103 protein-coding genes, 1 pseudogene and 1 riboswitch (2 of these 105 running past the window's edge) are annotated in these 115343 nt (G+C 72.8%); of the genes and pseudogenes, 51 read left to right on the forward strand and 53 right to left on the reverse strand.

Going from position 1 to position 115343, the window contains the following annotated elements:
* A protein-coding gene (locus tag ACNTMW_RS14515) for a hypothetical protein (protein WP_426634053.1) crosses the window boundary here: on the forward strand, window positions 1-324 show its 3' portion. The gene continues 165 nt to the left of window position 1, outside the view; the window shows 324 of its 489 coding nt (coding positions 166-489); its start codon lies off the left edge, out of view; it ends in the stop codon at window positions 322-324.
* Window positions 325-439: 115 nt separating this feature from the next.
* Here the strand turns inward: ACNTMW_RS14515 and ACNTMW_RS14520 are convergent, their stop codons facing one another.
* Window positions 440-682 carry a hypothetical protein gene (locus tag ACNTMW_RS14520; RefSeq protein WP_426634054.1) on the reverse strand — a complete coding sequence of 81 codons (243 nt, stop codon included), beginning with the start codon at window positions 680-682 and terminating at the stop codon, window positions 440-442.
* Window positions 683-851: 169 nt separating this feature from the next.
* Here ACNTMW_RS14520 and ACNTMW_RS14525 point away from each other — a divergent pair, with 169 nt between their 5' ends.
* Entirely contained in the window at window positions 852-1961 is a 1110-nt protein-coding gene (locus ACNTMW_RS14525) for a mechanosensitive ion channel family protein (RefSeq protein WP_426634055.1), read from the forward strand.
* A 90-nt stretch (window positions 1962-2051) separates the two neighbouring features.
* Here ACNTMW_RS14525 and ACNTMW_RS14530 read toward each other — a convergent pair whose 3' ends face one another.
* Together ACNTMW_RS14530 and ACNTMW_RS14535 are read right to left on the reverse strand one after the other, a co-directional pair.
* Window positions 2052-2459 carry a response regulator gene (locus ACNTMW_RS14530; protein ID WP_426634056.1) on the reverse strand — a complete coding sequence of 136 codons (408 nt, stop codon included), beginning with the start codon at window positions 2457-2459 and terminating at the stop codon, window positions 2052-2054.
* The gene (locus ACNTMW_RS14535) at window positions 2456-5323 is read right to left on the reverse strand and encodes a hybrid sensor histidine kinase/response regulator (protein ID WP_426634057.1); all 2868 of its coding nucleotides are present in this window, start codon (window positions 5321-5323) and stop codon (window positions 2456-2458) included. Before ACNTMW_RS14535 ends, ACNTMW_RS14530 begins: the two co-directional genes overlap by 4 nt.
* A 144-nt stretch (window positions 5324-5467) precedes the next feature.
* On the opposite strand from ACNTMW_RS14535, the gene mgrA reads away from it, so the two are divergent.
* Window positions 5468-6505 carry an L-glyceraldehyde 3-phosphate reductase gene (gene mgrA, locus ACNTMW_RS14540; RefSeq protein ID WP_426634058.1) on the forward strand — a complete coding sequence of 346 codons (1038 nt, stop codon included), beginning with the start codon at window positions 5468-5470 and terminating at the stop codon, window positions 6503-6505.
* Window positions 6506-6879: 374 nt separating this feature from the next.
* Window positions 6880-8682 (forward strand): substrate-binding and VWA domain-containing protein, encoded by a 1803-nt coding sequence (locus ACNTMW_RS14545; RefSeq protein WP_426634059.1) that lies wholly within the window; start codon window positions 6880-6882, stop codon window positions 8680-8682.
* On the opposite strand, the gene ACNTMW_RS14550 is transcribed toward ACNTMW_RS14545, so the two are convergent.
* Window positions 8657-9871 (reverse strand): chorismate-binding protein, encoded by a 1215-nt coding sequence (locus tag ACNTMW_RS14550; protein WP_426634060.1) that lies wholly within the window; start codon window positions 9869-9871, stop codon window positions 8657-8659. The two genes, ACNTMW_RS14545 and ACNTMW_RS14550, sit on opposite strands and share 26 nt — an antisense overlap.
* A gap of 196 nt (window positions 9872-10067) precedes the next feature.
* On the opposite strand from ACNTMW_RS14550, the gene ACNTMW_RS14555 reads away from it, so the two are divergent.
* Window positions 10068-10280 (forward strand): DUF5999 family protein, encoded by a 213-nt coding sequence (locus ACNTMW_RS14555; RefSeq protein ID WP_426634061.1) that lies wholly within the window; start codon window positions 10068-10070, stop codon window positions 10278-10280.
* Window positions 10281-10394: 114 nt separating this feature from the next.
* Here ACNTMW_RS14555 and gcvP read toward each other — a convergent pair whose 3' ends face one another.
* The 11 genes from gcvP to ACNTMW_RS14610 all read right to left on the reverse strand — a co-directional run bounded on the left by gcvP (window position 10395) and on the right by ACNTMW_RS14610 (window position 20820).
* The gene (gcvP, locus tag ACNTMW_RS14560; RefSeq protein WP_426634062.1) at window positions 10395-13229 is read right to left on the reverse strand and encodes an aminomethyl-transferring glycine dehydrogenase; all 2835 of its coding nucleotides are present in this window, start codon (window positions 13227-13229) and stop codon (window positions 10395-10397) included.
* A gap of 84 nt (window positions 13230-13313) precedes the next feature.
* Window positions 13314-13412, reverse strand: a riboswitch (glycine riboswitch).
* A gap of 59 nt (window positions 13413-13471) precedes the next feature.
* Complete coding sequence (locus tag ACNTMW_RS14565; RefSeq protein ID WP_426634063.1) at window positions 13472-14014, reverse strand: MerR family transcriptional regulator; 543 nt, start codon at window positions 14012-14014, stop codon at window positions 13472-13474.
* Between the two features lie 131 nt (window positions 14015-14145).
* Window positions 14146-14610, reverse strand: a complete 465-nt coding sequence (locus ACNTMW_RS14570; protein ID WP_426634064.1) for a bifunctional nuclease family protein — start codon at window positions 14608-14610, stop codon at window positions 14146-14148.
* Between the two features lie 113 nt (window positions 14611-14723).
* A complete protein-coding gene (ftsR, locus tag ACNTMW_RS14575) occupies window positions 14724-15449 on the reverse strand; it encodes a transcriptional regulator FtsR (RefSeq protein WP_426634195.1) in 726 nt (241 codons plus the stop codon).
* A 137-nt stretch (window positions 15450-15586) separates the two neighbouring features.
* Entirely contained in the window at window positions 15587-16027 is a 441-nt protein-coding gene (odhI, locus tag ACNTMW_RS14580) for an oxoglutarate dehydrogenase inhibitor Odhl (RefSeq protein ID WP_426634065.1), read from the reverse strand.
* A gap of 210 nt (window positions 16028-16237) precedes the next feature.
* A complete protein-coding gene (gcvH, locus tag ACNTMW_RS14585) occupies window positions 16238-16615 on the reverse strand; it encodes a glycine cleavage system protein GcvH (RefSeq protein ID WP_426634066.1) in 378 nt (125 codons plus the stop codon).
* Window positions 16616-16666: 51 nt separating this feature from the next.
* On the reverse strand, window positions 16667-17566 hold the full coding sequence (locus ACNTMW_RS14590) for a DUF881 domain-containing protein (RefSeq protein WP_426634067.1): 900 nt from the start codon (window positions 17564-17566) through the stop codon (window positions 16667-16669).
* Between the two features lie 2 nt (window positions 17567-17568).
* Window positions 17569-17901, reverse strand: coding sequence for a small basic family protein (locus tag ACNTMW_RS14595; RefSeq protein WP_426634068.1), 333 nt, complete (start codon window positions 17899-17901; stop codon window positions 17569-17571).
* Entirely contained in the window at window positions 17898-18896 is a 999-nt protein-coding gene (locus tag ACNTMW_RS14600) for a DUF881 domain-containing protein (RefSeq protein WP_426634196.1), read from the reverse strand. The genes ACNTMW_RS14595 and ACNTMW_RS14600 overlap by 4 nt, the downstream gene beginning before the upstream one ends.
* Window positions 18897-18958: 62 nt before the next feature.
* Window positions 18959-19573, reverse strand: a complete 615-nt coding sequence (gene clsA / locus ACNTMW_RS14605; RefSeq protein ID WP_426634069.1) for a cardiolipin synthase ClsA — start codon at window positions 19571-19573, stop codon at window positions 18959-18961.
* Window positions 19574-19809: 236 nt separating this feature from the next.
* Entirely contained in the window at window positions 19810-20820 is a 1011-nt protein-coding gene (locus ACNTMW_RS14610) for a patatin-like phospholipase family protein (protein WP_426634070.1), read from the reverse strand.
* A 212-nt stretch (window positions 20821-21032) separates the two neighbouring features.
* Between ACNTMW_RS14610 and ACNTMW_RS14615 the strand changes: the two genes are divergently transcribed.
* Window positions 21033-22418, forward strand: coding sequence for a cation:dicarboxylate symporter family transporter (locus ACNTMW_RS14615; protein ID WP_426634071.1), 1386 nt, complete (start codon window positions 21033-21035; stop codon window positions 22416-22418).
* 238 nt (window positions 22419-22656) lie between these two features.
* On the opposite strand, the gene ACNTMW_RS14620 is transcribed toward ACNTMW_RS14615, so the two are convergent.
* The 5 genes from ACNTMW_RS14620 to ACNTMW_RS14640 form a co-directional block, all read right to left on the reverse strand.
* Window positions 22657-24321, reverse strand: a complete 1665-nt coding sequence (locus tag ACNTMW_RS14620) for an FAD-dependent oxidoreductase (protein WP_426634072.1) — start codon at window positions 24319-24321, stop codon at window positions 22657-22659.
* A gap of 37 nt (window positions 24322-24358) precedes the next feature.
* Complete coding sequence (locus ACNTMW_RS14625; RefSeq protein ID WP_426634073.1) at window positions 24359-24862, reverse strand: hypothetical protein; 504 nt, start codon at window positions 24860-24862, stop codon at window positions 24359-24361.
* A 109-nt stretch (window positions 24863-24971) separates the two neighbouring features.
* Window positions 24972-25295: a hypothetical protein gene (locus ACNTMW_RS14630; protein ID WP_426634074.1), complete on the reverse strand. Its 324-nt coding sequence runs from the start codon at window positions 25293-25295 to the stop codon at window positions 24972-24974.
* 128 nt (window positions 25296-25423) lie between these two features.
* Window positions 25424-26359, reverse strand: a complete 936-nt coding sequence (locus tag ACNTMW_RS14635; protein ID WP_426634075.1) for a hypothetical protein — start codon at window positions 26357-26359, stop codon at window positions 25424-25426.
* Window positions 26356-26931 carry a sigma-70 family RNA polymerase sigma factor gene (locus ACNTMW_RS14640; protein ID WP_426634076.1) on the reverse strand — a complete coding sequence of 192 codons (576 nt, stop codon included), beginning with the start codon at window positions 26929-26931 and terminating at the stop codon, window positions 26356-26358. The genes ACNTMW_RS14635 and ACNTMW_RS14640 overlap by 4 nt, the downstream gene beginning before the upstream one ends.
* A gap of 220 nt (window positions 26932-27151) precedes the next feature.
* On the opposite strand from ACNTMW_RS14640, the gene ACNTMW_RS14645 reads away from it, so the two are divergent.
* The 11 genes from ACNTMW_RS14645 to ACNTMW_RS14695 all read left to right on the forward strand — a co-directional run bounded on the left by ACNTMW_RS14645 (window position 27152) and on the right by ACNTMW_RS14695 (window position 38613).
* Window positions 27152-28195 (forward strand): ABC transporter ATP-binding protein, encoded by a 1044-nt coding sequence (locus ACNTMW_RS14645; RefSeq protein ID WP_426634077.1) that lies wholly within the window; start codon window positions 27152-27154, stop codon window positions 28193-28195.
* The gene (locus ACNTMW_RS14650; protein WP_426634078.1) at window positions 28192-29022 is read left to right on the forward strand and encodes an MlaE family ABC transporter permease; all 831 of its coding nucleotides are present in this window, start codon (window positions 28192-28194) and stop codon (window positions 29020-29022) included. Before ACNTMW_RS14645 ends, ACNTMW_RS14650 begins: the two co-directional genes overlap by 4 nt.
* 1 nt (window position 29023) lies before the next feature.
* Window positions 29024-29827 carry an MlaE family ABC transporter permease gene (locus ACNTMW_RS14655; protein ID WP_426634079.1) on the forward strand — a complete coding sequence of 268 codons (804 nt, stop codon included), beginning with the start codon at window positions 29024-29026 and terminating at the stop codon, window positions 29825-29827.
* A 2-nt stretch (window positions 29828-29829) separates the two neighbouring features.
* Window positions 29830-31113 carry an MCE family protein gene (locus ACNTMW_RS14660; protein ID WP_426634080.1) on the forward strand — a complete coding sequence of 428 codons (1284 nt, stop codon included), beginning with the start codon at window positions 29830-29832 and terminating at the stop codon, window positions 31111-31113.
* A 76-nt stretch (window positions 31114-31189) separates the two neighbouring features.
* The gene (locus tag ACNTMW_RS14665) at window positions 31190-32245 is read left to right on the forward strand and encodes an MCE family protein (protein WP_426634081.1); all 1056 of its coding nucleotides are present in this window, start codon (window positions 31190-31192) and stop codon (window positions 32243-32245) included.
* Window positions 32246-32303: 58 nt separating this feature from the next.
* The gene (locus ACNTMW_RS14670) at window positions 32304-33293 is read left to right on the forward strand and encodes an MCE family protein (protein WP_426634082.1); all 990 of its coding nucleotides are present in this window, start codon (window positions 32304-32306) and stop codon (window positions 33291-33293) included.
* Window positions 33293-34507: an MCE family protein gene (locus tag ACNTMW_RS14675; RefSeq protein ID WP_426634084.1), complete on the forward strand. Its 1215-nt coding sequence runs from the start codon at window positions 33293-33295 to the stop codon at window positions 34505-34507. Before ACNTMW_RS14670 ends, ACNTMW_RS14675 begins: the two co-directional genes overlap by 1 nt.
* Entirely contained in the window at window positions 34504-35937 is a 1434-nt protein-coding gene (locus ACNTMW_RS14680; protein ID WP_426634085.1) for an MCE family protein, read from the forward strand. Before ACNTMW_RS14675 ends, ACNTMW_RS14680 begins: the two co-directional genes overlap by 4 nt.
* Window positions 35934-37187 carry an MCE family protein gene (locus ACNTMW_RS14685; RefSeq protein ID WP_426634086.1) on the forward strand — a complete coding sequence of 418 codons (1254 nt, stop codon included), beginning with the start codon at window positions 35934-35936 and terminating at the stop codon, window positions 37185-37187. The genes ACNTMW_RS14680 and ACNTMW_RS14685 overlap by 4 nt, the downstream gene beginning before the upstream one ends.
* 287 nt (window positions 37188-37474) lie before the next feature.
* Window positions 37475-38071, forward strand: a complete 597-nt coding sequence (locus ACNTMW_RS14690) for a hypothetical protein (protein WP_426634087.1) — start codon at window positions 37475-37477, stop codon at window positions 38069-38071.
* A gap of 14 nt (window positions 38072-38085) precedes the next feature.
* The gene (locus ACNTMW_RS14695; RefSeq protein ID WP_426634088.1) at window positions 38086-38613 is read left to right on the forward strand and encodes a hypothetical protein; all 528 of its coding nucleotides are present in this window, start codon (window positions 38086-38088) and stop codon (window positions 38611-38613) included.
* Between the two features lie 78 nt (window positions 38614-38691).
* Here the strand turns inward: ACNTMW_RS14695 and ACNTMW_RS14700 are convergent, their stop codons facing one another.
* Window positions 38692-40140, reverse strand: a complete 1449-nt coding sequence (locus tag ACNTMW_RS14700) for an alpha-amylase (RefSeq protein ID WP_426634089.1) — start codon at window positions 40138-40140, stop codon at window positions 38692-38694.
* A 289-nt stretch (window positions 40141-40429) separates the two neighbouring features.
* Between ACNTMW_RS14700 and ACNTMW_RS14705 the strand changes: the two genes are divergently transcribed.
* Complete coding sequence (locus tag ACNTMW_RS14705; protein WP_426634090.1) at window positions 40430-41641, forward strand: CynX/NimT family MFS transporter; 1212 nt, start codon at window positions 40430-40432, stop codon at window positions 41639-41641.
* A 3-nt stretch (window positions 41642-41644) separates the two neighbouring features.
* Here the strand turns inward: ACNTMW_RS14705 and ACNTMW_RS14710 are convergent, their stop codons facing one another.
* The 3 genes from ACNTMW_RS14710 to ACNTMW_RS14720 form a co-directional block, all read right to left on the reverse strand.
* Window positions 41645-41992, reverse strand: a complete 348-nt coding sequence (locus ACNTMW_RS14710; protein WP_426634091.1) for a thioredoxin family protein — start codon at window positions 41990-41992, stop codon at window positions 41645-41647.
* Window positions 41989-42414 carry a MerR family transcriptional regulator gene (locus ACNTMW_RS14715; protein WP_426634093.1) on the reverse strand — a complete coding sequence of 142 codons (426 nt, stop codon included), beginning with the start codon at window positions 42412-42414 and terminating at the stop codon, window positions 41989-41991. Before ACNTMW_RS14715 ends, ACNTMW_RS14710 begins: the two co-directional genes overlap by 4 nt.
* A 75-nt stretch (window positions 42415-42489) precedes the next feature.
* On the reverse strand, window positions 42490-42936 hold the full coding sequence (locus tag ACNTMW_RS14720; RefSeq protein ID WP_426634094.1) for a helix-turn-helix domain-containing protein: 447 nt from the start codon (window positions 42934-42936) through the stop codon (window positions 42490-42492).
* Between the two features lie 46 nt (window positions 42937-42982).
* Between ACNTMW_RS14720 and ACNTMW_RS14725 the strand changes: the two genes are divergently transcribed.
* The gene (locus ACNTMW_RS14725; protein WP_426634095.1) at window positions 42983-44215 is read left to right on the forward strand and encodes an MFS transporter; all 1233 of its coding nucleotides are present in this window, start codon (window positions 42983-42985) and stop codon (window positions 44213-44215) included.
* Between the two features lie 109 nt (window positions 44216-44324).
* Entirely contained in the window at window positions 44325-44600 is a 276-nt protein-coding gene (locus ACNTMW_RS14730) for an isoamylase early set domain-containing protein (protein ID WP_426634098.1), read from the forward strand.
* A 43-nt stretch (window positions 44601-44643) separates the two neighbouring features.
* On the opposite strand, the gene ACNTMW_RS14735 is transcribed toward ACNTMW_RS14730, so the two are convergent.
* The 3 genes from ACNTMW_RS14735 to ACNTMW_RS14745 all read right to left on the reverse strand — a co-directional run bounded on the left by ACNTMW_RS14735 (window position 44644) and on the right by ACNTMW_RS14745 (window position 49089).
* A complete protein-coding gene (locus ACNTMW_RS14735) occupies window positions 44644-46059 on the reverse strand; it encodes an FUSC family protein (protein ID WP_426634099.1) in 1416 nt (471 codons plus the stop codon).
* 194 nt (window positions 46060-46253) lie between these two features.
* Window positions 46254-47519 (reverse strand): FUSC family protein, encoded by a 1266-nt coding sequence (locus tag ACNTMW_RS14740; protein WP_426634101.1) that lies wholly within the window; start codon window positions 47517-47519, stop codon window positions 46254-46256.
* Window positions 47520-47868: 349 nt separating this feature from the next.
* Complete coding sequence (locus tag ACNTMW_RS14745; RefSeq protein WP_426634102.1) at window positions 47869-49089, reverse strand: serine hydrolase domain-containing protein; 1221 nt, start codon at window positions 49087-49089, stop codon at window positions 47869-47871.
* Window positions 49090-49428: 339 nt separating this feature from the next.
* Here ACNTMW_RS14745 and ACNTMW_RS14750 point away from each other — a divergent pair, with 339 nt between their 5' ends.
* Entirely contained in the window at window positions 49429-49956 is a 528-nt protein-coding gene (locus ACNTMW_RS14750) for a MarR family winged helix-turn-helix transcriptional regulator (RefSeq protein ID WP_426634103.1), read from the forward strand.
* 130 nt (window positions 49957-50086) lie between these two features.
* On the opposite strand, the gene ACNTMW_RS14755 is transcribed toward ACNTMW_RS14750, so the two are convergent.
* Window positions 50087-50971, reverse strand: coding sequence for a LysR family transcriptional regulator (locus ACNTMW_RS14755; protein ID WP_426634104.1), 885 nt, complete (start codon window positions 50969-50971; stop codon window positions 50087-50089).
* A 72-nt stretch (window positions 50972-51043) separates the two neighbouring features.
* Between ACNTMW_RS14755 and dapA the strand changes: the two genes are divergently transcribed.
* On the forward strand, window positions 51044-52078 hold the full coding sequence (gene dapA / locus ACNTMW_RS14760) for a 4-hydroxy-tetrahydrodipicolinate synthase (protein WP_426634105.1): 1035 nt from the start codon (window positions 51044-51046) through the stop codon (window positions 52076-52078).
* 117 nt (window positions 52079-52195) lie between these two features.
* On the opposite strand, the pseudogene mptB reads toward dapA, so the two are convergent.
* Window positions 52196-53593: pseudogene (gene mptB / locus ACNTMW_RS14765) on the reverse strand (polyprenol phosphomannose-dependent alpha 1,6 mannosyltransferase MptB); the annotation flags it as partial.
* Window positions 53594-53823: 230 nt separating this feature from the next.
* On the opposite strand from mptB, the gene ACNTMW_RS14770 reads away from it, so the two are divergent.
* Window positions 53824-55239 (forward strand): MFS transporter, encoded by a 1416-nt coding sequence (locus tag ACNTMW_RS14770; protein ID WP_426634107.1) that lies wholly within the window; start codon window positions 53824-53826, stop codon window positions 55237-55239.
* Window positions 55240-55463: 224 nt separating this feature from the next.
* Here the strand turns inward: ACNTMW_RS14770 and ACNTMW_RS14775 are convergent, their stop codons facing one another.
* A complete protein-coding gene (locus ACNTMW_RS14775; protein WP_426634108.1) occupies window positions 55464-56120 on the reverse strand; it encodes a hypothetical protein in 657 nt (218 codons plus the stop codon).
* 680 nt (window positions 56121-56800) lie between these two features.
* On the opposite strand from ACNTMW_RS14775, the gene ACNTMW_RS14780 reads away from it, so the two are divergent.
* From ACNTMW_RS14780 to ACNTMW_RS14795, 4 genes are all read left to right on the forward strand, one after another.
* On the forward strand, window positions 56801-57289 hold the full coding sequence (locus ACNTMW_RS14780; protein ID WP_426634110.1) for a GNAT family N-acetyltransferase: 489 nt from the start codon (window positions 56801-56803) through the stop codon (window positions 57287-57289).
* A gap of 136 nt (window positions 57290-57425) precedes the next feature.
* On the forward strand, window positions 57426-57896 hold the full coding sequence (locus ACNTMW_RS14785; RefSeq protein ID WP_426634111.1) for a hypothetical protein: 471 nt from the start codon (window positions 57426-57428) through the stop codon (window positions 57894-57896).
* Between the two features lie 484 nt (window positions 57897-58380).
* Entirely contained in the window at window positions 58381-59727 is a 1347-nt protein-coding gene (locus tag ACNTMW_RS14790) for an NAD-dependent epimerase/dehydratase family protein (RefSeq protein WP_426634113.1), read from the forward strand.
* 116 nt (window positions 59728-59843) lie between these two features.
* Entirely contained in the window at window positions 59844-60671 is an 828-nt protein-coding gene (locus ACNTMW_RS14795) for a MerR family transcriptional regulator (protein ID WP_426634114.1), read from the forward strand.
* Window positions 60672-60805: 134 nt separating this feature from the next.
* Here ACNTMW_RS14795 and ACNTMW_RS14800 read toward each other — a convergent pair whose 3' ends face one another.
* The 3 genes from ACNTMW_RS14800 to ACNTMW_RS14810 all read right to left on the reverse strand — a co-directional run bounded on the left by ACNTMW_RS14800 (window position 60806) and on the right by ACNTMW_RS14810 (window position 63912).
* Window positions 60806-61543 carry an SRPBCC family protein gene (locus ACNTMW_RS14800; RefSeq protein WP_426634115.1) on the reverse strand — a complete coding sequence of 246 codons (738 nt, stop codon included), beginning with the start codon at window positions 61541-61543 and terminating at the stop codon, window positions 60806-60808.
* 1 nt (window position 61544) lies between these two features.
* Window positions 61545-62156, reverse strand: a complete 612-nt coding sequence (locus tag ACNTMW_RS14805) for an ArsR/SmtB family transcription factor (RefSeq protein WP_426634116.1) — start codon at window positions 62154-62156, stop codon at window positions 61545-61547.
* 256 nt (window positions 62157-62412) lie between these two features.
* The gene (locus tag ACNTMW_RS14810; RefSeq protein ID WP_426634117.1) at window positions 62413-63912 is read right to left on the reverse strand and encodes a SulP family inorganic anion transporter; all 1500 of its coding nucleotides are present in this window, start codon (window positions 63910-63912) and stop codon (window positions 62413-62415) included.
* A 157-nt stretch (window positions 63913-64069) separates the two neighbouring features.
* Between ACNTMW_RS14810 and ACNTMW_RS14815 the strand changes: the two genes are divergently transcribed.
* The 13 genes from ACNTMW_RS14815 (at window position 64070) to ACNTMW_RS14875 (ending at window position 80899) form a co-directional block, all read left to right on the forward strand.
* Complete coding sequence (locus ACNTMW_RS14815) at window positions 64070-65068, forward strand: 1-aminocyclopropane-1-carboxylate deaminase/D-cysteine desulfhydrase (protein WP_426634119.1); 999 nt, start codon at window positions 64070-64072, stop codon at window positions 65066-65068.
* 112 nt (window positions 65069-65180) lie between these two features.
* Window positions 65181-65837: a YdcF family protein gene (locus ACNTMW_RS14820; RefSeq protein WP_426634120.1), complete on the forward strand. Its 657-nt coding sequence runs from the start codon at window positions 65181-65183 to the stop codon at window positions 65835-65837.
* Window positions 65838-65958: 121 nt separating this feature from the next.
* The gene (locus ACNTMW_RS14825) at window positions 65959-67326 is read left to right on the forward strand and encodes an AMP-binding protein (protein WP_426634197.1); all 1368 of its coding nucleotides are present in this window, start codon (window positions 65959-65961) and stop codon (window positions 67324-67326) included.
* 191 nt (window positions 67327-67517) lie between these two features.
* Window positions 67518-67673, forward strand: coding sequence for a DUF6131 family protein (locus tag ACNTMW_RS14830; RefSeq protein WP_426634121.1), 156 nt, complete (start codon window positions 67518-67520; stop codon window positions 67671-67673).
* Between the two features lie 266 nt (window positions 67674-67939).
* Window positions 67940-69523: a malate synthase A gene (gene aceB, locus ACNTMW_RS14835; protein WP_426634198.1), complete on the forward strand. Its 1584-nt coding sequence runs from the start codon at window positions 67940-67942 to the stop codon at window positions 69521-69523.
* A gap of 70 nt (window positions 69524-69593) precedes the next feature.
* Window positions 69594-71054 carry an FAD-linked oxidase C-terminal domain-containing protein gene (locus ACNTMW_RS14840; RefSeq protein ID WP_426634122.1) on the forward strand — a complete coding sequence of 487 codons (1461 nt, stop codon included), beginning with the start codon at window positions 69594-69596 and terminating at the stop codon, window positions 71052-71054.
* Window positions 71054-72292, forward strand: a complete 1239-nt coding sequence (locus ACNTMW_RS14845; protein ID WP_426634123.1) for an FAD-binding oxidoreductase — start codon at window positions 71054-71056, stop codon at window positions 72290-72292. Before ACNTMW_RS14840 ends, ACNTMW_RS14845 begins: the two co-directional genes overlap by 1 nt.
* 1 nt (window position 72293) lies before the next feature.
* A complete protein-coding gene (locus ACNTMW_RS14850) occupies window positions 72294-73703 on the forward strand; it encodes a (Fe-S)-binding protein (RefSeq protein ID WP_426634124.1) in 1410 nt (469 codons plus the stop codon).
* Window positions 73704-73861: 158 nt separating this feature from the next.
* The gene (locus ACNTMW_RS14855; protein WP_426634125.1) at window positions 73862-75604 is read left to right on the forward strand and encodes an L-lactate permease; all 1743 of its coding nucleotides are present in this window, start codon (window positions 73862-73864) and stop codon (window positions 75602-75604) included.
* A 522-nt stretch (window positions 75605-76126) separates the two neighbouring features.
* On the forward strand, window positions 76127-76648 hold the full coding sequence (locus ACNTMW_RS14860; protein WP_426634126.1) for a GNAT family N-acetyltransferase: 522 nt from the start codon (window positions 76127-76129) through the stop codon (window positions 76646-76648).
* A 1525-nt stretch (window positions 76649-78173) separates the two neighbouring features.
* Complete coding sequence (locus ACNTMW_RS14865; RefSeq protein ID WP_426634127.1) at window positions 78174-79568, forward strand: NsdA family TPR-like regulatory protein; 1395 nt, start codon at window positions 78174-78176, stop codon at window positions 79566-79568.
* A gap of 89 nt (window positions 79569-79657) precedes the next feature.
* Window positions 79658-80146 (forward strand): TrmO family methyltransferase domain-containing protein, encoded by a 489-nt coding sequence (locus tag ACNTMW_RS14870; RefSeq protein ID WP_426634128.1) that lies wholly within the window; start codon window positions 79658-79660, stop codon window positions 80144-80146.
* A 240-nt stretch (window positions 80147-80386) separates the two neighbouring features.
* Window positions 80387-80899, forward strand: coding sequence for a TIGR00725 family protein (locus tag ACNTMW_RS14875; protein WP_426634129.1), 513 nt, complete (start codon window positions 80387-80389; stop codon window positions 80897-80899).
* Window positions 80900-81131: 232 nt separating this feature from the next.
* Here the strand turns inward: ACNTMW_RS14875 and ACNTMW_RS14880 are convergent, their stop codons facing one another.
* A complete protein-coding gene (locus ACNTMW_RS14880; RefSeq protein WP_426634130.1) occupies window positions 81132-81977 on the reverse strand; it encodes a hypothetical protein in 846 nt (281 codons plus the stop codon).
* 540 nt (window positions 81978-82517) lie between these two features.
* Here ACNTMW_RS14880 and ACNTMW_RS14885 point away from each other — a divergent pair.
* Complete coding sequence (locus ACNTMW_RS14885) at window positions 82518-82943, forward strand: hypothetical protein (RefSeq protein ID WP_426634131.1); 426 nt, start codon at window positions 82518-82520, stop codon at window positions 82941-82943.
* Here ACNTMW_RS14885 and ACNTMW_RS14890 read toward each other — a convergent pair.
* The 4 genes from ACNTMW_RS14890 to ACNTMW_RS14905 all read right to left on the reverse strand — a co-directional run bounded on the left by ACNTMW_RS14890 (window position 82938) and on the right by ACNTMW_RS14905 (window position 89152).
* Entirely contained in the window at window positions 82938-83723 is a 786-nt protein-coding gene (locus tag ACNTMW_RS14890; protein ID WP_426634132.1) for a thioesterase family protein, read from the reverse strand. The two genes, ACNTMW_RS14885 and ACNTMW_RS14890, sit on opposite strands and share 6 nt — an antisense overlap.
* Before the next feature lie 93 nt (window positions 83724-83816).
* Window positions 83817-85115, reverse strand: coding sequence for a ricin-type beta-trefoil lectin domain protein (locus tag ACNTMW_RS14895; protein WP_426634199.1), 1299 nt, complete (start codon window positions 85113-85115; stop codon window positions 83817-83819).
* 128 nt (window positions 85116-85243) lie between these two features.
* Window positions 85244-87550 (reverse strand): glycoside hydrolase family 3 N-terminal domain-containing protein, encoded by a 2307-nt coding sequence (locus ACNTMW_RS14900; RefSeq protein WP_426634133.1) that lies wholly within the window; start codon window positions 87548-87550, stop codon window positions 85244-85246.
* Between the two features lie 303 nt (window positions 87551-87853).
* A complete protein-coding gene (locus tag ACNTMW_RS14905; protein ID WP_426634134.1) occupies window positions 87854-89152 on the reverse strand; it encodes an ROK family transcriptional regulator in 1299 nt (432 codons plus the stop codon).
* 170 nt (window positions 89153-89322) lie between these two features.
* Here ACNTMW_RS14905 and ACNTMW_RS14910 point away from each other — a divergent pair, with 170 nt between their 5' ends.
* Window positions 89323-90033 carry a class I SAM-dependent methyltransferase gene (locus tag ACNTMW_RS14910; RefSeq protein ID WP_426634135.1) on the forward strand — a complete coding sequence of 237 codons (711 nt, stop codon included), beginning with the start codon at window positions 89323-89325 and terminating at the stop codon, window positions 90031-90033.
* A 29-nt stretch (window positions 90034-90062) separates the two neighbouring features.
* Here the strand turns inward: ACNTMW_RS14910 and ACNTMW_RS14915 are convergent, their stop codons facing one another.
* Window positions 90063-90257: a hypothetical protein gene (locus ACNTMW_RS14915; RefSeq protein WP_426634136.1), complete on the reverse strand. Its 195-nt coding sequence runs from the start codon at window positions 90255-90257 to the stop codon at window positions 90063-90065.
* A 264-nt stretch (window positions 90258-90521) separates the two neighbouring features.
* Here ACNTMW_RS14915 and ACNTMW_RS14920 point away from each other — a divergent pair, with 264 nt between their 5' ends.
* A complete protein-coding gene (locus ACNTMW_RS14920; protein ID WP_426634137.1) occupies window positions 90522-91085 on the forward strand; it encodes a hypothetical protein in 564 nt (187 codons plus the stop codon).
* A 15-nt stretch (window positions 91086-91100) separates the two neighbouring features.
* On the opposite strand, the gene ACNTMW_RS14925 is transcribed toward ACNTMW_RS14920, so the two are convergent.
* Together ACNTMW_RS14925 and ACNTMW_RS14930 are read right to left on the reverse strand one after the other, a co-directional pair.
* On the reverse strand, window positions 91101-92741 hold the full coding sequence (locus tag ACNTMW_RS14925; protein ID WP_426634138.1) for a GGDEF domain-containing protein: 1641 nt from the start codon (window positions 92739-92741) through the stop codon (window positions 91101-91103).
* Between the two features lie 289 nt (window positions 92742-93030).
* On the reverse strand, window positions 93031-93585 hold the full coding sequence (locus ACNTMW_RS14930; RefSeq protein ID WP_426634139.1) for a cellulose binding domain-containing protein: 555 nt from the start codon (window positions 93583-93585) through the stop codon (window positions 93031-93033).
* Between the two features lie 409 nt (window positions 93586-93994).
* Between ACNTMW_RS14930 and ACNTMW_RS14935 the strand changes: the two genes are divergently transcribed.
* The 3 genes from ACNTMW_RS14935 to ACNTMW_RS14945 all read left to right on the forward strand — a co-directional run bounded on the left by ACNTMW_RS14935 (window position 93995) and on the right by ACNTMW_RS14945 (window position 100394).
* Window positions 93995-98536 (forward strand): HAD-IC family P-type ATPase, encoded by a 4542-nt coding sequence (locus tag ACNTMW_RS14935; RefSeq protein ID WP_426634140.1) that lies wholly within the window; start codon window positions 93995-93997, stop codon window positions 98534-98536.
* A 59-nt stretch (window positions 98537-98595) separates the two neighbouring features.
* Entirely contained in the window at window positions 98596-99477 is an 882-nt protein-coding gene (locus ACNTMW_RS14940; RefSeq protein WP_426634141.1) for a hypothetical protein, read from the forward strand.
* A 143-nt stretch (window positions 99478-99620) separates the two neighbouring features.
* Complete coding sequence (locus ACNTMW_RS14945) at window positions 99621-100394, forward strand: aminoglycoside adenylyltransferase domain-containing protein (RefSeq protein WP_426634142.1); 774 nt, start codon at window positions 99621-99623, stop codon at window positions 100392-100394.
* On the opposite strand, the gene ACNTMW_RS14950 is transcribed toward ACNTMW_RS14945, so the two are convergent.
* Window positions 100375-100989, reverse strand: a complete 615-nt coding sequence (locus tag ACNTMW_RS14950) for a DUF2269 family protein (RefSeq protein WP_426634143.1) — start codon at window positions 100987-100989, stop codon at window positions 100375-100377. The two genes, ACNTMW_RS14945 and ACNTMW_RS14950, sit on opposite strands and share 20 nt — an antisense overlap.
* Window positions 100971-102533, reverse strand: coding sequence for a DUF2142 domain-containing protein (locus ACNTMW_RS14955; RefSeq protein WP_426634144.1), 1563 nt, complete (start codon window positions 102531-102533; stop codon window positions 100971-100973). Before ACNTMW_RS14955 ends, ACNTMW_RS14950 begins: the two co-directional genes overlap by 19 nt.
* 37 nt (window positions 102534-102570) lie before the next feature.
* On the opposite strand from ACNTMW_RS14955, the gene ACNTMW_RS14960 reads away from it, so the two are divergent.
* The 3 genes from ACNTMW_RS14960 to ACNTMW_RS14970 all read left to right on the forward strand — a co-directional run bounded on the left by ACNTMW_RS14960 (window position 102571) and on the right by ACNTMW_RS14970 (window position 104417).
* Complete coding sequence (locus ACNTMW_RS14960; protein ID WP_426634145.1) at window positions 102571-103227, forward strand: cyclase family protein; 657 nt, start codon at window positions 102571-102573, stop codon at window positions 103225-103227.
* 82 nt (window positions 103228-103309) lie between these two features.
* Window positions 103310-103837, forward strand: coding sequence for a hypothetical protein (locus ACNTMW_RS14965; protein ID WP_426634146.1), 528 nt, complete (start codon window positions 103310-103312; stop codon window positions 103835-103837).
* A gap of 34 nt (window positions 103838-103871) precedes the next feature.
* Entirely contained in the window at window positions 103872-104417 is a 546-nt protein-coding gene (locus tag ACNTMW_RS14970) for a GrpB family protein (RefSeq protein ID WP_426634147.1), read from the forward strand.
* A gap of 6 nt (window positions 104418-104423) precedes the next feature.
* On the opposite strand, the gene ACNTMW_RS14975 is transcribed toward ACNTMW_RS14970, so the two are convergent.
* On the reverse strand, window positions 104424-105326 hold the full coding sequence (locus ACNTMW_RS14975) for an extracellular catalytic domain type 1 short-chain-length polyhydroxyalkanoate depolymerase (RefSeq protein WP_426634148.1): 903 nt from the start codon (window positions 105324-105326) through the stop codon (window positions 104424-104426).
* A gap of 307 nt (window positions 105327-105633) precedes the next feature.
* Here ACNTMW_RS14975 and ACNTMW_RS14980 point away from each other — a divergent pair, with 307 nt between their 5' ends.
* Window positions 105634-106095, forward strand: coding sequence for a helix-turn-helix domain-containing protein (locus ACNTMW_RS14980; RefSeq protein ID WP_426634150.1), 462 nt, complete (start codon window positions 105634-105636; stop codon window positions 106093-106095).
* Window positions 106088-106456: a DUF4180 domain-containing protein gene (locus ACNTMW_RS14985; RefSeq protein ID WP_426634152.1), complete on the forward strand. Its 369-nt coding sequence runs from the start codon at window positions 106088-106090 to the stop codon at window positions 106454-106456. Before ACNTMW_RS14980 ends, ACNTMW_RS14985 begins: the two co-directional genes overlap by 8 nt.
* Window positions 106457-106635: 179 nt before the next feature.
* On the opposite strand, the gene ACNTMW_RS14990 is transcribed toward ACNTMW_RS14985, so the two are convergent.
* The 9 genes from ACNTMW_RS14990 to ACNTMW_RS15030 all read right to left on the reverse strand — a co-directional run.
* The gene (locus ACNTMW_RS14990) at window positions 106636-107520 is read right to left on the reverse strand and encodes an alpha/beta fold hydrolase (RefSeq protein ID WP_426634200.1); all 885 of its coding nucleotides are present in this window, start codon (window positions 107518-107520) and stop codon (window positions 106636-106638) included.
* A complete protein-coding gene (locus ACNTMW_RS14995; RefSeq protein WP_426634153.1) occupies window positions 107520-108527 on the reverse strand; it encodes a branched-chain amino acid ABC transporter permease in 1008 nt (335 codons plus the stop codon). Before ACNTMW_RS14995 ends, ACNTMW_RS14990 begins: the two co-directional genes overlap by 1 nt.
* On the reverse strand, window positions 108524-109387 hold the full coding sequence (locus ACNTMW_RS15000) for a branched-chain amino acid ABC transporter permease (protein ID WP_426634155.1): 864 nt from the start codon (window positions 109385-109387) through the stop codon (window positions 108524-108526). The genes ACNTMW_RS14995 and ACNTMW_RS15000 overlap by 4 nt, the downstream gene beginning before the upstream one ends.
* Window positions 109384-110070, reverse strand: a complete 687-nt coding sequence (locus ACNTMW_RS15005; RefSeq protein ID WP_426634156.1) for an ABC transporter ATP-binding protein — start codon at window positions 110068-110070, stop codon at window positions 109384-109386. Before ACNTMW_RS15005 ends, ACNTMW_RS15000 begins: the two co-directional genes overlap by 4 nt.
* A complete protein-coding gene (locus tag ACNTMW_RS15010) occupies window positions 110070-110810 on the reverse strand; it encodes an ABC transporter ATP-binding protein (RefSeq protein WP_426634157.1) in 741 nt (246 codons plus the stop codon). The genes ACNTMW_RS15005 and ACNTMW_RS15010 overlap by 1 nt, the downstream gene beginning before the upstream one ends.
* A gap of 16 nt (window positions 110811-110826) precedes the next feature.
* Window positions 110827-112020, reverse strand: a complete 1194-nt coding sequence (locus ACNTMW_RS15015) for a substrate-binding domain-containing protein (protein WP_426634158.1) — start codon at window positions 112018-112020, stop codon at window positions 110827-110829.
* Window positions 112021-112214: 194 nt separating this feature from the next.
* A complete protein-coding gene (locus ACNTMW_RS15020; RefSeq protein WP_426634201.1) occupies window positions 112215-114128 on the reverse strand; it encodes a helix-turn-helix domain-containing protein in 1914 nt (637 codons plus the stop codon).
* A 105-nt stretch (window positions 114129-114233) separates the two neighbouring features.
* Window positions 114234-114989 carry a 3-hydroxybutyrate dehydrogenase gene (locus tag ACNTMW_RS15025; RefSeq protein ID WP_426634159.1) on the reverse strand — a complete coding sequence of 252 codons (756 nt, stop codon included), beginning with the start codon at window positions 114987-114989 and terminating at the stop codon, window positions 114234-114236.
* A protein-coding gene (locus ACNTMW_RS15030) for a branched-chain amino acid ABC transporter permease (protein WP_426634160.1) crosses the window boundary here: on the reverse strand, window positions 114989-115343 show its 3' end. Its footprint extends 635 nt past the window's final position; 355 of the gene's 990 nt are visible here — the last part of the coding sequence; its start codon lies beyond the right edge, outside the window; it ends in the stop codon at window positions 114989-114991. Before ACNTMW_RS15030 ends, ACNTMW_RS15025 begins: the two co-directional genes overlap by 1 nt.

The raw sequence follows: 115343 nt of genomic DNA on the forward strand, positions 1-115343 counted from the left end.
AGCACGCTGGTCCGCGACGTCGCGTTGGAGCTGGTCGGACAGCTCGGTGACCCGGAGACCGGCGAGCTGCCGCCGGTCCTCGACGTGGGCTCCCGGGAGATCGACCCGGGTGAGGTGCTCGGCCGCGCCCGGTCCGCCAGTGACCTGCTCGCGGCCAAGGCCGGTCCGGGCGAGGCGGCGGCCTACCGGCACTGGCTGGTGGGCATCGCCGACCAGGTGGTCAACGCGGCCAAGTCGGGCGGGTTCCTCGGTATCGGGGGCTCCTGGGTCAGCGAGTCCGAGCGCCGCTTCGTCGACGAGCTCTCCACCGTCCTCAACGACTGAACGGCCGGGTACCGGACACGCCGGGGCCGGGCGGGCCGGCCCCGGCGTCGAACCGGGCTCGGCACCGCACCCGCGGCCGCGCCGCACGAACGGCGTCAGCGCGGCGGGAACGGCCTCAGCGCTGGCCGACCGGCGTCTTCTCGGTGGCCCGCTGGGTCAGCATCATGATGAGTTCGTGCGAGCGGATCGCACGCTGCGCGTCCTCCTGCTTGACCTGCTCTATGAACCTGCGCACGTCCTCGTGGTCACCGGCGTCCCGGATGAACTGGTCGTAGAGGGAGCCCCCCTTGAGCGCGTGGTACTCGATCGACACCAGGTCGTAGAAGATGTTGTCGGCGGGCGTGGTTGTGGCACCCATGACGACTCCTCGCGGGGATGGTGGACGGTGTGGTGTCATGATGTTCCTAACCTGGGGCATGCCGAGTAAACCCGGCACTCCGGCTCCGTTTCCCGCTCCGTTCGGCTGACCACGCCGGTAAATCTGCACGGGCGGTATCGCTCCCCTCACAGGTGGGTACTGCCCGGGGATGCTCCGTTCCGTTCAGCAGGTACTGGTACCGCTGCTGGCCGTCCTGCTCGCCATGGCCGCCGTCCTGATCGCGATCGAGGCGGTGCACCGGACGCTGCTCCGACTGAGTAGGTACGACACCTTCCCTCACGACCTGGCCCGCCGTGCGCACCGGCCCGCGCAGTGGTTCGCCGTCGTCACCACCGCGAACGTGACGCTGAACGGGTTGCTACCGCCCGGCGGCCGGTGGCGGTCGGCCATCCTGCACCTGGTCGAACTCGCGCTGATCGGGGTCACCGCCTGGCTGGTCGGCACGGTGCTGGTCGTCGTCGAGGACCGGGCGCTGCGACGGTACCGCACCGACGTCAGTGACAACCGGATCGCACGCAAGATCCACACCCAGGTCCGGATCATCCGCCGGGTGACCATCGCCGTGATCGCGGTTCTGACGGTCGCGGGCATGCTGACGACGTTCCCCAGTGCCCGGGCGACCGGCCGCAGCCTGCTGCTGTCCGCCGGGGTGGTGGCCGCGCTGGTCGCCTTCGCCTCGCAGAGCGTGCTCATGAACATGCTGTCCGGGGTCCAGTTGGCGCTCAGCGGCGCGATCCGCCTCGACGACGTGGTGATCGTGGAGAAGGAGTGGGGCCACGTCGAGGAGTTGACCCTCACCCACGTCGTGGTACGGATCTGGGACGACCGCAGGCTGGTGCTGCCGACCTCGTACTTCGCCAGCCACCCGTTCCAGAACTGGACCCGGACCGCGTCCCATCTGCTGGGCACGGTCGAACTGGACGTGGACTGGACGGTACCGCTGCAACCGATGCGCGAGGAGTTGCAGCGCATCGTGAGCGACAGTCCGCTGTGGGACGAGCGACTGTCACTGCTGCAGGTCACCGGCGCCACCGGCGCGGTGGTACGGGTCCGCTGCCTGGTCAGCGCCGGTGACGCCGACACCCTGTGGGACCTGCGCTGCCTGGTACGCGAGCGGCTCGTCGAGTGGCTGCGCGACCAGCAGCCGCAGGCGCTGCCCCGGCTGCGTACCGAGGTCGACCGGGCCGCCGTACCGATCTCGGGCGTGCGGTACGGCCGGCTGCCGGGCACCGACACCTGGGGCGTGCCCACCGGCTGACCCGATCACCGGGCCGGCGCCGGGCCGGCCACGGGCGTCAGCGCCGGCATCGGCCGCCCGCATCGCGCTCGGGCGGCGTGCGCGCCGCGCTCAGCCGGCGCGGTGACCGGCGATGGTGTCGCGGAGGACGCCCACCAGCTCGGCGGCGACGAACGGCTTCTGGAGGATCGCGTCGCACCCGGCCGCGTAGGCGGCGGCCTGCTGCTCCGGCATGACGCCACCGGTGACCGCGATGACGGCGGGACGGCGCAGGCCGCCACGGCCGGCAAGGTCGTCGAGCAGCGACAGCCCGCTGCCGTCGGGGAGCTGGACGTCGAGCAGGACGGCGTCGACCTCTTCGGTGGCCAGTACCGCCCGCGCCTGTACCAGGTTGTGCGCCTCCAGCAGGTGCGCGCCGCGTACCCCAGGATCGGCGGCACGGTTCAGGATCGCGCGCACCAGAGCCCGGTTGAGCTCGTTGTCCTCGACAAGGAGAATGCGCGGCGGGGAGTCGATCACGAGGTTTCCTCCGGTGGGGTGGTGCGGGTGGTGCCGGCGGTGCCGGTGGTGCCGGCGGTGCCGGTGGTGCCGGTGGTGCCGGTGGTGCCGGCGCCGATCACGGTGTCGCCGGCGGCGCCGGCAGCGGCGCCGCCGTTGCCCGGGGTACCGTCGCCGGTCTGTCGCGGGGACGGCCGCGGCAGCTTGGCCATCCACTGATGCAGTGCGCTGCGGACCCCGTCGGCCTTCGGGAGGATGCCCAGACCCTTCGGGTCCAGGTCACCGCCTGACCCGCCGACCACGTCCGGCCCGGTCACGACCAGGATCGGGAGCCGGTTCGTGGTCGGGTCACGGTCAAGCTCGGCCATCAGCCCGATACCGTCCATGTCGGACATGACGAGGTCGCTGATGACCAGGTCGAACCGCCGGGCCCGCGCCAGCCGTACCGCCTCCGCGCCCGTGCCGGCGGTCACCACCTCGACCTGCCGCGCGCGCAGCGCCCGCGCGAGCACGTCGAGTGTCGCCGGGTCGTTGTCGACGGCGAGGACGCGCATCGGCTCGGTGTCGGCCGCGGCCGGTCGCAGCAGGAACTCGGCGATCCGGGTGAGCAGCCGGCTGCGGTCGATGGGCTTGACGAAGAAGTCGGCCGCGCCGAGCGCCAGCCCGACGTCGCGCTCGTCGACCACGCTGACGACGAAGACCGGCACCTCGCACAGCCCCTCGTCCGCCTTGAGCGTGCGGAGCACGCCCCAGCCGTCGATGCCGGGCAGCAGGACGTCCAGGATGATCGCGTCCGGCCGCTCCGCCCGTACCGCGGCCAGGCCGTCCTCGCCGGTCCTGGCGATCCGGACCCGGTAACCGGCGCCCTCCAGGTACGTGCGCAGCAGCCGGGCGGCACCCGGGTCGTCCTCGATGAGCAGGATCCGCCGCTCGTCGACGGACCCGCCGGATACGCCGGACGAGGTCCCGGCGTCGCCGGGCACGGCGGCCGCGCTCGCCGCCACCGACCCCTCCGCCGCCGTTGCCGGCGCGCCGGTGGGTGACCCGTTCGCGGGTGCGAAGGTGTCCGGCAGCCGGACCGTGAACCGGGAGCCGACGCCCGGCGTGGAGTCCAGCTCCACCCGGCCGCCGTGCGCCTCGACCAGCCTCCTGGTCAGCGCGAGCCCCAGCCCGGTACCGGCCTGTTGCATCGCGGGGTCGCCGACCTGCTGGAACTCCTCGAAGACCCGAGCCTGGTCGGCGGCGCTGATGCCGATGCCGGTGTCCGCCACGGCCAGGTACACCTCGCCACCGGCGCGGCCGACCTCGATGTCGATCCGCCCGCCGGCCGGGGTGAACTTGATGGCGTTGGAGAGCAGGTTGTCCAGGACCTGGCGCAGTCGGATCCGGTCGGCCCACACCTCCGTGGCGGGTACGGCGGTCCGCAGCGCCAGCTCCTTGCGCTCCAGCAACGGCCGCAGGGTGTTGACCGACTCGTCCACCAGCGCCGACAGCTCGAAGCGGTCCGGGTGCAGGTCGAGCCGCCCGGCTTCGATCTTGGCGAGGTCCAGGATGTCGTTGATCAGGTCGAGCAGGTGCCGGCCGCTGGTGTAGATGTGCTCGACCCACTCGGCCGGTACCAGCCGGGAGTCCCCCGCGGCCTCCTCGCCGCGCATCAGCTCGCTGAAACCGATGATCGCGTTGAGCGGGGTGCGCAGCTCGTGGCTCATGTTGGCCAGGAAGTCGCTCTTGGCCTGGCTGGCCGCGCTCAGCGCGCGTACCGAGCTGGCCAGCTCCTGCGTGAGCCGCTCCTGCTCGGCGCGGACCTCGCCGCGTTCGGCGATGACCGCGGCCTGCCCGCCCAGCTCGGCCAGCAGCTGGACGTCGTCCTCGGCGAACAGGCCCCGATGGCGGTTGAGCAGGACCAGCGCGCCCGGCTGGCCCACCGGCGCGCGCAGCGCGGCGGCGGTGATGTAGCGCGCCCCCACCTCCTCGGCGCACGCGACGGCGAAGGCCGGCAGCTGGTCGGTGTGGCGGGCGAGGTTCGCCAGGTCGGGCAGGCGCAGCAGGAGGCTGACGTCGCCCTCGCCGGCGGTCACGCGCCGCGCCGACACCCCGACGGTGATCACCGGCCGTTCGCCGCTGCCGCAGGGCGGGACGACGAGAACCGCGTCCGCGCCGCTGACCTCGCGGACCGTGCCCGCGTACCGGGCCCAGGTCCGCGCCGGCGCGTCCGCGGCCGGGGCCTCCAGCAACTGCCGGGTCACCCGGTAGGAGGCGCTGCCCGACCACAGCCGGCGGATCCAGTCCGGCGGGTGGAAGGCCACGACGTAGCCGAGCGCCGACACCAGGAACAGGGTGTACCCGGCGGTCTGCCCGGCCTCCCGCAGCGGGGTGTGTACGGAGCCGACGGTGGCGAAGAGGATGCCCAGGCCGAACAGCGCGGTCGACACGGCGGCGGTGCCGAACCGGGCGCGCGGCGACCCCGTGCACGCCGCCGCCTCCCGGGCGAGCAGGACAGCGGCCGCCGTCTGGACCGTGACGAAGAGGACCACTATGCCGAGCAGCGACCACAGCGGCAGCCGCCGGGTCGCGAGCACCAGGACGGCGCTGACGGCGAACGCGACCGCGGCCACCACCCGCAGCCAGCGGGAGCCGGCCCGGACCCGGCGCACCAGACGCAGCGTCAGGTACGGCTGCGCCAGCAGCAGGATCAGCGCCGTGGACCGCAGCGCCTGCGGCGGCTCGCCCAGGAACCGGCGGGCCAGGTCGAGGACGAACAGCATCGCGGCGGCGGAGAACACCGCCATGACGTCGCGCTGCATCGGGTCGCGGCGGCGCAGGTATGCCGCCAGGGCCTGCGCGAACACCAGCGCGAACAGCGCCTCGACAAGCAACCTGACCATATGTGGGCCGCCGATCCCTCCCTCGGTACACCTCGCTAACGACACGGCCGGCCGGAGGTGACGATTCCGCCTGCCGGGGTGACGTTTCCGCCTACCGCCGGTCGGACGACCCGACGGCCGACCGGCCGACCGTAGGCTCGCCGCATGGCTATTCCGGATGCGTACATCGCGGCAGGTGACCGGTACGAGCACATGACGTACCGGCGGACCGGCCGCAGCGGCCTCGACCTTCCCCTGATCTCCCTCGGCCTGTGGCACAACTTCGGCCATGACCGCCCGTTGGCCACCCAGCAGGCCATCTGTCGGCGCGCGTTCGACCTCGGCATCACGCACTTCGACCTCGCCAACAACTACGGCCCACCGTACGGCGCCGCCGAGGAGAACTTCGGCCGTCTGCTGGCGACCGACTTCCGGCGATACCGCGACGAGCTGGTCATCTCCACCAAGGCCGGGTACGACATGTGGCCCGGTCCGTACGGGAACAAGGGCTCGCGCAAGTATCTGCTCGCGTCGCTGGACCAGTCGCTGCACCGGATGGGGCTGGACTACGTCGACGTCTTCTACTCGCACCGCTTCGACCCCGACACGCCGCTGGAGGAGACGCTCGGCGCGCTGGACGCGGCGGTGCGGGCCGGCAAGGCGCTGTACGTGGGGATCTCCTCGTACTCCCCGGGCAAGACCGAGGAGGCGGTCCGAATCCTGCGCGAGCTCGGCACGCCGCTGCTGATCCACCAGCCGTCGTACTCGATGTTCAACCGCTGGATCGAGGACGGCCTGCTCGACGTGCTGGACCGCGAGGGGGTGGGCTGCATCGCGTTCTCGCCGCTGGCCCAGGGCCTGCTCACCGACCGGTACCTGCGCGGCATCCCGGAGGACTCCCGGGTACGCACCGGCGGCGCGCTGAGCGAGTCGATGCTCGACGAGCAGACGCTGGCGAAGGTCCACGCGCTCGACGAGATCGCCCGGCGGCGCGGCCAGAGCCTGGCCCAGCTCGCCATCGCGTGGGCGCTGCGGGACGCGCGGGTGACCTCGGTCGTACTCGGCGCCAGCAGCGTCGCGCAGCTCGAGCAGAACGTCGCGGCGCTGGACAACCTGGAGTTCACCGCCGATGAGCTGACTGAGATCGACCGGTACGCCACGGAGGCCGACATCAACCTCTGGGCCGCCTCCAGCGCCTGGTAGTCGACCCCTCCCACCGCCGGGTCCGCCCGGCCGGTCCGGGCCGCGGCATGGCGCGACCCGGACCGGCCGCGCCCGGAGTTGCGACGAGACCGTACGGTGATGACCAGCATCGATGTGTCCGGCGGCGGCCGCCGGCCCCGGAAACCCGGCGCGACGCGCCCCCAGCGAACCCGGAATATCCGACCTGACCTGCGAAAAGGGATGATCGTCGGAGCCCTGGGTGATCGACCGATGACACTACGACTGAGTCCGATTGCGGCATCCGGGACCGATCAGTGACGGCCTAAACTTGGCCGATCCCGGCCTCCGCCGGGAGGTACCCGCTGCTCCCGGCCCTCCGCCGGGAGCACCCGTCCGCCCCCGGGAGGCACGTCATGCCCGCTGGCTCCCCCGCGACCGTCCGGTCACACCGGCGCGGCGGTCCCCGACGCCGGTTCCTCGTGGCGCCCTGGATCGTGTTCTCCGTCGTCGGCGCCCTGGCGCTTGCCGGGCTCTCGGTGGGCTACGCCGTCCTGACCCGCAACTCCTGCTCCGGGCAGGTCAAGGCGACGGTCATCGCGGCGCCCACGATCCAGCCGATCATGGCCGACCTGGTACGCGGATGGCAGGACACCCATCCGTCGGTACGGGGCCGGTGCGCCGCGGTGGAGCTCACCGCCAAGGACTCCGCCGTCATGGCGCAGATCCTCGGCGCCAACGGCGACTGGGACACCCGCACCGCCGGCCCCGCGCCGGATGTCTGGGTACCCGACTCGTCGGCCTGGGTCCGGCGTGCGTCCACCGCCGCCATCGCCGAGCGCATGATGCCGGACCTGCAACCGAGCCTCGCGCGTACGCCCGCCGTCATCGCGATGCCCCGGCCGATGGCCGAGACGCTCGGCTGGCCCAAGGCCCAGCTCACCTGGCAGGACGTGATCAACAAGTTCGCCGACGGCACGAACGGCTGGAAGGCGTACGACAAGGACTGGGGACCGTTCCGGTTCGGCATGACCGACCCGCTCAAGTCGACGGCCGGCCTGCTCGCGCTGATGGCCGTGCTCGACGGCAACGACGACGGCGAGGTCAGCCCGGACGAGCAGAGCACCGTACTGCGGCTCAAGCAGGTCCGCTCGGTCTACACCGACGGCACCGACCAGATCTTCGCCGCGCTACGCGACGCCGACGCACGCGGCCAGGACGCGGCGCTGAGCTACGTGTCCGCCTTCCCCGCCCTCGAACAGGACGTGCTGGCGTACAACCGGACCAGGCCCAAGGTGCCGCTCGCCGCGATCTACCCGACCAACGGCAGCGGCGACGCCGACTACCCGTACCTGACCCTGGACGCGCCGTGGGCCAGCCGGGACCGCCAGGCGGTGGCGCAGTCATTCCTGACGTACCTGCGCGGCCCCGACGGCCGGGCGGAGTTCCTGCGCCGCGGCTTCCGCGACGCCAACCGGGCAGCGGGCAAGGACATCACCGAACTCGCCGGCCTCACGGCGAAGCTGACCACGCTGCCCCGGGCGGTCCTGCTGGCCGACTCGGTGAAGCATTCGATGGACACCTGGACCGCGCTGACCCGCCCGACCAACATCCTGGTCGTCCTCGACGTGTCCGGCTCGATGAACGACGCGGTACCGGGCACCGGCCGCACCAAGCTGGCACTGGCCAAGGACGCCGCGAAGAGCGCGATCAGCCTGTTCGCCGGGGACACCCAGGCGGGCCTGTGGGTCTTCTCCAGCAAGCAGGACGGCGCGTCACCGTACCGGTCACTGGTGCCGCTCGGCCGGATCGGCGACCCGGTCAACGGTCACACCCGCAAGGACGAGATGCTCGCCGCGATCGACCGGGTACCGGCCACCGGCGCGACCGGCCTGTACGACACGATCGCGGCCGCCCAGCAGGCCGTGCTCGCCAGCTTCCAGCCGAACGCGACCAACCTGGTCGTGCTGATGACCGACGGGCGCAACGAACCCGACGGCGGCGCCGGCCTGAGCCTCGACCAGCTCCGCGAGCAGCTCAGCCGCAACAACGCGGACTCCGACCACCGGGTACCGGTCGTGACCGTGGGGTACGGCGAGGACGCGGACTTCGGGACGCTCCAGAACATCTCCGCCACGACCGGGGCGACGTCGTACACCTCCAAGACCGGGTTCGACATCGACCAGGTCCTGCTCACGGCGATTTTCGGTCGCGTGTAGCCGCGAGGGCGGCGCGCAGCGGGGCGGCCTTCGCGGCCGCCTCGGCGACCTCGGCCTCCGGATCACTGCCCCAGGTGATACCCCCGCCGGCCCACACGTGTACCCGCTCGGCGTCCACGGCCACGGTACGGATGGTCAGGCCCAGGTCGATGCCGTCACGGGTGACCCAGCCGTACGCACCCATGCTCGGCCCGCGTCCGACCGGTTCCAGGTCGGCGATCACGTCGAGCGCGGCCAGCTTCGGGGCACCGGTGACCGACCCGCCGGGGCACATCACACGCAGCACGTCGGCCAGCCCGACACCGGCGGCCAGCCGCGCCGACACCACCGACTCCGCCTGCCACAGACCACACCAGCGGCGGATCGCGTACAGCTCGTCGACCCGGACCGAGCCGGTGGCGGCGACCCGGGCGAGGTCGTTGCGCTCCAGGTCGACGATCATGACGTGCTCGGCGCGTTCCTTGGTGGAGGTGAGCAGCTCCCGCCGGCCGGCGTCGGTGGCCGGCCGGGTGCCCTTGATCGGACCGGTCACGATCCGGCCGTCGGCGACGCTGAACAGGATCTCCGGTGAGGCGCAGGCCAGTGCCCAGCCGTCGCCGGTCAGCACCCCGCCGTACCGGGCGCCCGGCAGCGCCGCCACCCGGCGCAGCGCCGGTAGCGGGTCGCCACCGTAGCCGGCGCTCTGGTGACCGACGAGGTTGACCTGGTACACGTCACCGCGCGCGATGGCCTCCCGGACCGCGCTGACGGCGCCGGCGTGCGACTGCGGCGTCCAGCTCGGTCGCCACGGGTCGAGCCGCCACGGTCCGGGCCGCACCGGATGGGCCGGCGTCCGCCCGGTACCCGCCCGCGGGCCGTAGACGACGATCACGACATCGGGTACCGCGGGCGCCGGGCTCGGCGGGCCGGCGTGGTCGACCATGCGGGCGCCCGCGGCGGCCGACACGAACAGCACGGCCCGGTACCCGTCCGCACCGGCCGGCCCGGTGACCCGGCCCGATCCGGCGCGGCGGCCGGCGTCGCCCAGATCCTCGTGCCGCAGCCCGTACGTGTCGAGGAAGCCGGCGATCAGCTCGGCCGGATCACCGCCGTCGGCGAGCCACCATTCCAGCCGCGCCACCTCGCCGAGGTGTTCCGGCCGGGTCACCTCGCCGGAGCGCTCCGGTGACACCGCACCGGGCGTCCTCATTCCAGGCACCATGTCACGCACCGTAACTACATGCTGATCGGCCAACCGTATCGATCCGCATCATCCGAAGGGTGGAGAATTCCCAGCACAGTCGGAGACATGCTCGAAACTGCGCCGGAACGGTTGGTAGTGTGCGTCACTGTTCAATGTGAGGTACTGCACACCCCGCCACGAGCACGGAAAGTCGGCGATCCCGATGTATTGCCAGCACCAGCCGCCCTGTCCCGAGGCGGAGGCGGTCGACCACGACGCGGCCCGGGTCATCGCAACCCATCCCGAGCAGGGATGGAGCCTGCTCTGCAACGGCGTCATCGTGTTCGAGGACACCGGTGAGCTGCTGCCCGACGGCCGCCCGGTCGAGCCGCACCGCGGCCCGGCCCGGCACGCGATGATGGCCGGGGCAGCCTGAGCGATCCCGCTCGCACCAACCAGGATCTTGGAATGATCGGCCGGTCGGCCGGCTCATTCCAAGATCCTCGCTATGTGGGGGCCCGGTGGCCACCGGCCACGCGGACCCCACCGACTACTCGAACGCCTCCGGCGACGGGCAGGCGCACACCAGGTTGCGGTCACCGTACGCCCCGTCGATCCGCCGCACCGGCGGCCAGTACTTGCTCGCGCGGTCACCGCCGCCCGGGTACGCCGCGAGCGACCGCGGGTACGGGTGCGGCCACTCGTCAGCCGTCACCATCGACGCCGTGTGCGGCGCGTTCACCAGCGGGTTGTCCGTCGCCGGCCACTCGCCCGTCGCGACCCGGTCGATCTCACCCCGGATCGCGATCATCGCCTCGCAGAAGCGGTCCAGCTCGGCCAGGTCCTCGCTCTCGGTCGGTTCGACCATCAGGGTCCCCGCCACCGGGAACGACATCGTCGGGGCGTGGAAGCCGTAGTCGATCAGCCGCTTGGCCACGTCGTCGACGGTCACGCCGCTGGACTTCGTGACCGGCCGCAGGTCCAGGATGCACTCGTGGGCCACCAGGCCCTTGTTGCCGGCGTACAGCACCGGGTAGTGCTCGCGCAGCCGCGCCGCCACGTAGTTGGCCGCGAGCACCGCCACCCCGGTGGCCCGGGTCAGCCCCTCCGGCCCCATCATCCGCAGGTACGCCCACGGGATCGGCAGGATCCCGGCGGAGCCCTGCGGCGCCGCCGACACCGGGCCGGTGCCCTCGTGCGTCCGCAGCGGGTGGCCCGGCAGGTACTCGGCGAGATGCGCGCGGACCGCGACCGGGCCGACACCCGGCCCGCCACCGCCGTGCGGGATGCAGAACGTCTTGTGCAGGTTGAGGTGGGACACGTCGGCACCGAAGCGGCCCGGCCGGGCGAAGCCGAGCAGGGCGTTGAGGTTCGCGCCGTCGACGTACACCTGGCCGCCCGCGTCGTGCACCTTGGCGCACAGCTGGGCGATGCCCGTCTCGTACACGCCGTGGGTCGACGGGTAGGTCACCATGATCGCGGCGAGCCGGTCCCGGTGCTGTTCGATCTTGCGGTCCAGGTCGACCAGGTCGACGTTGCCGCCGTCGTCGCAGCCCACCACGGCCACACGCATGCCCGCCATGACCGCGCTCGCCGCGTTGGTGCCGTGCGCGCTCGACGGGATCAGGCAGACGTCGCGGTGGTCGTCGCCGCGGCCACGGTGGTACCCGCGGATCGCCAGCAGGCCGGCCAGCTCCCCCTGGGAGCCGGCGTTCGGCTGCAGGCTGACCGCGTCGTAGCCGGTGACCTCGGCCAGCCACCGCTCCAGGTCACCGATGAGCTGCCGGTACCCCTCGACCTGATCGGCCGGCGCGAACGGGTGCAGGTCGGCGAACTCCGGCCAGGTGATCGGCTCCATCTCGGTGGTCGCGTTGAGCTTCATGGTGCACGAGCCGAGCGGGATCATGCCCCGGTCCAGGGCGTAGTCGGAGTCCGACAGCCGCCGCAGGTAACGCAGCATCGCGGTCTCGGAGCGGTGCGCCGAGAACACCGGGTTGGACAGGTAGTCGCTGGTGCGGCGCAGCTCCGCCGGTACCGCCTCGGCCGCGGCGTCGACTCCGGCCACCCCGAAGGCCTCCCACACGAGCCGCAGGTGCGCCTCGGTGGTGGTCTCGTCGCAGGCGACACCGACCCGGTCGGCGTCGACCGGGCGCAGGTTCACTCCGCGCGCGGCGGCGGCCGCGACGACCTCGGCGGCCCGGCCCGGTACGACGGCCGTGACGGTGTCGAAGAACGCCTCGTCGGCCAGCTCGACCCCGCCGGCGGTCAGCCCGGCCGCCAGGCGGGTGGCCCGCTCGTGTACCCGGGTCGCGATGGCACGCAGGCCCTCCGGGCCGTGGTAGACGGCGTACATGCTGGCCATCACGGCGAGCAGTACCTGCGCGGTGCAGATGTTGCTGGTCGCCTTCTCCCGGCGGATGTGCTGCTCGCGGGTCTGGAGGGCGAGCCGGTAGGCGGGGTTACCGTCGGCGTCCTTCGACACGCCGACCAGCCGCCCGGGCAGCATCCGCTCCAGGCCGGCGCGCACCGACATGTACCCGGCGTGCGGGCCGCCGAAGCCCATCGGCACACCGAACCGCTGGGCGCTGCCCACGGCGATGTCGGCGCCGATCGCGCCCGGCTCGCGCAGCAGGCACAACGCGAGCAGGTCGGCGGCGACCGCCACCAGGGCGCCCCGTTCGTGCGCCGCCGCGACCAGCGCGGCGTGGTCGCGGACCGCGCCGGAGGCACCCGGGTACTGCAGGTGCAGCCCGAAGAACTCGGCCGGCAGCTCGTCGCGGTCGACGTCGACCACGCGTACCTCGATGCCGAGCGGCTCGGCGCGGGTGGCGATGACGGCGACGGTCTGCGGCAGGGTGTCGGCGTCGACGACGTACACGTTGCTCTTCGCCTTGCCCGCCCGGCGCGCGAGGGTCATCGCCTCGGCCGCCGCGGTCGCCTCGTCCAGCAGCGAGGCGCCGGCGATCGGCAGCCCGGTCAGGTCGGCGATCACGGTCTGGAAATTGAGCAGCGCCTCCAGCCGCCCCTGGCTGATCTCCGGCTGGTACGGCGTGTAGGCGGTGTACCAGGCCGGGTTCTCCAGGACGTTGCGGCGCACCACGGCCGGGGTGTGGGTACCGTAGTAGCCCAACCCGATCATCGGCACCATGGGCCGGTTGCGCCCGGCCAGGGCGCGCAGCTCGGCGATCGCCTCCGCCTCGGTCGCGGCCGCCGGCAGATCCAGCGTGCCGTGCCAGCGGATCGCCTCCGGTATCGCGGCGTCCATCAGCTCGTCGATCGAGCCGTAGCCGATCGTGTCGAGCATGTGTCGCTGCTCGGCAGCGGAGGCACCGATGTGCCGGCGGGCGAACGCGTGGTTGGCGAACGGGTCGAGAGGATCGGTCATCGCACGCTCCGGGAGGTCGCGGGTAGCTTGTCTCGCGCCTCCCCCTCTGTCATGGCCGGAGACTGTCCGGTCGCTCCAGAGGTGCCTGTCTACGCGGTCCTTTTGCCTGAGAGGTTCCGGGGAGGATTTGCCCCTTCGGCGCCGCCCCGAACGGTGTCGGACGGTCTCTCGCGCGTAGACGTGCCAGCGGCTACAACGCTACCAGCGGATCTCCGCGACCCGGGTGACCGGGGGCTGCGGCGTCAGCCGGCGCGGCGGCGGGCCCGGCGGGCGGCCAGCTCGTCGCCGGCCGCGTCGCACCCGGCCTGTTCGTCACCGATCTCCACGGCCGGCTCGGCCGGCAGGTGCGACAGCGTGCCCTGGATCTCCTTGAACGCGCCGGCGATCGCGATGCCGAAGACGCCCTGTCCGCCCTGGAGCAGATCGACGACCTCCTCGGGCGAACGGCACTCGTAGACGGTCGTGCCGTCGGAGATGAGCGTGATGCCGGCCAGGTCGGCGACGCCGCGCGACCGGAGGGTGTCGATCGCCTTACGGATGTTCTGCAACGAGACTCCGGCGTCCAGGAGGCGCTTGACGACCTTGAGAACCACGATGTCGCGGAACGAGTACAGCCGTTGGGTGCCCGATCCGGAGGCGTCCCGCACGCTGGGCACGACCAGCCCGGTGCGGGCCCAGTAGTCGAGCTGGCGGTAGCTGATGCCGGCAGCGTGGCAGGCGGTCACACCGCGATAGCCCACAGCATCCTCGGCGCCCCCGTGACCAGGGTCGGGCGGCTGACTCATACGACCACCTCCAGCGTCGACAGCCCTCACCCTATAGCGCAGAACTGGGCTCCACGTGGAGGTTTTTGGCGACACGCCGTAACCAAACCGTTCGAGGGTCGTCGGCGGTACGCCGGCCGCTTCCGGACCGGTCAGCCGGCGAAGTCCTCCGGGCTGACCTGCTCCAGGAACTCCCGGAACTTCTCGACCTCGTCCTCCTGCTCGTCCGGGATGACGATGGCGGCCTCGGTGAGCACCTGATCGGCACAGCGGATCGGGGCGCCGACACGCAACGCCAGCGCGATCGAGTCACTCGGGCGGGCCGACACCCGGACCCCGTCGCCGATGACCAGCTCGGCGTAGAAGATGTTGTCGCGCATCTCGACGATCTCCACGGCCCGCAACGGCGCCTCCAGCGCCGCGAGCACGTCGCGGAGCAGGTCATGGGTAAGAGGTCGGGCCGGCTTGACACCCTGCTGCTCGTAGGCGATGGCGGTCGCCTCCACCGCACCGATCCAGATCGGCAGGTAGCGGTCGCCGTCCACCTCTTTAAGCAGCACGATCGGCTGGTTGGTGGGCAGTTCCACCCGAACACCAACCACGCTCAGCTCACGCACCGCCGCCTCCGTGTCGCTTCGTCCCTCTCCCTGCACGGTACACGGCGCGTGGGACATACGGGCTTCGCGTACCGACCGTCAGCGTGCCGTGGCTTACACACTGTCCGGTCCGCCTACCGGCCGAGGGTCTGCCGGAGGCCGCTGCGCAGCAGGGCGGCGCGCAGCCGTTCGGTGCAGGCGGTCAGTTCCCGGACCGTCTCGGCGGCCCGGGCCCGGGCCGTCGGCCCACTCTGCCGGGCAAGGGGCGCCACGAGCTGGGTGAACAGCCCGATCTCACGGTCCACCGCGGCCCGGTAGGCGCGCAGGTGGCGCGCTTCCAGGCCATACTCGCCCAGGCGGGCCGCCGCGGCGGCGACCTCCAGCGCGTCGGAGTCGTAACCGCCGCCCGGCCGCTCGGCGAGCAGCCCGTACTGTTCGAGCGTGGCGAGGGTCTCATCGGACAGCCCGGTCCGGTCGAGCAACTCGTCGCGGCGCAGCAGCACGTCCGCGGGGTCCACCACCGGAGCGGGCGACGGGCCCGGTGCGACCGCCACGAGGGTCGGGCGCAGCCGGTCGGCGGGGCCGGCCGGCATCGGGGTGGTCGGCGCCGCGGTGACCGTGGGCTTGTCCGCGTCGAGCGCGGCCAACTGGTCCCGGATCACCCGCAGCGGCAGGTAGTGGTCGCGCTGCGCGGTCAGGATGTAACGCAGCCGCGCCACATCGTCCCAGCTGTACTTGCGGTAGCCGGCCGCGGTGCGCTGCGGCTCGACCAGGCCTTCACTTTCGAGGAAGCGCAGCTTCGAGATCGTGGTGTCGGGGAAGTCGACGCGCAGGTGGGCAAGAACCTCACCGATGCTCATCAACCGTTGCTGGCGCGCGGACTTCGCCGCAGCCGCCGACGCCCCACTCACTCGGCCTCCCCACCGTCGCGGCGCTGGGGCACCCGGTGGGGCCTACGGCGCCATCGGGTGCCCGTGATCGCAAGACGTGCTGTCGCTCACTGATCCTCGTTGCGCGGACCGGCGATGAAGACCAGCCGGAACTTGCCGATCTGGACCTCGTCGCCATTGCTGAGAGTAGCCGACTCGACCCGCTCGCGGTTCACATAGGTACCGTTGAGGCTGCCGACGTCACGTACCGTGAACGTGCCGCCCTCGCGGTGGAACTCCGCGTGACGGCGCGACACGGTCACGTCGTCGAGGAAGATGTCGCTGTCGGGGTGGCGTCCGCTGGTCGTCACGTCGTGGTCGAGCAGGAAGCGCGCGCCCGCGTTGGGCCCGCGCCGCACCGCGAGCAGCGCCATCCCGGGCGGGAGTGAGCCCGCCATCCGGGTCGGCGCCACGTCGGCATCGGGACCGTCCACCGCCTCGTCAAGGCTGCCGAGGTTGAGCGTGGACGTGACGTCGAGCGGGGGGTACTCGTCGTCTGGGCGCGTCATCAGACCACCTCACGGTTATCAGTCGGGCGTCGGATGCGACGGGACGCGGCTGGAGCGCTGCCCCGAAGCGGAGTTGCGGCGCTGTCCCCCCGGCCACACGACGTAGCCTCACCCGCGACCGTGGATTCACGGTCGACTGAGCGAGCCTAGTCACGGCCGAAATGTGGGGTCAACTGGACGCGCAGAATACGCGACCATCAAGGACAAACATCACTGGTCGGTTAGTTGACGGTACGCCGCCGCATCGAGCAGCCCGTCAACGGAGCCGGCCTCGGCCGGCTCGATGTCCACCAGCCATCCCGCACCGTACGGGTCGCTGTTGATCAGCTCCGGGGTGTCGGCGAGCTGGTCGTTGCGGGCGACGACGGTACCGGCGACCGGGGCGTAGATCTCCGACACACTCTTGGTCGACTCGATCTCACCGAGCGGGTCGCCGGCCGCCACCTGGGTACCCGGCTCCGGAAGCTGCACGTAGACGATGTCACCCAGCGCGTCCTGCGCGAAGTGGGTGACACCAACGCGAACCGCACTCGATTGTGGCTGTACCCACTCGTGCTCGGCGGTGTATCGCAGGTCCTCGGGAATCACGTCGCGTTCCTTTGCCCAGCCGGCGGTGCGCCGGTACGTGGCGGACAGGTATCAGGAGACCGGACGCGCGTACCGGGGGGCGGCCACCTGATGCAGCGCCGTCACTCCGACCACGTCCGATTCCTGGACGATCACGTTACCGCCGCGCTGGTGCACCGTGTCGACCACCCCACCGGGAATGTTGAGCGCCGTGTGCATCGTCTGCGGATCGCCGATCACGACCAGGCGGTACGGGCCGGTCAGGCGCACCCCGTCGACGGTCAGCCCGCCCTTTGCGTCGGCGAAGTACGTCGAGGCCACGATGCGGACCGGCCGCCCGTCCGCGCCGGCGATCTGCATCGCCTCCGCGCCGGCCCCGCGCAGCTCCTCCACCGCGTCCAGCAGCGTACTGGCCGGGAGCGCCTCGCTGCCGGCCGTGAACGTCAGCTCCAGACCCCGCCCCTGCGCGGGCAGGGTACCGGCGAGGATGCCCAGCTCGTCGGCGCGGCGCCGGGCCTCCTCTACGGCCGCCGCCTGCCCCTGGGCACCCGAGGCGAGCTGACGCTGGCTCGCCTCCAGGGAGGCGATCTCCTGACGCAGCCGGTCGGAGCGGCTGTCGAGATCGGACAGGATGCGGACGAGGTCCTCCGGTCGCGCGGTGGCCAGTTCGGGATCGGTCGCGTTGCTGCGGAGCTGGACCACCAGGGCGAAGCCCAGCAGGCCCAGCAGCAGCGCGATGATCGCGCCGGCCGAGGAGACCCGCCCGGACCGGCCGGCCCGCGGGCCCGCCCCGGTCGTCGCGGGCACGTCGTCGGCATCCCCGGTCGTCACCGGCACCTCGTCGGCATCCCCGGCACCCGTGAGCGCGTCGGGCAGCACGGGCGGCGTGGATGCGTCGGGCGTCACGGGCGCGTCGGCGCGGGACGGCTCGGCGTCCCCGGCCGGCGGGCGCGGGTCGTCGGTACCACCCATCGTCAGGCCCGGAACAGGTGACGCCGGATGGCGGCGACGTTGCCGAAGATGCGGACCCCGAGCACGACCACCACGCCGGTCGACAGTTGCCCACCCACGCCCAACTGGTCGCCGAGGTACACGATCAGGCCGGCCACCAGAACGTTCGACACGAACGAGACGACGAACTGCTTGTCGTCGAAGATCCCGTCGAGCTTGGCCCGCACCCCACCGAAGACGGCGTCGAGCGCCGCCACGACGGCGATCGGCAGGTACGGCTGCAGCGCGACCGGCACCGTCGGCTCCAGTACAACGCCGAGCACCACCCCGACGAGCAACGCGGCTACCGCGATCATCTCCTACCTCCCGAGGCCGAGGGTACGGGTGAGCCCGCCGGCCGTGGCGAACCACTCGGCCCTGGCGCGTCGGGCGGCGTCGGCGAGCCGGTCGGCCGGGCGGACACCGACGGCCGGGGCGACTCCGGTGGCCGCAGCGGCTGCGCATACCGCAGCCGGGGCTGGACGGCCGCCGCGAAGGTCATGCCGTTACGGCGGTCGACCGAGAACTGCATCCGGTAGGTGGCCACGTACGTGCGGAACCGCTTCGCCGTCGCCGACGCGTTGAACGCGTCCCGCAGGTCACCGGGGCCGATCGCGGCCACCTGGTACGGGGCGGTCACCGGCCGGAAGTCCACCAGGATCGCACCGCCGGCGGTCCGGATCGTCGAGGTGGCGGTGAGCCGCTCGCCGTTGACCGTGACCGCCTCCGCGCCCAGCCGCCACAGTTCGTTGGAGATGTCCTGCAGGTCGCGGTCGAGGACCCGGCCCGGGTTGGTGGCCGACTGCTTGCCGGTCACGGGGTCCACCGGGGCAGGGGCGTCCGACACCCGGACCACGACGCCGTCACCGTGCACCCGGGCCAGCCCGGTGCCGGCCTCCAGGTTGCGCAGCCGCGCGCTCTCGTCACTGTCGGCCAGCGCCGCGTCGCGCTCACGGACCACCTCTTCGCGCAGCGCGTCGGCGTGCTTCTGCAGCTCGTCGGCGGTGGCCCGGCGGGCCCGGACGTCGGCGACCAGGCCGGCCTTGGCCCGGCTGGCCTCCGGTTCTGCCGCCGCGACGTACCGGTAAGCGACGGCGAGCAGAAAGCCGATCAGGACGAGCGCCACCAGGCCCACACCGCGGGCGGTCGCCCGCCGCCACGCGGCCGGCGGTGGCGCCCCGGCCGCCCGTTTCCGCGCGGCCTGCGCGTAGCCGGGGTCGAGCGGGGAGCGGAACAGTTCGGTCAGGAAGTCGGCCGGGCGCGGGTGCGCGTTCACCGCCGGGCGCGCCTCCCCGGTCGGATCCGCGTTCACCGCCGGGCGCACCTCCCCGGTCGGGTCCGGGCGCGCGTCCGGGTCGGCGGCGGACGGGCCGGTCACGCCGGCATCGCTCCGTCTCCCCCGCGGTCACGGCGCGCCGCGCGGATGATCGCAGCGCACTGCACGAGGTAGAGCAGGCCGGCGACCCAGTACAGGACGATGCCCCACCACGCCAGGCCCCAGCCGATCGGGCTCGCCAGCGGCCGCGCGCCGGCGCTGGCGTGCGCCAGCAGCAGCACCGGGAACGCCGCCAGCAGCAGAAACGTCGCCGTCTTGCCCACGTAGTGGACCGGCAGCGGCCCGTACCCGTACCGGCGCAGCAGCGGGATGGTCGCGCCGACCACGAGTTCGCGCAGCAGCAACGCCGCGGTGAACGGCCACGGGACGACCCCGCGCAGCGTGAACGCCAGCAGCGTGGCGAGGATGTAGAGCCGGTCGGCGAACGGGTCCAGCAGCTCACCGAGGCGGCTGACCTGGCCCAGGCGGCGCGCGAGGTAGCCGTCCACCCAGTCGGTCGTACCACCCACCCCGAGCACGATCACCGCGGCGACGGGCCGGTCCGCGACGAGGAACAGGTACAGGAAGAGTGGCACCCCGGCGAGGCGGGCGAAGCTGATCAGGTTGGGGACGGTGAGAACCCGGCCGGCACCCTCGACGCGTGTCGGATCCACGTGTGCCGCTCCCCTGCCCGTCCGCCCGGCAAGCCGCTGGTCGGACCGCCGAGAACGGTAAGCAGGCTAGCAGGACCAAGGCCGGTGGCGGGCGACGGGCGCGGCCTGACGACCTGCGGTTGCCACGGTGACCAGACCGCACACCGCCACGGCAATCGGGCCACACCGCCACGGCAATCGGGCCACACGGCCACGGCAATCGGGCCACGCGGCCACGGCAATCGGGCCGCACACGCTCACGGTTGCCAGGCCGCGAGCGCGGCGGCGGCCCGCTCCCGGCCGTACTCGATCATGCGCCGGGCGTGCGCCGCGGTGAAGGTCAGTAACCCGCCGGCCGGTGCGTCGACGTCGGCCGGCTCGACCAGCAGGACGGGCACGTACCGCTTCACCGTCGCCGCCGGGGCGGCCCGGACGAGCCGGTTGACGGTGTGCGCATGGTCGAGGTCGGCCGCCACCGCGCTGCGCGTGACGGCGTCGGCGAGCAGCGCGATCGCGGCGCCGAGCGAGTGCCCGGCCGCCCGGGTGGCCGCCGCCCCGGAGACGACGACCACCCGATCCGGCTCGTACCGCATGACCGGCGCCAGCGGCCGGCCGGCCACCAGCCCGGCGTCGACCAGCGGGTGGCGGTCATCGGCACTGGGCCGCATCAGCAGCGGCATCGCGGCACTGGCCAGTACGTGGTCGGCGGTGAGGTCGACCTGGCGGAACCAGGGGTCGCGGCGACGGCGCGGTGGCAGCCGGGAGCAGAACCGCACCACCCGTCCGGTGACCTCGTCGACCGCGGGCAGCACGACGACCAGGTCCGGCGGTGGGGTGATCGGGAGCGGCCCGAGGTACCGGGTGAGGGTCCGGCGGGTCGGCGCCGGGTCGAGCAGCCAGGTCCAGCCGACGGCGTCGAGCAGGTACTCGGCGGGATTGGTGTTCGGGCGCAGCAACCGGCCCACGTTGACCGCCCGCCACAGGTCCGCGCGCGGCCGGTACAGGTCGCTCCAGCCGATGCGGGACCACATGCGGGCCAGCGCCGACGCGTCCAGGCCGGCGCCGAGGGCGTACGCGTTGATCGCACCGGTCGACACCCCGGACACCACCCGGGGCCGCTGCCCCGCCTCCTCCAGGGCCTGGACGGCGCCGGCGCCAAAGTAGGCCGCCGGCGCACCGGTACCGGCGAACACCAGCGCGGTGCCGCCGTCGATCCTCGGGGTGCTGTCGACCCGGGGTCGCTCCGGTGACGCGATCCGGCGTCCCATGATGCCTCCGCAGTGGTGCCCACCCGCCGGGTGACCCACGCGCCCCGGTGGTGGCCCGCCTTACCCCGTGGGACGGCTTTTACCCGACAGGTGCGACTCGCCACACCTGGTGCCTTTTCCTCGTTCGGCGGTCTGGCAACCTAGGGCACACAGCGACGTCTGTGACGTACCCCCACGACGACGCTGGCCGCACACCCCTCGGAGGAACTGTCATGTCACAGTCCGCAGCCGACGCGGCGGCTCCGGCCCGCCGCGATCGGACCCACTACCTCTACCTGGCGGTGATCGTCGCCGTCGTCGCCGGCATCGTCGTCGGCCTCGCCGCGCCGAAGATCGCCGTCGAGCTCAAACCACTGGGCGACGGCTTCGTCAAACTGATCAAGATGATGATCAGTCCGGTCATCTTCTGCACGATCGTGCTCGGCATCGGATCGGTCCGCAAGGCCGCCAAGGTCGGCAAGGTCGGCGGCCTGGCGCTGGTGTACTTCCTGGTGATGTCGACGGTCGCGCTCGCGATCGGGCTCGTGGTCGGCAACCTGATCCACCCCGGCTCCGGACTCCACCTGACGAACGCGGCGAAGGCCGCTGGCGCGAAGGCGGCCGGTGGGGAGTCGGGCAGCACGGTCGACTTCCTCCTCAAGATCATCCCGGACACCCTGTTCTCCGCGCTCACCCAGAGCCAGGTCCTGCAGACCCTCCTGGTCGCACTGCTGGTCGGCTTCGCACTGCAGACCCTGGGAGCCAGCGGCGAGCCCATCCTGCGCGGCATCGGGCACCTTCAGCGACTGGTGTTCCGGATCCTCGCGATGATCATGTGGGTGGCCCCGATCGGCGCATTCGGCGCGATGGCCGCCGTCGTCGGCGCCACCGGCACGAAGGCGCTCGTCGGACTGGCCCAGATCATGGCCGGTTTCTACGCCACCTGCCTGATATTCGTCCTGATCGTCCTGGGCGCGCTGCTGTGGGGCTTCGCGCGGATGAGCATCTTCTCGCTGCTGCGCTACCTGGCCCGAGAGTTCCTGCTGATCCTGTCGACCTCGTCGTCGGAGTCGGCCCTGCCCCGCCTGATCGCCAAGATGGAGCACCTGGGCGTGTCCCGCCCGGTCGTCGGCATCACGGTGCCGACCGGGTACTCGTTCAACCTCGACGGCACGGCAATCTACCTGACGATGGCGTCGCTGTTCATCGCCGACGCGGTGGGCAAGCCGCTGTCGATCGGGCAGCAGGTGTCGCTACTGGCATTCATGATCATCGCGTCCAAGGGCGCGGCCGGCGTCACCGGCGCGGGACTCGCCACCCTCGCCGGCGGCCTGCAGTCGCACCGACCCGAACTCGTCGACGGCGTCGGCCTCATCGTCGGCATCGACCGGTTCATGTCCGAGGCCCGGGCGCTGACCAACTTCGCCGGCAACGCGGTCGCGACCGTCCTGGTCGGCACCTGGTCCGGCGAGTTCGACTCCGACCGTGCCCGGCGCGTTCTGCGCGGCGAGGAGCCGTTCGACGAGCGCACCATGCTCGACGACGGCGCCGCGCCGCACGACGGTCCGGCGGCGCGTATCGAGACCGTCGCGACCGGAGCGGGAGTGGGCGCGGAGTAACACCCCGCACGATCCGCGCAAGGTCGCGCCACCCGCACCCCTCAAGATCCGCGCAAGGTCGCGCCACCCGCACCCCTCAAGATCCGCGCAATGTCGCAAACATTGCGGCATCCGAGCGCGGGGAAGTAGCAATACGTGCGACATTGCGCGGATCTTGGGGCGCGGATCTTGGGGGCGCGGATCCTGGGACGGCCGGTGCACCCGCGCATTGCCCGCCAGCTCGCTCGCCGGCCCGCGCTCACCGACCGCGTGCGGCCTCGGTACGGCCGGCGGTGTGCAGGTACTCCCACACCAGCCGCACCGCCATGGACCCCTCCCCCACCGCCGAGGCCACCCGCTTGACGGATCCGTGCCGGACGTCGCCGGCGGCGAAGACCCCGGGCTGGCTGGTCTCCAGCAGCCGCGCCCCGGCGGCGCCGTCCCTGCTGTCCTGGCCGGTGAGGACGAAGCCGTGCTTGTCGACCGCGACCGCGCCGCCCAGCCAGCCGGTGCACGGCTGCGCGCCGATGAAGACGAACAGGGCCTTGGCGGGTATCAGCCGGTACTCCTCCGCGTCGGTGTCCTCGACCAGGAGGGCCTCAAGCGTTTCCCGGCCGAGTAGCTCGCGTACCTCGGTGTGCAGGAGGATCTCGACGTTGGGCAGCCGGACGACCCGGTCGACCAGGTAGCGCGACATGTCCTTGCCCAGGTCGCGGCTGCGGACGATCAGCCGGATGTGATCGGCGTACCGGGACAGGAACAGGGTCGCCTGCCCCGCCGAGTTGCCCCCGCCCACGATCGCGACCGGATCGCGCCGGCACTGCAGCGCCTCGGCCGTGGTCGCCGCGTAGTACACGCTGGTCTTCTCGAACTCCTCCAGACGCGGCACGGGCAGCTTGCGATAGCGGGCCCCGGTAGCGATCAGGACGGTACGGGCGCGCACCTCCGAGCCGTCGGCCAGCCGGATGACGTGGCTGTCCTCGCGGGTTTCCAGTCCCCGCGCCTCCGCCGGGACCTGGAACTGCGCGCCGAACTTCTGCGCCTGGATGACCGCCCGCTCGGCCAGCTCCCCGCCGGAGACGCCGGCGGGGAACCCGAGATAGTTCTCGATCTTCGACGACGTGCCGGCCTGGCCGCCGGTGGCCACCGCGTCCAGGGTGATCGTGACGAGCCCCTCGGAGGCGCCGTACACGGCGGCGGCCAGCCCGGCCGGGCCGGCCCCGACGACGGCGAGGTCGCAGGTCGCCTCGGCCAGGTGCGGTACCGGCAGGCCGACGGACCGGGCCAGCTCGGCGTTGCTCGGGTTGCGCAGCACCTGCCCGGCGGGGCAGATGACGACGGGTGTCTCGGCGGGCCGGATCCCCAGGTGACGCAGCAACGCCTCGGCCTCCCGGTCGCGCTCCAGGTCGATCCAGCGGTACGGGATCCGGTTGCGGGCGGCGAACTCGCGCAGGCGGCGGGTGTCGGGCGCGTAGTGCGAGCCGACGATGCGGATACCGGCGCCGAGCCCGATGAGGATGGAGCGGCGGATGAGGTAGGCGCGCAGGATCAGGTCGCCGAGCGCGGGGTCCTGCACGACGGCTTCCCGGAGCTGATCCGCCGGCACGTCGAGCACCTCGCCCGGCTCGACCACCACCGAGGTGAAGAACGCGGCCTGGCCGGTGAGCAGGCTCAGCTCGCCCAGGAAGCGCCCCGGTCCGTGCACGCTGATCAGGCGCTCGTCGCTGCTGCGGTAGCCCTCGTAGTTGGCCACCTTGCCGGTAAGGACGGCGATGAAGTCGTACCCCTCCTCGCCCTCCCGGATGAGCACGTCGCCCTCGTCGGTGGGCCGGCGCTGGCCCCGGGCGGTGAGGGACTCGATCTGAGTGTCGCTCAGGCGCGGGTACGCCCCGTACCGGTCCGGCGTCTCGACCAGCAAGCTCATGTCCACCCCCACGGTGGGGAAACGGACGAGCTACCCGCTACGGCCGGGCCCGTAACCTGCCCCCGGCGGGTACGGCTCGCGGACCGGTGTCGCCGGTGACCACAGCATCGCCGAGATCGCGCGCGACGCCCTCGACCTCGCCGACGCCCTCGGCGTGGAGACCTTCTCGGTTGTCGGGCACTCCATGGGCGGCAGCGCCACGCAGCGGGTCCTCGCCGACGCGCCCGACCGGGGTCGAGCGGCTCGTCGGCATCAGCCCCGTACCGGCCGGCCGGGGTGCCCTTCGACGTCCAGGGCTGGGCGCTGTTCGACGGCGCCGCCGCCCCGCCAACCGGCGCGGAGACGATGCGCGAACCGTGGGATGTGGCACTACCCGAACGCCCGCCTGGAGGTGCTCGGTCGGGTCCATCAGAGACTCGTAGTGGGTCACGTGCTCCTGCTCGATCAGGCTGATCTCCTGGTAGAGCTGGCGGGCGATCGGCTCCATATAGTGCGGGCCGACGTTCATGTCGTAGTTCATCACCTGCTGCTCGGCCGACACGATCGTGATCGCGTGCAGCTTGGAGCGCGGGTCGGCGGTGTTCGGTCGTACGGGTCACGCACGTTGTCGTACGGGTGCCGGTGCTCGACGACCGTCGGCCGGCCCGACATCACTCGGTCAGCACGTCGACGACCTTCTCCGCCTTGCGCCGCTCCACCATCTCGTACAGGTTCGCGTACCGGTACAGGTGGTCGAAGTCCTCCAGCACGCCGAACTCGTACGCCTGGCGCAGGTGCGGGTCGGGCTCGTTGCGTGCCAGCCACGCGGTCAGGTCGACGGCGTTCTGCTCGTAGCCGAGGGTCGTCTCCAGCGGGCTGTTGATGCCCGGCAGCAGCCAGTTGACCACTCGCTGCTGCTGGTTCTCGATGTACCGCACGTACGCGATCTGGCGCCGGTCGAGCGGGATGCCTTCATGGCCAAGCGGGTTGAACACGCGGGTCCCTCTTTGGGCGGTGGCCGGGCCTCGGCCACCACCACCCCGCGCGTGCGGCGGAAACCGGGCACGAACCAGGTACGCGGCCCGCTCGCCGGGGTGCTCGGTCGGGACGGACCACCGGCCGGTCAGCGCGGCGGGACCGGCAGGCCGCCGAGCGGAGGCAGCAGCGGCGGCAGGTTCCCGATCGGCGGCAGTGCCGGCAGCGTCTCCTCGCCCGGGACCGGCGGTACGGGTACCGCGAGCGTCGGCGGCAGCGAGACACCCGGCAGCGGCGGGACCGGCACAGTCGTCGGCAGCACGGCGCCACCCTCCGGTGTCTTCGGCAGCGGCACCGGGGCCGTCGGTCGCGGCACCGGGACGCCGGCCGTCGGCGTGGGGCCGGGGCCGGACGCAGGAGTGGACGGCGCCGGTACCGGAGTGGACGGCGCCGGTACCGGATCGGACGGCGCCGGGGTGGGCGCGCCGGGCAGCGTCGCCCGTACGGCGTCGAGGTCGGCGCGCAGCCGCCGGGTGCGCGCCGAGTCGCCCAGTCGCCCGAGGAGCGTGCCGGCCTGTCCGAGCAGCCTGCGCGCGTCGTCGACGCGCCCCTCCTCGGCCGCCCGGCGCGCCTGCGCGAGGGTGGCGTCGACCGTCGCGAGGTCGGCCCGCTGGGGGTACATCACCCGGGTGATCGGCCACAGCGGACTTCCCGGCGTGGCGTGGCCGGCCCCGACAACCAGACCGGTACCGGCGACGAGGACGGCCGCAGCGGCGCCGACCGCCCACCGCGCGGCCCGGCGTGACCGGCGCCCGCCCCGCCGACCGGCCCCCGCCCCGTCCGGACCGGTGACCGCCGGACCGACGGCGGCCGGTCCGTCCTCGGGGACGGTGATCGGTCCATCGTCGGGGACCGCGATCGGGTCTGCGCCGAGGTCGGCGCGCCAGGCGGCCAGCAGCGCGGCCACCGGGTCGGCGTCGGCGACCGGTTCGCCCCGGCCCAGCGCGTCGAGCAGCAGCGCGTCGGCGGCGAGGTCGGCCAGGTCGACGGGGCGCTCGTCGGAGGTCGATGGGTTGCCCGTCATGCCGGCACCTCGTCCAAGGTGTCACCGGCCAGCGCGCGTAGATGTGCGAGGGCGCGCGACTGCGCCATTCGGACCGCGGCGGCCGACATCCCGAGCACGCCCCCCACCTCCTCCGCGGGCAGGCCGACCGCGACCCGCAGAACGACGATCTCCCGATGGACCGGCGACAGCTTGCCGAGCAGCGCCGACAGCCAACGGGCCCGGTCGGTGGCGAGTACCGCCTGCTCCGGGCCGGGCGCCGCGTCCGGCCCGTCCGGCGGCACGTCGACGAGGGTCACCGACAGGTGCCGCATGGCCGCACGCTGCGCGTCGGCGACCTTGTTCGCGGCGATCCGGTAGACGAGGGCGGAGAACGGCCGCCCCTCGTCGCGGAAGCGAGGCAGGGCGCGCAGCGTCGCCAGACACACCTCCTGCGCGATGTCGTCGGCGGTCGTGTAGGCACCGCCGACGCGCCCCAGGTGGGCCCGACAGTACCGGACGACGCCGGGGCGCAGCCGCGCCAACAGCGCCGCGGTCGCGACCGGGTCGCTACCGGCGGCCCGCCGGACCAGTTCTGCCTCAGGCACGGTCATGGATGTCGTGGTACCCCCTCGTTACCGACGAGTATCCCGCACGCTGCCCGGCCAGGGGCCAACCCCCGAACGGGTGACGGCTGGTCGGTCGACTGTTGACACTTTGCCCCGATGTGGACAGCATTTGCCCGCCGTCAATGTCGGCCGGAGTACCGGCGTGTTACACGCCGAGGCCGCGTCGCGATGTCCATGTACAACCCCAAGCACCCGGGAGGAGCAGTTGGGCGTCGAGGTACGTGTCGAGGGACTGACCAAGTCCTTCGACGGCCACCCGGTGTGGGCGGACGTGAGCCTCACGCTGCCGGCCGGGGAGATATCTGTCCTCCTTGGCCCCTCCGGGACCGGTAAGTCCGTCTTCCTCAAGACGCTGGTCGGCCTGCTCGCACCGGACCGGGGGTCCATCTGGATCGGCGACCGGGACCTGCCCCGACTGTCCGAGCGGGAGCTGTACGAGGTCCGCCGACTGTTCGGGGTGCTGTTCCAGGACGGCGCCCTGTTCGGCTCGATGAACATCTACGACAACGTGGCCTTCCCACTGCGCGAGCACACCCGCAAGCCGGAGTCGCAGGTCCGCGCCATCGTCCGGGAGAAGCTGGAGATGGTCGGCCTGGTCGGCGCCGAGGACAAGCTGCCGGGTCAGATCTCCGGTGGTATGCGCAAGCGGGCCGGCCTGGCCCGGGCACTCGTCCTGGACCCTGAGATCATCCTGTTCGACGAGCCCGACTCGGGCCTCGACCCGGTCCGCACCGCCTACCTCAACCAGCTCATCATCGATCTCAACCAGCAGACCGACGCGACGTTCCTCATCGTCACGCACGACATCAACACCGCCCGTACCGTGCCGGACAACATCGGACTGCTCTACCACGCGCACCTGGCCATGTTCGGGCCGCGCGAGATGCTGCTGTCCAGCGAGGAGCCGGTGGTCCGCCAGTTCCTCAACGCCCAGCGGATCGGCCCGATCGGCATGGCCGAGGAGAAGGACGCCGACGAACTGGAGGCCGAGGCGGCGTCCGGGGTGGAGCTGCCGCCGCTGCCGCCGATCCCGCCTCAACTGCAGCCCTCCGACTCCGGCCGCCGCCGCGCCGAGCGGCCGGCCGGGCAGTGGTGCCGCGAGCACGGCGTCACCCCGCCACCCGGGTCATTCGGGATGGCCGACCCGCCGGCCGCCGGCCGGCACGCCGCGGAAGCCGGCCGGCACGCCGCCGAGGACACGCACGAGTACCCGTCCGGCGCGCTGTACCGCAGCGAGGTGGCGCCGTGACCGTCGGACCGCCACCGGACCCCGGGGCCGCCCGCCGGCACCGGGGCGGCCCGCTGGTCGGGTACGCCACCGAGGGCTTGCGGATCTACGGCAACTTCTTCGCGTTCTGCCTGGACGCGCTGCGCGGCCTGTTCCGCCGCCCGTTCGGAGTCCGCGAGTTCATCCAGCAGGCGTGGTTCATCAGCTCGGTGTCGATCCTGCCGGCCGCGCTGGTGTCGATCCCGTTCGGCGCGGTCATCGCACTGCAACTCGGCTCGCTGACCCGGCAGCTCGGCGCGCAGTCGTTCACCGGCGCCGCCTCGGTCATCGCCATCGTCCGCGAGGCCGGGCCGATCGTGACCGCGCTCATCGTCGCCGGCGCCGCCGGCTCCGCGATCTGCGCGGACCTGGGCTCCCGCAAGATCCGCGAGGAGCTGGACGCGATGGAGGTGCTGGGCATCGACCCGATCCAGCGCCTCGTGGCGCCGCGCATCGTCGCGTCGATGCTGGTCGCCTTCCTCCTCAACGGCCTGGTCAACGTCGTGGGCGTGTGCGGCGGCTACGCCTTCAACGTGATCGTGCAGGGCGGCACGCCCGGTGCGTACCTGGCGAGCTTCCAGGCGCTCGGGCAGCTGCCGGACCTGATCTCCGGCGAGATCAAGGCGGTCCTGTTCGGCGCCATCGCCGCGCTGGTCGCCTCCTACAAGGGGATGACGGCGAAGGGCGGCCCGAAGGGCGTGGGCGACGCGGTCAACCAGAGCGTGGTCATCACGTTCATGCTCCTGTTCGCGGTCAACTTCGTCGTCACCGCCGTGTACTTCCAGGTCGTCCCGCAGAAGGGGAGCTGACGTGGCCATCTTCGACCACCTCGACGACCTGGGCGGCCAGCTGTCGTTCTACCTGCGGTCGGTCGCGTGGGCGCCGCGCACGATCCGGCGGTACAAGCGGGAGATCCTCCGCCTGCTGGCCGAGGTCAGCTTCGGGACCGGCGCCCTCGCGGTGCTCGGCGGCACCGTCGGAATCATCGGCTTCATGACGTTCTTCACGGGTACCGAGGTGGGCCTGCAGGGCTACCAGGCACTCAACCAGATCGGCAGCAGCGCGTTCACCGGCTTCATCTCGGCGTACTTCAACACCCGGGAGATCGCCCCACTGGTGTCGGCCCTCGCCCTGTCCGCGACCGTCGGTTCCGGGTTCACCGCCCAGCTCGGCGCCATGCGCATCTCCGAGGAGGTCGACGCGCTCGAGGTGATGGGTATCCCGTCGCTGCCGTTCCTGGTCACCACCCGGATGATCGCCGGGTTCATCGCGGTCATCCCGCTGTACATCGTCGGGCTGATGGCCAGCTACCTGGCCACCCGCACCATCGCGACCGTCTACTTCGGGCAGTCCACCGGCACGTACGACTACTACTTCCACCTCTTCCTGCCGCCGGCCGACGTGCTGTGGTCGTTCGGCAAGGTACTCGTGTTCAGCGTCGTGGTCGTCGGAGTGCACTGCTACTACGGCTACCACGCCAGCGGCGGCCCCGCCGGGGTCGGCGTGGCGGTCGGCCGGGCGGTACGGCTGGCGATCGTCGCCGTCAACGTCGTCGACTTCTTCCTGTCGCTGGCCATCTGGGGCGCCACCACGACCGTACGGATCGCGGGGTGAGCATGAACCGCAACCGTCTCCTCGGCCTGGCCTTCATCGTCGTGCTCGTCGCGGCGAGCAGCGCGTCGGTGCTGCAGTACCGGAAGACCTTCACCCCGGTGACCTGGGTGACCCTGCGGGCCGATCACACCGGCGCGCAGCTCGTCCCGGGCGCGGAGGTGAAGCTGCGCGGCGTCGTCGTCGGCGAGGTACGCGCGGTCACCTCCGACGGCCGGACCGCCACCCTGCGCCTCGCGCTCAACCCGGCGCAGGCGCCGCTGATCCCGCGTAACGTCAGCGCCCGGCTGCTGCCCAGGACGCTGTTCGGCGAGCGGTACGTGGCCCTGGTGCCACCGGCCGGACCGTCGGCCGGTCCGCTGCGCGCCGGGTCGGTGATCAGCCAGGACCGCACGAGCTCGGCGATCGAGCTGGAGCGGGTCCTCGACGACGTGCTGCCGCTACTGCAGACCATCCAGCCGGACAAGCTGGCCGCCACCCTGGGAGCGGTCGCCGAGGCCCTGCGCGACAACGGCGACCGGATCGGCCAGGACCTGGTCACGGCGGACCAGTACCTCGCGGCGCTCAACCAGGAGCTGCCGACGATCCGCGACGACGTCCGCAAGCTCACGACCGTGCTGGACACGTACCACGGCGCGCTGCCGGACCTGATGTCGGTCCTGCGGGACGCCAGCGTCACCGCGAACACGATCGTCGACCAGCGCACCCAGCTGGCCGGCTTCCTCGCCGAGACCACCGCCGCCGCCGACACGACCCGCGGCTTCCTCGACCGGTACGGCGACCGGATGATCCTGCTCGGCGCGGTCAGCCGCCCGGTACTGGAACTGCTCGCCGCGTACGCCCCCGAGTACCCGTGCGTCACGCACGGCCTGGTCACCCTCCAGCCCCGGGTGGAGCAGGCGTTCTCGGGCGGCCGGATGCACGTGACCCTCGAGGTCACCCGCGACAACGGCAAGTACGAGGCCGGCCGGGACTCCCCCGGCTACGGCGCGAAGAACGGCCCCGACTGCCGGCTGCTGCCCGGTCCGCCGGTGCCGGCCCCGCAGGTGCCCGTGAACGACGGGTACGACTACGGCGCCGACCGGGTCACCCCGCCGCTGGTGGTCGGCGTCCCGGGCGGGGCCGCGCTGTCCGGTACGGCGATGGGCTCCGCCGGTACCGCAGAGGAGCGCAACCTGGTGAAACCGCTGATCGGTGCGGCGGCCGGCACGCCGCCGACGGAGGTACCCGACATCGCGGCGCTCCTGTGGGGCCCGCTGCTGCGCGGAGCGGTGGTGAACGCCCAGTGAGCGAGCGAAGCGAGCGAACCAACCGGCTCAGCGCGACGAAGCCTCATGACGGCGCCGAGCGAAGCGAGGCGACGCCGTGAGCCGGGCTCTGGACGGCCGCGGGGTGGCCGGACCGCTGATCAAGCTGCTCGTCTTCGCGGCGGTGACGCTGGCGCTGACCGGGCTGCTCGCGCAGACCCTCGGCTCGATCGACTTCCGCGGCGGCACCACGTACCGGGCCCGCTTCACCGACGCGGCCGGGCTGCTGGTCGGTGACGACGTGCGCATCGCCGGGGTGAAGGTGGGCCAGGTCAGCCGGATCGGCGTGGTCGACGGCAGGGTCGCCGAGGTGGCGTTCACCGTGGACGCCGAGGTGCCGCTGGCGACCAGCACGCAGGTCCGGATCCGGTACCGCAACCTGGTCGGCCAGCGCTACCTCGCGCTGACCGAGGCGCCGGGCGGTGGCCAGCGGCTGCGGCCGAACGGGCTGATCCCGCTGTCCCAGACCGTATCCTCGCTGGACCTGACGGTGCTGTTCAACGGCTTCCGCCCGCTGTTCACCGCGCTGACGCCGAACGACGTCAACACGCTGGCATACGAGATCATCCAGGTGCTGCAGGGCGAGGGCGGCACCATGGCCAGCCTGCTGCAGCACACCGCCTCGCTGACCAACACCCTCGCCGACCGGGACGCGGTGATCGGGCGGGTGATCACCAACCTCAACGCCGTCCTGGCGACGCTCGCCGACCGCGACCGCAACCTCGACCAGACCATCAGCCAGCTCCAGCAGTTCGTGTCGGGGCTGGCCGCCGACCGGACGGCGATCGGCAACGCGCTGGCCAGCCTGGGCGACCTGACCGGCGCGACGGCGTCGCTGCTGAACGACGCCCGGCCGCCGCTCGCCGCCGACGTGGCCAACCTGGGCAGCCTCGCCACGACGCTGAACAACAACACCTCCGTTCTGGAGGGCACGCTCGACCGGCTGCCGAAGCGGTACGACGCGCTCAACCGGACGGCGTCGTACGGCTCGTGGTTCAACTTCTACCTGTGCGACTTCGACGGGCGGGTCGGCCTGCCCGGCCTGCCCGACGCGACCCCGGCGACGTTCAGCTCGTCGGCCGCCCGCTGCTCCGGTACGGCGGGTGCGAAGTGAGCCGGCGCGGGTGCCACGTGAGCCGGCGCGGACGCGACGTGACCGCGGGAGGTGCGAGATGAAACCGTTCCGGGAGCGCAACCCGGTCGTCGTGGGGGCCGTCGGGATCGGGCTGCTGGGCGCGCTGCTGCTCGGCGCGTTCCGGATCGGCGATCTGCCGCTGATCGGGTCCGGCACCGAGTACCGGGCGGCCTTCCGGGACGCCAGCGGCCTGGCCGACGGCAACGAGGTCCGCGTCGCCGGGGTCAAGGTCGGCACGGTGAGCGGCGTCGAGCTGGCCCGGGCGGCGAGCGGGCCGTACGTACGGGTGCGGTTCCGGATCGACGACGGCGCGGTGCGGCTCGGCCGGGACAGCCGGGCAACGATCCGCATCAAGACCATACTCGGCCAGAAGTACCTGGCGCTGGAGTCGGCCGGCGGCGGCCGGCTCGCCCCCGGCGCGCAGATCCCCCTCGACCGCACGGCGTCACCGTTCGACGTCATGCAGGCCGTGACCGGCCTGGCCGGGACGCTGGAGCAGATCGACAGCAAGCAGCTGGCCGCCGCGTTCACCGTGCTGTCACAGACGTTCGCCGACACCCCGGAGAGCGTGCGGGCCTCGCTGACCGGGCTGTCCCGGCTGTCGCAGACCGTCGCCGACCGCGACGCGCAACTGCGTGAGCTGCTCGCCCACGCCCGCAGCGTCACCGCCGTGCTGGCCGGGCGCGACGACGAGTTCCGCGCGCTGGTCACCGACGCCAACCTGCTGCTCGACGAGGTCAGCCGACGCCGCGACGTGATCCACAACCTGCTGGTGACCACCAACGACCTGGCCAACCAGCTCTCCGGCCTGGTCGCCGACAACCGCGCCCAGCTCGAGCCGGCGCTGCGCCAGGTGCGCGATGTCATGGCGATCCTGCAGCGCAACAAGGACAACCTGGAACACGCGTTGCAGTCGATGGGCCGGTTCGTCACCGTGTTCTCGAACGTCGTCGGCAACGGCCGCTGGTTCGACACGTACATCGCCGGGCTGGTCCAGCCCTACCAACCCACCATCGGAGGTCGCTGATGAGGTGGCGCCCCTGGGCCGCCGCCGGCACGGGCCTGGCGCTCGTGGCGGTCGCCGGCGTCGCGGTGTGGCGGTCGGTCGACCCCGGTCGCCGGCTCACCGCCGAGTTCACCCGGACCGTCGGCATCCACGAAGGCTCCGACGTGCGGGTGCTCGGGGTGAAGATCGGCTCCGTCGTGGCGGTGCAGCCGCGGGGGCGCAGCGTGCGCGTCGAGATGCGCTACGACCCCCGGTACGACGTGCCGGCCGGCGCCGAGGCGGTCATCGTCCCACCCAGCGTGGTCAGCGACCGGTACATCCAGCTCACCCCGGCGTACTCCGGGGGGCCGCGGCTGACCGACGGCGCGCACCTGCCGCTGGACCGGACCGCGGTGTCCCTGGAGATCGACGACATCTACCGCGCGCTGGACGACTTCACCAAGGCGCTGGGACCCGAGGGGGCGAACGCCGACGGCGCACTGTCCGATCTGGTCGCCACCGGCCGGGCCAACCTGGACGGCAACGGCCGGAACCTGCACGACACGCTCGACGGGCTGTCCCGGGCGCTGACCACACTGGCCGACGGCCGGCAGGACCTGTTCGGCAGCGTCGCCAACCTCCAGCAGTTCACCACCGCGCTGGCCGAGAGCGACCAGCAGGTACGCCGGTTCAACCAGCAGCTCGCCGGCGTCTCCGAGCAACTCGCCGGCGAGCGCGACGAGCTGGCCGCGGCGCTGCACAGCCTGGCCGCCGCGCTCGCCCAGGTGGCGTCGTTCGTGCGGGACAACCGCGCGCAGCTCACCGCCAACGTGACCGCGCTCGCCGACGTGACCGGCACCCTGGTCCGCCAGCAGCAGGCGATCATCGACATCCTCGACGTGACGCCGCTGGCGCTGTCCAATCTCAACCTCGCCTACAACGCGCGGTCGGGCACGCTGGACACCCGCGACAACGCGACCGGCCCGTACGACCCGGCCAGTTACGTCTGCTCGCTCCTGGTCGACGCGCTGCCGGCCGCCGACCGGGTACCGAAGGAGTGCGTCGCGCTGGCGCAGACGCTCCAGAGCCGTAACCTGCCGATGCCCGACCAGCTTCGCCGGCTGCTCGGGTTGCCGGCCGACACCGTACCCACGGGACCGGCACCGGGCGCCGGCCCGGCCGGGGCGGTCCCGGCGGGCGCCGCAACGCTGGGGAGCGACCCCACCCTGGGCGGGATCCTGCGGGGGACGCGATGAGGGGCCGCCGTTTTACCGGCACGGTCACGGCCGCGCTGGCCGTGGCGCTGACCGCGACCGGGTGCACCCCGCCGACCCTCGCCGACCTCCCGCTGCCCGGCGGTGCGCCCAGCGGCCCGGCCTACCACGTCACCGCCGAGTTCACCGACGTGCTGGACCTGGTGCCACAGTCCGCGGTCAAGGTCAACGACGTGACGGTCGGCAGCGTGGAGAAGATCTGGCTGTCCGGCTGGACCGCCCGGGTACGCCTGAAGGTCGACAAGAAGGTGACGCTGCCCGGCAACGCCTCCGCGGCCATCCGGCAGAGCAGCCTGCTCGGCGAGAAGTACGTCGAGCTGGCCCAGCCGGTCACCGAGCAGCCGGCCGGCAGCCTGGCCGAGGGCGCCGTCATCCCGCTGGCGCGCACCCGGCGCGGCGCCGAGGTCGAGGAGGTCCTGAGCGCGTTCGGCCTGCTGCTCAACGGCGGCGGCCTGGCCCAGCTCAAGACGATCAACGAGGAGCTGGCCCGGGCACTCGACGGCCGCGAGGCCAGCGCCCGCGACGCGCTCACCCAGCTCGACACGTTCGTGGCCGGGCTGGACGCGCAGAAGGCCGACATCGTGCGCGCCATCGACGCCCTGGACCGGCTGTCCGGGCAGCTCGCCGCCCAGCGCGCCACCATCGGTCGGGCGGTGGACTCCCTCGCACCCGGCCTGACCACGCTCGAACAGCAGCGCGCCCAGCTCACCGGCGCGCTGACCGCCCTCGGCGAACTGGGCCGGGTCGGTACCCGGGTGGTCAACGCCAGCCGCGACGACACGCTCGCCGACCTGCGCGCGCTCCAGCCGATCCTCGAACAGCTCGTGAAGGCCGGCGACGACCTGCCCCGGTCGCTGGACTTCATGCTGTCGTTCCCGTTCCCGCCCAACGCCGACGGCGCGATCCGCGGCGACGCCATGAACCTGCACCTCACCCTCGACCTCAACGCCACGGACATCCTGTCGAACCTGCTCACCGCGGCCGGTCCGCCGCCGACCGGGCCGGCGGCGGCGGCACCGGCGCCGCCGGCGGGCGCCTCGCCGGCGAAGCCGGCCACCCCGCCGGCCACCCCCGCGCCGGGCGGGGTGCTGCCGCCGGTCTGCTTCCCCGTGGGCGCCGTGCTGAGCGGCCTGGACGGGCTGCCGGCCGGCTGCACGCTGCCCAAGGACTGCATGTCGCTGCCGCCCGGCAGCCCGATCCCGCCCGGCGGCTACCTGCCACCCGACGGCCTGGTACCGACCGGCACCGTGCTGCCCGCCGGTACCCGCCTGGTGCCGGGCACCATCCTGACGCCGGCCTGCCTGCTGCCGGTGGTACCCGGCTCGCCGACCCTGCCGGGCCTGCTGGGTACCACCGTCGGCGGGGCCGTCGGCAGCCTCACCGATGTCCTCAAGGGAGGGCTGCACCCGTGATCACCCGGATGGCCCGGCTCCAGATCCTGGCGTTCCTCGTCGTGAGCGCCCTCGGCATCAGCTACGTCGGCGTCACCTACGTGGGCCTCGCCGACCGGATCGCCGGCCGCGCGTACCTGGTGCACGCCGACTTCGACGACGCCGGGGGCATCTTCGCCAACGCCCCGGTGACCTACCGGGGCGTGTCGGTCGGCCGCGTGGTCGCGGTGGGCCTGCATGGCGACGGCGTACGGGTGGCTCTGCGCCTCCAGCGCGGCACCCGGATCCCGACCGACCTGCACGCCGTGGTGTCGCAGCGCTCGGCGGTCGGCGAGCAGTACGTGGACCTGCGCCCGGACACCGACACCGGCCCGTACCTGCGCGACGGCAGTGTCATCCCGCGCGGCCGCACCGGCCGGCCGCTGCCGCCCGAGGTCCTGCTGACCAACCTCGACGCGCTCGTGCGGTCGGTCGACCCGCAGGACCTCGCGGTCGTCATCGACGAGCTGGGTACCGCCTTCCAGGGCAGCGAGACCGCGCTGCGGCGGCTGCTCGACGCCACCGGCGCCCTGCTCGACGAGGCCAACCGGTACCTGCCGCAGACCCGGACCCTGATCCGGGACGGCGACACGGTCCTCACCACCCAGATCGCCTCGTCCGACGCGATCGGGCGCTGGGCGGCCGCGCTCGCCGAGCTCAGCGCGACGCTGCGCGGCTCCGACCCGGATCTGCGCCGGCTGCTCGCCGCCGGCCCGCCGGCCGCGCAGCAGCTCACCGGCCTGCTGCACGACCTGGACCCGACGATCGGGACGCTGCTGGGCAACCTGGTGACGGTCAACGGGATCGCGGCGCGCCGGGTCGCCGGCATCGAGCAGGCGCTCGTGACGTACCCGCTCGTCGTGGCGGGCGGGTTCACCGTCACGCCCGGCGACGGCACCGCGCACTTCGGGCTGGTCACCAACCTCGGCGATCCCCCGCCGTGCAACTACGCCCAGAGCGGCCAGCAGCGCTGTACCGCCGCCGAGCTGAGCCAGGGGTCGAACGTGCGGGGCTCCGCGCACGCGCCCCGCCCCGGCGGCGACCCGGCACCCGCGCCCGGTGGCCCGGCCACGGCGGCGGGTGGCCCGGCCGTCGCCGGCTACGACCCGGCGACCGGCCTGGTCACCGGCCCGGACGGCCTGCCGTTGCGGTTCGGCGGCACCGGCGGGCAGTACCAGCTCGCCGGTGCGCAGTCGTGGAAACAACTGCTGCTGACGGGGATCGCACCATGAGCGACGCGACGGGCCGCCCGGGCGCCGAACCCACACGCGCCACCGGCGCCGGGCCGACGGGCACCCCGGACAACGAGCCACAGCCAACCGACGCGGACGAGAGGGCGGCGATGTCGACACCCACGAAACCCCAGGCACCGATACGGGTACCGGCGCGGCGTCGCACGGTCGTCCGCCGGCCGCCCCGCCGGCTCGCAAGCGGTCCGACGGTCGGGAGGGCCGACGACGCCACGGACACGGCCACGGTAGCCACGGACCCGGAGACGGTAGCCACGGACCCGGAGACGGTGGTAGCCACGGACACGGCGGCGACCACCGCGACGGCACCGGTGGCGGAGACGGGCGGGACCCCGTCGGCCACCACGGAGAGCCGTACCGCCGCCCGGGCCGCCGGGCGTACCGGCCGGCGCGCGCCGGTCGCCGGCCTGCTGGTCGCGCTGGCCGCGGCCGTGACCGCCGCCGGCATCGCCGGCAACGGCTGGTACACCGAGCGTCGCCTCGACACCGCGCACCAACAGGCGCTGGCGGCGGCCCGGCAGACGACGGTGAACTTCGTATCGATCAGCGCCAACACGGTCGACCGTGACCTCCAGCGGGTCACCGCGAACGCCACCGGTGACTTCAAGGACGAGTTCACCCGGGACGCGCCGCAACTGCGCACCACCGTGATCGAGAACAAGGTCGAGTCGCGCGGTTCGGTGCTGCGCGCCGCGCTGGTCTCCGGCGACACGCGCTCCGCCGTGGTCCTCGTGGCCGCGGACGCCACCGTCAAGAACGTCAACAACCCGCAGGGCCGGCTGTTGCACTACCGCATCCAGGCCGACCTTGTCCGGGACGCACACTCGGGCCGGTGGCTGGTGTCCCGGCTGCAGTTCGTGGGTTGAGGGGGAGGTCAGTGATGCGACGCTTCGGCTCCGGCGCGTCGGCCCGTCCGCGCGGGCTCCCGGGCGGCCACCGGCGCGGTCCGGTGGTCGCCCTCTCCGTCGCGATCGTCGTGTTCGCCGGGCTCGCCGGCGCGGCATGGCACGGCTGGCACCGCGCCCAGCAGCGCGACGCCGCCGTCCGGGACTCCGTCACGGCGGCCACCAGCGCGGCACAGGCGCTCTTCTCGTACGACTACCGCAGCTTCGACGCGAGCGTCAGCAACGGCAAGGCGTTCACCACCGGGGTGTTCGCCAAGGAGTACGCCCAGTCGACGGCGGCGTTGAAGGAGCCGGCCCAGAAGGCACAGGCGGTCGTGCGGGCCCAGGTGTCGGCCACCGGTGTCGTCACCGCCGCCCCGGACCGGGTCGAGCTGCTGCTGTACGTCAACCAGTACACCCGCAACGTCAACGTCGCCGGCGAGAAGGTGGACCAGAACCGGGTCACCCTGACGATGGTCCGGGTCGGACACGACTGGCGGGTGTCGGCCGCCTCGGCGGTCTGAATCCGCCGGTCGTCCCCTTGTGGGGGGTGAGGCACCGCCATCGGTGCCTCACCCCCCCCACGATCCACCAACGACCGGTCAGCCGACCTTCGCGCCGGCGTGCAACGCGACCGCGTCGTGGGCGGGGATGTCGGCGCCGAACCAGCCGCCCGAGTCGACCGTGATCACCGGGCCGGTACACGAGCCGCCGGCATAGTCACCGTGGATCACGTCGCAGTAGCGCCCGGCCGGCAGGTTGGAGTGGTACCGGCGACCGGTCACCGCCCCGTCCTCGTCGTTGATGGTCAGGTACCCCTTGTCGCCCCGGCCGAAGGCGATGTGGTTGTTGCCGTTGTCGTACCAGTTGACCACCGGCGTGCCGTCGACCGCGTTGTGGAACGCCACCATGTTCGCGATGACCTGCCAGCGGTGCTCGCAGCGCCAGCCGGAGAAGCAGGTGGTGTTGAGGGTCTTGCCGGAGGAGTCCGACGGCGGCCCCTGGTCCGAGTTGCTGAAGTCGTAGCTGGACATCACCGTCGGCGAGCCGTACGGCCAGGCGAGCATGAACGCGTTGGCGAGGGCGTAGAGGCCGTTGTCCTTGTAGGTGAGGACGTCGCCGCCGCCCCGCTGGGTGTCGTGGTTGTCGACGAAGACGTTGGCGCTCGAGCCCGGCAGGTACCCCCACGCCTCGCCGAAGTTGGACAGGTACGCCAGCTTCTCGCGGCGGAACACCCGGCCGAGGTCCCGGCCGTACCGGAACTCGTGGACGTCGCCGTTGCCGGTGTACTCGGTCGGCTGGATCGGCTCCCCCGCGCCGTAGATGACCTCCTGGACGAGGTAGACGGAGCGGGACAGCTTCGCCTTGATCGCGGCGATGTCACCGGCCGGCATGTGTTTGCTGGCGTCCAGCCGGAACCCGTCCACCCCCAGCGACAGCAGGTCGTTGAGGTACCCGGCGATCTTCGACCGGACGTACTCGGACTCGGTGGCGAGGTCGGCGAGGTTGACCAGTTCGCAGTTCTGCACCTCGTACCGGTCGCCGTAGTTGGCGATGTCGTCGCCCGCGTTGCGCCCGCAGTGGTGGAAGTCCTGGTACTGGTAGATCCCCGGGTAGTCGTAGTGGCTGTACGACGAGCCGGCCCAGCCGGTACCGGGGCTGTCCTGGCCGCTCATGTGGTTGACCACCGCGTCGACGATCACCTTCACCCCGGCACCGTGGCAGGCGTTCACCATCGACTGGAACTGCGCGCGGGTGCCCTTGCGGGACTCGATGCGGTAGCTGACCGGCTGGTAGGCCACCCACCACTGCTGCCCCTTCACGTGCTCCTGCGGCGGTGAGACCTGGACGTACCCGTAGCCGCGGGGTCCGAGGAAGTTCTGGCACTCGCTCGCGACCGACGTCCAGTTCCACTCGAACAGGTTGGCGATCACCTTCCTGCTTCCGGTCAGCGCGGCGTCGGCCGGCGGGGCGGTCGAGGTGGCCACCGTGAACACGGTGGCGGTGAGCGCGGTCGCGACGAGCGCGCCGAGGACCCTGGATAACGACAACAACCGGCGGTGGGACATCGGACCTCCAGGAGGGGCCTGAGGGGTGTGAACGGCGGATCGCCGGACGCGGCCTGAAACATGACCGCAATGTTTCCGCAAAGGTAGAAAGAACTTGCAAGGGTGTCAATAGATTGACGGCCATCTGTGCCCGGTCGGCACGACGCGCGGCCGGAGCGACCCCGACGGATGGCCGGAGCGGCGTGTGACGGATAGCCGGGGCGGCCCTGACGGATGGCCGGAGCGGCGCGTAACGGGCGCCCGCAACGGCCGTGTGGTGTCATGGACTCCGATGATCACGAAACCGACCACGGCGCCGACCACGGCGACGGTCCGCCACCCCGTCCTCGTCGGCCTGGCCATCGCCCTGGTCGCCGCGAACCTCCGCCCGGCCCTGGCGAGCGTCGGTCCGGTCATCGCCGACCTGCGCGCGGACCTCGGCCTGCCCGGCGCCGCGGCCGCGGCGCTGACCGCCGTACCGGTCCTGTGCCTGGGCGCGCTCGCCGCCACCGCACCGGCCCTGGCCCGCCGGTGGGGCATGGAACCGGTCATCGCCGCCGTCCTCGCCGTGATCGGCGCCGGCCTGCTCGCCCGGGTGAGCGGCGGCGTGGTGGCGCTGTTCGCCGGCACGGTGGTCGTCAGCGGCGCCATCGCCGTCGCGAACGTCCTGCTGCCAGCGATCATCAAGCGCGACTTCGCCGGCCGCGGCGGCACCATGATGGGTGTCTACTCGATGGCACTGAGCGGCTCGGCGGCCATCGCGGCCGGCGCGACCGTCCCGATCGGCGACGCCGTGGGGCACGGCTGGCGGGGCGCCCTGGGCGCCTGGGCGCTCCCGGCGGTGGTCGCGCTCGTCGCGTGGGTACCGTTCGCGCGCGGCCACCACGGCCGGCCGGCGGGCGCGCCGCCCGGCCGCTCCCTGCTCCGCGACCCCCTCGCCTGGCAGGTCACGCTCTTCTTCGGGCTTCAGTCACTGTCGTTCTACGCCGTGCTGGCCTGGCTGCCGTCGGTCTACCGCGACCACGGGTACCACCCGGCCGCGGCCGGGCTGATGCTGTCGGTGTCCGCGCTGGTGCAGATCCCGGTCACGCTGGTCCTGCCGAGCCTCGCCGGCCGCCTGGCCGACCAGCGCGTCCTCGCCGCGGGGTGCACGCTCGTGACCACCGCCGCGCTGACCGGCATCCTGGTGGCCCCCACCGCGGCACCGTACCTGTGGATGCTGCTGCTCGGGCTCGGTCAGGGCGCGGCCTTCGCCGTCGGCCTCACACTCTTCGTCCTGCGTACCCGGTCCAGCGCCGACACCGCGCGGCTGTCGGCGATGGCGCAGACCTTCGGGTACCTCGTCGCGGCGGGCGGGCCGCTGCTGGTCGGCGCGGCCCACGACGCGGCGCGGTCCTGGACGCCCGCGCTGGCGCTCCTGGTCCTGCTCGGCGTCCCGCAACTGGTCACCGGGGCGCTCGCCGGCCGGTCGCGCCACGTCGGCGGCGACGACCGGCCGGACTGACGGTCAGAGCACGCCGGCCAGGTCCTGCGCGAGCCGCCACCCCGACCGCGCGCCCACCCACGACGCCACCGCTTCGCCGTCGCGGAACACCATGAGGGTGGGCGCCGACAGTACCCCGTACCGCAGCGTGGTCGCCGGGTTCTCGTCGACGTCGATCCGTACCACCCGCAGCCGGTCGCGCTGCTCGCCCGCCAGCGCCGCGAGCACCGGTTCCATCCTCCGGCACGGCGGGCACCACTCCGCCGTGAACTCCACCAGTACCGGCAGCCGCGCCCGCAGCACCTCCGCCGCGAAGCTGTCGTCGGTCACGTCCCGCACCGTGCCGTCGGCGGCGGTGTCCACCGTGGTCATCCCGTCCGTTCCCTTCCATCCTCGTCACCGGGGGTCAACTCGCACCGGGGCGCCGGTGCCGGCGGCAACCGCAGCGCCTCGGCGGCCGCGAGCTGGCCACTCAACCGGGTGCGCATCGTCCCCAGCCGGGCGAGGTAGGCGTCCAGCTCGGCGAGCTTGCGCCGGTACACCTCCAGCGAGGCCGGGCAGGCGTCGCCGGTCGGGTGGCCCGCGCGCAGGCACTCCACGAACGGCCTCGTCTCCTCCAGCCCGAAGCCGATGTCCAGCAGCGCCCGGATCTCGCGCACCAGCCGGAGGTCGTCCTCGTCGTAATCGCGGTACCCGTTGACCGACCGCCGCGCCGGCAGCAGTCCACGCGCCTCGTAGTACCGCAGCGTCCGGGTACTCGTCCCGACCCGCTCGGCCAGCTCACCGATCCGCACGCCCGCCTCCTTCACGCTCCGGCGATCCGACGACGGTAGACCTTGACGCCGGCGTCAACGCCAGCCCGCGGCGAGTCAGGCGCGCGTGATGAGCACGACGGTGTCGAGGACCCGGTGCCAGTCGAGTTCGCCGAGCGTACGTCCGGGCAGTGCCCCGATCCCGGCCATCGCCCCCAGCAGCCGCTCCCGTACCACCGGCACCGGCTGCCCGGTCGCCGCCGCCAGCCGCTCGGCCTCGTCGGCGAACCGCCGCAGACGCGCGAACCGCACCAGCGACTCCGGCAGGTCGGCCGCCCCGGTCGGCCGGCCGGCGTCACCCACCTCCACCCGCAACGTGGCGCCGAGCGCGCCGGCGAGCCGGGCCAGCGCGGCCACGGTCGGGTTGCCGCGCCCGTTCTCCAGGTTGGCCACGTAGGGCACCGACAGGCCGGCATCGACGGCCACCGAGGCGATGGTGCGGCCGGCCGCGGTACGCAGGGCACGAAGCCGCCGCCCCAGCTCCGGTACCAGATCTATCTCCACAGAACAAATCTTGCCATGAATTATCTTGTCAGAATAGTTTCGGGGCATGGCAGCACCCGCCACGACGATCGGCGTCCTTCGCAACCGGACCTTCCGGCTGCTGTGGACCGGCAGCACCGTGTCGGCCCTCGGCTCCTGGCTGCTGGTGGTCGCCGCCCCGTACCAGGTGTTCCGCCTGACCGGCTCGACCCCCGCCACCGGCCTGGCCCTGGCCGTCGAGGCGGCACCGGCGATGCTGGTCGGACCGTGGGCGGGCGTACTGGTCGACCGGGTCGACCGCCGGACGACGATGATCGTCGCCGACCTGTTCAGCGCAGCCGGGGTCGCGCTGGTACTGCTGGGCACGACGCCGAGCCGGCTCGGCTTCGTCTACCTCGGCCTGCTGGCGGAGAACCTCGCCGTCGTGTTCTTCCGGCCGGCCGCCCAGGCCGCCGTGCCGGCCGTGGTGAGCGGCGGCGAGCTGGTCGCCGCCAATGCGCTCACCGGGTTCGCCGGTGGCGCCGCCCGTCTGCTCGGGCCACCGCTCGGTACCGTCCTGCTGTCCGCCGGCGGCCTCGGCCTGGTCGTCGGGATCGACGTCGCCAGTTACCTGGGCTCAGCCGCCGCCACCGCGGCGGTGACCCTGCCCCGCACCCGGCGACCGGCGGCGCACCCCTTCGCCGCCCGCGACGTCGTCAGCCAGTTGCGTGACGGCCTGCGCCACCTGCTGACCGCACCGGTCCTGCGCGGCCTGCTGATCACCGGGTGGGCGTACCTGACCGCCAACGCCGCGCTCGGCGCACTCCTGGTGCCGTTCGTGGTCGGGCGACTGGCCCGACCCGGCCAGGACATCGGGTACCTGCTCGCCGGGCTCGGGGTCGGCTACCTCGCCGGCTCAGCGGTGAGCCGGCGGCTGATCGACCGGTTCCCGATCCGGTCGGTCGTCACCGCCACCTACGCCGCGGTCGGCGCGTGCTTCGTGGCCCTGTTCAATGCCCCGACCCTGCTCCTGGCCACCGTCGCCGCGGCGGCCAGCGGCGTACCGGGCGCCGTCGCCCTGGTCGCGACGCAGCACCGGATCCAGGCCGACACCCCCGACCATGTAAGGGGCCGGGTCGGGGCGGTGTTCTACGCCAGCGACGCCTCGGCCACGGTCGCGGGTGCGCTCCTGGCGCCCGCGCTGACCGCCGTCATGGGGCTCCACCTCGGACTCACCGTGCTCACCGGCGCCGTCGTGGCGACGGCCGTGGCGGCCCTCGTCCTGGTCTCTCCCAACCGCTCCCAAGATGTCGGTTCTTGAGCGGTGTGTCGTAGTCTTATCGACGTATCCCCGTGCCCCGCCGCGGACGCCTCCCACCGTGGACCACGCCGCGCCCGGTGGACACCTCCCCGCAGAGGAGCTGGAAGTCATGATCAAGCGTTCGCGACTGTTCGGCACGAAGACCCGCGTCACCTTCACCCTGCCGGCGGACGAGCCGGCCGGCGACGTCAGCGTCGTGGGCACGTTCAATGACTGGACGCCCGGAATCCACCGGCTGCTGCCCCGCCGCGGCGGCACCCGGAGCGTGTCGGTGACGCTGCCCCCGGGCGAGCACCGGTTCCGGTACCTCGGGACCGGCGGCGTCTGGTTCGACGACGAGACCGCCGATCGGGTGGAGGAGAACGCCTGCGTCCTCCAGCTCTAGGGGCGACCGGGGTCCGGGCCTCCGCGGGGAGTGGCGGGAGCGGTCATGCCGCATCCGACCAACGACGCAGACCCGCCCGGATTCGCATCCGCGCGGCGGCCGAGGACCGCCTGGGCAGCGGTGCCGCGCCGGCCCCCGCCAGCGCGAGCTGGCTGATCGCGTACGCGGCCGCGTTGCCGCCCGGGTCGATGTCGTCCAGCAGCCGGTCGAGGTGCGCGAGCACCGCCCCGTGCACCCGCCAGAGCTTCGGTTCCTTCCGCGGATCGACGAGCAGGGCGTCACTGGCGGCGTCCCGCAGGGACCGCGCGCGCCGCACCGCCCGCCGCAGCGCGTCGGCATCTCCGGCCGGGCCGGCCGGGCCGACTCTGCCGGCGAAGCCGGCGGCGTAGCCATTGCCGGCGGCGTCGACATTGCCGGCGGCGTCGGACGTGACCAGCCGGCCGAACGCCGAGACGGCCTCCCCCGCGGCGTCGAGCAGCCCGGCGAGGGGCTCGCGTACCCGCGGGTCGCGTAGGTCCGCCCCCGGCGCCCCCTCGGCCAGGTCAGCCAGGCAGCGGCAGGTGACGCGGACGTGGATCGTCGAGTACTCCAGCGCGGTGAGCGCCAAGCGCAGCCGCTCCGGCACGTGGGCGGCGCCACGGCGCGGGTTGAGCAGCAGGCTCACCTCGGCCTGGGCCAACGCGCCCTGGGCGTTGCGGACGCTGTACTCGATTCCCCCCGCGCGCAGCACGGCATCGGCCGCCCGCTCGTGGGTCCAGCCCCGCTCGATGTCGGCCGCGACCGAGCGCAACGTCTGGCCGATCCGATCGGCCAGCTTGCCGACGGCGTTCCCGGCCGGCTGGACCTGCACGGACGGCGTCGCGAAGCTCACCAGGACCCCGACCGTGGCCCCGATCAGAGTCTCGTACACCCGGTCCAGGCCGACGTGGCTGTGACTGCCGAGGGCGATCACGACCATCGCGTTGACCGCCACCTCGATCGAGTGGTCGCCGAGCCGCAGCACCTTTCCGACGCCGAGGGCCGACAGGATGGTGACGCCCAGGCTCCACCACGCCAGGCCGAACAGCGACGACAGCAGCGCCGCGAGCAGTACACCGACCACCACGGCACCGACGCGCTGCCACCCGTGGCGGATGGTCTCGTAGAGCGTCACCTGTACCACCAGCAGCGCGGTCAGCGCCGCCAGCACCATGGGGCGGTGCCCACCGAGTACCTGCTGGGCGACGACGAACGCGACGACAGCCGCGACCGTCACCTTGAGAACCTGGGTTCCGGAGAACTTGTCGCCGCGGCGCGTCCGTGCCCCGGACTCGCGACCCCACCGCGTCGCGTCGGGCGGGCCGGCCAGGGTGGTCAGCCGGAAGGAGACCGGGCGCCCCGCCGCGAACAGGCCCGACACGAACGGCCTCGCCCGGCTCGGTTCGGCCCCCATGTTCTCTTCTCCCGTTTCGTCGAACACCGTGCGCACCCCGGATCCGCCGGTGCGCTGACGGGCAGCGCACCCGCAGGTCGGTGTCCGGGCGGACGCCGGCGACCACTCGGACTGAGGCACCGTCCAATTAAGGCGATTCAAGGGGTCGATCTGGTTGACGGATGGGAGCAGTTCCGGTTCAGGCCGCCGGCTCCGGTCGACGAGGGGTCACGCGGTCCGGGTCAGGACCGGCCGCTGGCCGGGCGCCGGGGCACCGCCCGTGCCGTACCCGACCGGCGGCGCAGCACCGCCCGTGCCGTACTCGACCGTCGGCGCAGCACCGGCGCCGACAGCCTGGGCAACAGCGCGACCGGCGAGGGTGTCGGGGCGTCCCGGTTGAGCGCGTGCGCGGCCGTCTCCGCGTCGGGGTCGATCTCGTCGAGCAGCCGGTCGAGGTGGCCGAGCACGGCGCCGTGGATCCGCCAGATCTCCGGCTCCTTGCCGGCGTCGACGAGCATCGCCGCGCTGGCGACGTCGCGCAGGTCACGGGCGCACCGCACCGCGCGCCGCAGGTCGCCGTCGTCACCGGCGGGTGCGGCCACATCGGAGGCGACCAGCTCGCCGAAGGCGCGGACCGCGTCCCCGGTCGCGTCGAGCAGATGGGCCAGCGGCCGTCGTAGCTGCGGCCCGGGCAGCTCGGCTGCGGGTACCCCCTCCACCCGGTCGGTCATGCAGCGGCAGCTGACGCGCAGGTGGATCGTCGAATACTCCAGGGCGGTCAGGCCGGAGCGCAGCGTCCCGGGTACGTGCGCCGCCCGCCGCCGCGGGTTGAGGCGCAGGCTGTCCTCGGCCTCGGACAGTGCCCGCCGGGCGTGGCCGACCACGTCCTCCAGGCCCCGCGCCCGCCGCAGCGCCGCCAGCGCGTGCTCGTGGCTCCAGCCCCGTTCGACGTCCGTGGCCACCTCGTGCAGCAGGCCGCCGATCTCCTCGGCCAGGTCTCCGATGGCGTTCGCGGCCGGTTGGACGTACACCGCCGGCACCAGCAGGCTGACGCACACGCCCACCGCGGCGCCGATCAGCGTCTCGTATACCCGGCCCAGCCCGGCCTGGGCGTGACTGCCGACGGCGAGGACGAGCATCGCGCTGATCGGTACCTCGAGGACGTGGTCCCCCAGGCGCAGCGCCTGGCCGACGACGAGCGCCGCGAGCACGGTGACACCCAGGCTCCACCAGGTCAGGCCGAACACCGACGACAGCAGCCCGGCGAGCAGCACACCGGCCACGACGCTGCCGATCCGCTGCCACCCGTGCCGGACCGTCTGGTAGAGCGTCAACTGGACCACCAGCAGCGCGGTGAGCGCCGCCAGCATCGGCCGCGCCGTACCGAGCAGGACATGGGCGACGACGAACGCGGCGACCGTGGCGATCGCGATCTTCGTGGTCTTCGCCCCGGGCAGCCGGCCGCTGCGGCGCGCCCGGCTCCAGAGCTCGCGGCCCCACGCCGTCACGTCGGGTACGGTGACCGCGGCGGCGAGGGTACGGAATAGATCAAGGGCTGCCGGTTGGAGCCGACCCCGAGTCAGCGAGTGTCCGTGACTCGACGGCGCAGTCATACGTTCCTCTCCAGCGGGCGGCCGTGGGGCCCGTACCGGAGCGGGGCGCGCGGATGTCCGTACGCGGCTGCGGGTCGAGGTCGGGAAGGCGCCGGTGACCGCGAACCGCAGCGCCCTGTTCAACGGTAGCCAGACATCGATCAACACGCCGGTGACTGAGATCGATAGCACCCCACTTGCTCCCGACGGGGCCGCCCGATCTACCGTGGCGGCCACCCGATCGGTCAGGCGCCGGCCCGATCGGTCAGTCGACGAGCGCCGAGTAGACGAGTTGGCGCAACTGCGGCCGCAACCCCGGGTAGGTGCTCGACGGCAACAGTTGAGTGAAGAACATCGCCGTGATCTGTTCGACCGGGTCGACCCAGAAGGCGGTGCTCGCCGCGCCGCCCCAGTAGTACTCGCCGACGCTGCTCGGCACCCGGATCGGGATCGGGTTCTCCACCACCGCGAAGCCGATACCGTCCAGGGTGGTCTCGGCGAAGCCGCCGGTCGACAGCTCACCGAGGTCGTGGCCGTGCGGAAGGTGGTTACGGGTCATGAACCGCACGGTGCGGGGGCCGAGCAGTCGCCGGCCGTCGAATTCACCCTCGCGCAGCAGCAGCCGGGTGAACCGGTGGTAGTCGGCGGCGGTCGAGATGAGCCCGCCGCCACCGGAGAGCATGTCCGGCTCGCGCAGCGCCAGCCGCCCGAGGTCGTCGGCGGCCGCCGCGTGGCCGTCGACGGGGTGCGGCGTGTACAGCCCGGCCAGCCGCTTCACGTCGTCGCCGTCGACCCACCAGCGGGTGTCGGTCATGCCGAGCGGTTCGAAGATCTGCTCGGCGAAGAAGTCGTCCAGGCGCTGGCCGCTGACCACCTCGACCAGCCGGCCGAGCACGTCGGTGGCGACCGAGTAGCCCCACGCCGTACCGGGGTCGAACAGCAGCGGCAGCCGGGCCCACACCTGGCACGCGGCGGCGAGGTCGACACCGGCCGGCGGGTACAGGTCGAAGCCCTCCTCGCGGTAGAGCCGGTCCACCACGGAGTTGTTCAGGAAGCCGTACGTCAGCCCGGAGGTGTGGGTGAGCAGATGCCACACCCGGATCGGCTCGACCGCCGGCACCGTGTACGGCCGCAGCGCCGACCCCTTGTCGTAGACCTTGACATCGGCGAACTCCGGAAGCCAGCGGCTGATCTCGTCGGTGAGCTCGAACAGGCCGCGCTCCCACAGCATCATGGCCGCGACCGAGGTGATCGGCTTGGTCATCGAGTAGATGCGCCACAGCGTGTCCGGCTCGACCGGCGTGCGGTCCTCGCGTGTGCGGTAGCCGTAGGTGGAGGCGTGCGCGATCTCACCCCGTCGGGTCACCACGAGCTGCCAACCGGCCAGCCGCCCGTCGTCGACGTAGCGTGCGAAGTGCCCGTCGATGCGGGCCAGGCGATCGGGGTCGAAACCGAGGTGGGCCGGGTCCGCGGTGCGCTCCATCATCCGAGCAAGCCTAGTTCCGGCTCCGGGTCGTGTCAGGGTGTCGATCCCACCCGCCCTGCCCAGACCGGCACGCCGGGCACGCGGCGGGCGACCCCGGCGGCCGGGCACGCGGCGGGCGACCCCGGCGGCCGGGCACGCGGCGCGACCGGGTCGTGATCGACGGCCGCGATGCGCCCCCGTCGATCACGACGTCGGCGCGCGGCAGCTCGCGGAGGCGCGGGTCCATGGTCACCATGGACCCGCCGGCAAACGGGAGCATGTCAATACGCTCCACATAAAGCGTTCCTAAAAGCCATATGGAAAGCTTTGGCGGGATAAGTGGCTCGGTATGGTCGATCGGTGGACAGAACAACCGCCTCGCGCGACACCGTTGACGACGTCGTCGACGCCTGGCGCATCGAACTGCCGGCCGTCGCCGGGCCGGAACTGGAGCTGGGCAAGCGCGCCGCCCGGCTCTCCGCCCTCCTGAACGAGGTCACCAGCGTGCAGCTGACCCGGCTGGGTCTGACGAAGGCCGAGTACGACGTGCTCACCGTGCTGCGGGCGGCCGGCGCGCCGTACCAGCTACGCCCCACCGACCTGACCAGCCGGCTGCTGCTGTCGTCGGGTGGTACCAGCAACGTGCTGCGCCGGCTGGCCGAAGCCGGACTGGTCGAGCGGGAAGCGGACACGCGCGACGCGCGCAGCTCCCGGGTACGGCTGACCACCTCGGGCGTCCACATCGCCGAGGAGGCCGTGCGCGCCGCCGGTCGTGCCCAGGCCGCCCTCCTGCGGGTCGTACCGGAGGAGACCGCTCAGGCCGCCATCGACGCGCTGCGACAGGTGCTCATCGCCCTCGGCGACGTGCCCCGGCCGGCGACCAGGTGACCGCCCGCTCGGCCCCGGCGACCGCCCGCCATCCCCAAGATCCGCGCAGTGTCCCAAACATTGCTGCCTCAGCGGACCCTGAGACCGCAATGTCGCCGACATTGCGCGGAGCACCGCCGCCACGGTGCCGCTACCCGGCGAGGTAGGCGGCGGCCGACGCGTGCAGCGCGGCGACGCACGCCGCCACGGCCGGGTGCCGCCGGGCCCCGCGCCGGTAGGCGATCCGGGTCCGCCGGCGCAGCGGCAGCGGCGACAGCGTGACGCCCGGCGGCGGCTGTGCGGCGGCGAGCTGCGGTACCAGCGCGACACCCTGGCCGGCCGCGACGAGACCGAGCACGGCGACGAAGTCGTCGGCGTGGTGGCGTACCCGCGGCGTGAACCCGGCCGCCTGGCAGGCCCGCAACGCCACGGCGTGGCACAACGTACCCGGGCTGCCGATGATCCACGCCGCGTCCCGGGCGTCGCCGATCGAGCCCGGCCCCGGCTCCAGCCCGGCGAGGTACATCACCTCCTCGACCAGAGGCTCGGTCGCCAGCGCGGGATCCGGCTCGACGGGTACGTGGTCGTAGTCGTGCACGAGCGCGACGTCGAGCCGGCCGGTGCGCAACGCGTCCGGTGCGGCCGCCGGGTCAAGCTCGGTGACCCGCAGCTCCAGGCCCGGATGGTCGCGCCCGAGCGACACCAGCGCGGCGGAGAGCAGCGTGCGGACCGCGGTCGGGAACGCGCCGATGCGCAGCGGCCCCGCCAGGCCCGTCCGTACCGCGGCGAGCGCCGCGTCGGCCTGCTCGAGCGCGGCGAGCACCGCCTCGGCGTGCTCGACCAGGACCGCGCCGGCCGCGGTCAGGGCCACCCGGCGTCCGGTGCGCTCCAGCAGCGGTACCCCCGCCTCCCGCTCCAACGCCGCGAGCTGCTGGGAGACCGCCGACGGGGTGTAGGACAGCGCCGCGGCGACCGCGGCGATCGTCCCGTGCCGGGACAGGTCGCGCAGGAGACGGAGCTTGCGCGGATCGAGCATCAGCTCAGCTTACGTTTCAGCAAAGAAATATGAACTGGACCTGACGCTCGGCGGCCCCCCAGGGTGGAAGCCATGGAGCACACGCTGACCGGGATACACGTACCGCTCGTCACGCCGTTCACCGCCGACGGCCGGGTCGCGGGCGACGCGCTGGAGGGGCTCGCGCACCAGGTGATCGACGGCGGCGCGGCGGGGCTGGTGGCGCTCGGTACGACCGGCGAGCCGGCCACGCTCGGCGCGGACGAACGGCGTACGGTCGTCGACATCTGCGCCCGGGTCTGCCGGGAACGGTCCGCCAGCCTGATCGTCGGCGCCGGCTCCAACGACACCGCCGCCTCCGTGGCGGCGCTACGGGGCCTGACCGCGTGGCCGCAGGTGGCAGCGGCGCTCACCGTCGTGCCGTACCACGTCCGCCCGTCCGAGGCGGGGGTGCTCGCCCACTTCACCCGGCTCGCCGCCGACAGCCCGGTACCGCTGGTCGTCTACCACGTCCCGTACCGGACGGGACGGCCGCTCGGCGTGGAGACGCTGCGCCGGCTGATCCGGTTGCCCGGCGTCGTCGGGATCAAGTACGCCGCGGGCGTGATCGACGCGGACACGGTGACGCTGCTGGCCGACCGGCCGGCGTCCGTCGCCGTGCTGGCCGGCGACGACGTCCTCGCCGCGCCGCTGCTCGCGCTCGGCGCGGCCGGCGGTGTCCTCGCCTCGGCGCACGTGTGCACGGCCGACTTCGCCGACCTGGTCCGCGCCTGGCACGCCGGAGACGTCGCCCGGGCCCGCGACCTCGGGTACCGGCTGGCGGCGCTGTCCGGGGCGCTGTTCGCCGAGCCCAACCCGGCGGTCATCAAGGCGGTGCTGCACGCCCAGGGGCGCATCCCGACCCCGGCGGTCCGGCTGCCGTTGCTGCCGGCGAGCCCGGCCGCCACCGCCGTCGCGCTACGCCACCTCGACGGACTACGCCACCTCGACGGGCTACGCCACGCCGACGCGCTCGCCGGGGTCGCCGGAGCGGACCGGGAGCCCGGCGTGGCCGGCGTGACCGGCATGGCCGGCGTGACCGGCGTGACCGGCGTGACCGGCGTGACCGGCGTGACCGGCATGACCTGACCCGTGCCCGAGCGGGCCGGCCGCGAGCGGCGCCAGAACCTGGTGCCGACCGGCGCCGGTGAGCAGGACGATCGCGGTCAGCGCGGTGCCGGCACCGAGGACCGCACCGACGAGCGCGGGTACGCCGGGCTGGACCCCGCCGGGGAGTACGAACAGCACGAGGGCCGCGGACAGGACGGCCGCCGCCCGGCGGACCGTGGCCGAGCCGGACAGCGCCAGCGGCACGATGGCCCAGAGCAGGTACCACGGGTGCACGACCGGGCCGAACAGCACGAACGCCCCGAGGCTGAGCCCGAGCGCGTACACCGGGCCGAGCCGCGCGCTGCGCTGCCACAGCCGGCCGAACACCCCGACCGCGGCGGCGAGTCCGACCAGCCACCACACGTGCATGGCGCGTTCGCGCGTGGTGACGCCGAGCCACTCCCCCACCCATCCGGTCAGGTTGCCCAGGTCGGTGGTGACCGACAGCCAGGTGTGCGCGCGGGTGGGTGTGTTGAGGGCGTGTACCCAGCCGAACCCGGTACCGGCGAGCGCGGTCACCGCCAGCGCGGTCACCCCGGCCACCCCGGCCGAGCCCACCACCGCCCGGAGCAGGCGGTACCGTCCGCTCCGCTGGCCGGCCCAGATCGGCACGAGGAACGCGATGGCGAGCCCCGCCGGCGCCTTGACCAGCGCCGCCAGGGTGATCGTCGCGGCGGCGGGCACCGGGTGGCGGTCGAGCGCGAACACCAGCCCGACCGCCATCAGGCCGAGCATCACCGCGTCGTTGTGGGCGTCGGCCACGAGGTGCAGCAGGACGAGCGGGTTGAGCACGCTGAGCCACATCGCGGCGCCCGGGTCGACGCCGCAGGACCGGGCGATGCGGGGCACCGACCAGGCCAGCAGGGCCACCCCGACCACCGCCAGCAACCGCATCCCGACGATGCCCGGCCAGGTGAACGCCCCCGTCACCCGGGTCACCGCGCCGGCCAGGTCGAGGAAGACCGGACCGTACGGTGCGGGGGTGTGCTGCCAGATCGGCGGTACGTTCGCGGCCAGCGGTCCGCCCATGGCGGCCGGCCCCACCCGGTACGCGTCGATACCGGCGACCGTCATCGCCCCCTGCGCGAGATAGCTGTAGACGTCCCCGCTGAACACCGGGGCGATGAGCGCGAAGGGCGCCACCCACCAGCCCGCCACGGCCGCCAGCCCGCGCCAGGACGGCCCGTCCGACCGGCGCACCAGCGCACCGATCCGCCACCAGGCGGCGAGGAGCAGGGCCAGTCCGACGTAGACCACGGACACCGACAGGACCGTCGACGCGCGCAGCTCACGGACGCCGGGTACCCCGCCCAGCGGATCGGTGAACGGGTGGACGCCGGCCAGCGTGCCGCCCGCGGCCACGGTGGCGGCCCCGGCAACCCCGAGCATCCGACAAAACGCGAACCCGTACTTACTGGTCGGGATCAGCAACCCGCAACTCCCGCCGGTCGGCACTGACCCGGGTAGCCACGCCCGCAACCGCGTACGCACCACCGGTCAGGTGGACACTGTCTGCTGTCGATCTTGCAGCCTTCGGTTACCCGCCCACGTGTCGGGCCGGTCGAAACGCGTGTCGGGCCGGTCGCGACGTTAGCCGAACCGCCCCCTCGGCGCCTGTTGTCCGGATCGGTCCAGCGCGGGCACGCGCACCGCGGAGCGGCGGTTGACCTGAAGTCCGGTTGATGGTTCATGCTCGACGGACCGAATAACGAAAGAGGCAAAACATGAAAAACGGCCCGCTCGTCCGGCCGTACCGGTCACTCACCGTCGGGATGGTCACGCTGGTCTCGGTGGTCGCCTTCGAAGCGGTCGCCGTCACGACCGCCATGCCCACGGTGGCCCGGGCGTTGCACGGTCTTCCGCTGTACGCGCTGGCGTTCGGTGGCGCGCTGGCGGCCGGCGTGGTCGGGATGGTCATCTCCGGCGGCTGGTCCGACGCCAAGGGCCCGGCCGCGCCGGTGTGGACCGGGGTCGCGACGTTCGTCGCCGGGCTGGTCATCTGCGGTACCGCACCCACCATGGCGACGCTCGTGGTCGGCCGGGTCATCCAGGGGTTCGGCGGTGGACTGGTCGCGGTGGCGCTGTACGTGGTGGTTGGGCGCGCCTACCCACCGGACCTGCACCCCCGCGTCTTCTCGGCGTTCGCCGGGGCCTGGGTGGTGCCATCGGTCGCCGGCCCGTCGCTGGCCGGTCTCATCGTGGAGCAGGTGGGCTGGCGGTGGGTGTTCCTCGGCACGGTGCTGCTCACCGTTCCGGCCGTCCTGCTGGTACGCCCCGGGCTGAGGGCGATGGCCGACCCTGGCACGACCGCCGACCCGCGACCGTCGTCCCGGCCGGCGGGAGCCGCGGGCCACGTCGGCCGCGCCGGGTGGGCCCTGGGCGCCGCGGTGAGCATGGGGCTGCTGCACCTCGGCGGCCAGCAGCGCGGGGTCGGCGCGATCGGGCTGATCGGGCTCGCCCTGGCCGGCCTCGCCGCGTTCACCCCACGGCTGCTGCCACGCGGTACCTTCTCGGCACGCCCCGGCCTGCCGAGCGTCGTCCTGCTGCGCGGGCTCGCCGGAGCGGCGTTCATCCAGGCCGACGTGTTCCTCCCGCTGATGCTGTCGCGTGAGCGTGGCTTCTCCCCCTGGGCCGCCGGGTTGACGCTGACCATCGGCGGCGTGTCGTGGTTCGCCGGCTCCTGGTACCAGGGACGCCGTGGCCAGCGGCTGGCCGTCCACCCCCTGCGGGTCGGCCTGACGCTGATCGCGACGGGCGTCGCGACCGCCGCCGCCTGCGTGGTGCCCGCGGTCCCGGTCTGGCTGTGCGTGGCCGGCTGGGCGCTGGCCGGCTTCGGCATGGGACTGTCCTACCCGACCATGTCGGGGCTGACGCTGAGCCTGTCCGCCCCGGCCGAGCAGGGGGTCAACAGTTCGGCCCTGCAACTGTCGGACTCGCTGTTCTCCACCACGATCCTGGCGGTCGGTGGCACCCTGTTCGCCTTCTGGGTGTCCACGTCGCCGCCGGCGGCGTACCTGTCCGGCTTTCTGATCGCCGAGGCCCTGGCACTGCTGGGCGTCCTCGTCGCCGCCCGCGTCGGTGTCCCCAGCACCGGCACGCCGACGGCCGCAGCGGTACCGGAACTGGCGGCACAGCGGTAACCAGGCCGCCCAGCGGTAGCTAGCGCGGCCGGCGGCCACGGACGAGGACGCGTGCGGAGGGCGCCCTCCACCGACGGTCGGCGGTGGAGGGCACCCTCCGCGCGGCCAGGCCCGAACCGATACCGCAGCCCGCGGTCCCCGCCGGTACGCCGGCCCACGGCCCCCGCCGGTACGCCGGCCCAGGGCCCCCGCCGATACGCCGGCCCACGGCCCCGGCCGGCACCTCAGCCCGCGGCCCCGGTGCGCGTCATCCGGTGCCGGCCGGGGCTGCGCTCCACGGCGTTGGCCTCCATCCACGCCTGCAACGCGGGACCGGACTCGAAGCTGGCGATCATCGCGTACCGGGGTCGGGTACCGACGTGGTAGGCCGCGTGCCACAGCCGCTCGGTGTCGACGACGAACTGGGCCCCGACGGGCATCGGGATACGGTGTTCGGTACCCGGGTCGTCGCGGTCCTCCCGCAGAATCATGTAACTGTCGGGGTCGTCGGTGAGGTTGAGCCAGGCGCGCACCACCCAGCCCTCGCCGTCCGGGTTCAGCCGGTTGTTGTCGTCGAGGTGCAGGTAGCTACCGGTCACCTCGGTCTCGCTGGCGGACGGCTGGAGCTTGATGATGCGTACCCGGCCGAACCGGGCACCGACGTCGGTGACCCACCTGCGCAGCGCCGGTGCGCGCAGCGCGTTGGCGGTCCAGATCCCGTCCTTGTCCGGCTTGCCGTGCTCCCAGAACCCGCGCGGGTCGTCCGCGCCGTTCGCCGAGGCCAGCACGGCGAAGTTGGTGTCGCCGCCGGATTTCCAGTCGAGGTAGGTCAGGTTCTCCCACTCCTCCGGATCCAGCCGCCCCGCGAACGAGCGCAGCACGACGAATCCGGTGTCTGACAAGGCCGGTAGTTTGATGTGACTCGACTGCGTATCAGTCATGCTGCCCCCTCAGTACCTGTGTCGGTGATCAGGGCGATGCGGTGAACGCGACGGTGCGGCTGCACGCGCGACGGTGCGTGTGGACACGCGACTCGAGCCGCGTGGTCCGGGAATGCCTACCCGTGGGAGGCGTGCCGGTCGGATTCGGTGCCGGTCGGCAGCGGTGCCGGTCGGGTGCGGTGCCGGTCGGGTGCGGTGCCGGCCGGGTGCGGTGCCGGTCGGCAGCGCCAAGGTCCCCCGCGCCGGTACGGACAAACAGGAATACCAAGGTGAAGTGCCGGCTTCCCGGAGTGCCGGCCGGAGGGCGCCGACCGAGTCCGGTCGCCACGGCGGGTGGACCCGGGGTCGCGTCCGGGTGGTAGGCGCCGCCCGGAGTGCCACGCCGGGGTGAGATCGGGGGGCGGGTGTCCGGCCACGTGGGTGACCCGGGTAGCGGGCGGCCGGCCGATCGCCGCGCCTCCGCCGCACCAAGACCCGCGCAATGTCGCGAACATTGCGGCATCCGCGCGGCTGGAAGCAGCAATACGTGCGACATTGCACGGATCTTGGTGGGGCACGGATCTTGGTGGGGCACGGATCTTGGTGGGGCACCGCCGGACGTCGCTGGCCTGCGTCGCCGCGCGGGCGCTATCGTGCGCCGCGTGGTTGTGGTCCGCCAGGCGAATCCCGAAGACTGTGCCGAGCTGATCAGGCTGCGGGCGATCATGCTCTCGTCCGTCTCCGGGCAGGAGCCCGCGCCGGGTCCGTGGCTGGAGATGACGGCCCGCACCCTGCGTACCAGGCTCGCCGACCCGGACGGATCGCTGGCCGGCTTCGTCGTGGACGCACCGGGCCGCCCGGGCACGCTGGCCGCATGCGTACTGGGCAGCATCGAGTTGCGGCTGGGGTCCCCCGAGAATCCCAGCGGTGAGATGGGCTACGTGTTCAGTGTCGCGACCGACCCCGACCACCGCCGGCGGGGATACTCGCGGGCATGCATGGAGCAGTTGCTCGCCTGGTTCCAGCGGCGGGGCATCACCAAGATCGACTTGCGGGCCTCCGCCGCGGGGGAGCCGCTCTACCGCTCGCTCGGCTTCGCGCGTACCCGCGACCCGGCGATGCGGCTCACCCTGCCCCGGCCCGGCGCGTGACCGCCACCCGGCCTACCGGCTACCGGGACACCACCCGGCCAACCGATAACCGGGACACCACCCGGCCAACCGGCTACCGGGACACCACCCGGTCGGCGGAGGCTCGGTGCGCCGCGCTGCCGACCGGGAGCGGGCGATGAGGCTGCCCGAACCGGCGCGGTCCATCGCCGCCGCGGCCGTCGACGCGGTCGCCGCGGCCCGTTCGCGGGACAGCGAGGCGTACCGGCCCGCGGTCGCGCGACTGGCCGGGCTGAACCCGGCGCAGACCGGCCTGGTGCTGGGCGCCGTGGTGCGGTCGCTGCTGGAGGACCTGCACCCTGATGGTCTCACCGGCGACGACGTACAGGCAGCGCTGGAGCACTGTGTACGATCGGCGGCCGACTGGTTCCCGGAGGTCGATCCCGGGGTCCTGGCCACGCTGCTGATCGGCGCGCTCGGCGTCCACGAACCCGACGACGGCTCCCCCGCGCCCGGCCCGGCGGAGGTCGCCCGGCACGCGCCGCTCCTGGTCGCGGACCTGCTCACCCGGTCCGGCCGGGATCTCGCCGGCTACCTCGACGCGGCGTTCACCGAGATCGCCCGCGGCGAGACGTACGACGTGCTGTGACATCCCGGCAGGCTGCCGCCCCGGTACGGGCGTACCCCGGCAGTGACCGCGCCTCGGTAGCGGTCGTACCCCGGTACTAGCTCCAACATCCGGCGGGAACACGCCCGGCGGAGTAGTCGGCATCTCCCCCCATCAGGGCATTGCCGACGGCGTGACGACAGGCGACACCACCCCGGACGGCCGGACCGCGGTCCGGTCGTCAGCGGCCCGCTGACGACCACTCCGGGCGCCGTACCGGCCTGACGACCGGTAGCGAGGCACCGCAGACGCTCCACCGCAGGCGCTCCACCGCAGGCGCTCCACCGCTCCACCGCAGGTGCTCCACCGCACCGTACCGCCCGTCATGCTCCGCCCATGACCTCGACGAGGCCGTACCCGACGCCGGCCGCGTCCGCCAGCCCGCATACCCGGTATCCGTGTGGACGAGTGGCTCAAGGGGGCTCCAATGCGCCGCACCCCGGCCATCCTGGATGACATGCGATCGGTGGCACCACCGCGTCAGGACCGACTCGATCAGCCGACCGTGGAGTGCCTGACCGCACTGACCGCCGAACTGCTGGCGTCCCGGCCGGACAGCGCCGGCGAACTGCAGCGGTACCTCTCGGTCGGCCGCCGCGGTACGCCGCTGCCGGAGCGCGAGGTCGCCGCCGCGCTGCGCGGCCGTACGGTGGTCGTCACCGGCGGCAGCGGCTACATCGGGACCGTCCTGCTCAGACAGATCCGGCGGTTGTGCGCGGCCCGCCTGGTCAGCCTCGACATCGCCGCGCCCCGGCGTCCGGTGGCCGGCGTGGAGTACGCCAACGTCGACGTGCGGTCGGCCGGCGCCGTCGCGGAGTTCTTCGACCGGTACCCACCGGACATCGTGTTCCACCTCGCCGCCCAGCGCGACCCCGGGCTCGCGGAACGGTACACGGCGTACACGGTGGATACCAACGTCCTCGGCACCTTCCACGTCGCCAACGCCGCTGAGCGGGCCGGCGCCGGTCGCTTCGTGTACGCCTCGACGGGCAAGGCGCTGCGACCGTACTCGCGGTGCGTGTACACCGAATCGAAACGGCTGGGCGAGTGGCTCGTCGCCGACGTCGCCCGCCGGGGACGCATGGCCTGTACCGGCGGGCGGTTCACGCACGTCGTCGACAACTCGATCGTCCTCGACCGGATGCGCCGCTGGCGCGACGAAGGCGGCCCGATCCGGCTGCACTCGCCGGACATGGTGTTCTACGTCCAGTCCGCGGTCGAGTCGGCCCAGCTCCTGCTCGCCGCCCTGCTGTCACCGGCCGACGGCGGTCTGCGGATGCACGCCATCCGTGACCTCGGCTGGCCGGTCAACCTGCTGGACCTGGCGCTCGGTTTCGTCGCCGGCAGCGACCGGATCACGCCGCTGTACCTGGCCGGCTGCGACCCAGGGTACGAGGAGGTGCCGTACCCGGGCCTGTACGACCCGACCTTCTCCGGCGACGTCAGCCCGCTGCTGAACGCCATGGAGGCCCACCGGGCGCGGCCGAGCACCTGCTCCGGCGTCGACGACGTCGCCGTCACCGCCCACGAGGCGCCGGAGGTCGTCGAGCGCCTGCCCGAGCTGCGGCGGTGGTGCGAGATCGGGTCCGAGCGGCAGGTCCGCCGGGTCCTCGACGAGCTGGGGCGGGACCTGATGACGCTGTCGTTGCGGACCACCTCGCCGGCGATCCTGGACCGGGTCGCCCGGCTCACCGAGAGCCACCGGGGCACGATGAACGAGGAGCACCGGCAGATCGACGACGTGGTGCGCCACTACGCCGGCCGGACGCCGGCGCCGGCCGCGGCGGAGACCGGAGCGGCCGCGGCGGCGTAGGCGGTACTGACCGGCGGCCGCACCGGCGGCTCACGTCCCGCCGGTACCCGGTCGTCGAGGCCGGCAGAATCGGCCTTGACCCTCACACCGTGTCAGGGCCGACGGTTGGACGTGCCATGTTCAGTATCGGAGACTTCGCCGGGCTCGGCCGGGTGTCGGTGCGCATGCTGCGCCACTACGACGCGATCGGCCTGCTGCGCCCCGCCGCCGTCGACCCCGCCAGCGGGTACCGCTTCTACACCGCCGACCAGTTGCACCGGCTCAACCGGATCGTCGCGCTCAAGGACCTCGGCTTCACGCTGCACCAGGTGCGGGCGATCGTCGACGACGCGGTCAATGTGGACGAGCTGCGCGGGATGCTGCGCCTGCGGCGGGCCGAGCTCGAGGGCCGGATCAGCGCCGACGCGGCGCGGCTGGCCAGGGTCGAGGCGAGGCTCCGAATGATCGCGAAGGAAGGGCACATGAGCACGGAGGACGTCGTACTCAAGGAGGTCGCCCCGGCGCGGGTGGCCGCACTGGCCGCCACCGCCGCCAGCTACGCCCCCGAGGACATCGGGCCGGCCCTCACGCCGCTGTACCCGGAGCTGTTCCGCCGGCTCGACGCCGCCGGGGTGCGCGGGACCGGTCCCGCGCTCGCGTACTACGAGCCGGCCCCCGGGGAGACCGGGGAGGTCGTGGTGCACGCCGCGATGCCGGTCGGCGTCGACCCGTACGCCGGGTTCGACTTCGCGGTCGTGGACCTGCCGGGGATCCGGTCGGCCGCCACGATCATCCACCGTGGCCCGATGGACGGCGCGGAGCAGACCCTGCAGGTCCTGGCCCGGTGGATCGAGGACAACGGGTACCGGCCGGTCGGGTACGCCCGGGAGGTGTACCTGGACTACCACCCCGACGACGCCGCCAACGGTGTGACCGAGCTGCAGCTCGCCGTCGACCGGGGCTGAGCCGGCGGGTTCCCGCCCGGACCGCCCGGACCGCTTGGTCCGGGCGGGAACCGCGGCGACCGTCATCGGTCGTCCCGCCCTGCGCCTCGATGACCTGATCGGGCGCCGGCCGGGGCGGCCGTCCGCGCCCGGCGTCAGGCGAACAGGCCGTGCAGCCAGGTCCGCCAGGCCTCCTCGGCCTCGCGGCGGTCCACGTCGGCGAAGACGTGGTGCCCCACGGCGAGCGGCATCCCGATCATCGCCCTGCCGTGGAAGCGGTACAGCCCGTCGGCGGTCCGTACGCCCAGGAAGGTCGGGCCGGTGTAGTCCACGACGCCGTCCAGCGGCGGCAGCCCGTCCGGGGTGACCCGCACCGGGTCACCCGGCGCCACGGCACCGGTCAGCCCGAGGTCGCCCAGGAGCACCTGCCACGCCCGCTCCCCTGCCGACCCGGGCGGCCCCTCGGCCAGGACGTACGTGGCGGTTCGGCCGGGGAAGTACGTGAGGTACTGCGCCAGGGTGTGGAAGTACATGTCCCAGCCGTGACTCATGGCCTCGTACTCGGTCTCCCAGTCGTCGCCGGCGAAACCGCTCTGGACGAACCGGAGCACGGTGCTGCCACCCTCGCGCCCCTCGATCAGGTACTCGAACGCCTGCCCCGTGCCGTCGGCGCCGCCGCGAACCTCGAACCGGCGCGGCGGGTCCCACCCGGTCACGACGGACTCGGCGGTGAAGTCGCCGACGGACAGCACCACCTTGCCGCCCTCACCGGGCTCGACCTCGTGCGTCATGAACCACGAGGTGATGCCGGGCCCGGTGGCGATGGCGTCCCACACCTGCTCGGGGGTCGCGTCGAGCGCTATCTCCTTGCGCAGCTCGAATTCCTTGGCCATCTCAGGATTCCTCCGTCTGGTTGTCGGCCGGTTCGGGCCGGACACTGGGATGGACGGCGACGACGACGCGGTGGTACCGCCCGCGTTCGGCGGTCTCGTCGTGGTACTTGCTGACCAGCGCGGTGACGGCGGTCGCGAGCTCCTCGGCGAATGCCGCCCGGTCGGCGGCCGAGGCGAAGCGCACCTCGCCGTCGATCGCGAACGTCGCCACCCGTTTGCGGGCCTTGGCCGCACCGGTAACGAGGGCCCCGACGTCGCGGACCAGCCGGGCGGCGAGCGCGAGCAGCCACCGCGCCGACAGCTGGTCCGGCGAGCGGGCGGGGTCGGGCTGCACGGGGTGCAGCGCGCTCGGTGAGATCACGTAGGACGCCGCCGTGGCGCGCAGCACCCGTTCGGTGCAGTTGCCCTTCCGGCGCTCCTCGACGAGTTCGACCAGGCCGTGCCGCTCGAGCGCCCGGAGGTGGTAGTTCACCTTCTGCCGGGGCAGGCCGACCCGCGCCGCCAGGGCGGTGGCCGAACCGGGCTCGGCCAGCTCGGCCAGCAGCCGGGCCCGTACCGGGTCCAACGAGACCTCAGCCGCGGCCGGATCCTCGATCACCGCAACGTCGTCCATGCCGCAACCGTGTCACCGACAAGATTAATTGTCAAGGATTCCACAATTGTCGGCGCACCGACGCCGGCACCCCCGAGCCTCGGACAGCCGGGCGCCCGAGGAGCCACAGACCAGGCCGGCGGGCGCCCGAGGAGCCACAGACCAGGCCGGCGGGCGCCCGAGGAGCCACAGACAGCGACGAGTCGCAGACAGCAGGGCGCCCTCCCACACGTGGTCGCGTGGGAGGGCGCCTGTCTCGTCAGATCAGCCGGATCGGTCAGTGACCGGCGCCGAGCTGCCCGGCCAGCGTGGCGTGCATCCGGGCGCTCGGCTGGTTCAGACCGACGATCTCGACCCGCTTGCCGCGCGCGGCGTACTTGGCGGCTATCGCGTCGAGCGCCGCCACCGAGGACGCGTCCCAGATGTGGGCGTGGGACAGGTCGACGACGACGCTGTCCGGGTCACCGGCATAGTCGAACCGGCCGACCAGGTCGTTGCTGGAGGCGAAGAACAGCGCGCCGCGTACGGAGTAGATGCGGGTACCGCCCTCGGGGTCCAGGGCGCTGGTCACCTCAACCAGGTGCGCGACCCGGCGGGCGAAGATCACGCTGGCGACGACGACCCCGACGACCACCCCGATGGCCAGGTTGGAGGTGGCCACGACCACGGCGACGGTGGAGACCATGACGACCGTCTCGCCCAGCGGCATCCGCTTGAGGGTGGCCGGCGCGATGCTGTGCCAGTCGAACGTCGACACCGAAACCATGATCATGACGGCGACCAGGGCGGCCATCGGGATCTGCGCCACCACCGGCCCCAGCGCAACGACCAGGATCAGCAGGAACACGCCGGCCAGGAACGTCGACAAACGGGTACGGGCGCCGGACACCTTCACGTTGATCATCGTCTGGCCGATCATGGCGCAGCCGCCCATGCCGCCGAAGAACCCGGTGACGATGTTGGCCACGCCCTGCCCCCAGGACTCGCGGGTCTTGTTGGAGTGGGTGTCGGTGATGTCGTCGACGAGCTTCGCGGTCATCAGCGACTCCATCAGCCCGACGAGGGCGACGCCCAGCGCGTACGGGGCGATGACGCTCAGGGTGTGCCAGGTGTACGGGACGTCGGGCAGCCCGAACGTCGGCAGGCTGGTCGGCAGCGTGCCCTCGTTACCGACCGTCGGCACGGTGAGCCGCGTGCCGACCGTGAACGCGGTCAGCACGACGATTGCGACCAGCGGCGCCGGGACGGCCCGGGTGAGCCGGGGCAGCCCGACGATGATCGCCAGCGCGATGGCGACCAGTGGGTACACCAGGACGGGCACGCCGAGCAGGTGCGGTATCTGGGCGGAGAAGATCAGGATGGCGAGCGCGTTGACGAACCCGACCATGACACTGCGCGGGATGAACCGCATCAGCTTCGCCACGCCCAGCAGCCCCAGGAAGACCTGGAAGACCCCGCCGAGGATGACCGCGGCGACCAGGTGACCGAGCCCATGATCCTTCACCAGTGGCGCGACGACCAGGGCGACCGCGCCGGTCGCCGCCGAGATCATCGCGGGCCGGCCACCGCAGAACGCGATGGTCACCGCCATCGTGAACGAGGCGAACAGGCCGACCCGGGGGTCCACCCCGGCCAGGATCGAGAACGAGATCGCCTCGGGGATCAGCGCCAGCGCCACGACGAGACCGGCGAGGACCTCGGTACGGAGCACGGACGGGGACAGCCACGCGGGCCGCGACAGACGCGGTCCGGAGACCGCGAACAACCTGGAGGACATGCAGCCTTTTTCCACTCCGGGGCGCGCGACGCGCGCACATGATCACACCCACGAACGAGGGCAGGGCGTCGTCGCCCGAGAACACCACACGCCACGAGGGGCACAATTGCCGCATCTCGTCAGCGGATCCTCAGGTTACCCTTCGACCGGAGGAACGTTGACCTCAACCACACGTGATGATCATTACCGGTCGCGGCGGGAACGACCGCCAGCCGGCGCGGACCTTGCCCTACGGCTCCCGTCGCCGCTGGTCGAGGTGCGCGACGACCGGTTGGACCGGCACGGCGTACGGCTGCTGCTCAAGCGCGACGACCTGATCCATCCGGAGCTGCCGGGCAACAAGTGGCGCAAGCTGAAGTACAACCTGGCACGGGCAGCCGAACGGCCGGACCGGCCGCTGCTGACCTTCGGCGGCGCCTGGTCCAACCACATCCGGGCGGTGGCGGCCGCCGGGCACCACTTCGGGTTCGCCACCATCGGGGTGATCCGGGGCGAGGAGCACCTGCCGCTCAACCCGACCCTGGCGTACGCGGTGAGCCGCGGGATGCGGCTGACGTACCTGGACCGCTCCACGTACCGGCGCAAGCACACCCCCGAGGTGGTGGACCGGCTCCGACGCCGGTTCGGCGACGTCTTCCTGCTGCCCGAAGGGGGCAGCAACGACCTAGCGGTCCGCGGCTGCGCGGAGATCCCCGCCGAGATCGCGGAACCGTACGACGTGATCTGCTGCCCCGTCGGGACCGGAGGCACCCTGGCCGGCATCGCGGCCGGGGCTGCGGCCGGCAGCACGTACGGGGTCGCGGCCGGTTCCGCCCGGGTGGCCGCCGACCGGCCGGGGCGCCGTGACACCGGCCCGCGCGCCATCGGGTTCCCGGTCCTCAAGGGCGGCGAGTTCCTGGCCGCCGAGGTCGACCGGCTGCAACACGAGACGTACGGGAGGGGCTCGGGCAACTGGCAGCTGGAGTGCGGCTTCCACTTCGGCGGGTACGCCAAGCGGACCGCCGTACTCGACGGCTTCATCGCCGACTGGGCCGACCGGCACGGCACCGCGCTGGACCGCATCTACGTCGCGAAGATGATGTACGGGACCGTCGAGTTGGCCCGGGCCGGCGCGTTTCCGCCGGACAGCACGGTCGTCGCCGTGGTGACCGGCTGACGGTCCGCACCGGGGGCACCTCCGGCGTCCTCCCTCGGACCTATGGGGCCGGTTACCCCGGCCGGGCATCGTGGAAGTGTCCCTTTCCGCCCACGTACGAGGGGATCCGGCCGTGCCCGAGACGACGATTCCGCCGGCCGTACGCCGGGACGTGCAGATCCTCTGGGACTACCACGATCCGCGACACGACCTGCGCCCCTGTGAGGTCGGCGTCGGGCTGGGCGGTCTCGACCTCGGCGTGCCGGCCGTCGTGGTGGACCTCTTCCACCGCGGGATGTTCCCCCTGGTCGTCTTCACCGGCGGCAACCCGCCCGCCACGGCGCACCGGTTCCCGCGCGGCGAGGCGGTGCACTACGCGGAGTACGCGCTCGCGCATGGGGTGCCGCCGGCGGCGATCCTGCTGGAGACCCGCGCCACCAACACCCTGGAGAACCTCGCGTTCACCCGGGCCGCGCTGGCCGCGCACCGGCTGCGGCCCCGCTCGGTACTGATCGTGTCCCGGCCGTACCAGCGCCGCCGCGCGTACGCCACCTGCCGGAAGGTGTGGCCCGAGGTCGAGGTGCTGTGCGCCGCCCGGCCGGTTCCGCTGGACGACTACGTCGCCGACGTCGGGGACGCGCGCCGGGTCATCGACATGGTCGTCGGGGACACCCAGCGGATCGACCTGTACGCCCGGCTCGGCTACGCGGTCGCGCAGGCGATCCCGGCCGAGGTACGGCGAGCGTACGACCGCCTGGTAGCGGCCGGCTACACCGGCCGGCTGGCCTGAGCTCGGCGGCCGCCACCGCATTGCCGGGCTCAGTTGCCGTCCTCACACCATCGGCGAGCCTGCACCACGGGCGCCGTCCGCTGCGATGATGGGCGCCACCCGGCACGGAGAGGATCGCATGATGCTGCGCTTGGCGGCGCTGTCCGGCGCGCTACCCGACCACCCGGACGCGGTACGCGTCGACGACCGGCAGCTGTCCTGGGAGCAGCTCGCGCGGCGCGCGGCCGCGGTCGCCGCCCGGGTGGCGGGCGCGCCGGCCGTCGCGGTGGACGCCACGCCGACCCTGGAGACCGTCGTGGCGGTCGTGGGCTGCCTGCTCGCCGGGGTGCCCGCCGTTCCGGTACCACCGGACTCCGGGCCCGCCGAACGCGACCACATTCTCACCGACTCCGGCGCCGCGCTGGTACTCGGTGACGACCTCGAGGCGCGCCCGGTCCCGCGGGCCAGCGAACCCGCGACCGGCACCGACGAGACTCCTGCGCTGATCCTGTACACCAGCGGCACCACCGGCGCACCCAAGGGCGTCATGATCGCCCCGGAGGCGATCGCCGCCGATCTCGACGCACTGGCGGCGGCGTGGCAGTGGACCCCGGACGACCTGCTCGTCCACGGGCTGCCGCTGTACCACGTGCACGGCCTCGTCCTCGGTGTCCTCGGCGCGCTGCGGGTCGGGTCCCGGCTGGCGCACACCGGCCGGCCCCGCCCCGACCGGTACGCGGCCGCCGGCGGCAGTGTGTACTTCGGTGTACCGACGGTGTGGTCGCGGGTGTGCGCCGAGCCGACCGCGGCGCGGGCCCTCGCCGGCGCCCGGCTGCTCGTGTCCGGCAGCGCCCCGCTGCCGGTACCCGTCTTCGACCGCCTGCACGCCCTGACCGGCCACCGGCCGGTCGAGCGGTACGGCATGACCGAGACCCTGATCACCGTCAGCGCCCGGGCCGCCGGCGAGCGCCGGCCGGGGTACGTGGGGCGGCCGGTGGACGGGGTCGACACCCGCCTGGTCGGCGAGGACGGGCACCCGGTCCCGCACGACGACACCGCCATCGGCGAACTCCAGGTACGCGGTGCCACGCTGTTCTCCGGCTACCTCAACCGGCCGGACGCGACGGCCGCCGCGTACACCGCCGACGGCTGGTTCCGCACCGGCGACCTCGCCGCGATCGGCGCCGACGGGGTCCACCGCATCGTCGGGCGGGCCAGCACCGACCTGATCAAGAGCGGCGGGTACCGCATCGGCGCCGGCGAGGTGGAGAACCACCTGCTGTCCCACCCGGGCGTACGGGAGGCGGCCGTGGTCGGCGTCGCGCACCCGGACCTGGGGCAGGAGGTCGTGGCGTACGTGGTCGCCGAGGGGGTGAGCGCCGACGCGCTGGTCGAGTTCGTCGCCGCCGGCCTGTCGTGGCACAAGCGCCCGCGCCGGGTTCACCTGGTCGACGCGCTGCCGCGCAACGCCATGGGCAAGGTGCAGAAGGGACTGCTCGGCGGAGGCTGACGCCCGCACCCGGCGGCCGAACGGTCCGCCGGGTGCGGGCGCGACGCCGCTACCCGGCCCCGTACCCGGCCCCGTTTGTCGGTTCTTCCGCAGCCGGAACGATCGTGCCTGTTCCGCTTGAACGGTGGGTGCCCTGCGCTCACCGTGGACATCGACAGGTTCGTGATCCCCACTCGAGAGCGGAGCGAACGATGTTGGTCTTGGGCGTGATCCTGCTGGTACTCGGCCTGATCTTCAAGATATCGATCTTGTGGACGATCGGCGTCATCCTGCTCGTCGTCGGGGCCGTCCTGTTCATCCTCGGCTCGGTCGGCCGCCCGGTCGGCGGCCGGCGCCATTACTGGTAGAGCCGGGCCAGAAAACGGCCGGCTCTCCACCGGCGGAGGCCCCGCCGCGGGAGGTGGCCCGACGACACCGTCGGCCCCGCCCGCGGCGGGGCCTCTCGTCGTCCCACCGGCACCGGCGCGGGGTACGCCCGGCGCTGCGGACCGACCGCTGGGCGCATCACGACAAACGTCGATCTTCTACTCGGTACCCCGACCGCCTAACGTTCACCGCCAAGCGGGACGCTGTCCCCATGACGGACGAACGTGCCTTCCCCGAGGAGCGTGTGATGACCACCCCCGCCGGCGTCGAGGTCACCGGGCCCATCCGCGAGCGTTTCGACGAGGTACTGACGCCCGAGGCGCTGGCCTTCCTCGCCGAGCTGCACCGTACCTTCGACGCGCGCCGCCGCGACCTGCTCGCCAGGCGCGCCGACCGGGCGGCCGAGCTCGCTGCCGGTGGCACCCTGGACTTCCTGGCGGAGACCAAGGACGTCCGGGAGGGCGACTGGCGCGTCGCCGACCCGGCACCCGGCCTCGTGGACCGCCGGGTCGAGATCACCGGCCCGACCGACGCCAAGATGACGATCAACGCACTGAACTCCGGCGCGAAGGTGTGGCTGGCCGACTTCGAGGACGCCAACACCCCGCTGTGGGAGAACGTCGTCTCCGGTCAGCTCAACCTGCGCGACGCGATCGAGCGCACGCTGGAGTTCACCTCCCCGGAAGGCAAGCGGTACGCCCTCTCCGACGGTGAGCTGGCCACGATCGTGGTCCGCCCGCGCGGCTGGCACCTGACCGAGAAGCACATCCTCGTCGACGGCGAGCGGATGTCGGGCAGCCTGGTCGATTTCGGCCTGTACTTCTTCCACTGCGCGAAGCGGCAGCTCGACCGCGGCAGCGGGCCGTACTTCTACCTGCCGAAGATGGAAAGCCACCTCGAGGCGCGGCTGTGGAACGACGTGTTCGTGTTGGCCCAGGATCGGCTCGGCATCCCGCGCGGCACGATCCGCGCGACGGTGCTCATCGAGACGTACCCGGCGGCGTTCGAGATGGAAGAGATCCTGTACGAGCTGCGTGAGCACTCGGCGGGCCTCAACGCCGGCCGCTGGGACTACATCTTCAGCGTCATCAAGAAGTTCCGCACCCGCGGCAAGGATTTCCTGCTGCCCGACCGCAACGCGGTGACGATGACCGCACCGTTCATGCGGGCCTACACCGAGCTGCTGGTGCGTACCTGCCACAAGCGCGGCGCCCACGCGATCGGCGGCATGGCGGCGTTCATCCCCAGCCGCCGCGACCCGCAGGTCAACGAGGCCGCCCTGGAGAAGGTACGCGCCGACAAGACCCGGGAGGCGAACGACGGCTTCGACGGCTCCTGGGTGGCCCACCCCGACCTGGTGCCGGTCTGCCGGGAGGTCTTCGACTCCGTCCTGGGCGACCGCCCCAACCAGCGGGACAGGACCCGCGAGGACGTCTCGGTCACCGCGGCCCAGCTGCTCGACGTCGCCGACACCCCGGGTGAGATGACCGAGGCGGGGCTGCGCAACGCGGTCAGCGTCGGCATCCAGTACCTGGCGGCGTGGCTGCGCGGCACCGGCGCCGTCGCCATCTTCAACCTGATGGAGGACGCCGCGACCGCCGAGATCTCGCGCTCGCAGGTGTGGCAGTGGCTGCACAACGACGTGACCCTCGCCGACTCCCGCGCGAAGGTCACCCGCGAGCTGGTCGACCGGATCGCCGACTCCGAGATCGCCGAGCTCGACGGCGGCCCGGGTGCCTACGCCGACGCGCGGGCGCTGTTCATGGAGGTCGCGGTCGCCGACGACTTCGTCGAGTTCCTCACCCTGCCCGCGTACGAGCGCATGCCCTGACGTACGGGCGCACACCCGGACGTACCAACGCACACCCTGACGGCGTACCTTCTCCTGACGGGAGCCGGCCATGAGCGACATCGACGTCCTCGCCACCGACCTGCGCGCCGTACTGGGCGGCGACCGGGTCGTCAGCGACCGGCAGGAGCTACGCACGTACGAGTGCGACGGGCTGGCCCACTACAAGGTCATCCCGGCCCTCGTGGTGTTCCCGCACACCGCGGCCGAGTGCGCCGCCGTGGTGAAGGCGTGCGCGGACGCGGACGTGCCATTCGTGGCGCGGGGCTCGGGTACCGGCCTGTCCGGCGGTGCCCTGCCCCGCGCCGACGGGGTCCTCGTCGTCACCTCGCAGATGCGGCGCATCATCGAGGTCGCGCCGGACGACGAGCGGGCCGTGGTCGAACCGGGCGTGATCAACCTCCAGGTGACCCGGGCGGCCGCCCCGTACGGGTACTACTACGCGCCCGACCCGTCGAGCCAGCAGATCTGCTCCATCGGCGGGAACGTCGCCGAGAACTCCGGCGGGGCGCACTGCCTCAAGTACGGCTTCACCACCAACCACGTCACCGGCGTCGAGATCGTCACCCCGGACGGCGACCTGGTCGCCCTCGGCGGGCGGGCGCCCGACACCCCCGGCTACGACCTGCTCGGCGCGTTCGTCGGCTCGGAGGGCACACTCGGCATCGCCACCGAGGTGACCGTACGCCTGGTGCGGCTGCCCGAGGTGGTACGCACGCTGCTGGCCGCCTTCGACTCCACCGACGCGGCGGGCGCGGCCACCTCGGCCATCATCGGCGCGGGCGTGGTGCCGGCCGCGATCGAGATGATGGACGCGCTCGCCATCGAGGCGGCCGAGGCGGCCGTGCACTGCGACTACCCATCCGGCGCGGGTGCGGTGCTCATCGTCGAGCTCGACGGCCCGGCCACCGAGGTGGAGGCCCAGTTCGGCCAGGTCGAGCGGCTGTGCCGGGACAGCGGCGCCACCGAGATCCGCCTCGCCCGCGACGACGCGGAGCGGGCGCTGTTCTGGAAGGGCCGCAAGTCCGCGTTCGCCGCGGTCGGCCGGATCAGCCCCGACTACATCGTCCAGGACGGCGTCATCCCGCGGACCGCGCTGCCCGACGTGCTGCGCCGGATGACCGAGATCGCGAACGAGCTCGGCGTACGCGTCGCCAACGTGTTCCACGCCGGTGACGGCAACCTGCACCCCCTCGTCCTGTTCGACGACGCGGTCCCCGGCGCGGCCGAGCGGGCCGAACAGGCCTCCGGCGCGATCCTCGACCTGTGCATCGCCCACGGCGGCTCGATCACCGGTGAGCACGGCGTCGGCGTGGACAAGGCCAAGCACATGCCCCGGATGTACTCCGACGACGACCTCGACACGATGCAGCTGGTCCGGTGCGCCTTCGACCCGCGCGGGCTGTCCAACCCCGGCAAGGTCTTCCCGACCCCGCGGCTGTGCGGCGAGGTACCGGGGCGCCGCAAGGGCACGCACCCGTTGCAGGAGGCCGGCGTGGCGGAGGTGTTCTGATGACAGCCCCGTTCGACGCCCCGGTCCCCTTCGAGGGTCTGGTGCCCGCCACCGGCGCCGACACGATCGCCGGGGTGCCGGCGCGCTGGGTCGCCGCGCCCGCCACGACGCAGGAGGCCGCCGCGATCCTGCGGTCCGCCGCCGCGCACGGCATGGCCGTGGTGGTGCGCGGTGCCGGTACCCGGCAGGACTGGGCCGCTCCCCCGCGCGCGCTGGACCTGATCGTCGACACCGGCCGGCTGACCGGTGTGGTCGAGCACGCGGCCGGCGACCTCATCACCGTCGTGCGGGCCGGTACGCCGCTGTCGGCGCTGGCCGAGGTCCTCGCCCCGGCCGGGCAGCAGCTCGCCCTCGACGCCCCGATCCAGTCCTCGACGGTCGGCGGGACGGTCGCGCTGAACGTCAGTGGGCCGCGCCGGATGCTCTACGGCACCGTCCGCGACCTGCTCATCGGGGTGACCGTGGTACGCGGGGACGGCGTGGTGGCCCGCGCCGGCGGCAAGGTCGTCAAGAACGTCGCCGGGTACGACCTGGGCAAGCTGATCACCGGCTCGTACGGGACGCTGGGCCTGGTCACCGAGTGCGCCTTCCGGCTGCACCCGCTGCCGGCCGCGACCGCGTACGTGTCCCGGGTCGTGGACGGCGTCGACGAGGCCGGACGGCTGGTCGCCGCGGTCCGCGGCGCCCAGGTCGTGCCGAGCGCCCTGGAGGTCGACGCCGGCGCGGGCGGCCGGATCGAGGTGTGCGTCCTGGTCGAGGGCGTACCCGACGGGGTCACCGGGCGCGTGGCGGAGACCCGCCGGCTGCTCGGCGGCGAGGCGACCGTCGCCGGCAGCGCGCCCGCGTGGTGGTCGACGTACCCGTGGGGCGTCGGCGACGTCGGGTGCAAGCTCACCGCCGCGCTGTCGGCGGTACCGGCGCTGCTGGCGGCGGCGCGGACGGCCCGGGACAGGTACGGCGTGCCGCTGCCGGTGCGCGGCTCGGCCGGTACCGGCGTGCTCTACGCCGGCCTGCCCGGCGACGCCGACCCGGACACCGTCGCCGCCGTGCTCGCCGACCTGCGGGCCGCCGCCACCCGCGGGCACGGCCACGCCGTCGTCCTCACCGCCCCGGCGGCCGTCCGCGACCGGGTCGACCCGTGGGGCCCGGTACCCGGCCTGGACCTGATGCGGCGGGTCAAGGCCCAGTTCGACCCCGACGCGCGGTTCGCGCCCGGACGTTTCGTGGGAGGGATCTGACATGTCCGGCGACCAGGTACCCCACGCACCTGTCGGCAACGGCCCGGTCTCCGCCCCGACCGGTACCCGGCCGACGGACCCGCCGCGCGACGTGCTGGGCCTGGTCGGCACCACGCCCGGCGAGCCGGCGTTCGACGACCACCACCCGCCGCGGCTCGACCTCGTCGACGACTGTGTCCACTGTGGCTTCTGCCTGCCCACCTGTCCCACGTACGCCCTGTGGGGCGAGGAGATGGACTCCCCGCGCGGGCGCATCTACCAGATGAAGCAGGGGCTGGAGGGCGAGCCGCTGACCGCCAGCATGGTCGAGCACTTCGACCGGTGCCTGGGCTGCATGGCCTGCGTCACCGCGTGCCCGTCCGGAGTGCGGTACGACCAACTGATCTCCGACACCCGCCAGCAGGTCGAGCGGCGGCACCCGCGCCCGCCGCGTGAACGGGCGCTGCGCGCGGCGATCTTCGCACTCTTCCCGTACCCGAAGCGGCTGCGCCTGCTGCGCGGGCCGCTGCGGGCGTACCGGGCCAGCGGGGTGGCACGCCTGGTCGAGCGGACCGGCCTGCTGAAGCGGATGCCGACCCTCGACTCGATGCAGGCGCTGGCGCCGCGGCTGTCGCGCCCCGAGCGGCTCGCCGAGCGGATCCCGGCGCGGGGCGCGAAGCGGGCCGTGGTCGGCATGCTGACCGGCTGCGTGCAGAGCGCGTTCTTCCCCGGCGTCAACGCCGCGACCGCCCGCGTCCTCGCCGCCGAGGGCTGCGAGGTCGTCGTCCCGCGGACCCAGGGCTGCTGCGGGGCGCTGAGCGTCCATAACGGACGCGAGGCCGAGGCGCAGGCGTTCGCGCGGGCGATCATCGACGCGTTCGAGGTCGCCGGGGTCGACCACGTGGTGGTCAACGCGGCCGGGTGCGGGTCGTCGATGAAGGAGTACGACCGGCTGCTGGCCGACGACCCGGCGTACGCGTCACGCGCGGCGGCGTTCGCCGCCAAGGTCCGCGACCTGTCCGAGATCCTGGTCGAGCTGGGCCCGGTCGCGCCCCGGCACCCGCTGCCGGTGACGGTCGCCTACCACGACGCCTGCCACCTCGGGCACGCCCAGGGCGTACGTGCCCAGCCGCGCGCGCTGCTGCGCGGCATCCCCGAGCTGGAGGTACGCGAGATCGCCGACCCGGAGATCTGCTGCGGCTCCGCCGGCATCTGGAACGTCCTCAATCCCGAACCCGCCCGGCAGCTCGGCGACCGGAAGGCCCGCGCCGTGCTGGACACCGGCGCGCACCTGCTCGTGACGGCGAACCCCGGGTGCCTCATGCAGGTCGCGGCGGCGGTGCGGCGCCTCGGCGGCACGATCGACCTGGCACACACCGCGCAGGTGCTCGACGCGTCGATCCGCGGCCTGCCGGTCGACGACCTTCGCTAGCCCTCGTTCGGCCGTTCCCCATCCGGTACGGCGCACCTCCCCATAGAGCGCTCCACCTCCGGTAACGCCCCCACCCCCGCTCCACCTCCGGCAACGCCCAACCCCCCGAGGTAACACCGCACCCCCACACCCATCCCCCCAGTGCCGAGGTGATCCCGATGCTCGATCAATACAAGATCATCACTGATCCGATCGCCGACTCGGTGGGCCTGTCCGCGATCGCCGCCGCCCTGGCCCTGGTGACCCTGTTCATCCTGCTCGGCCTGCTCCGCGTGAAGGCGTGGATCGCCGGGCTGGCCGCCCTCGCCGTCGCGCTCGTCGTCGCGGTCGTCGGCTACGGCATGCCCGTCGGGCAGGCCCTGCTGTCGGCCAGCGAGGGCGCCACGTTCGGCTTCTTCCCGATCATGTGGATCGTGCTCAACGCGATCTGGGTCTACAACCTGACGGTCGCCAGCGGGCACTTCGACGTGCTGCGTCGGTCGTTCGAGCGGGTCAGCCCGGACCTGCGGATCCAGGCCATCATCATCGCGTTCTGCTTCGGCGCGCTACTGGAGGCGCTCGCCGGTTTCGGTACCCCGGTCGCGATCACGGTCGTCATGCTGATGGCGCTGGGTTTCCGGCCGATCCACGCCGCGTCGGTCGCGCTGATCGCCAACACCGCGCCGGTTGCGTTCGGCGCCCTCGCCGCCCCGATCACCGCCCTCACGAACACCGCCAGTGGCGCCAGTGACCACCCCGGCCTGACCCTGGACACTCTGGGCGCCATGGTGGGCCGCCAGACGCCGGTCCTGGCGGTCGTCGTGCCGCTGGTCCTGGTCGCCGTCGTCGACGGCCGGCGTGGCGTACGCCAGACCTGGCCGGCCGCGCTCGTCGCCGGCGTGTCGTTCGGGATCGCCCAGTTCGTCGCGGCCAACTACATCTCGGTACCGCTGACCGACATCGTCGCCTCGCTGGTCTCGGCGGCGGCCGTCGTCGCACTGCTGCGGATGTGGCGGCCGGCGGAGTCGCCCGACCTGCGCGCCGCACCGGAGAGCGCGGCGGACGGCGGGGAACCGGCCCGTGCCGTCGACGGGGACACGACGGTGCCGGCCACCACCGGGTCCGGCGCGCCGACGTCCACCCTCGAGGAGGTCGAGGCCCGGCCCCGGGACAGCCGCGCGGACGTCCTGCGTGCGTACGCGCCGTACGCGATCATCATCGTCCTGTTCTCGATCGCCAACCTCGGCCCGGTCAAGGACACCCTGGCGACGTCACCGTGGACGGTGAAGTTCCGCTGGCCCGGGCTGGACGTGCTCACCGCGGCGGGCACGCCACAGCCGTCGATGACGTTCACGCTGAACTGGCTGCCGGCGGCGGGCACGTTGATGATCATCGCCGGGGTCCTCGCCGCGCTCGTGCTGAAGGTACGGCCGGCGGCGGCGCTCAAGGCGTACGTCAACACGTGGGTGTCGTTGCGGCACGCGATCGTGACCGTCATGGCCGTGCTGGCCCTGGCCTACGTGCTCAACCAGTCCGGCCAGACCAGTACCCTCGGCGCGTTCCTCGCCGGTGCCGGCGGGGCCTTCGTGTTCCTGTCGTCGATCCTCGGCTGGATCGGCGTCGCGGTCACCGGCTCCGACACGTCGGCCAACGCGCTGTTCGGCGCGTTGCAGGTGCAGACGGCCACCCGCGCCGGGCTCGACCCGGTGCTGCTCGCCGCGGCCAACTCCTCCGGCGGCGTCATGGGCAAGATGATCAGCCCGCAGAACCTGGCCATCGCGGCGGCGGCGGTCGGCATGGCCGGCCGAGAAGGCGAGATCTTCCGCAAGGTCGTCGGGTGGAGCCTGGTGCTGCTGCTGTTCATGTGCGTCCTGGTGACACTGCAGAGCACGCCGGTCCTGGACTGGATGGTGGTGAAGTAGTCGCCGTACCGGATGCGGGGCGGCGGTCGGGTGGGCACCCGGCCGCCGCTTAGCTTATGCGGCACCATCGCCGCCCAGCGCGGCGGCTACTGCGCCAACCGCGTCTACGACCTGCGGCCCTAACCCGCCACTGCGTGGTGTGGTGGTCGACCGGTCTCGTACTGGAAACGAGCGGCATGCTGCGCGTCTTCGAGAAAGTTGGCTACCGCCTGAGCCCGCTTGTCGTCGCTCACGTAATTCCCCGGGGTTCGGGGTGGGCGAATCCCGTCGGCAAGAAGCCTCAAGGGCATGTTGTGGCACAAGTCACAAACTGCCGACCACGGTGACGCGCGGATACGCATCCTCCCCGCGTCAACACAGCCCTTCCGAAGGGGCTGGCGTGGCCGTGGAGCGATTTACGGCACACCCGCGTACCTCCCCCAAACAGATTGACCCACGGTGAAGCAGGGTGGGCCTCTGAGCGTTGTCGCCGTCGCGGACGCGCGGCTCGCCGAGTCGCCGGCCCGGAAATACCGTGGCCGCATGCCCGAACTGATCCTGCCGACCACCCGGCTGCACGCCGCCTTCCTGGAGTGCCGCGCCGACTGGGGCCCTGGCTTCCACGAGGACGGCTTCGGCATCGGCGCCGACGACGACGTGGACTTACCCGACGGCTTCGCCGCCTGGGTACACAAGCGAACCCGACTGGTCCACCCGGTGGGAACGCCCTGCCCGACCGAGAAGCACGGCTCACCCCGGTGGGTCGTCGAGGACGGCCGGGTCCTCGGAGGCATCGCCCTACGGCACATATACGACGACGACATCGGCCACATCGGCTACGGCATCCGCCCATCCGCGCGCCGCCGCGGCCTGGCCAGTTGGGCACTGGGAGAGATGCTCAAGGAGGCCCGAGCTGCCCTGGACCTGGACCGCGTCCTCATCCCCTGCCTCGCGGACAACCTCGCCTCGGCCCGCACGATCGAACGCAACGGCGGAGTTCTCGAAGGCATCCGCGACACCGAGCACGGTCCCGTTCGACGCTACTGGATCAACCTAGATCGGTGACCTTGACCCACAACGCTCGCCGGGGTGGTCCCGGAACCCGCAGACACGGAAAACCGCTGAGAACCGGTGGGGCCAGTTCTAGCTGGGCGGATTCTGGGGATCGTCGCAACACGGCCAGGCGCCCCGGCCGCAGTCCGGGCAGGCCGGAACCGGGCCGTCAGCGCGGCCGCTGTCGCCGAGGTAACCGAGCTGCTGCGGGCAATACCTCGAACCCGCCGGTGCGCCATCGAGAGGCTCGGCTCGGGTGTGCCAGGTAGCGACTCACGTCCGAGAGCGTACGGGCTACCAGGGCGAACGGCCTTCTACCGGCGGTTTAGGGCTACCCGGGGGCCCGGATTACACCAACGACCTCGTAAGGGGCCCCGGCTGCCAAACCACCCACCCGACAACGAGGACCACCCGATCATTTCCGGTCGCGTGGCGCCCGACTTAAGCCGTAGCAGTCGAAGCGTTCGCGAAAGGATCACCACGGCCGACTCCCGCTTCGGGCATGGACCCGGCACTCCACATTCCACACACCGACCGTCCGCGCTGGACGTGACGTGCGTACCCAGCGTGCGCTGCGCCTCGGCCAGTTGCACCTCGACCGTCCGTGCGTAGTACGTCGTCGCGGCCGTAGCCGGCCCGTCCGAGTACCTCATCGGCACGTCATCCCACTGACCCGCGACGGCGGATCCTCCGGAGCCATCCGGTCGCCACACCGTCCGCAGATCCCCGTGATGCAAGAGGAATAGGTGTTCCCGCGCACTGAGGACAGCTCTTAACCGTTCCGCATGCAGGACACCATCTGCTCTTGACCTTGAACGACAGCAGTCCGGCGAGAAAGCCGAGCAGCGCCGCCAGGATGACTGTCAGCAGATGCCCCATGCTGCCCTCCGTACGGTAGGAAGTACGTCCCCCGGACCACTCGAAATCGCGGGTCGAACGTCACGGACGGCTGCGTGACGTTCGTCGACCCGGTTCTCCGCAACCCGCACGGGGTCACCGCCCGTACTCGTGGTACGGCAGGTTCACCCGCCTGCCCGCACCGCCGAGGCGGTACCCGGTCACACCGGCAGGCACAGCGACACCCGTGTTCGGATGGTGCCGCCGATGCGTCTCGTCAGCACGTACAAATCCGGCAACGTCTCGCGGACCCGGCCGAGCCGTGGGGTCGTATGACCGAGGGTCCTCCCCTGCCGCGCTGATCACCGAGGCCGCGTGCCGACGCGACGGGCAGGGTGCCGGGTACCCGCACTGCACGCACCTGCGGCTTTCGGCGCCGCGATGCCGCCGGTACACATCGACGCTGAGCTTGTGCAGGGCCGAGCCCGTCAAGGTGGAGATCGGCATCCCCATCGCCACTGTTTCCTTCCATGGCTGGTGCTACCGTGTTCGTCGCCCGCACAGCGATCACCCGAATCCCCTCAGGATCAAGCCGTCGCGGATGACTTCAGGAAACCGCGAATCACCGTCCCCGGATACGCTGTCAACGCCAGTGACTCGGTGAAAGCGGTGAAAGATCGTTTAGTGATAGGGGCGCACCATGGCGCACGCACGAAACGGCAACACCAGACTGGCGACCGTCATCTCTCAGGCCGGATGGTCACATGCTCAGGTCGCCCGCGCCTTCGTGCGCGTAGCGCTGGAAAACGATGCCCATGAGTTCACCGGTGTCAGCAGGTCTCATGTTTCGCACTGGGTGGGCGGGTGCAAGCCGTCAGGGCGCGCTCCGGTGATCCTGTGCGAGGCGTTGTCGCGTCGGTTGGGGCGGATCGTCACCCTTGACGAGATCGGCCTTGGCGTCCACTCCACATCGCCATCGAACATGCTGGACTGGGAGATCGATACGCTGGTCGCGCTGACCGACCTCGGGAGAGTCGATGTGGACGTGGAGCGCAGGCGCGTTCTGGCAACCGCCGCCTACTCGGTAGCTGGACTCGCCCTGCCCGGCACGTCATGGTGGGCGAACATGGTCGAACGCGGCGCCGCCCGCAGCGGCACTGACGCAGGAAGCGTCGGTCGCGGGGACTTGGAGGCCGTTCGCGACATGGTGGCGATGTTCTCCCGCGTCGACCAACGTCGTGGTGGTGGCCACGCCCGGACCGCCGTGGTGCAGTACCTGACATCGGACGTGGCCGGCTATCTGCGGGGCAACTACTCCGACGATCGGGTACGCCGTGAGATGTTCTCCGCCGCCAGCGAGCTTGCTTATCTCGCGGGATGGATGGCGTTCGACAACAGCGAGCACAGCATCGCCCAGCACTACTTCACGGTGGCGGTGAAACTCGCCGCCGAAGCCGACAACCCGCCGATGGCTGGTCACGTCCTGCGCGCCATGGCACACCAGGCTATTGACCTGGGTCACGCCACTCAGGCCCTCGACCTTGCGGCCGCGTCCATGAACGGCCAGCGGTACGCATCCGCCAGTCATCGCGAGCGCGCGCTGCTGGGGGTCGTATACGCCCGCTCACTAGCCGCGACGGGACAGAAGCAAGCCGCCGCCGTAGCGTTGCTCCGCGCCGAAGACGCCCTGGCCGCGGCCGAAACGGGTGATGATGAGCCGGCCAGGGTGTTCTTCTTCGGCGAGGCGAGCCTCGCGCATGAAACCGCGTGCACGCTGCGCGATACCGGAGATCTGTCTGGCGCCGTCCGGGAGTTCCGCCGCAGCGTGCGTACCCGCAAGGCGGCGGCGTTCGCCCGGACCCATGCCGTAACGCTCGGCTATCTGGGAGCGGTGCAGGCCCGGCAGGGCAACATTGAAGACGCCTGCGCCACCTGGTCTAGCGCGCTCGATGCAATGGACGGCGTCCGGTCGGGCCGCACCCGGCAGGTTGCCACCGAGATGCGCTCGGTGCTCTCACAGTTCCAACGGCGCGGCATCCGGGCTGTCGCCGACATCGATAGGCGTGCCGCCAGCTACCTCAGCGCAATATCCTGACTCCGCCGTCTCAGCGCAGCTTGCGAGACGGCGCTGAAACGGCGCCCACGGTACGCGGACCGGATCGAGCAACGGGAAAGCGAGAAACGATGACAGGCGAGTCGTTCCAGGTCGTGCCCGTCGCCCACGTGGTCGGTGGGCGGATCGAGCCGACCGACGACTACTGGGGCGGCACCCGCTCCATCATCCGCATCGACGGCACGAGGTTCGGCACCGACGCGACAGTGGGCCTGGACGAGTTCTCGCACCTGGAAGTCGTCTTCCGCTTCCACCTCACCGACCTGGCTGACCTCAATCTCGGGGCCCGACGCCCACGCGACAACCCGGTCTGGCCCGAGGTCGGCATCTTCGGCCACCGCAACATGCGCCGACTCAACTGGCTGGGAGTTTCCCGCTGCCGTTTGATCAAAGTGGACGGTCTCGAGCTGCACGTCGAAGAACTCGACGCCGTGGACGGAACTCCGGTACTCGACATCAAACCATGGTTCCCGGAGTTCGGACCACGCGGAGAGGTCCGGCAGTCGCCGTGGTCGGTCGAGATGCTCGGCCGTTACTTCGCCGCCCCGCCACCAGAGTGACGACGCGGCACGCGACCCGATACGTCATCGGGGTTGCCGCCGGCGGCCCTCCTCGACGCCACATGACGCGTACTCCACGAGGTCCGCGAAACCCGCTGGGTACCGGTCGCCGAGGTCGCGGAGTTGGACACCCCGGCGGAACTCCGCACGCCCGGCGCCGACACCGTACGGTGGGCCGAGAGCCGTCAGTGAACCGACCAGCGTGAGTCGCAACAGACCGAACGGAACGGAAGCGATGTCATGGCGTACCAGGTTGCCGTCTGCGGTCCTCGTCGCTGCACCGAGGCAGACCGGAAAAACGCCTACCGGATCGGTCAACTCCTCGCCGAGGGTGGCGTGGTGATCATCTGTGGTGGCGGGACCGGGGTGATGGCGGCCGTCGCCGCCGGTGCCCGTTCGCGGGACGGCCTTGTCATCGGTGTTCGCCCCAACGACAGTCGCGAAGGCGCCTCTCCGGACCTGTCCGCCACGATCGTGACCAATATGGGCGAAGCGCGGAACGCGATCATCGTATGGAGCGCCGACGCCGTGATCGTGGTAGGCGGGTCGTGGGGCACACTGAGCGAGCTGGCCCTCGCCAAGCGGCGCGGCGACGTACCGGTCATCTCGCTCGGCGGATGGCAGGTACTCGACCACGAGGGTCGACCAGTACCGGGTATCGCCATCGCCGAAAGCCCCGAAGCCGCTGCCGAGCTGGCGCTGACGGGTAGGGATGCCAGCCCATCAATGCCGGAACGAACTCCGCTGGAGTAGTCGTCCGGCTGACTCAGCACGAGGCGCGAGACGGCACGGGAACGGCGCCCGCGGTACGCGGACCGGATCGAGTAACGGGAATATCGAGCAGCGGGAAGAGGGAAGCGTTGACGGTCGCCGAGGTCGCGGAGCTGGACATCCCGGTGGAACTCCCCGCGCCCGTCGCCGACACCGTACGGCGGGCCGAGAGCCGCCGGCGAACCGAGCGGAGTGAGGGGCGGATACGCAGGGACTACGGCACCGGCTCCCGCTCGGAGTTGCCCACGTTGAGCCACTGCACGGCCACGATCCCGGCGAACAGCACGCCGGCGGCTACCGTCAGCCACGGCGGTGGCTCCAACACAGCCGTGAAGGCGTCCCGCCCCACCCCGGCAGTGAGCAGGACGAGCACCACCGCGCTGCCGATTCCGCCGACGGCGACACCGCGCCGCCGCGAGTCGACACGATCGCCGTATCCGGGCCCGACCGCAGTGTCCAGGGCGGTGCTCAAGACGATGACCGCCAGTACGATCACGGCCGCGGTCACCACGATCGCCGGTACTCCGGCAAGGAACGCAACGACGATCGCGGCGTACGGGCCGACGTACGTGGCGGCGATGCCCAGCGCGGCAGCAGCCAGCAGGTGAACGACGGCACGCAGCCCCGTGCCGCCCTCCTGGGACGCCGCGTTCGTCCGTTCGCCCACCGCGCTCGCGGCCGGGTGGCGCCGCAGGAGCTGCCGGCCCAGGAGGACGAGCCCGGCCACGGTGGACACCAGCAGGACGCCGAGGATCACGCTGAAGACCAGCGACTTCCCCGGCGAGATGTAGTCGACCGTCCCGGACCCGTCGCTGAAGGTACAGGTGGCGCGCGGCGGGAAGACGCTCGTTCGTACGGTGACGTCCCCACCGTCGCCGCCTGAACGGTTCGCGCAGGCTCCACCTGGGTCGAACCACGATGGCATGGAGGACTGCACGACCGCCGACCACACCAGACCGCCGGCAAGCCCGAGACCCAGCAGGACCTTGCCCCACCGTAGCGTCGCCCGCGGGCTGAGCCGCGCCGCATACGGTTTCCCGGTCTCCTCACTGTCGATCATGCGGCCATCCTGCCAACCGGGCGCCACCGGACCGATCCCGATCGTCATGATCAGCAGGTCACCAGAACGGTCGCGATTCGCCGGCAGGCTGCCGAGCGGCGACGAAGAGCCGTCCCCGGGCGTCGACCTTCAGACCGAGCGACGGCGTACCGGGGCCGCTGTTGATCACCGTACCCTCGCCGGTGACCAGGTTCGCGCGGTAGATCGCGCCGGTCGCGCGCGAGCCGAAGAAGGCGTACGGCAGCGCGCCGGTCGCGATGCCCTCCGCGCCAAGCTTCCATGATCATGGCGGCGTCGCGGGCCTGTGACACCATAAAGTCTCCCTGATCATGGACGATTCGGAGGCACATGAAACCTCCCCGCGCCGCCGGACGACTAATCCACATGCGACGAGTAACCGGCAGACTGATCCGCCGGGGCGGAATCACCGGCAAACTGAACGGCATGGGAAGAACCGATCGTCCGGAGTGGCGGCGATCCTCGTACGCGGCCGTTCCGGTTCCCGCTACGGCCGCGAGGACCCTGAGAGCCTCGATCGGGGTGACGCTGATCGCGGTGGTGGCCGCGGGAGCACTCGCCTCGTGCGGTCGGAAGACCGATTACGGCGTTCCGACCGAGACCGTTCCGATGGAGCCGATCCGGACGCTGTCGCCTGAGGAGGCGGCGCGCCTCACCAGCCTCCCGTGGACCCTGAGCAGCATCGATCCGAGCGAGATGCTCGTGACCGTGGAGTCGACTCCCGGCGAATGCCGTCGGGTCGAGGGTAGTCAGATCGAGCTGACCGCGACGAGCGTCACCATCGCCGTCCTCGGTGCCCGCGACAAGGGTTGCCGCCACGCGACGGGTCCATCGACACGGTCACGATCGCCCGTCCCGGTCATGGCCGTCTTCGTGGTTCGGCTCCCCGAACCACTCGGCTCACGTTCCCTGCTGCACGCCCCGACGACCGAGCGGCACCGCTCATGACCGCGGGGTGACCAGCAGGGTCTGCATGCCCTGTCCGACGGCACCGTCGCGGTCGGACAGCCGGCTCGCGGCGAGCGCGGCACCGTCGGGGCCGATCGTGGTAGTGGCGTCCAGCAGGACCCACTCCCCGCGCGGTGGGCGGTGCAGGACCACGGTCAGGTCGACGTTGACGAACAGCCACCGGGTCGGGTCGAGATGGGCGCTGATCCCGTTACCCGAGTCGGCCACCATCATGGTCCGGCAGACCGGGCTGGTCTCCTCCCCCGCGACCAGGGGCAGCCGGGGCCGCATCCACGCCGCGGCCGGGCCGGGCGCGGTGAACGAGCCGGACACGAACCGCCACTCCATCGCCTCCATGTACCCCTCGGTGTGGGTACCCGGCCAGATCCCGGACGGGCCGTCGGCCGGCAGTTCCGGCACCTCCCCGGTGGCCGCGCCGACCGGCGCCGGCTCCGCCGTCGCGGCGAGTCGCCAGCCGCGCGCGTGCAGCACCTCCTGGCCGTCGGCCTCGGCCACCCCCTCGACGAGGGTGATCCGCCGGCCCGGGCGGACCGTCCGCACCCGCAGCGTCAGCGGCGCGACCGGTACCGGGCGCAGGATGTCGACGGCGACCCGGACCAGTCGCTGGCCCTCGACCGGCTCGTGCCGTTCGAAGGCCCGGGCGAGCAGCGCCGACGGCGGTCCGGCGTGCTGCGACCGGGCGTCCCAGGGGCCGGCGGTGGCCGGGGTGGCGACGAACGTGTCGCCGCCCGCGGGCTCGTAGAAGGCGTCGTAACCCATAGCCGGCAACATACCGGCCGGCCCCGACATGATCGTGGGGACTTCGCGAGCGCGGCCCACGAAGTCCCCACGATCACGAGAAGGGCGCACGGGTTACGGCACGGTCCACTTCTGGTTCGCGCCGCCGGTGCAGTCCCAGATCTGCAGCCGGGTACCGTTCGCCGAACTGTTCCCGGTCGCGTCGAGGCACTTGTTGGCCTGCGGGTTCACCAGGTCGTGGCCCGCGGTGTAGGTCCACTTCTGTGCGCCGGTGCCGTTGCAGTCGTACAGCTGGATCTGGGCGCCGTTGGCGGTGGAGGCCGAGGTGACGTCCAGGCACTTGCCCAGCGCCCGGATCGTGCCGTCGGAGGCCATCGTCCAGTTCTGCGCGGCGGTGCCGTTGCAGTCGTAGAGCTGGACGGCCGTACCGTTGGCGGGGTTGGCACCGGCGACGTCGACGCACTTGCCGCCGATCCCGGTGATCCGGCCGGTCGCCCCGCTGCCGCCGCCTCCGCCGCCGCCCGAGCCGTCCTGGGCGTACACATGCACGTAGTCGACGACCATCGTCTGCGGGAACGTCGTGCTGCCGTCCGGCGAACCGGGCCAGACGCCGCCGACCGCGACGTTCATGATGATGAAGAACGGGTGATCGAACACCCACGGGTTGCCGTTGGTCTCGGCCGACGTGTGCCGCAGGTACTGCACCCCGTCGACGGACCAGGTGACCGCGCCCGGCACCCAGTCCACGGCGAAGACGTGGAAGTCGTCGGCGAACGGGCGTCCCAGGTTGTAGGTGCCGGTGAGCGGGTTGCCGCCGGAGTACCCGGGCCCGTGCAGGCTGCCGTGCACGGCGTTCGGCTCCTTGCCGACGTTCTCCATGATGTCGATCTCGCCGCTGTTCGGCCAGCCGACGCTGCCGATGTTGTTGCCCAGCATCCAGAACGCCGGCCACAGGCCCTGGCCGCGCGGGATCTTGATGCGGGCCTCGAACCGCCCGTACGCCTGGGTGAACTTGTTGGCCGTGGTCATCCGGGCCGACGTGTACTGGCAGGAGCCGTACCAGCAGCTGTAGCCGGCGGGGTTCTCCTTGCGGGCGGTGATGACGAGGTTGCCGTTGCCGTCGAGCGCGGCGTTGCGGGTGCTGTTGGTGTAGTACTCCAGCTCCTGGTTGCCCCAGCCGCTGCCGCCGGTCTCCAGGTTCCACTTGCTGGCGTCGGGGGCGGCGCCGGCGGGTCCGTTGAAGTCGTCGGCCCAGGTGAGGGCGGCCGCCGCGGGGACGGCGGCAGGGGTGACGGTGGGTGCGCCGGTGCGGGGACCGGCGGCCAGGGCGGTGCCGGTACCGGCCGCGCTCAGGGCCGCGACGGCGGCCAGCGCGACGGCCGCCCGGCGGCCGCGGTACAGGAAGGCGGGCATACGCATGTGCGTTCCCTTCCGGTGTGTGGGGGTGTAGGGGATACGCGGCGGCGGCCCGGCGTTGGACCGCCGCCGCGGTGATGCCCGGGTTACTCAGGTGGTGCCGGTGTGCCTGGGTGGCGCCGATGTCACCGGACGGTGAACGCGGCCGTGGTCTTGCTCGCGAGCAGGTCGCCCGCGGACAGCTGGTACGGGCCGCTCGCCACCCGCGGCACGCCGGCGCCGTTGACGTCGCCCGGGGTCACCGCGAGCCGGGACGCCGGGAACGTGAGGTGGACGGTGCGGGTCTCCCCCGCCTTGAGCGCGACCCGGGTGAACGCGACCAGCCGCTTCGGCGGCGCCAGGACGGCGCTGGTGGGCTGGCTGACGTAGACCGGCACCACGAGGTCACCGGCGCGGGTACCGGTGTTGGCGACGGTCACGTCCACGCCGACGGTGTCCCCGGGGCGTACCTCCGCCCGGTTCACGGTCAGCTTGTCGATCGTGTACGTGGTGTACGACAGGCCGGCACCGAACGCGAACGCCGGGCTGTACCCGGAGTCCGGGCCGCTGTTGGTGCCCGGCAGCTGCTGGTAGTACATGGGCTCGTTGCCGAGGTTCTTCGGCCACGAGACCGGCAGCCGGCCACTCGGGTTCGCCTTGCCGTACAGGATGTCGGCGACCGCGTTGCCACCCTCGGTACCCGGCAGCCACGCCGCCAGCAGCCCGGCGGTGTTCCCTGCCGCGCCGAGGACCAGCGGACGTCCGGCGACGACCACGACGATGACCGGCTTCCCGGTCGCCTGCAGCGAGGCCACGAGGGCCTGCTGGTCGGCCGCCAGTTCGGGGCGCGGCGAGTCGGACACGCCTTCGGCGCCGGGCTTCTCGCCGACGACGACCACGGCCGCGTCGGCGGACTTCGTCTGCTCGACGGCCGCGGCGGCGTCCGGCACGTACGCGACGTCGGTGCCGGCCGGCGCACCGACTTTGAGCCCCTGCGCGATGGTGGTACCGGGAACGGTGACCCCGTCCGGGACACCCTGCCAGCCGATGGTCCAGCCACCGTTCTGGTTGGCCATCGAGTCGGCGCTCGGCCCGGTCACCACGATGCGCCTGGTACCGGTACCGAACGGCAGCACGCCGCCGGAGTTGCGCAGCAGCACCATCGACTCGGTGGCCGCCTTGCGGGCGAGGTCGGCGTCGGCGCCCAGCACCGCGGCGTTGGCCTTCTCCGGGTCGACGTACGGGTGCTCGAACAGGCCGAGCGTGAACTTCAGCCACAGCACCCGGCCGACCGCCTCGTCGAGCCGCTTCTTCGAGATCAGCCCGCGGTTGACCGCCTCCACCGCGGACTTGTGGAAGTCCCGGTCGTCCGGCGGCACCATCGCCACGTCGATGCCGGCGTTGACCGCCGCCGCGATGGCGCCCGGGTAGTCGGTGGCGATGTGGTACGCCTTCTGCAGGGCCAGCACGTCGTTCCAGTCGCTGACCACGACGCCCTTGAAGCGCCACTGATCGCGCAGCACGTCGGTGAGCAGGTAGTGCGAGGCGTGGGCCGGCACACCGTTGATCGCACCGGAGTTCACCATGACGGTCAGCGCGCCCGCGTCGACGGCCGCCTTGTACGGCGGCAGGATCGTGTCCTGCAGGTACCGCATGGACAGGTCGCCGGGCACCCGGTCGTGGCCGTTGCCCGGTTCGGAGTACCCGGCGAAGTGCTTCACCGACGCGGCGACCGTGCGCCCGCTCGCGCCGTTCTGGATGCCGCGTACCGCGCTCGCCGCGTTCTCACCGGCCAGCAGCGGGTCTTCGGAGTACGTCTCGTAGTAGCGGCCCCAGCGCTGGTCCCGGGCGAGGTCGGCGACCGGGGAGAAGTTCCACGTCGCGCCGGTCGCGATGACCGCCTTCTGGGTCGACTCCGAGGCGGCGCCGGTCAGCGCCGGGTCCCAGGTGGCACCCAGGCCGATCTGCTGCGGGAAGTACGTCGCGCCGAGAACGTTGTTGTGCCCGTGCACCGCGTCGACGCCGTACACGATCGGGATGCGCAGCCGGGTGTGCTCCAGCGCGTACTTCTGCACGGTGTTGATCATGATGGCCCAGTCCTTCGGGGTGTTGGACCTGGGCCCCATGCCACCGCCGGACAGGACCGAGCCGGTGGCCTCGTCGGCGAGCACCTGCTTCAGGCAGGACTCGACGAAGTCACCGCCGCTCCAGTTGCAGTCGCCGAGCATGCGGTTGACGGCGATCTGCTCGATCTGGCCGACCTTCTCGTCGAGGGTCATCCGCTTGAGCAGGTCGTTGATCCGCGCTTGGACCGGGGCGTTCGCGCGGAGGTACACCGCGCCGTTGTCAGCGGCGGCCGGCGACGTCACGGTGAAGCCGACACAGGCGCCGGTGATCAGGAGAGCCGTCATCCGCCGCAGCCGGCGTCGGCCGCGCGGGTTGCCTAAGGGCATCACTGACTCCGTTCTCGGGAGGACGGGGTGTGTTCGAGCACGGGTGCGTCTGACGTGGATCGGGTCGGTGGACGGGGTGTGCCGACGGAGCGCTGACCCGCACTGCCGGTCAGCGACCGCGAGAGAGCGCTTCAATCGATGGGACGCTATTCCTTACACTCGATTGCGTCAATATAAGGTTTAAAGAAAGTGCCGAGAGAAGGACGCCGGCGAGTCGGTCGCGGTCAGGCGCCCGAGCGCCCCGCTGATGACCGCCGTCCCGCCGGACGGGTCGCGGCGGCCGGCACCCACCTCTGCAGGCGGTCAGGCGGGAGCGCCGGCGCGCGCGCCGCGCGCCAGGAGGTCGGCGACGGGCAGGGTCGCCGCGCCGAAGGCGACCGCGTCCGGACCGAGCCGGCACAGTTCGATCGCGGCCTGGCGGAACGGGTGCGCCAATGCCTGGGCCGCCGCCGCCTCCCGGATCCTCGGCAGCAGCCGCGCGCCGAGGGCCAGCCCGGCCCATCCGCCGAGCACGATGCGCTCCGGATTGAACAGGTTCACCAGGTTGGCGATGCCGGCTCCCAGGTAGCCGGCGGTCTCATCGAGTACCGTCGCCGCGGTCGCCGAGTGGTCGGCCGCCGCGATCAGGGCGGCCAGCTCCGACTCCTCGTCGGCGCCGCCCCCGTCACCGTCCCGGCCGGCCTGGTCACCACGGCCGGCCTGGTCGCCACGGCCGACCGGACCGACGTGGTCACCGTCGCGGAACGGCACGTCCGCACCGTCCCGGCCGGCGTGGCCACCCTGGTCGGCCAGAGCGGCCTGGCGGTAGCGGTCGAGGACACCCTCGGCCCCCACGTACGCCTCCAGGCAGCCGCGCGCCCCGCACCGGCAGGACCGGCCGGCGTACACGATCGTGGTGTGCCCCCACTCGCCGGCGCTGCTGCTCGTGCCCCGGTAGGTGGCACCGTCGGTCACGATCGCGGCGCCCACCCCGGACCCCACCAGGGCGACGACGACGTGCCGCGCGCCCCGGCCGGCACCGAACCACATCTCGGCCTGGCCGAGCGTCTTCGCGCCGTTGTCGAAGAACAGCGGCAGGTCCGTACCGGCGCGGATGAGCGCCTCGAGCGGCACCGCGTCCCAGCCGACGGTCGGCGCGTGGACCAGCGCCGCCGTGCCCTGCTCGACGGTACCGAAGACGCCGACGCCGGCGCCCAGCACGCGTTCGGGCGCGACGCCGGCCGCGACGACGACCTCGCGCAGCCCGGCGATGACGAGTTCGGCCACTTTCACCGGATCCGGGTGCGCGGAGTCCACCGGGTGGTCGACGGTGGCGAGCGCCTTCATCGACAGGTCGAACAGCTCGGCCTTGATACGGGTCTCGCCGACGTCGACGCCGATCACGTACCCGTAGCCGGGATTGACCGCGAGCAGCACGCGCGGCCGGCCACCGTCCGACTCGACCAGCCCCGCCTCCACGACGAGCCCCTCGTCGATGAGCTCGGCGGTCACGTTGCTGACCGTACCCGCGCTCAGTCCGGTGAGGCGGCTCAGCTCGAGCCGGCTGACCGGGCCGTCCAGGAACAGTTTGGACAGCAGGACGGAGCGATTGGTCCGCCGCACGTCGCGCACGGTCGTCCGCCGGCTGTTCATCATCGGGCTTTCGCGTACGTCAGCACGTCAAAAGTGTAGAGCCATTAATTCAGTACTTGATTTAGTACGTCGCGACCGGACGCCCCGGAGCGGGGGCGGCGCCGGCGGGCGGACGACGCCCGGGTGCGAGAATCGGTGCGGTGTCCGATCCGACCACGGCGTTCATCCGCGCCCAGATCCGCCTCGCGGCGGTGCCGTTCGTCTCCGGAATCCGGCTGTACCAGGCCGCCGAACCGGTCGGCCTGTGGGAACTGGCCGGCGGCGACTACAGCAGTGACCGGCCACCGCCGTTCTGGGCCTTCGCGTGGGCCGGCGGGCAGGCCCTCGCGCGGTACGTCATCGATCACCCCGACACGGTCCGTGGCCGCCGGGTACTCGACCTGGCCTGCGGCAGCGGCATCGTGGCGGTCGCCGCGGCGACCGCCGGGGCCGCGGCGGTCCACGCCGTCGACGTCGACCCCGACGCGGTACGTGCCGTCGCGCGCAACGCCGCCGCCAACGGGGTCACCGTGCGGACCACACTGGGCGACATCCTCGCCGGCGACGCCGGCGACGCCGAGGTGGTACTGGTCGGGGACGCCTTCTACAGCGGGGCCATGGCCGACCGGGTGCTCCGGTTCCTGCGCCGCGCCGCCCGCGACGGCGCGCGGGTACTCGTCGGCGACCCGGACCGGAAGTTCCTGCCGCGCCGACTGTTCCGCCCGCTGCGGGTGTACGACGTACCGACCCGGCCCGCGCTCGAGGACGTACCGGTGAAACGGACGACGATCTGGGAACTGCCGGCACCGGCCGGGCTCAGTGGCCGGCCGGACTCGGCGACCGACCCGGACCAGTCGTCGTCGGCTCAGTAGTCGTCGTCGGCTCAGTAGTCGTCGTCGGCTCAGTAGTCGTCGCCGGCCGGGACCACCCGACTCTGGTCCATCGCGTCGGCGTGGTCCACCTCGAACGGCAGGCGCAGCCGCTCCATGGCGGAGGCGCTGTCGTCGACGGCCATCCGCCACTGCTCGGCGGCGTCGGCCTCCGGTACCTCACTGAACAGCCGATCGGGCACGGCGAAGCGGTTGATCTCGGCCATGGTGGGCTCCACTGCGGTCGGGGGGTGATGCGCCTCGGACCGCCCGGCTCGTCGCGGATCGTCACCGCCCGGATCGGGCGGAACCGCTCAGACCAGCAGTCGAGGGCGCGTTTCACCCTACCCGGTACGGAGAACATCCGGATGAAGGGGCGTGGAACGGCCGCAACCGGTCCCATGACGACGCGCACCATGGGCCGGGCGATCCGGGAAACGGGCCGTCCGGGAGTCGGGTGATCCGCGGGCCGGTCCGGTGCCGTCCACCCCGTGCTGCTCACGATCGGGAGGTACGCCATGGCGCGGAAGGCCAGGACACTGCTCGTCGACTCCCCCGCCGGCGGCGCGCGAGAGGTCGGCAGCCCACGCGGCCGATCCCTCGGCAACTCCGTGCTGGCCGTGCCGCCCGGCCACCTCCCGTCCCGCCTCGCCACGGGTGCCGTGATCCTCAACTCCGGCCTGTCCAAGCGCAACGCCGACGACGCCACCGCCACCATGCTGCACGGGATGGCCGTCGGGACGTACCCGTTCCTGCGCCGGATCCCGCCACGGCAGTTCGTCCGCCTGACGTCGGCCGCGGAGATCGCGCTCGGCGCCGCGCTGCTGCTGCCGGTCGTACCGTCGGTGATCGCCGGTGCCGGCCTGGCGGCGTTCGGCGCCGCGCTGACCGGCCTGTACCTGCGCACGCCCGGGATGCGGCAGGAGGGCAGCCTGCGCCCGACCGAGCAGGGAAACTCACTGGTCAAGGACGTGTGGCTGGTCGGTACCGGCCTGGGGCTCGTGGTCGACTCCCTCACCCGGCCGGCCGCCGGACGCCGGGAGCCAGCGACCTGACCGGATGCCGTGGGCCTACCGGATCTCGGGGTCGGCGCCCGCGCGCGACACGTCGTCGGCGACCACCCGGTCGCGCCCGAGGTTCTTGGCCAGGTACAGGTGGTCGTCGGCGCGCCGCAGCAACGCCGAGTAGTCGTCGTCCGGGCCCATCTCGGTGACCCCGACGCTCGTCGTCACGTACAGCCCCGGACAGACCGTCGACCAGTCGTGCGCCGCGACCGCCCCACGGAGCCGTTCACAGATCTCCCGCGCGGCCGCCCCGTCCACCGGCAGGATCAGCAGGAACTCCTCACCGCCCAGTCGTACCGCGCGCCCGTCCGGGCCGGCGGTGTCGCGCAGCAACTGCGCCACGACGCACAGCACCCGGTCGCCGACGCTGTGTGAGAACCGGTCGTTGATCTGCTTGAAGTGGTCGAGGTCCAGGATCGCGACGCTGGCCGGTCCCCGCTCCGCCGCCGGCGCCTCCAGCAGCGCCGACAGGTCCTCCTCGCACTTGCGCCGGTTCCACAGCCCGGTCAACGGGTCTCGCTCGGCCAGTTGCTGGTACTCGCGGCTGCGCCGGCGCGCGTCCTCGATGTCGAACACCGCCTGCACCACCGACGCCGCCGCCTCGCTCTGCTGGGAACGCAACTGCGACCACTCGCCGTGGAACGTCTCCAGGTACTCGTACGCCGACCGGTAGTCGCCGATGGCGGCGTGACAGGAGGCCAGCTCGCGCAGTGCCCGCGAGCCGATCTCGGCCAGCTTGTTCTGCACGCAGATCTCCCGGCAGGCGGTCAGGCTCTCGATCGCGGCCGCGAAGTCGCCGTTGCGGCGGCGGATCTCGCCCAGCGTCAGCAGGCAGCCCGGGATGCCGCCGGAGTCGGTCTCGGCGGCCCATCCCTCCAGCGCGCGCTGGATGACGGCCGTCGCCCGGTCGGCGTCGCCGGACTCCAGCAGGATCCGGGCGAGCGTGTCGACGGCCGAGGCGTTCAGCGCCAACCCGGTGTCCTCGGCCAGCCGCCGCATCCGCTCGACCAGCTCGACGGCGTCGGCCAGCTCGCCCCGCTCGTACTGCACCCAGGACCAGTTGTTGAGGTTGGCCACCATCAGGACCGGGTGGCCCAGCTGCTCCGCCAGGTCCTGGGCGTTACGGAACGCCTCGACCGAGGTGCCGGCGAGCCGGTACGCGTGCAACTGCATTGCCAGCACGATCGCGTGGTCGACCCGCAGGCACAGCGGGTCGGTGTCGGTCAGCAGCCGCACCGCCTGCTCGGCGTGGTCGGGCGACTCGCCGGTCTCCCCCAGCCGCCACAGCGCCCCGGAGATCACGGCATGGGCGCGGGCGGCGACGACCGGGTCGGTGGTGGACCGCAGCAGCGTCTGCGCGATCCGGGCGCCTTCGGGGGCGCGCCGGGTGCGGTTGTAGAGATCGGCCCGGGCCAGTTGGGCGAGCGCGACGTACCGCTCGGAGCCCCGCGCCGCGGCCAGGTCGGCCAGCCGGTCCGCCCGCTCCAGCAGGCCGTCGTGCCGGTGGTAGGCGCCCGCGATGAGCGCCGTCAGCTCCGCTTCCAGGTCGGCGTCGCCGTCGCCGGCCAGCAACTCCCCAGGGCCGAGCCGGCCGGCCACGGCGCGCGCGTCGGCGCCGACCTCACCGATCTGCGTCTGCCTGGTCATCGGCCGCCTCATGTTCCGCTGCATGCGCCATTCCGGCAGCCTCATCGGCAGCCGCCCGGCCGACCTGAGGGGTTCGGCGGCCCCGGCTCGCGGCGCGGCGGGACCGGATCCACCCGGATGATCGTCCGAGGAGAAGACGATCCTCCCAAGGAGGTGACGGTCGCCGAAAGGTGAAGACGGTTGCCGAAAGGTGAGAGCGGTCGAGGGGACCGGGCGGTCGCCGAGAGGGAAGCCGGCCGTCCACAGCGGAACGGCGCGGCTGTCGGCCGGACGGATCACGGTCGGTCGGCTACGTCGTACCCGGAGCCGGCGCCGTCGTTCCGGGCGCCGGTTCGGTCGTCCCCGGTGCCGGTGCCGTCATCCCCGGTGTCGCGGAGCCGGCCTGCGCCGGGGACGACGGCCCCGGCCGCGACCCGGCCGCCGCGACCGTACACGTCAGGTTCTGCACCCCGTCCGGCGCGCTTCCGCTGCCCACGAAGCCGAACCTGATGGAGTCCTCCGCCGCCGGCGAACCGTTCCACCCTTCGCTGCGGACGGTCACGACCGCCTTGGTCTGGGTGTAGTGGCCGTTCCACATCTGCGTCACGGTCTGGTCGCTCGGGAACGCCCAGGTGACGGTCCATCCGTTGATGGGCGTCGACCCGGTCGTCTGAATCGTCACGCTCGCCTGGAACCCGCTGGGCCACGTACTGGTGACGGTGAACGCGGCGGTGCAGCCGGTGCGCTCGGGTGTTTTCGTGGCCGGGGACCGGTGCGGGGTCGGTGCGGCACCGTGCCGGTCCCCCGGGGCATCGTTGGCGTGCAGCCGCTGGGCCGTGAAGATCGCCAGGGTCGCAATGACCATGGCGGACACCGCCCATACCGCTGCCCGGAGGTCCCCACCCACCAGCCGTCTCGCCGTGCCTGCCGGACGATCCACCTCGGTTCGCCCCTTCCGAACTGGAGCCAAACGCCCGTCGTACTGGGAGCCAAACGCCTGTTGAACCACACCGGTGCCCGCGCCGCGATCGGAACCATCTCTACCTGTCCACGGCCGCACCAAACCTGCGCTGGCCGCCCGCGACCCGGGCGGTGAATCACCCCGCCCGGGTGATGCCGGCGGCTGGGAGCCGATGGGAGTCTTCGCCAATGGACGCGTACCGGACCATTGACGCCTGCCCGGAACGAAGGGACAGAACGACCGGCACCGACGGCCGGACGGCCCCCGGCGTCCCCCTGCCGGGCCGCCCGGGTGCCGTCGGTGTACGAGGAGCATGAACCGGCTGCTGACAGCGCTCGGCCGGCTGCCGGCGGCGACCGTACGGTCGCTGCCCCTGCCGGGCCGGACCAGAATGACCCGGCGTACCTGGGTGGGGCACGGGCGGGCCTACATCGAGGTACGCGGCGTCGACCGGCCCGGCAACGAGGGCTTCGCCGAGTACTTCGAGGAGGGCCTCCGGCGCCTGAAGGGAGTGCACTGGGCCGAGGTCAACGCGGTCCTCGGCCGGGTCGTCGTGGCCTTCGACGGCGGCCAGGTCGGCCTGAGCGACCTGGTCGACACCGTCCAGGCCGTCGAGGACGCCCACGAGCTGCAGACCGAGGGCTTCCCGAAGAACCGCCCGGACCACCCGGCCGACACCGCGCCGCTGCACGAACAGCTCGCCATCATCGCCGGGGACGCCCTCGGACTCGCCATGTCCGCCGTACCGCTGCCGCCGGGCCGCCGTGACTTCGCCGCCGACGTGCTGTCGCTGCTCGCCCTGATTGACGCGACCCCCCGGGTGCGCACCGAGCTGACCGAGCGGTACGGCCGCGCCGCGACCGACCTCACGCTCGGCCTGACGCATGCCCTCGCCCGCGGACTGGCCCCGGGGACGCCCATCGGCCTGCTGACCGACGCGGCGTTCCGCGCGGTCCTGCTCGCCGAGGTCAACGCCCGCCGGGAGGTCTGGCAGCGCCGGGAACCGGAACTACAGCAGCGGTCGGGCGGGCGGACGGCCCCGGTCAAGGTGCCGCCGCGCCCCGGCCCGCCGCCGTCCGGCCCCATCGAGCGCTACGCCGACCGGGCCTCCTTCCTGGCCCTGGCCGGCGCGACGGCCGCGGTCGCCACGACCAGGGACCGGCGCCGGGCACGCACCGTCCTCGCGGTCGTCACCCCCAGGCCGGCCCGGCTGAGCCGGGAGGTGTTCGCCGCCCGCCTCGGCCGCGCGCTCTGCGCGCGCGGCGTCGTCCCGCTCGACGGCGGTGTCCTGCGGCGCCTGGACCGCATCGACACCGTCGTCCTCGACACGCGCGCCCTCACCACCGGCCGCTTCACCATCGGGGAGCTACACGGCGCGGACGCCGACCTGACGCCCGACGACGAGAGCGCCCTGCGCGCCCGGGCGGCGTCGCTGCTGGACCCGGGCGCTCCGGACGCGGTCCGCCGGCGGGACGGGTGGACCCTCGGCCCGCTGAGCAAGGTCGCGCCGAACCGGCGGCGGGCGGTACAGGCCGCGGCGAACCGGCTGCGTACCCCCGGCGGAGTGGCGCTCGGGCTGGTGCACGGCGGGCGGCTCGCCGGCGTACTCGTCGCCGTCCCGGAGCTGGCCCCGAACGCGCAGGACCTGGTGGCGTCCGCCCGGGCGGTCGGCACCCTCGTCGTGGCCGGGGTGGGTAGCGGCCTGGGCGAGGCGTTCGGCGCCGACGAGACCGTGGCCGGAGGTACCCACCTCCCCGGGGAGATCCGCAAGCTGCAGGCCGGCGGCCGGGTCGTCGCGCTGGTGGCCACGGCGGGCAACGCCGCCCTGGTCGCGTCCGACTGCGGGATCGGGGTCCTGACCGGCGAACCACCGGTGCCCTGGGGCGCGAACCTGATCTGCGGCCCCGGCCTCCAGCAGGCGTGCCGGATCCTGGACTCCGTGGTGGCGGCGCGGGCCGTCTCCCGGCGCGGCGCCCTGATCTCCCTGTACGGCTCGGTCGCCGCCGCGCTCCTGGCCCTGTCCGGGCCCGGCGTCGGCCAGGTCGGACGGGCCCGGCTGGCCGGTAACACCGCCGCCATCGTGGGCATGGCGATGGGCGCGTGGACGGCCCGGTCGGTCGACGAACGGCCGGACCCCGTACCGACCGACGAAACCCCGTGGCACGCGCTGGACCTCGACACCGCGCTCGACCGGCTCGACAGCTCACCGGCCGGCCTGACCGAGGCGGAGGCCGAAGCCCGGCTCGCCGAACAGCCGTCGCCCGACGGGCACCGCGAGGGTGGGTTCCTCCGCACCACACTCGACGAACTGGCGAACCCGCTGACCCCGCTGCTGGCGACCGGCGCGGCGATGTCCGCGGCCACCGGCGCGGTCACCGACGCGGCCCTCATCGGTTCGGTCATGGGAGCGAACGCGCTGATCGGCGCGGTGCAGCGGGTCAGCGCCGACCGGGCGCTGCGCCGGTTGGAGCGGAACACGTCGGTACGGGCCCGGGTACGCCGCGACGGCGAGGAGGTCGAGGTACCCGCCGACGAGCTCGTCTCCGGCGATGTCATCACGCTGACCGCCGGCGACGCGGTACCCGCCGACTGCCGCATCCTGGACGCGGCCAACCTGGAGGTGGACGAGGCCACCCTCACCGGCGAGTCCCAGCTGGTGACCAAATCGCCGGCGCCGACGGCCGCCGCGAGCGTCGCCGACCGGCGCAGCATGCTCTACGAGGGCACCATTGTCGCGGCCGGGCAGGCGACCTGCGTGGTGGTGGCCACCGGACCGCTGAGCGAGCTGGGCCGCAGCGGCCGGATCGCCCAGGCCGGCCCGCCGGAGCGCGGGGTACAGGCCCGGCTGATGCGCCTGACCGGCGCGAGCATCCCGCTCGCGCTCGGCTCGGGCGCGGCGCTCGTCCTCGGCGGGCTGCTGCGCGGCCGCCCGCTGCGCACCACCCTCGGTGCCGCGGTCAGCCTCGCGGTGGCCGCCGTACCCGAAGGGCTGCCCCTGGTGGCGACGGTCGGCCAGATCGCGGCCGCGCGGCGGCTGGCGGAGCGCGGGGCGCTCGTGCGCGATCCGTCGACCACCGAGGCGCTCGGCCGGGTCGACGTGCTCTGCTTCGACAAGACGGGCACGCTCACCGAGGGCCGGGTGGGTCTCCAGGTGGTCTCCGACGGGCTCGACGAGAGCCCGGTGGACCGGCTGTCGCCGACCTGCCGCCGGGTCCTCGCCGTCGCGCTGCGCGCCAGCCCCGCCGGGGCGGGCGAGGTGCCGCACCCCACCGACCGGGCCGTCCTGGCCGCCGGTCCGGTGGCCGGGGTGCAACCCGGGGACGGGGTGGGGCGCTGGGACGTCATCGACGACGTGCCGTTCGAACCGGCCCGGGGTTACCACGCCACGCTCGGTGCGACCGGGCACGGCTCGCTGCTGGCGGTGAAGGGCGCCCCGGAGGTCGTCCTGCCGGCGTGTACCCGCTGGCGCCGCGGCGACGACGTCCGGCCGCTGGACCGGTCGGCCGTAGCGTCGATCGAGGCCGAGGTCGAACGGCTGGCCCGGCAGGGCTACCGGGTCCTCGCGGTGGCGCAGCGCACGGTGACCAACGGCCGGCGGATCGAGCCGGGGTTGATCGGCGACCTGGAGTTCCTGGGCCTGCTCGGGCTGGCCGACGCGCCCCGCCCGGAGGCCGCCGCCGCGGTGGCCGATCTGCGCCGGGCCGGTGTCAAGGTCATCATGCTCACCGGGGACCACCCGACCACCGCGGAGGCCATCGCCGTCCAGCTCGACATCCTCAACAGCGACGCGGTGATGACCGGCCCCGAACTCGACGACCTCGACGACGACAAGTTCGCCGAGGTACTGCCCACCATCGCGGTGTTCGCCCGGGTCACGCCCGCGCACAAGGTCCGGATCGTCCAGGCGTTGCAGCGGCAGGGGCACACGGTGGCGATGACCGGTGACGGCGCCAACGACGCCGCGGCCATCCGGCTCGCGGACGTGGGGGTCGCCCTCGGCCAGCGCGGTACCGACGCCGCGCGCGAGTCCGCCGACCTGATCGTCACCGACGACCGGATCGAGACGATCATCCATGCGGTGGTGGAGGGCCGGGCCATGTGGGCATCGGTCCGCGACGCGGTCTCCGTCCTGCTCGGCGGCAACCTCGGCGAGATCGGCTTCACGGTCGGCAGCGGGCTGTTCGCCCCCACCGGCTCCCCGCTCAACGCCCGGCAGTTGCTGTTGGTGAACCTGCTGACCGACCTGCTGCCGTCGCTGGCGCTGGCGGTGCGGCCGCCGTCCAGCCGGACACCCGAGGATCTGCTGCACGAGGGCCCGGAGGCGTCGCTGGGCCGGGCCCTGGCCCAGGACACCGCGGTACGGGCCGTCAGCACCGCCGCCGCGACCGCCGGTGCCTGGTTGGTCGCGCGCGGAACGGGTACCCAGGCCCGGGCGAGCACGGTGGCGCTGGTGACCCTGGTCGGCACGCAACTGGGCCAGACCCTGGTCGCCGGCTGGCGCAGCCCGCTCGTCGTCGGCGCCAGCGCGGTGTCCGCGGCCGCGCTGGGCGCGATGGTCCAGACGCCCGGCGTCAGCCAGTTCTTCGGCTGCCGGCCGATGGGGCCGGTCGGCTGGGCCACCGCGGTGACCGCGAGCGGCATCGGTACCGCCGGTGCCTTCACGGCATCGAAGCTCGCGGAGCGGTTCCGGCCGGACGCGGCCCGGCCCGACGGCGTCGCGTCCGAGGTCGCCGGGTCGCCGGCGGGGCCTGCCCCGGGATCGCCGGCGGAAGCCGGCGCGGGATCTCCGGCGGAAGCCGGCGCGGGATCTCCGGCGGAAGCCGGCGCGGGATCTCCGGCGAGGTACCCGGCGTAACCAGAACCGTCCACACCGGATAATCGACCGAGCCCGGCTCGGCACGGAGAGGGGCAAGCATGACGACCCAGACCACCGGGCCGGCGGCCCGGAAGGCACAGAAGCGCACGACCGCCGCCGTACCCGCCCAGCGCCGCGCCGGCGCGGCGCGGAAGCGGGCGCCGGCGGCGGGCGCCGCGGCCGGTACCGAACCCCGGGAGCGCACGGCGGTCGAGGAACTGCCGGCGCGGAAACGGACCACGGCCCAGAAACGGGCCACGGCAAAGAAACAGGCCACGGCACAGCAGCAGACCGCCGCGCAGAAACGGGCCGCGGCGCAGAAACGGACCGCGGCGCAGAAACGGACCGCGGCCCAGCAGCAGACCGCGCCGCGTAAACGCGCCACCGCGCAGAAGCAGACCGCACCGCCGAAGCGGGCCGCGGCACAGCAGCGGACAGCTCCCCAGAAGCGGGCCACGGCGCAGCAGCGGACAGCTCCCCAGAAGCGGGCCACGGCGCAGCAGCGGCGGGCGGCGCCCAGCCCGGCGCCGCGGGAGGCGGAGCCGAGCCGCGAGATGGTTGCGCAGCAGCGGACATCCGAGTACCGCCGGGCGAGGTCCGCGGCTCCCATGGAGCCACCGCCGGAGCCCATCATCGTGCGGCCGGCGACGGCTGAGGAGGAGCCCAGCCAGGCCGGTGTCGGTGACGGCGGCAACGGTGCCCGGGAGGCGGCACACGGCGGCATCACCGTGCCCCTCGTCGGGGCCCGCATCCCGATGCCCGCACCCACCCATCTGCCGGGTCGCCTGCTCTGGATGGGCGGCCTCGTCGGCGCCGCCGTGATCGGGGTGGTCGAGTGGCCGGTCGCCGCCGTTCTCGCCGCCGGCACCTGGGTGGTCGAGCGGTTCGCGCGCGCGGCCGTCCGCGAGGAGTTCGAACAGCACCCGGAGTACCACGGCTGACGGCACGGACGACACGGCGGTTCGCGGATCTCCCCCCGGTCCGGGGACCCCGCGACGGTGGGGAATCCCGCAGCGGTTCGCGGATACCGCAGTGGTTCGCGGGTCTCGCGGTCGGCGGTGGCCGGCTCTGGCATCGTAGATGGATGACGATCCGGACTCCCCCCGCCGAGGCCGCCTACCTGACCTCGGTGGTCGACCGGCTGCGCGCGGTCCTGGGCGGCGAGCTCGTCGCCGTGTACCCGACCGGTTCGCTGGCGCTCGACGGGTACGTCCCCGGTCGCAGCGACCTCGACCTCATCGCCGTCGTCGACCGACCGCTGCCGGCGTCGGCGCTGCGAACCGTCGCGTCCCGGTTGAGCCACGACGAGCTGCCCTGCCCGGCGGCCGGCCTGGAGTTCGTGCTCTACACCCGGCAGGCGGTCGGCGACGGTGGCGTCGACGCCGGCTACTCGCTCGACCTCAACACCGGTCGGGACCTGCCGCCCAAGATGAGCCTCGACCCGGCGGAGGGCCCGGCCTTCTGGTACCCCATCGACCGCTCCATCACCTACCAGAGCGACACCGCGCTGACCGGCCCGGCACCGCGTACGGTCGTGCGCGCGGCCCCGTTCGAGACGCTGCTGCCGGTGGTCGTCGAGTCGGTGCTGGCGCACGCCGCGGCGGTGGCCGAACACGGTGACAACGCCGTGCTCAACGGCTGCCGCGCCCTGCGGTTCGGCGCCGAGCGGCGGTGGTACGCCAAGCCGGCCGCCGCCCGCTGGACACTCGACGCCGCGCCGCCGTTCCGGGACCTGGTCGAGTCGGCAATCGCCAGTCACGCCGCCGGGCGCAACGGCCACCCGGCGCTGCCCGCGGCGGACGTCACCGCGTTTCTCGGGTACGTGGTGGAGCGGCTCGTCAGGGGCCGAACGGCTTGACCACCATCAGGACGGTGATCACTGCGGTGAGCACGAGGACGAGCGCGCCGGAGCCGGCGACCCTGCCGGCGAGGTTGTCCAGCCGCTCCTTGGCCGCCAGGTCGTCGGCGGTGGCCGTGAGGGTCGGCGGCGGCACGTCGACGTCGGCGGCCGCCCCGCCTTCGGTGCCCGCCCCGGTCGCGGCGCCGGCACCGCGGCCGCCCCCGGGGCCGGGTGCTCCGGCGGCCGGACCGCCGACCGCACCGGCGGCCGTGGGCCGCTCCAGTACCCCCTGGTCGATCATGCCGGCCGCCCGGCGTATCGCCGGCGCGGTGTACCCCGTCGCGATCCCCATGGTGATCACGTACAGCGTCAGCGAAATGATCACCCATGGGGTGCGGAACGAGTACCGGTGGGAAAACGACAGCGCACCGATCCCCAGGCCCGTCACCACCAGCGTGCCGGCCGCGAACACCGCCATGAAGTTGGCCGCGTCCCGGGTGTCGGCGGCGTCGTGGCGCCGGATCGCCCGGTTGCCGAGAAAGGCCGCCACGGCGAACGGCCCCGCGAGCAGTACCGCGCTGAGGACGTGCAGCGTCACCAGGAACGTGTACACGTCTCAACCCTAGGCGCCGTCGGCCCGTCCGGCTCGCGGATGGCGCCCGCCGTTCGCGCGGCCACCAGGCACACCAGGAGGACGCCGCCCACCAGCAGCGCCGCGAGCGGCAGGACCGGGCCGACCGCCGGCCGCCAGTCGCCGCCGAGCGGGTCGAGCGCCGCCCCGAAGCCGACCTGGTAGCGGGTCATGACCGCGGCCAGCGCGTACCCCTGTAGCGGCACGGTCACCCCGGTCACCGCCACCACGACGCCGGTCAGGCGGCCCCGGGCCGCGAGCCGGTCCTCCCCGCCACCGGCCGCCACCGCCAGCAGCACCACTCCGACGGCGGCGGGTAGGGCGTACCGGCCCTGGGAGAACCATCCGTAGCGGGACACGTAGTGCAGGTCCATGGCCACCAGCAGGCCGACGCACGCCACGCCGAGTCCGGCGACGGCCAGCCGGGCGCGGCCGCCGGCGTACCGCAGCGCCCCGCACACCAGCAGTGCCAGCAGCAGGTACCAGGCGACCACGAGCACCGGCGACACCTGGGTCTCGCCGTACCCGAACTGGGCCACCATCTGCTTCAGGCAGAACGGCAGCCGGTGGGTGACCAGGTACGTGAGCTGCTCGGAGCGGGTCATGGGGGTCAGCCGGTACGGCTCCATCGGCGCCGCGACACCGGCGACGAGCGGCCAGGCCATGGCGTAGGCGGTCCCCGCCGCCGCGACGCCGCCGACGACCCGGCGGGTGTCCCGGCGGCGCAGCAGCGCGGCGATCCGGTCCCGGCCGGCCAGCACCACGAACGTACCGACGAGGAGCGCGAGCAGCACCGGACCCAGTTGGCGGACGGTCAGCAGCACGAGGGCACCGGCCCCGGCCAGCCGGATCGCCGCCCGGTCGAGGTCGCCGCCCCCGGCCGTCGCGGCACCGTCGCCAGCCCCGCTCCGGCCGGCCAGCAGCGCCGCGCACGCGGTGGCGACCAGGATCCCCGCGGCGATCTCCAGGCCGTTGGGGTTGACCGCCGAGGCCAGGTCGAGCGCCGTCGGGGTGGCGGTCAGCACCACCGCGGCGGCCAGCAGCCGCCGGCCCGACCGCAGCGCCAGCCACAGGGCGCCGGCCAGTACCGAGGCGGCCAGCAGTGCCGAGACCAGGCGGGCGGCCAGGATGCCGGTGCGGTCGGGGCGCAGCGCGAGCGGCGCGCCGACGGCGGCGTAGTACACCGGGCTGTAGCGGGCGGCGACGGTCGGCAGCAGCGTCGGCGTGCGGTCGTCGGTCCAGCGCTGGCAGCCGGCCGACTTGGGCGGTTCCCACCAGGTGCAGTCGACGCTTGCGCCGACCGGCAGGAGGCTGCGCGGGGCCCGGTACGCCTCGGTCGGCCGGCCCAGCGCGTCGGGTGCCCGGCCGACCGGGGTGAGTTGCCCGGTGGCCACCGCGTACGCCCGTACGATGTGCTGCTTCTCGTCGTAGGTGCCGTTGACCGGCAACGCCAGCGACCAGGCCGCGATCATCGCGAAGAACGCCACGAAGCACAGCGCCCAACAGGCGGGCGACCCAGCCGTCACGCGGCGCAACCGGTACCCCACGACTATTCTCCCGCTAGTGATCATTGATTTGTCGCACGAAATCGTCGCCGGCATGACGACCTACCCCGGTATGGCTCCGCCGGAGGTGCGGGTCACGATCTCGCGGGACGAGTCCGCCGCCCGGCTCGGCACCGGCGTGTCGTTCGAGATCGGGGCCATGACCCTCGTCGGCAACACCGGCACGTACCTCGATTCGCCGTACCATTTCCACCCCGACCGCGCCGACCTCGCACACCTGCCGCTGGAACGGCTGGTCAATGTACCCGCCGTGGTGGTGTCCGCGTTCGGCGAGTCCGAGGTGACCGCCGCCCACCTCGGCGATCCGGCGGCGCTGTGGGGCCGGGCGGTCCTCGTGTACACCGGCTGGGCGCGGTACTGGGGGACCCCGCGCTACCTGGAGCCGGACTGCCCGCACCTGACCGCCGACGCGGTGGAGGTGCTGATCAACGCCAACGTCGCGCTGGTCGGGATCGACTCGCTGAACATCGACGACCCGCGGGACCCGTACCGTCCGGCGCACCACGGACTGCTCGGCGCGGACATCCCGGTCATCGAGCACCTGACGAACCTGGACCGGGTGCCCGCCGAGGGTGCCCGGCTGACCGCCCTGCCGGCGCCGGTACGCGGGATGGCCTCGTTCCCGGTACGCGTGGTGGCCACGTACGGGTCCTGACCCGGGCATCCCGGTGCCGCGCCGCTACCCGGTACGAACAGCGGACCTCCGGAGAGCGGTCCACCTCATTACACTCCGTCCGATGCGTACGATCACCACCAGCAGCCCGGATGGCACCGAGTGGAAGGTGCGCGTCGTGTGGCAGCCGCGCTGGCGGGCGCTCGCCCGGCGGTTCGGCGGCTGGCGCCGGAACCGCCGTAAGGGCGGCGTCGACATCGGCGGCTTGGACGTTCCCACCGGCGGAGGCGGGGGCGGCGGAGACGGTTTCCTGGGCGGTCTCGCCGACGACATCCTGGTCGCCATCGCCGTCATCGTGTTCCTCATCGTGGTCGGTGCCCTGTTCTGGTGGGTCCTCCTGCCGCTGCTGCTGTTGGTCGTCGACCTGGTCGTGGTGATCCTCCTGCTCGCCGTCGCCATCCCGGCCCGGGTACTGTTCCGCCGGCCGTGGACGGTCGAGGCGGCGAGGTCGGTCCCGGACGGCGGCGAGGAGTACTTCGCCACCGAGGTCGTCGGCTGGCGCCACGCGCTGGGTACCCGGGACGAGATCGCCGAGAAGCTCCGGATGGGCTACCCCGCGCCGGTCACCGGCGCCCTGGCCCGGCGACGCTAGTGCGCAGTTTGTCCCGCGAGAGAGGACACCGCCCGTGACGTCACCGGCAGAGTGGCCGGCATGGGCCACCGAGGAGATCAGCCTCGCCGAGCCGGCGGCTGACTGGCCCGCCCGCGGGGCGGAGGAGGTCGAGCGGCTCGCCCGTTCGCTGCACGGACTGCTGGTCGCCGGCCCGGAACACGTCGGGTCCACCGCCGTGCCGGGCCTCGCCGCGAAGCCGATCCTCGACCTGATGGCCGGAGTGGCCTCGTTGGACGACGCCGGCCCGGTCGAGCCGCTGCTCGCACCCGAGGGCTGGCACCCGGTACCCCCGGACCTCGACGGGCGACCGTGGCGGCGCTTCTTCGTCAAGGTCGCGCACGGGCACCGGGTGGCCCATCTTCACCTCATGGAACCGACGAACCGGCGCTGGCATGACCAGCTCGTCTTCCGCGACGCGCTGCGGGCCGACCCGGCGCTGCGGGCCGAGTACGCGGCGCTGAAGCGCGCACTGACCGAGCGGTTCCGGCACGACCGCGAGGCCTACACCGAGGCGAAGGCGGCGTTCGTGACCGGGGTCCTCGCCGCCCGCCCCGCGTGACCGTCGTCAGCCCAGTCCCCAGAACAGCCCGATGTGGTACGCCGCGCAGACGCCCTTGTCCAGCGAGTACGTGCCGGCGTGGCCGCACTGCTCGGCGGCCGGGGCGACCGGCTGACCGTGCGGCATCCCGGTGATCTGGTACGTCTCGACCACCGGCCGTCCGGAGCCGTCGGCGTACACCCGGTGCGGGTAGCCGGCGACGGTGTCGGAGACGTCCGGCGCCTGGTCGGCACCGCTCGCATCGGTCCACTGCTCCACCAGTTCGGTGAGGTTGGCCGGCACCACGGTCGTGTCGGACGTACCGTGCCAGATCGAGACCGGCGGCCTCGGCCCTCGGTACGGCGACGCGGCCCGCGCCAGGTCGCCCCACGCCTGCGGGGTGCGGTTCACGCCCGGGTTCATGCAGGTGTACGCCTGGATCATCGTGGTCGCGCACCGGAACGGCAGGCCGGCGACGACGCCGCCGCCGGCGAAGACGTCCGGGTACGCGGCGAGCATGACGGCGGTCATCGCGCCGCCGGCCGACAGTCCGGTGACGTACACCCGTCGGGCGTCGCCGCGGTACTCGGTGAGCATCCGGTCGACCATCTGCGTGACCGACAGCGCCTCACCCTGACCGCGGCCGGCCTTCGCCGGGTCGTACCAGCTGAAGCAGCCGCCGAACGGCTTCTGCGGCAGCAGCAGCGCGAAGTGCCACCGGTCGGCCAGTTGCAGCCAGCCGGTCTCGTCGCCGTACTGGCGGGCGTTCTGGGTGCAGCCGTGCATCGCCACGACCAGCGGCGCACCGGCGGGCAGGCCGGCGGGCGCGTACCGGAACATCTGCAGCGCCCCGGGGTTGGAGCCGAAGCCGGTCTCCTCGGTCGGGGTGCCGGCGTACGACGGCCGGGCGGTCACGGTCAGGGTGGCCACCACGCACAGCGCGACGGCAGCGACGAGGCTGAGGCATTGGCTCCTGAGGCGTTGACTCCTGAGGACGTGACGCTTGAGGACATGACGTTTGAGGACATGACGTCGCGACATGGGCGACCTCCCACGGACATGGGCAACCGTGGGCGAAGCGTAGGTCCGGGCGGCGGATGGTCGGTATGTCCGCGCCCGCAATTTTGAAACCGATCGATATGTTTGCCGCCGCCACCCGACCATGGTCCATCATGGACGCGATTTGGCACGTAATATGCTTCCCCATCACTCCCTTCGCCGCCTATGTTAGGGAACGATGGGTAACGAAATGTACTCGGTCGAGCAGGTGGCCGACCTGCTCGACCTGCATGTCCGCACCGTGCGCGGCTACATCCGTACCGGCCGACTCAGGGCGGTACGGATCGGCAAGCAGTACCGGGTCGCCCGCGCCGACCTCGACGCGCTGATCGGGGGACCGCGGCCGGCACCGGCCCGATCCGCCGGTGCTTCCCCGGTCGAGGTGTCGAGCATCGTGCGGATAGCCGGCGTCGACCGGGCCGCGTCCGACCGGCTCGGCACGCTCGTCCTGGCCGCGGCGAACACCGCCCCCGACCCCGCGCACCCGCTGCGCGTCCAGACCGTCCACGACGAGGAACGCAACCGCATGACGATCGTGATCCTGGGCGACGCCGTCCCCACCGCCGACCTGCTGCGCCTGGTCGACGCCGTACTCGACGGCGACAACGGCCTGCTCACCCGGGAGGTCGACGGTGCCTGACGCGATACAGGAGCGGGCCGGGGTGATGGTGCTGGTGTGCGACCCGGACGGCCCGCCGGTGGCCACCGAGCAGGACGCGCTGGACCTCATCGGCGCGGCGTTCCTCGGCGCCGTGGTGGTGGCGGTGCCCGCGAGCCGATTGGATGAGCGGTTCTTCTCCCTGGGTACCCGCTTCGCCGGCGAGGTCATGCAGAAGTTCGTCAACTACCGGCTGCGGCTGGCCGTCGTCGGCGACATCTCCCGGCACCTCGCGGCGAGTCCGGCCCTGCGCGCCCTCGTCCACGAGTCGAACCACGCCGACCACGTGTGGTTCGTCCCCGACCTCGACGCGCTCGACGACCGACTGCGCCGCACCACCTGACCGACCTGGACAGTGAGGACGGTCCGACGCCGTTCCAATCTTGGAAGTTTCGGCACCAACATTGGTGCCGAAACTTCCAAGATCTCGGGAGAAGTAGGACTGCCACCCGCAGGATGGCCCGGCGGGCGGCGGTCACCGCGGGCAGACCACACGACCGCGCGGTCCGCCCGCGTCCGGAACTACCCGGCCATCCCCGCCGCGCGCAGGATCTGCTCGGCCACGACCGCCGCCCCCTTCTCCCCGATCAGGATCGAGTAGTGGTTGGTGTCCGGCACCGCCACCGCCGGGACCTCCAACCCGGCGACCCGCTGCGCGGTGTAGAGCGGGTTCGGGTCGTCGAGCATGCCCCGCTCGGCGTACAGCAGCACGCCGGGTACCGGCAGCTCGTGGATCGCGGCGAGGGTCTCGGAGTCGACGAGCACCTGGGCGCCGTCGGTCCGGATCGCGTCGACGACGCACGACGACCGGTACGGGCCGTCGCCGGCGGGATCGACCTGGACGAGGTCGTGCTGGATGTACGCCTCGACCTCCGGCGTCCAGTCTCCCGCGAACGCCGGATGCTCCTGCCAGAACCTCCGGTACGCGTCCCGGTCCGGGAACGTCATGTCCAGGCGGGCCACGGCCGGCCCGAGGACCGCCGCGAGGACCGCGTCGATGTCGGTGCCGGCCGGTACCGGGAACGTCAACCCGCCGTCGACCAGGACGACCCCGCTCACCCGCCCGGGGTGGCGGGTCGCGGCCACCGCCGCCACGAACGCGCCCATCGAGTGTCCGACCAGGACCGCCCGGCCGGCGCCGACCGCGTCCAGACTGAGCCCATCGAGGACCGCGACCAGGTCGTCGGCGTGGCGGGTGATGCCGTACGGGCCGGGCGCCCCGCTGCTGCCGGCCCGGCCGCGCAGGTCGGGGGCGACCAGCGTGACCCGGCCGGCGAGCTGCCGCGCCACCCGCCCCCAGGACAGGCCGTTGGCGGTGATGCCGTGCGCGGCCACCACGACCGGCGCGTCGGCCGCCTCGGCCGGCCATACGTGGACGAGCAGGTCTCCGATCCGGTTCGAGGTCATCACGCGCGCCTCCAGCGTCGGCTCAGCCCGGCGATCCCGCCGGGCAGGAAGTAGACCACGGCCACGAACAGCGCACCGAGGATGAACTGTGGCTCCGACAGCGGCAGCCGGACCGCCTTCGGCAGGCCCGCCACCGCGTCGGAGCCGGCGACGGCCGCCAGCCGCTGGTCGAGGTAGGTGTACAGGATGCCGCCGAGCAGCGCGCCCCAGCGGGTACCGGCGCCGCCGAGCACGGTCATCACCAGCAGCCCGACCGTGAACGACGACGTGGTGATCTGCGGGGTGGAGCCGCCCAGCAGGAGCAGGTGGACGACACCGCCTCCGGTCGCCAGGAACGCCGACAGCACGTACGACAGCAGCCGGAACCGGTACGGCGACAGGCCCAGGACGGTGACCCGGCGCTCGTTGTCGCCGATGGCCCGCCACACCCGCCCGGGCTCGGACTCCACCGACCAGCGGACCACGAGCACGACGACGACCAGGTACGCCAGCGCCAGCCAGTACAGGTTGACGGTGTTGGCCACCCCGGCGAAGGCGGCGGGCGTGTCGGCGAGCGACAGTCCCTCCTCCCCGCCGGTGACGTGCGCGCTCATCACCAGGATCGAGCCGACCTGCGCGAACGCCAGGGTCACCATCGCGAACGCGATGCCCTTCACCCGCAGCGCCACCGCGCCGAGCAGCGCCGGCAGCAGCAGGCCGACCCCGGCCGTGGCGGCGAGCGCCGGCCCCCAGCCCCAGTGCAGCTTGGTCACCGCGATGTTGGTGGTGTAGCTGCCCGCGGCGACGTACAGGGCGTGACCGAACGACAGCAGTCCGGTGTGGCCGTAGAGCAGGTCGTAGGTGACCGCGAACCCGGCGAACAGCAGGCACAGCGCGAGCAGTTGCAGCGAGCCGGGGGTGTTCAGCCCGCCGGGCAGCACGCCGGGCAGCGGCAGCGTCGTGTACGGCACCGCGACCAGAACCACCAGGACGGCCAGCGGCCACCATCGCGTGACGAGGGACCTCATGCCGCCGCCTTCCCGCTCAGCCCGCCCGGACGGACCAGCAGCACCACGGCGAGCAGCAGCACCACGGACGCCTCGCCGACCCCGGCGGCGGCGTAGTAGTTGGCGAACTGCTGCACCAGGCCGACCAGGACGGCGGCGAGCGCGCAGCCGGTGATCGAGCCCATGCCGCCGATCACCACGACGATGAACGCGAAGATGAGCAGTGACCCGCCGAGGCCGGGGGTGATGCTGCCGAAGTACATGGCCGCCAGCGCCCCCGCGAGGGCCGCCACGGCGCCGCCGATCGCGAAGACCAGCGTGAACGCCTTGCGGACGTCGATGCCGAGCGCGGTGACCATCGTGCGGTCCTCCACCCCGGCCCGGACCACCAGGCCGTACCGGGTGCGCCGCAGGAACGCCAGCAGCAGCGCGAAGACCGCGATGGCGGCGCCGATCAGCAGGAACCGGTCGTTGGGCACGGCCGCGCCGAGTACCCGGGTCGTCGCCGCCGTCCAGCCGGGTTTGGTGAACGTCAGCGGGTCGGCGCCCCAGCCCGCCTGCAACAGCGCGACCCCGGCGGCCGACAGCCCGACGGTCACCAGGACCTGCTGGATGGGCCGGGCGTACAGCGGGCGGATGAGCGCCAGTTCGACGGCGACCGCGAGGACGGTACCGGCGGCCACGCCGACCGCCACGGCGAGCGGGAACGGCCAGTGCCCGGCCGCCCACCAGGTCGCGTACGCGCCGACGCCCAGGAAGAGGCCGTGCGCGAAGTTGAGCACGTCGGCCAGGCCGAAGATGAGCGACAGCCCGGAGGCGATGAGGAAGTACAGCGCGCCCAGGCCGAGCCCGGTCAGCGCCAACAGGACCAGCGTGCTCACGCGCGGCTCACCCCCAACAGCTCCGGCAGCCGGTCCGGTTCGTCCGACAGCGCCCCGGCGTAGGCGACCCGCCCCTCGGCGATCAGGACCGCCCGGTCGGTCAGCCGGCGTACCAGCGCCAGGTTCTGCTCGACCAGCAGGATCGGTACCGTCGCCGCGGCGCGTTCCAGCACGTCGGCCACCTCCGTGACGATCTTCGGCGCGAGCCCCTTGGTCGGCTCGTCGACCAGCAGCATCCGGTTGTCGTTGAGCAGGGTCCGGCCGATGGCGACCATCTGCTGCTGGCCGCCCGACAGCGTGCCGGCCGGCTGACCAGCGCGGGTACGCAGCTCCGGGAACAGCTCGTACACCAGGTCGTAGCGGGGGCTGCGGTCCCGCTCGGCCAGCCGCAGGTTCTCGGCGACGGTCAGCCCGGCGAACACCCCGCGATCCTCGGGCGCGTACCCGATCCCGCGCCGCACGATCTCGTACGGGCGCCGGCCGGCGAGGTCGGCGCCGTCGAACACGACCGTGCCGGTCCGCGCGACGAGCCCGAGGATCGCCTTCAGGGTCGTGGTCTTGCCGGCCCCGTTGCGCCCGAGCAGCGCGGTCACCCCGGAGCCGGGCACGGTGAAGCTCACACCCTGGAGGATGTGCGAGTCACCGATGCGTACGTGCAGGTCGTCCACGGTCAACAGGTCCATCAGAGCGGCTCCCCCAGGTACGCGTCCCGCACGGTCGGGTCCGCCATGATCTTGTCCGGGGTGTCGATGGCGAGCAGCGCGCCGTGGTGCATCACGGCGACCCGGTCGGCCAGGTCGAGCAGCACGTGCATGTGGTGCTCCACCATGAGGATGGTCCGGTCCAGGGACCTGATGACCTCGGTCAGCGCCGGTACGTCGGCGGCGCCCAGCCCGGCCATCGGCTCGTCGAGCAGGATCACCCGCGGGTCGGTGGCGAGCAGGATGGCCAGCTCCAGCTTGCGCTTGTCGCCGTGGGACAGGGACCCGGCGATCTCGGTCGCCCGGTCGGCGAGCCCGACCCGCTCCAGGGCCTCCGTCGCGGTAGCGAGCGCCGCGGTGTCCGCGGTCGCCCGCCGCCACAGCCGCAGGCACGGACCACGCCTGGCCGCGGCGGCGAGCCGGACGTTCTCGGCGACCGTCAGCGAGGCGAACACGCTGGAGGTCTGGAAGGTACGTCCGAGCCCGCGCCGGGCCCGCCGTTGCGGCGACTCGCGGGTGATGTCGGCCCCGTCGAGCCGGATGCTTCCGCCGCTGGCCGGCAGGAGGCCGGAGACCAGGTTGAACAGCGACGTCTTGCCCGCGCCGTTGGGGCCGATCACCGCGACGAACTCCCCCTCGGCGACGGAGAACGTCACGTCCGACACGATCCGCGCCCCGCCCGCGTGCCAGGACAGGCCGTCGACGGCGAGCACCTCCGCCATCACCGAACCCCGGCCGTCACTTCTTGGCCGCGACCGGCGGCGCGACCGCCTCCGGGTCGAGCTTCTTGACCAGCTCCGCCTTGGGCGTGGCGCCGCCGGTGAGCCTGGCGACGAACATCGGCTGGAGCAGCGCGTGGTCCTGCGCGCGGACGGTCAGCTTCCCCTTGGCGCCGTCGAAGCTCCAACCTTCCAGGGCCTTCACCATCGCGTCGGCGTCGTCACCGGCGCCCGCCGCGTGCACGATCATCTGGGCGGCGGTGAAGCCGTCCACGGTGAACAGGTCGACCGTGCCGCCGGCCTTGGTGACCCGCTCGGTCATCGCCTTCTCCGCGTCGGTGCCGCCGGCCCCGGCGAAGTAGTGCGACAGGAAGCTGATCTTCTCGCCGACCGGCCCGTACGACGGCCAGGTGGCGGCGATGTCCAGGCCGGTGACGACCGTGGTGACGCCGAAGACACCCTGCTGGCCGAGCGCGGTCCACATCGCCTGCGCGGTGGTACCGGCCCAGGCCACGAACAGCAGGTCGGGCTTGGCGTCGTGGGCCTTGGTGGCGAACGGGGTGAAGTCGGTGGTGCTGGCCGGCACCATGATCTGGTCGACGGCCGCCCCGGCGCCGCCCAGGACCGACTTGACGGCGGCCACGTTGGCCTGCCCGAACGCGCTGTCCTGGGCGAAGACCGCGACCTTCTTGCCGGTGACGTCGCCGACGGCCGCGGCGGCGGTACGGATGTCCTGCCAGGTCTGGCGGCCGGAGCGGAACGTGTAGTGCCCGGCGCCGGTGACCGCGTCGGTGGCCGCCGGCCCCGACACGTTCAGCACCTTGTTCTGCTCGGCCAGCGACGCGACCTGGACGGCCACGCCGGACGCGGTCGAACCCGCGATGATCTTGTATCCCTTGCCGATGAGGTCCTTCGCCCCGGCCACCGCCTTGGACGGGTCGCCGGCGTCGTCGACCTCGGTGACCTCGACGGTCCGCTTGCCGACCTTGCCCGAGCCCTTGGTCGCGTAGTCCAGGCCGGCCGTGAACCCTTCGAGGTACTCCTTGCCGTACGAGGCGAGCGCACCCGACTTCGAGTAGACCAGCCCGACCTTCACCGGCGTGTCCGTGCCCCCGTCGCCGGTGGCCGCCTGCTGCGGGCTACCGCATGCCGTGGCGCCGGCTGACAGGACGGCCGACATGGCCAGTCCGACCGCGAGACGTGTCTGCCGCATGGCCGCCTCATCCCCTTTATGGCCTCAGGTCACTGTGTTCTCGGCACACAATGTTTCGGCCAGGTTAAGGAGCGACCGTGACGCTCGATACGTACGCCGCCACCACAGTTGCGGGGGCGGGCATGTGGGCCGCACCCACGCCCACGGGTGACCGGGTGACCCGGGTGCGCGACCGTGCTCAGTGGCCGCGCGGCTCAACCGTGGTCGTGCAGCCGGTACAGGCGCAGCGCCAACTGGAGGTCGAGCGCCCGCTCCGGGCGCTGCCAGTCGGCGCCGAGCAGGTTGGTCAGCCGACCCAGCCGCTGGGTGACCGTGTTGACGTGGACGTGCAGCACCTCGGCGGCCCGCGCCGGGCTGGCCCCGACGCCGAAGTACGCCTCCATGGTCTGGCGCAGCACGGTGCCGTGCCGGGCGTCGTAGTCGAGGACCGGCCCGAGTGCGGCCCGCGCGTAGCGCGCGATGTCCCGCTCGCCGGAGCCGAGCAGCAGCCCCACGAAGCCGAGGTCGGCGCCGCTCGCGCCGTCGCCGGTCCGGCCGAGCGCGACCAACGCGGCGGCGCAGCGGTCGGCTTCGGCGTACGCGTCGGCCACCGCACCGGGTCCGTGTACCGGGCCGGCGGCGCCGACGGTGACCGGTACGCCGACCGCGCCGCGTAGCTCGCGCGCCAACTGGCGGGCCAGCTCACCCGGGTCGGAGCCGGGTACCAGCAGGACGCCGGCGCCGTCGCGGTAGGCGGCCAGGCCGCCCCGGTGCGCCGCCTGCCCGGCCGCCCAGGCGGTGATCCGCTGGCGCAGCTCGGCGGGGCCGCGCAGGACCAGCACGGCGTGCACCTCGTCGAGGTCGACGCCGAAGCGGCGGGCCCGTTCGCGCACCATCTCCAGGTCCTCGACCGGGCGCGAGACCAGGTCGTCCAGCAGCTCGCCGCGTACCCGGCTCTCGGCCTCGGCGAGGCTGCGCCGCGACAGCAGCAACAGCGCCGTCACGACCGCGGCCCGCTCCAGGATGCGCTGGTCGGCCTCGGCCAGCGGGCCGGCGGAGCGCAGGACCAGGCAGCACAGCGCCTGCCCGCCGGCGCCGCCGACGGTCGCCCACAGCTCGCCACGCTGGACGGTACGGCCGACCGCCCGCGCCGAGGCCGCCGCCTCGGCGACCACGGTGGCCGGACCGGCGTCGCCGACCGACGCCAGGCACCGCCCGTCCGCGTCGAGCACGCACAGCGCGCCGGTGAGCAGCTCGGCGACGCTCGCGGCCAGGTCGGACACGTCACCGCCGTGCAGGACCAGGCCGGCCATCCGGTCGTGCGCCTCCGCGGCGCGCTCGACCGACGCGCTGTGCTCGCGGATGAGCCGGTTGGCCGTGCTCAGCTCGGCCAGCGCCGACCTGGTCTCCGCCAGCAGCCGGGCGTTGTCGATGGCGACGGCGGCGTGCGCGGCGAGCGAGCCGAGCAGTGTGACCTCCTCCCGCGAGAACGGCCGCGCGCTGCGGTTGGCCGCGAAGAGCACCCCGACGATGCGGCCGCCCAGGCGCAGCGGCACACCCAGGATCGCGACCAGCCCCTCCTCGGCGACCGCCGCGTCGATCTCGCTGGTGTGCCGGAACCGGGCGTCACCGGGGTAGGTCGAGGTCACGTACGGGGTGGCGGTCTGGGCCACCAGGCCGCCCAGCCCGGCGCCCATCGGCAGCCGCAACTGCTGGAACCGCGCCGACACCGACCCGTCGGTGACCCGCATGTACGTGTCGCCGCGCTCCTCGTCGCGCAGCGTCATGTACGTGACGTCGGTGCCGAGCAGCTTGCGGGCCCGGCGCACGATCGCCTCCAGGACGGCGTCGAGGTCGTGCAGCGTCGCCAGGTCGGAGATCGTCTCCACCAGCGCGGACAGCTCCGCCTCCCGGCGCTTACGGCGTTGCAGCAGCGTACGCACGCCGAGCGCGATACCGCGGCCGCGCTCCAGCTCCTCGATCACCTCGGGCGGCGCACCGGCGGTACGCGCCTCGACGACGGGCCGGTCGAACTCGACGGTGGGCGCCTCCCGCGCGAGCAGGTCGAGGAAAGCGGTCGCCCATACCGCCGTTCCCGGCCCGCGCGCACCGGCCCCGGTCCGGTCCAGGTCGTCCAGCCCCACCTCGTCCAGCCCCACCTCGTCGATGCCCTCCGGTCGCCGTCCGCCCGCTCCCGAAAACCGGGTCGTCTCCGGGCCGCGGTATCCCGGGTCTCAGTGTGCGCTCCACCCACCGTCCATCATGATCGACTCCCCGGTGATGAACGACGCTTCCGGCGCACAAAGGTACGTGACCAGCTCGGCGACCTCGGCGGGTTCGATCAGCCGCTTGATCGCCGCCGGCGCCAGCATAATCTTCTCCACCACCTCGTCGGGCGCGATGCCGTGGGCCTGCGCCTGCGCCTCGATCTGCCGCTCCACCAGCGGGGTGCGGACGTATGCCGGGTTCACGCAGTTGGAGGTCACCCCCCGTCCGGCGCCCTCGATCGCGACCACCTTCGACAGGCCCTCCAGGCCGTGCTTGGCGGTCACGTACGCCGACTTGAACGGCGAGGCCCGTACCCCGTGCACCGAGGAGACGTTGACGACACGCCCCCAGCCGCCCGCGTACATGCCGGGCAGGCACTGGCGGGTGAGCCGGAACGGCGCCTCCAGCATGACCCGCAGGATGGTCGAGAAGACCTCCGGCGGGAACTCCTCGATCGGCGCCACGTGCTGGATGCCGGCGTTGTTGACCAGGATGTCGCACGTGACTCCGAGCCGGTCGACGGCGTCGAGGTCGGCGAGGTCGACCACGACCGCCCGGCCACCGATCTCCTCGGCGACCGACGTCACCGCGGCCTCGTCCCGGTCGAGGACGGTGACCGCCGCACCGGCCCGCGCGAGCCGGGCCGCGCAGGCCCGGCCGATCCCGCTCGCCGCGCCGGTCACCAGCGCGGTACGCCCGGCGAGATCTACCTGTACGGACATCAGTGCTCCCCCTTGCTGACCGACGCCACCGGATCGGGCGCCGTATTCGTTGCCAACCGTCGCCACCGCGACCAGGGCTGCCTGGCCAACCAGGGCGCGGCGGTCCCCCACAGGCCACGGCGGAACAGCAGGACCACCACGACGAACACGGCCCCGGTGACGATGCCGACGCCGTCGAAGCCCGCCGTGGCCAGCGTGTCCTCCAACTGCACGACCAGCCCCGCGCCGACCGCGCTCCCCCACAGCGTCCCGATGCCGCCTCCGACGACCATGAGGACCGCCTTGCCCGAGGTCGTCCAGTGCACGTCCTCCATGGCGGCGAAACCGTGCCCGACCGCGTGCAGGCCGCCGGCC

This window comes from Planosporangium spinosum, assembly GCF_049999945.1.
GTDB lineage: Bacteria > Actinomycetota > Actinomycetes > Mycobacteriales > Micromonosporaceae > Planosporangium > Planosporangium spinosum.

Bases quoted from the DNA above. Each gene is read 5' to 3' on its own strand.
- ACNTMW_RS14945 (WP_426634142.1), top strand. From the start codon at position 99,621: ATGACGATCCGGACTCCCCCCGCCGAGGCCGCCTACCTGACCTCGGTG.
- ACNTMW_RS14800 (WP_426634115.1), bottom strand. From the start codon at position 61,543: ATGGCCAAGGAATTCGAGCTGCGCAAGGAGATAGCGCTCGACGCGACC.
- ACNTMW_RS14940 (WP_426634141.1), top strand. From the start codon at position 98,596: ATGACGACCCAGACCACCGGGCCGGCGGCCCGGAAGGCACAGAAGCGC.
- ACNTMW_RS14725 (WP_426634095.1), top strand. From the start codon at position 42,983: ATGGCAGCACCCGCCACGACGATCGGCGTCCTTCGCAACCGGACCTTC.
- ACNTMW_RS14615 (WP_426634071.1), top strand. From the start codon at position 21,033: ATGTCACAGTCCGCAGCCGACGCGGCGGCTCCGGCCCGCCGCGATCGG.
- ACNTMW_RS14535 (WP_426634057.1), bottom strand. From the start codon at position 5,323: ATGGTCAGGTTGCTTGTCGAGGCGCTGTTCGCGCTGGTGTTCGCGCAG.
- ACNTMW_RS15015 (WP_426634158.1), bottom strand. From the start codon at position 112,020: ATGCGGCAGACACGTCTCGCGGTCGGACTGGCCATGTCGGCCGTCCTG.
- ACNTMW_RS14855 (WP_426634125.1), top strand. From the start codon at position 73,862: ATGCTCGATCAATACAAGATCATCACTGATCCGATCGCCGACTCGGTG.
- ACNTMW_RS14895 (WP_426634199.1), bottom strand. From the start codon at position 85,115: ATGCCCGCCTTCCTGTACCGCGGCCGCCGGGCGGCCGTCGCGCTGGCC.
- ACNTMW_RS14695 (WP_426634088.1), top strand. From the start codon at position 38,086: ATGCGACGCTTCGGCTCCGGCGCGTCGGCCCGTCCGCGCGGGCTCCCG.
- ACNTMW_RS14840 (WP_426634122.1), top strand. From the start codon at position 69,594: ATGAGCGACATCGACGTCCTCGCCACCGACCTGCGCGCCGTACTGGGC.
- ACNTMW_RS14755 (WP_426634104.1), bottom strand. From the start codon at position 50,971: ATGCTCGATCCGCGCAAGCTCCGTCTCCTGCGCGACCTGTCCCGGCAC.
- ACNTMW_RS14980 (WP_426634150.1), top strand. From the start codon at position 105,634: ATGGGTAACGAAATGTACTCGGTCGAGCAGGTGGCCGACCTGCTCGAC.
- ACNTMW_RS14525 (WP_426634055.1), top strand. From the start codon at position 852: ATGCTCCGTTCCGTTCAGCAGGTACTGGTACCGCTGCTGGCCGTCCTG.
- dapA (WP_426634105.1), top strand. From the start codon at position 51,044: ATGGAGCACACGCTGACCGGGATACACGTACCGCTCGTCACGCCGTTC.
- ACNTMW_RS14870 (WP_426634128.1), top strand. From the start codon at position 79,658: ATGACAGGCGAGTCGTTCCAGGTCGTGCCCGTCGCCCACGTGGTCGGT.
- ACNTMW_RS14550 (WP_426634060.1), bottom strand. From the start codon at position 9,871: ATGAGGACGCCCGGTGCGGTGTCACCGGAGCGCTCCGGCGAGGTGACC.
- ACNTMW_RS14660 (WP_426634080.1), top strand. From the start codon at position 29,830: ATGAACCGCAACCGTCTCCTCGGCCTGGCCTTCATCGTCGTGCTCGTC.
- ACNTMW_RS14865 (WP_426634127.1), top strand. From the start codon at position 78,174: ATGGCGCACGCACGAAACGGCAACACCAGACTGGCGACCGTCATCTCT.
- ACNTMW_RS14565 (WP_426634063.1), bottom strand. From the start codon at position 14,014: ATGAGTCAGCCGCCCGACCCTGGTCACGGGGGCGCCGAGGATGCTGTG.
- ACNTMW_RS14995 (WP_426634153.1), bottom strand. From the start codon at position 108,527: ATGAGGTCCCTCGTCACGCGATGGTGGCCGCTGGCCGTCCTGGTGGTT.
- ACNTMW_RS14705 (WP_426634090.1), top strand. From the start codon at position 40,430: ATGATCACGAAACCGACCACGGCGCCGACCACGGCGACGGTCCGCCAC.
- ACNTMW_RS14635 (WP_426634075.1), bottom strand. From the start codon at position 26,359: ATGACGGGCAACCCATCGACCTCCGACGAGCGCCCCGTCGACCTGGCC.
- ACNTMW_RS14675 (WP_426634084.1), top strand. From the start codon at position 33,293: ATGAGGTGGCGCCCCTGGGCCGCCGCCGGCACGGGCCTGGCGCTCGTG.
- ACNTMW_RS14785 (WP_426634111.1), top strand. From the start codon at position 57,426: ATGAGGCTGCCCGAACCGGCGCGGTCCATCGCCGCCGCGGCCGTCGAC.
- ACNTMW_RS14900 (WP_426634133.1), bottom strand. From the start codon at position 87,550: ATGCCCTTAGGCAACCCGCGCGGCCGACGCCGGCTGCGGCGGATGACG.
- ACNTMW_RS14805 (WP_426634116.1), bottom strand. From the start codon at position 62,156: ATGGACGACGTTGCGGTGATCGAGGATCCGGCCGCGGCTGAGGTCTCG.
- ACNTMW_RS15005 (WP_426634156.1), bottom strand. From the start codon at position 110,070: ATGGACCTGTTGACCGTGGACGACCTGCACGTACGCATCGGTGACTCG.
- odhI (WP_426634065.1), bottom strand. From the start codon at position 16,027: ATGACGCGCCCAGACGACGAGTACCCCCCGCTCGACGTCACGTCCACG.
- ACNTMW_RS14770 (WP_426634107.1), top strand. From the start codon at position 53,824: ATGAAAAACGGCCCGCTCGTCCGGCCGTACCGGTCACTCACCGTCGGG.
- ACNTMW_RS14830 (WP_426634121.1), top strand. From the start codon at position 67,518: ATGTTGGTCTTGGGCGTGATCCTGCTGGTACTCGGCCTGATCTTCAAG.
- ACNTMW_RS14555 (WP_426634061.1), top strand. From the start codon at position 10,068: ATGTATTGCCAGCACCAGCCGCCCTGTCCCGAGGCGGAGGCGGTCGAC.
- ACNTMW_RS14825 (WP_426634197.1), top strand. From the start codon at position 65,959: ATGCTGCGCTTGGCGGCGCTGTCCGGCGCGCTACCCGACCACCCGGAC.
- mgrA (WP_426634058.1), top strand. From the start codon at position 5,468: ATGGCTATTCCGGATGCGTACATCGCGGCAGGTGACCGGTACGAGCAC.
- aceB (WP_426634198.1), top strand. From the start codon at position 67,940: ATGACCACCCCCGCCGGCGTCGAGGTCACCGGGCCCATCCGCGAGCGT.
- ACNTMW_RS14590 (WP_426634067.1), bottom strand. From the start codon at position 17,566: ATGGGTGGTACCGACGACCCGCGCCCGCCGGCCGGGGACGCCGAGCCG.
- ACNTMW_RS15025 (WP_426634159.1), bottom strand. From the start codon at position 114,989: ATGTCCGTACAGGTAGATCTCGCCGGGCGTACCGCGCTGGTGACCGGC.
- ACNTMW_RS14545 (WP_426634059.1), top strand. From the start codon at position 6,880: ATGCCCGCTGGCTCCCCCGCGACCGTCCGGTCACACCGGCGCGGCGGT.
- ACNTMW_RS14915 (WP_426634136.1), bottom strand. From the start codon at position 90,257: ATGGCCGAGATCAACCGCTTCGCCGTGCCCGATCGGCTGTTCAGTGAG.
- ACNTMW_RS14880 (WP_426634130.1), bottom strand. From the start codon at position 81,977: ATGATCGACAGTGAGGAGACCGGGAAACCGTATGCGGCGCGGCTCAGC.
- ACNTMW_RS14620 (WP_426634072.1), bottom strand. From the start codon at position 24,321: ATGAGCTTGCTGGTCGAGACGCCGGACCGGTACGGGGCGTACCCGCGC.
- ACNTMW_RS14640 (WP_426634076.1), bottom strand. From the start codon at position 26,931: ATGACCGTGCCTGAGGCAGAACTGGTCCGGCGGGCCGCCGGTAGCGAC.
- ACNTMW_RS14520 (WP_426634054.1), bottom strand. From the start codon at position 682: ATGGGTGCCACAACCACGCCCGCCGACAACATCTTCTACGACCTGGTG.
- ftsR (WP_426634195.1), bottom strand. From the start codon at position 15,449: ATGAGCATCGGTGAGGTTCTTGCCCACCTGCGCGTCGACTTCCCCGAC.
- ACNTMW_RS14990 (WP_426634200.1), bottom strand. From the start codon at position 107,520: ATGACCTCGAACCGGATCGGAGACCTGCTCGTCCACGTATGGCCGGCC.
- ACNTMW_RS14860 (WP_426634126.1), top strand. From the start codon at position 76,127: ATGCCCGAACTGATCCTGCCGACCACCCGGCTGCACGCCGCCTTCCTG.
- ACNTMW_RS14810 (WP_426634117.1), bottom strand. From the start codon at position 63,912: ATGTCCTCCAGGTTGTTCGCGGTCTCCGGACCGCGTCTGTCGCGGCCC.
- ACNTMW_RS15010 (WP_426634157.1), bottom strand. From the start codon at position 110,810: ATGGCGGAGGTGCTCGCCGTCGACGGCCTGTCCTGGCACGCGGGCGGG.
- ACNTMW_RS14610 (WP_426634070.1), bottom strand. From the start codon at position 20,820: ATGGGACGCCGGATCGCGTCACCGGAGCGACCCCGGGTCGACAGCACC.
- ACNTMW_RS14850 (WP_426634124.1), top strand. From the start codon at position 72,294: ATGTCCGGCGACCAGGTACCCCACGCACCTGTCGGCAACGGCCCGGTC.
- ACNTMW_RS14890 (WP_426634132.1), bottom strand. From the start codon at position 83,723: ATGGGTTACGACGCCTTCTACGAGCCCGCGGGCGGCGACACGTTCGTC.
- ACNTMW_RS14925 (WP_426634138.1), bottom strand. From the start codon at position 92,741: ATGACCAGGCAGACGCAGATCGGTGAGGTCGGCGCCGACGCGCGCGCC.
- ACNTMW_RS14680 (WP_426634085.1), top strand. From the start codon at position 34,504: ATGAGGGGCCGCCGTTTTACCGGCACGGTCACGGCCGCGCTGGCCGTG.
- ACNTMW_RS14730 (WP_426634098.1), top strand. From the start codon at position 44,325: ATGATCAAGCGTTCGCGACTGTTCGGCACGAAGACCCGCGTCACCTTC.
- ACNTMW_RS14845 (WP_426634123.1), top strand. From the start codon at position 71,054: ATGACAGCCCCGTTCGACGCCCCGGTCCCCTTCGAGGGTCTGGTGCCC.
- ACNTMW_RS14745 (WP_426634102.1), bottom strand. From the start codon at position 49,089: ATGATGGAGCGCACCGCGGACCCGGCCCACCTCGGTTTCGACCCCGAT.
- gcvP (WP_426634062.1), bottom strand. From the start codon at position 13,229: ATGACCGATCCTCTCGACCCGTTCGCCAACCACGCGTTCGCCCGCCGG.
- ACNTMW_RS14965 (WP_426634146.1), top strand. From the start codon at position 103,310: ATGCGTACGATCACCACCAGCAGCCCGGATGGCACCGAGTGGAAGGTG.
- ACNTMW_RS14710 (WP_426634091.1), bottom strand. From the start codon at position 41,992: ATGACCACGGTGGACACCGCCGCCGACGGCACGGTGCGGGACGTGACC.
- ACNTMW_RS14930 (WP_426634139.1), bottom strand. From the start codon at position 93,585: ATGGTCATTGCGACCCTGGCGATCTTCACGGCCCAGCGGCTGCACGCC.
- ACNTMW_RS14795 (WP_426634114.1), top strand. From the start codon at position 59,844: ATGTTCAGTATCGGAGACTTCGCCGGGCTCGGCCGGGTGTCGGTGCGC.
- ACNTMW_RS14595 (WP_426634068.1), bottom strand. From the start codon at position 17,901: ATGATCGCGGTAGCCGCGTTGCTCGTCGGGGTGGTGCTCGGCGTTGTA.
- ACNTMW_RS14935 (WP_426634140.1), top strand. From the start codon at position 93,995: ATGAACCGGCTGCTGACAGCGCTCGGCCGGCTGCCGGCGGCGACCGTA.
- ACNTMW_RS14670 (WP_426634082.1), top strand. From the start codon at position 32,304: ATGAAACCGTTCCGGGAGCGCAACCCGGTCGTCGTGGGGGCCGTCGGG.
- ACNTMW_RS14875 (WP_426634129.1), top strand. From the start codon at position 80,387: ATGGCGTACCAGGTTGCCGTCTGCGGTCCTCGTCGCTGCACCGAGGCA.